Raw genomic sequence first — 109,710 nt, forward strand, 5'->3', positions numbered from 1 at the left:
CGGCGAAGAAGCTCAACTCGTCTGAGACATCGAGGCCGATCACCCGTTCGCGCCAGCCGGCGCCGGCGCGGATGAACTGGCGGATCGGCACAGCGTCGAACAATTCGTTGCCGACAATCAGCAACGGCGCCTGCGGTAGTGTGGCGATGGTTTCGTGCCAGCCGAGCTCAACCGAAGTTTCGGCAAGCGTCTGCTTTTGGATTTCAGTCAGCCGCGGACTGGTCTCGACCAGAGCGAAGGATGCTCCGGCGGCGATAGCCGGATCGAGCCGCGTCAGGGTGCGAAGCATGTCCTTCATCAGCGTGCCGCGGCCAGGCCCGATCTCCGCGATGGTGACCGGCAGGGGTCGGCCGATCGCCAGCCAGGCCTGATAGAGCCAGACGGCGACGAGTTCGCCGAACATCTGGCTGATCTCGGGTGCGGTGACGAAGTCGCCGGCGGCGCCGAACGGCTCGCGCGTGGTGTAGTAGCCGTCGCTGGGATCGAACAGGCAGAGCGCCATGTACTCGTTGACGGGGAGGGGGCCGAGCGCGCCGATCAGGTCGACGATGCGGGTCTTCAGCCGTGTCATGCCGGCTGTGGTTGCGGCGCCGGTTTGGCTGTGGCCATCGCCCAGATGCCGGCCAGCACCATCGGCAGCGACAGCACCATGCCCATGGTGAGCCAGCCGCCGAGGAGGTAGCCGAGCTGCTGGTCGGGCTCGCGGAAGAACTCGACGAAGATGCGTGACAGGCCGTAGCCGCAAATGAAGGCGCCGCCGACAAAGCGCGGCGTCTTCAGCTTCAGCCGCGAATGGGTGAGGAAGCGCAGGACCAGGAACAGCACCGCGCCCTCGAGCAGCGCTTCGTAGAGCTGGCTCGGATGGCGAGGCTCCAGGCCCGCGACACAACCCGCCACGGTCTGCTGGAGACGCTCGTTGCAGAAGACGACGCCCCACGACACGTCGGTCACGCGACCCCAGAGTTCGGCATTGACGAAGTTCGCGATGCGGACGAGGCCGAGCCCGACCGGCACGCCGGCTGCCACCACGTCGAACAGTGTCCAGGTGCGGATGCCGCGCTTGAGGGAAAACAGCGTGATGGCGAGGATGACCCCAAGCAGGCCGCCATGGAACGACATGCCGCCCTGCCAGACGGCGAAGATGTCGAGCGGGTGGTCGATATAGCGCTTTAAATCGTAGAACAGCACATAGCCGGTGCGTCCGCCGAGCACGACGCCGACGGCGGCCCAGACGATGAAATCGTCGAGGTCGATCGGCTTCATCGGCAAGACGCCATCAGGCCACAGCCTTGTGTTGGTGACGAGCCGCTTGGCGTACCACCAGGCGAACAGGATGCCGACGATATAGCCGATGCCGTACCAGTGCACAGCCAGCGGGCCGATCTGAACCAGGATCGGGTCGATGTTGGGGAAGGACAGCGACGCCATCGGCAGCGGGAAATAGTCGTTCAACAGGATCTCCTGGGAGGGCTCGCGTTAGGGCGCGGACCATGCGGCAGGGTTTTGGCGGGGTCAAGGCAAGGTGACGACAGCCTGATCGTCAGAGATAATGGGCTCAACCCTGCGGCTTGCCGGCGATCAATTGCCTGAGCGCATCGTTGATCCTGTCTTGCCAGCCGGGGCCATCTTCCTGGAAATGGTCGAGCACGGCGCGATCGATCCTGATCGAGACAAGCTCGCGAACGTTTGGTGCGGCGGAGGGTTCGCGAATGGGAGGCGCGGGTTTCTTGACCGGCTTGAAGGCCGCTTCAGCGGCTTCCATCGGATTGGTCGGTCGGCGCGGGGGCGTTGCCATTGGTTGATCCTGAATGAGAGTGACTCTTGCCTGGAGCAAGTCGTGAGGAAAACTAGGCCGCTGGTCTGTGAAGACCAGTAACTTCACTTGGTTCTCTCTGCCATTGCCCTGTATTTGGCTTCAAGCCTGTCCAGCACCTCGTCGCCAGGCTAGACCCGGCCCGCACTGGCATCCGAAATGCCCTTTGCGAGTGCTGCATCGAGTGCTGCAAAGCGCTTCTCCAAGTCCGCACTGTCCGTCACGGCAACCGTCGTTCCAAGAATCCATTTGCGATAATAGCAATCTGTCGGCCGGACCGTGAGCCAAATCGCGTCCGACATGAAGCCGCACCAGCTTCAACGTTCTTGCATTCCGCAGGCAGTGCCACTACGTCAATTCCAGCAAGCGAGGATTTGCCATGTCGACCGGACCGAACCGCATTCTCGATGAATTCGCCAAGCTGATGACCGATGCCGCGGGTGCCGCACAAGGCGTGCGCCGCGAGGTGGAGACTGCCTTCAAGGGGCAGGCCGAGCGCATCCTCAACACCATGGATGTGGTGCAGCGCGAGGAGTTCGAGGCTGCCCGCGACATGGCTGCCAAGGCCCGCGAAGAAAACACCAGGCTGGCCGCCCGCATCGATGCGCTCGAGGCCAGGCTTGCCGAATTGACCGGACAGGCCGCACCTGTGGCTGCGGCAAAGCCCAAAGCAAAAAAATAAAATTTGAACTTTTCCACAAAGCACAATCCGAAAAAATGCTTTGCCGTGAATCGTTTACCGGCAATGCATGAATCTTTGTGACAGCGCCTTTCCACATGCTGATGACGCAGTGCGAAAAATTAGGCTGTTCACGCGACTCCCGATCAATAGACTGAATTTGTTGCATGATTCGGAGCAGGGTCATGCGGCCGGGCGGTGGGGTCCGGTCCGGGGTCTTTGTGTCGTGAAGTCCTGGCCGTCCGAGTTCAAGACAAGATTGTTCGTCGTGTGTGCCCCGCGGAGCGTGTGGCGCTCCCCTGAACACAGGAAGCATTCCATGGAACTTCTCGAACTCGAATTCTCCCGCGAAATCCATCCGGTGGATGTCATCGAGCAGGTCGCCCATAACAATGACTGGTCCTTCGAAAGGGCCGGCGATGACGAAATCTCGATCTCGGTTGCCGGCAGCTGGACCGACTATCACGTCTCCTTCTCATGGATGGAGGATTTCGAGGCGCTGCATCTGGCCTGTGCTTTCGACATCAAGGTGCCGGAAGCCCGCGCGCTGGAAGTGATGCGGCTTTTGTCGCTGATCAACGAGCAGATGCTGTTTGGCCATTTCGATCTCTGGGAGCAGGAGGGCGCGATCATGTTTCGCCAGTCGCTGCTGCTCGCCGGCGGGGTCGAACCGTCGAGCCAGCAGGTCGAGGTGCTTTTGTCGTCGGCGCTTGAAGCCTGCGAGTGCTATTTCCAGGCCTTCCAGTTCGTTGTCTGGTCGGGAACCTCGGCCAAGGATGCGCTGGCCGGCGTCCTGTTCGAGACCTATGGCAACGCTTGAGCTTCCATGAGTTCGAGCAGCGCGCGCAAGCCCGAGATCAGCTTTGCCGATTTTGATCGTGTTGACATCCGTGCCGGCACGATCGTCGAGGCCGAGCCTTTCCCCGAGGCGCGCAAACCCGCCTTCAAGCTGAAGATCGATTTCGGCCCTGAGATCGGCGTGAAGAAATCCTCGGCACAGATCACGAAATACTATGCGCCGGAAACGCTGGTGGGACGGCAGGTGTTTGCGGTGGTGAATTTCCCGCCGCGCCAGATCGGTCCGTTCATGTCGGAAGTGCTCACGCTCGGCTTCCCTGATGAAGAAGGCGCCGTGGTGCTTGGCGCCATCGAGCGCAAGGTGCCGGACGGCGGGCGACTATTTTAGGAAGATTGCGTCAGGCGGCCAGCTTGCGCGTGGTGCCGAGCGCCTCTTCGACCGTGTCCATGAACATCTCGGCGCAGGCTTTCCAGCTGTAGCGCATGGCGCGTTCGCGCGCCTCGGCGCGGTCGACATTGAGCGCGGCGAGCGAGGCCTTGCGCAGATCGGTCGACACCGCGCCGCCGATGCCGTCGCCGACAATGTCGATCGGTCCGGTGACCGGATAGGCGGCCACCGGCGTCCCGCTGGCCAGCGCCTCGATGATGACGTTGCCGAACGTGTCGGTGCGGCTGGGGAAAACGAAAACATCAGCCGAGGCGTAGATCTCGGCCAGCTCATCGTTCGGGCGATGGCCGAGAAAATGCGCCTGCGGGTATTTCGCCCTGAGCCTGGCCAGTTCCGGTCCTTCGCCAACGATCACCTTGCTGCCGGGCAGGTCGAGATCGAGGAAGGCGCTCAGGTTCTTCTCGATGGCGACGCGGCCGACGCACAGGAATACCGGGCCGGGAAAGCCGAGGTCCTTCTTCTTGTCCGGGCGGAAGTGATCGGTGTCGACGCCCCGCGTCCACGGCCTGAGCTTGGTGAAGCCTCGCGACGCAAGGTCCTCCGCCAGCGACTGGGTGGCGACCAGCGTGCCTTGTCCGGAATTGTGGAAATCACGCAGCCAGCGATAGGCCCAGCTCTCCGGCACTGGCAGGCGGGCGCTCAGATATTCGGGAAAGCGGGTGTGATAGCTGGTGGTAAAGGGACGGCCGGCATTGCGGCAATAGCGCCGCGCCATGATGCCGAGCGGGCCTTCGGTGACGATATGGATATGGTCGGCCTTGCGAGCCTCGATCAGCCGCGCGACATGACCGGGCGTGGTCAGCGCCAGCCTGATGTCGGGGTAGGTCGGCAACGGCAAGGTGCGAAAGATGTTCGGGGTCAGGAAGTCGACCGCAACGTCGAAGGTTTTCAGCGTTTCGGTGAGCCGCTCCAGCGTGTGGACGACGCCGTTGACTTGCGGCCGCCAGGCGTCGGTGACCATCAGGATGCGCATGGCGGTCCTTTGCTCGGATCAACGGTTGCCTTGATGCGATAGCGGTACGGCCCGGCTGCCCTCGCTTCGCTCCACCGCACCCGGGCAGGCACGAGGTCGAAGTAAGGCGGCTGAGCCGAATCAACTGAGGTCGCGCGCTTCATGCGCGCTCTTGACCATGGTTTCATGACGGGCGGATGAAGGTGGTTTTTGGCCGAGCCCCGCCTTCCAGATCATGCTTTGGTCAGGCGGGCACCTTGATTACCGCCCGCAGGCCGCCGAGCGGGCTGTCTTCCAGCATGATGTCGCCGCCATGGCTGCGGGCAATATCGCGGGCGATAGAGAGACCAAGGCCGGTGCCGCTGGCGTCTAGGTTGCGCGCCTCGTCGAGCCGCACGAACGGTTTGAACACGTCTTCGCGCTTTTCCGGCGGGATGCCCGGACCGTCATCGTCGATGGTGACGACGAGTGAGCCGCGGCCGTGATCGGCGCTGATCTCCACCGTCTTGGCATAGCGCAAGGCATTGCCGGCGACATTGGACAACAGCCGGGCGAAAGCGTGCGGGCGCACATGCACGTCCGGATCACCGGCAAGCACGGTCGATAGCTTGCGCTTGTGCAGCGACGCCTCCTCGCCGAGCTTTTGGAAATAAGCCTCGAGATCGAAATGGCCGGCATCTTCCGACGCTTCGCCGCGGGCAAAGGCGATATAGCCTTCCAGCATCGACTGCATGTCGTCGATGTCCTGGTTGAGCGCGGCCTTGGTCTCGGGCTTGCCGCCGGCCAGCGCCAGCTGCAGCTTGAAGCGGGTGAGGATGGTTCTGAGATCGTGGCTGACGCCGGTCAGCATGGCGGTGCGCTGTTCCAGCTGGCGTTCGATGCGCTCGCGCATCTGGATGAAGGCAAAGCCGGCCCGGCGGACCTCCTCGGCGCCGCGTGGGCGGAAATCGCGCGGCATCGGCCGGCCCTTGCCGAAGCTTTCGGCGGCCTCGGCCAGAGACAGGATCGGCCGGATCTGGTTGCGAAGGAAGGGGATGGCGATCGTCAGCAGCACCAGCGACGTCCCGACCATCCAGATCAGGAAGATGTGGGTGTTGGAGGCATAGGCCTGGCTGCGGCGCACGAAGACGCGCAGCACCTTGCCCTCGAGCTGGATGCGGACCTCGACGATGTTGGAATTGCCGACCGTGTCGATCCAGAACGGGCGGTTGATCTGGCGGGTGATCTCGGTGGAAAGGACGTCGTCAAGGATCGAGAAGAAGGGCTTGGGTCCAGGCGCCGGCAACGGGTCGGGCGGCAAGAGGTCGACCTTCAACTGCATGCGGTCCTGGGCGATGCGGATGATGTTGGCGTAGTCGCCATCATGCGGATAGGTCTCGATCATGTCGATGATCGCGGCGATGTCGCGCACGGTGGCCTGCGACAGGCGCTGCGTCACGGTTGCCCAGTGGCGTTCCATGAAGTCGAAGGCGACGACCGACTGCAGAAGGATCATCGGCGCGATGACGATGATCAGCGAGCGGGCATAAAGCCGCTTGGGCATATAGAACGCAACCAGCCGCCAGAACCGCTTCCAGGCACGCGGCATTGCTTTCAGCGCGCGTGATACGCGCGCGCCAAAGCCGCCTTGTTCCGGCCGTTCCAGTTGCGTGGTCGCCATTTATCCTTCCGCTGGGTCAATGGCCGCTGGTCGATGGCCACATATCTATGGCCAAAGGGCGGCCGTCAGCGGCATTCTATTCCACGCTGAGCCGATACCCAATACCGCGCACCGTCTGCAGCCAGACCGGATTGGACGGATCGCGCTCGATCTTGCGGCGCAGCCGGTTGATCTGAACGTCGATGGTGCGCTCGCCGACTTCCGAATCGTCACCGACAAGCTCATGGCGCGGGATGGTTTCGCCGGCCCGCGCGGCAAAGATCGCCAGGATCTCCTGCTCGCGGTCGGTCAGCTTCAGAGCCTCGCCGCCCCGCTTCAGCTCGCGCCTGGCGATCTGGAAGGTGTAGGGGCCGAAGACCAGCTGCTCGACCTTGGGCGTCGTCGCCGGGCCGCCGCGGCGCAGGATGTTGTTGATGCGCAGGATCAGTTCGCGCGGGTCGAAGGGCTTGGGCAGATAGTCGTCGGCGCCGGCCTCGAGCCCGGTGATGCGGCTGTCGGTTTCCGATAGCGCGGTGAGCATCAGGATCGGCACGTTCTTCTCCGCCCGCAGCGCCTTGGTGAGGTCGACGCCGGTCTCTCCGGGCATCATGACGTCGAGGACAAGGAGGTCGAAGTCGAGCCCGGCGAGCTTGCGCCTGGCCTCGCCGGCATTTCCGGCGACAGTGACGCGAAAACCGTTTTCGGTCAGATATTGCTTGAGCAAATTGCGGATGCGGGTGTCGTCGTCGACCACAAGCAGATGCGGCGCATCATCGTCCGGCGCTGTCGGCTGGTCCACCCTCTCAATGGTCTCCATGGCTTTTCCCTGACATGTTTGCAGGCACAATGTCGATCTGCGCCCTTAGTTCCGGATTGACCATGGCTTCCAGGAATCGTTCGATCAAGGGGCGCTCGCTGGCTCCGGAATCTTCCAATGCAGCACGGATGCGGCGTGACTGTGGCCGCGCCAGGGCCAGCGCCAAGGCGCGGCCCTTGGCTGTCGGATAGAGCTCCCGCTGGCGGCGGTCGCGCGGACCCTGCAATTGCACGATATGGTCGGTGTCGATCAGTTGCTTGAGCACCCGCGCCAGGCTCTGCTTGGTGATCTTGAGCACGTCGAGCAGTTCAGCGACCGTCAGTCCCGGCCGGCGGTTGACGAAATGCAGCACCCGGTGATGGGCGCGGCCAAAGCCGTAATCGGCCAGGATCTGGTCCGGATCGGAAGTGAAATCGCGATACGCAAAGAAGAACAGTTCGATGATGGCGAAGTCGATGCCGTCCTCGTCGGTGATCGGCGTCTTGATCGGTTTTCCGGCAGCTGGGCTTCGATCCGTCATCATTTCTCCGTCCATAGAGGGAAATATGTCAGTACTATTGACGTAATTCCCCTGCAATGGTAATTTTTGGCAAGCTTTTGGGCGGATTGCGAACGAAAAGGGAAGGGAGTGCGGTTTTTCCGGAACTTCCTGAGTTTGCCAGAGTTCGATTCTCCGCTTACGCTTCAAGGGCCGCCCGACGCGGCTGTCGCGCAACAAAAACAACACCAATGATATGCGGGTCGCCGCCCGCGGGAGGTTTCCATGGCATCCGTTCCCTTCGACCAACTGGACGGCTTCATCTGGATAAACGGCGAGTTCGTCAAATGGGCCGACGCCAAGATCCACGTGCTGACCCACGGCCTGCACTATGCCAGCGCCGTCTTCGAGGGCGAGCGCGCCTATGGCGGCGCCATCTTCAAGCTCAACGAGCACACCGAGCGTCTGCATGAATCGGCGCGCCTGCTCGGCTTCAATATTCCCTATTCCGTGGCCGAGCTCAATGACGCCTCGACCACGCTTCTGAAGAAGCAGGGTTTCCAGGACGCCTATGTCAGGCCGATCGCCTGGCGCGGCAGCGAACAGATGGGGGTGTCGGCGCAGCACAGCCGCATCAACTGCGCCATCGCCATCTGGCAATGGCCGAGCTATTTCGACCCGGCGCAGAAGCTCAAGGGCATCCGTCTCGATCTGGCGGAATGGCGCCGGCCCGATCCGCGCACCGCGCCGTCGAAGTCGAAAGCCGCCGGCCTCTACATGATCTGCACCATGTCCAAGCATGCCGCCGAGGCCAAGGGCTATGCCGATGCCATGATGCTCGACTGGCGCGGCCAGGTCGCCGAAGCAACGGGCGCCAACATCTTCTTCGTCAAGGATGGCAAGATCCACACGCCGAAGCCCGATTGCTTCCTCGACGGCATCACCCGCCGCACCGTCATCGGCCTCGCCAAGGACCGCGGCCTTGAAGTCGTCGAGCGCGCCATCATGCCTGAGGAACTCGAAGGCTTCGAACAGTGCTTCCTCACCGGAACGGCAGCGGAAGTGACGCCGGTCTCCGAGATCGGTCCGTACCGATTCGAGGTCGGCGAGATCGCCAAGACTTTGATGAACGACTATTCTGCTGCGGTGCAACCTAAGCATGCGATAGCCGCAGAATAACGAAAGTCACAGCTTTTTTCGCAAGCAGGGGCGGTTTTGAGGCCCGCCCCTTTATTTCAGCATCTGTGCATTTGACTTTCGTACAATTCAGCGTCTCATGATGGTGTCGGCCCGGGAGGCTGGCAGCTATGGAGGGACTAGGTACATGGATACGAATACGCTCATTGCGCTCGTTGTACAGGTAATTGCAGGTGTTGTCGGTGGTCAGGCGGTCGGCGTTGCGCTGAAGAATGCGGCGATGGGCCAGTTGACCAAAATCCTCGGCGGCGCGGTTGGCGGCGTTGGCGGGGCGGCGATCCTCGGCAGCCTGCTCGGCGGCACGGCCGACCCGGCAGCGGCTGCAACGGCAGCGGGCGGATTGGGCGATACGCTGAACCTCAAAAACCTGCTCGGCGGCGCCGGCGGCGGCGCCATCCTGACCGGCATCATCGGTGCGGTCATGGGCGCGATGAAGAAGTAAGCCTCTAGATCATTCACCGTTTCACGGCGAATGATCTAGTTTGTTGTTTTACCCAATTCCGGACGGAAAACCGCTTTACACTTTTCCTGGAATTGCTCGAGACTCAGGCTTCGTCAAATGGGCGGCCGTTGGGCCGCCCATTTCTGTTTTGGGACGGACTGTTTGCCTTTCAGCAGTGGACGGCCTTCGCCCGCGCCTCTACATCACGCTGGAACAGCGAAAGGACAATCATGGGTCAGCTCAATGCCGGCATCGTGCCGGTCACGCCTTTCCAGCAGAACTGCACCATCCTGTTCGACATGGATGACAAGCATGGCGTCGTCGTCGATCCGGGCGGCGACATCGACAAGGTGCTGGCGGTGCTGAAGGACAATGCGATCACCGCCGCTGCGATCTGGATCACCCATGGCCACATCGATCACGCCGGCGGCGCCATGGAGCTGAAGGAAGCACTCGGCATCGAGATCATCGGCCCGCACGAAGCCGACAAGCTATTGCTCGACAATCTCGAGAACCAGGGCCAGCGCTACGGCATTGCCGGGGCGCGCAACTGCGTGCCCGACCGGTTTCTCGCAGAGGGCGAGACGGTTTCGTTCGGCTCACATATGTTCGAGGTGCTGCACTGCCCCGGCCATGCGCCCGGCCATGTCGTATACTACAATCGCGCGGCGAAGTTCGCTCATGTCGGCGACGTGCTGTTTCGCGGCTCGGTCGGGCGCACCGACCTGCCGGGCGGCGACCATGCGGCGCTGATCGCCTCGATTAAGAACAAGCTTTTGCCGCTCGGTGACGAGATCGGCTTCATCTGCGGCCACGGCCCGGGTGGCCGCTTTGGCGAGGAGAGGCGGACCAATCCCTTCCTGACTTAGCGATGTCTTTCTGCCAAAAAAAAGCGCTGGCCTTGCGGTCAGCGCTTTTTGTGGGACAGGGAAGCTCAATTCGCGACGCAGAAATGCTGCTCACCGTCATTGCCGGTGAACGTGCCGCTGCGGGCATTGAAGCTCCGGTAGCGGTCCGAGCAGTATTCGTACCAGTCGCGGGTCCACGGCTCGGCATAGCGGTCGGCATAGACGACCCGCGGTTCGGCATAGTAACGGCGCACCGGCGCCGGCCGCACTTCGCGGTAGTCGTAATCGTCATCATAGCTGCTGTAGCGCGGCTGCGGGTTGCTCAGCGCACCGGCGATCAGAGCGCCGGCCGCAAGGCCGACGACACCGGCCGCAATCGCGTCGCCATTATGATGACGACCATGGCCATGATGCCAGCGGTTCCAGTCCTTGGCATTGGCGGCAGGCAAGGTGGCGAGGGTGGTCGCGGCGAGAGCGGCGCCCAGGATGGCGGTCTTGAAAATGCGATTCATTTTGGTCTCCTTCGTGCCGGCCCGGATAGTTTTCGGGGATGCGGTCCAGCCTAGGGGACGATTAATAGAAGACCGTGGCTGAACGGGGGCTGAACGGAATTGGCTGATACGATCCAGTTCTTGCGGCAAAACCAAGCGCGTACGCAAGGCGCTCCGCCTCGTCAATCTCCGTCCGGACTGTCTTGAGCCAGCTTAGCCGACCGACAGGTTGACGGCCTTCGGACCCTTGCCGCGCTTGTCCGGCTCGGTGTCGAATGTCACTTTCTGTCCATCCTCCAGACCGGAAAGACCCGAAGCCTGCACGGCCGAAATATGAACGAAGACATCCTTCTGCCCGTCGTCGGGCGTAATGAAGCCGAAGCCTTTGGCATGATTGAAGAATTTGACGGTGCCGGTCTGCGGCATGGGAAGCTCCCTTTGATCCCATAAAGTCCAGTTTCGGGCCGGCAAATGCCCGAAGGGAAATTTGTCCTTTATTTTAGCGCTATCGGCAAGAGAAAGTTTTGGCGACGGCGGCAACGCTGAAGGCTGGTCAAATAGATCGTGGCACCGAAGGCAATTCGCGCCAGACGATTGCTCCGGCGATCAGCCACGGCATTGACCGATAAAGCGTCCTTTGCCTCCGGCGACGGCGGTCATGAAAAAGGCGCAACGGGAAACGTCGCGCCTTCGAAACTCTGGACGGCTGACAAAGCCGGTTCAAACACGCTTTAGGTGCTTTTTCGAGCGCCCTGACGGGCGCGCGGGCACCGCCGGTTCAGGCCGCGCGGAGGTTGACCGCCTTCGGACCCTTGCCCATGCGGTCGGGTTCAACGTCGAAGGTGACCTTCTGGCCGTCGACGAGGGTACGCAGGCCCGAGGCCTCGATCGCGGAAATGTGGACGAACACATCCTTGGCGCCGCCGTCGGGCGTGATGAAGCCGAAGCCTTTGGTCGCGTTGAAGAATTTAACGGTGCCGGTCTGGGCCATTGGGGAAACTCCTTCACCCGTGTCAGTCTTATGGTTTGCCCGCCGCCTGGCATCGTGGGCAAGTCCCGGTGGTTGCTTCGGCAGTCCTGCATTTGCGCATGGTAAAACCCCCCGCCGAAAATGGGGCCGTCAGAGATTCACAGTATCGGGGAAAGGTCGTCCAAAACGTTCCGCTCTCCGGGTCGCAAATGCCCGAACACAAAATTTATCGCACGGAAACGTGATCGTTGCAAGATAGCGCCGCGGGCCGCGTCCATCGACGCATCCCAACGAAGGCGCTTCGATAAACCTGGGTTCTTAAGAGTTCATCAGCCAGAGCCCGGCCACGCATGGTCCAGCGGTTTGGTCCAGGGCCAAAGCAATGCGCGGGCCGGGCATCGCATGGCTCCCGCGCCGCAAACGGGGGTTGCATTTGGCAAGGGAATGGCGAGGATCGACAGGCGCGTTTTGCGCCGGGGACGGGGGTCTCGAGGGAGGCATATTCATGAGATTTCTTGCGACGATCTTCTCGCGCCAGGGTTTTACTATTCTCTTCCTGTCGGGTCTTCTTGCGGCCTGCACCGTCGTCGTCGATGACGGGCCGGGACCACGTCCGCGCCCGCCACGGCCGGAACCGGAATTCTGCACCAGGCAATACGAGCCGGTCTGCGCGCGGCGCGGCGGTGACCGCCAGACCTTCGCCAATGCCTGCCTTGCCGAACGGGAAGGCTACCGCATCGTTCGCGACGGCCCTTGCCGCGACGGCGGCGGTGGTGGCGGTGGTGGCGAAGAGCCGACATTCTGCACGCGCGAATACGCCCCGGTCTGCGCCCGCCGCCATGGCGAGCTGCGCACCTTTCCCAACGCCTGCGAGGCCCGTGCCGCCGACTACCGCGTCGTCGAGGACGGCCCCTGCTGATTTTTCCTTCTCCCCTGTCGGGTGAGTCCGCCGGAGGCGAATTCACCGTCCCACTGGCACGATAAAAAAGGCGGCGAATGCCGGGACCCTGCGAAGCAGCGGGGACCGGGCGGGTGGACCGGACCACCCTTGGTCCTTCGCAGGCTCAGGGCGTTCGAAACTCGAAAAGCCAACAATTGGCTTTTCGTCTGCTGCGCGGACCGCTTCTCACCCCCAAGGGAGAAGGCAAGGTCGCGGATCGGAGTGGTTGCCTACGCCGAATACGCCCCGTCGGCCGGGCCGGCATAAAGCTCTGCGCCGTCCTCGTCGCAAATGCGCAGACGGTCGGGGATCTGCGGCATGGCGAGGCTGTGGAACAGCGCGGTGGCGCCCTGCAGGGCGGCGCGCAGGTTCGGCGCGTCCAGCGATACCTTGTCGAGCGTGGCTTCGTCGACGTCGCGCGAGCGGCTCGACGAAGAACGTCAAGCAAGCCTCCGTTGCAGAGTTTTGCGCGAGATCGTCAGTCCGAGATCGTCAGTCCATTGCCGGCAGGTGCGCCAGGCGCGCCCTGCCTGGTCAGCCCTTCGACTTCGGCTTCAGGCTGCTCTCGGCTGCTTGACCGAGGAACCGAACGGGGAGGCGGCCTTGGCCACCACCTTGTCTTTCTTGGGCTTGCGCGTTTCGCGATTGCTGCGCTGCTGACCCTTGGCCATCCGTCTGCTCCTTCGTACGTGCTGGGTGGGTGCGGTGTCAGACGGCCGGGCTGTCGGGGACAGCCGGGGCGTCCGCCACTTCGAGGTTGTCTTCCGTGGTGACCCGCTCATAGGTCTCCTCCTCGCTGCGGATGCGATATTGCGGCGAGCCATCCTTGACCGGCAATCTGCTCTTGATCTGAAACAGCTCGGCGGTCTGCTGGGCGAGCCCGCTGCGGCTCTTCATGCGCACGGTCTGGCCGATGGCGAAGAGGTGCGAGGGCGTATCGGTGCGCGGACGCGCATTCTGCTGGAAGCGGATCATGCTGCGTTCTCCTGGTCGCGCCTCAGCGCTGTTTCGAGTTCGAGGTAGTCGATGGCGACAAGCTGGCTGGTGGCCGGGTTCTTCACCGCCCTTGCCGGCAAATGGATGAAGGTGGCGACGCGACGCCAGGCAAGCCGCGACATGCCCTCGATCAGCTCTTCGTCGTGATCGATGTCATAGTCGCCGGCCGGCAGTTGCCCTTCCAGCCCGCTAAGCACGAAGGGTGCCGCGAAATGGGCGATGGAACGGGTGGTGCGATCCGGCATTGGCTTGGCTCTGGTTCGTCGATGCTTTCCGGCATCAACCGGGAACTCAACCATCGGCGATTGGAATGAGTTTGGCGGGTCGAGTATCTCCGACGCCGCTATATGCCAAGCTTGACCCAAAAAACGATCTCAGATCAATAATCCGAAATTGTTGGTTATTCAAGCTGATTTCCGCCGCGGCTCGACCGGTATAAAAAATTTCTCGTATAAACCCCTAATAAATCTGCTATTGTGGAACAATATCAGCCAATTTCTTATTTTGAGAGCATCGGAATAATTATTCCGGTGCCCCTAAGATTATTTTTTACGAAAGGCAAAAATATATGAGATTCATGAAAACGCCGGATCGTCCGACCGCAACAATCGAGCCAATCGTCCTCTTCCCCAAGGCAATATCAGTGCGCCTGACGATAAGAAGCGACGAAGCGGCACGGCGCAAGATTGCCGACACCGACGGCACGCTACGGCGGGAGCGCCGGCTCGCCGAGAGCCACCGGCTGATTTGAACGCTACATTTTCCTGGAATTCCTCTAGAGTTTCGAAGAGGTCCGCGCCCTTGGCGAGCCCACTCTTCCCTTGAACCTGCAGCGCCGATGGCCTAGATCGCGGCAAGCGGACAAAACACGGCAGGTTTCCCATCAACAGAGATCAGAGAAGAGCGGCGGGTGCTGGAGCTGGCGGACAGGCGCCGCTGGGCCTCGACCAATATGTGCAGCAGGCGCTGCAGCTGCATCAGGCCGGGCGCCGGCAGGAGGCCGAGACGCTGTACCGGCAGGTGCTGGCGCGCAAGGCCAATCACCCGGCAGCGGCGCATTTCCTGGGCCTGTTGCTGCACCAGACCGGGCGCAGCCCCGAAGGGCTGGAGCTGATCGAGCAGTCTGTGCGTCTGCAGCCGAAGAATCCCGATTTCCTCAACAATCTCGGCACGGTGATGCGCGATCTCGGCCGCGTTGCCGCGTCCGCCGATTTCTTCCGCGGCGCGGTCGATCTCAAGCCCGACCAGCTCGCGGCACGCGACAATCTGGGTTCGGCGTTGAAACAGCTCGGCCAGTTCGAGGCTGCGGAGGACATCTATCGCGGCACAATCGGGCGCAATCCCTTCCATGTCCGCGCCCGCATCGGGCTTGCCGAAACGTTGCAGGAAGCCGGTCGTCTGGATGAGGCGCTGGCGACCTTTCGCGAGGCGCTGACGATCCGGCCCAAGGATGCCGACCTGTTGCATGGGCTCGGCGTCGGGCTGATGGAAAAAGGCAAGCTCGATGAAGCGGCAGACCTGTTTCGGCAGGCGTTGGCGATCACGCCAGGCATGGCAAAGGCCTGGCTGATGCTGACGCAGGTCAAGCGCCAGAAGGAGCGCGACGCCGAACTCGCCGGCATGGAGGCCCAGCATGCCAAGGCGCCGGCCGACAGCCTGGCACGCATGCAGCTGTCCTTCGGTCTCGGCAAGGCCAATGACGATTTGAAGGACTATAACAGGGCCTTCGACTATTTCGCTGAAGGCAATGCGATCCGCCGCAAGGGCATCGATTATGATCCGGTCAGGACGCGGGCCGAATTCGAGGCGATGAAGACGGTGTTCAACGCCGGCTTTTTCGAAAAGCACAAGCCAAGTGCAATCTCCGACGACACGCCGATTTTCGTCGTCGGCATGCCGCGCTCCGGCACCACGCTGGTCGAACAGATCATCGCCAGCCATCCACAAGTCTATGGCGCGGGCGAGCTCAGCATGTTGAAAACCGCGGTCGGCAAGCAATTTCCGCTGACCATGCCGGGAGGTTTCCCCTGGGGACTGGTCGATGTATCCGACGCGGAGTTTGCGGAGGCGGGCCAAGCCTATCTCGACATGCTGCATGAGCGCTATCCCAACTTCAGGCATGTCACCGACAAGATGCCCGGCAACTTCCTGCTCATCGGCTTCATCCATATGATGCTGCCGAAAGCCAAGATCATCCATTGCGCGCGCGATGCGGCGGCGACCTGCCTTTCGATCTACAAGGTGCATTTCCGCGGCGACAACCACCGCTACGGCTATGATCTGGGCGAGCTCGCCGATTTCCACAACATCTACACCGACATCATGGCGCATTGGCACGATGTTCTGCCGGGCGTCGTCCATGACGTGCGTTACGAGGATTTCGTGGCCGACCAGGAGGGACAGACGCGGGCGCTGATCGGGCATCTCGGCCTGTCCTGGGACGACAAGGCGCTGTCGTTCCACGAGACCGACCGCCCGGTGCGCACGGCCTCGGCCGCGCAGGTGCGCCAGCCGATGTATCAGGGCTCGGTCGATCTCTGGAAGCGCTATGGCGACAGGTTGAAGCCGCTGCTGGACAAGCTGGACTGAGCAGCGGCTAAAGCTCGATGAAGGGCTGGAAGCCGCCGAAGATCATGCGCTTCATATCGAAGGGCATGGGCCCCAAATCGGGTGTCAAACGGGGATCGGCCATCACCTTGGCCATTACCGCGTCGCGGCTTTGCCTGGACGAATAGACGGCCCAAGCAAAGACGACGATCTCGTCGTCTTTTGCCTGAACGGCACGCGGAAACGAGGTCAACTCACCATAGGGCACGTCGTCGGCGATACATTCGACATAGGCGAGCGCTCCGTGTTCCTTCCATATCGGGCCTGCGAGGTTGGCCAGCTTCTTGTAGTCATCGATATTTGCCTTCGGCACGGCGAGCACGAAACCATCGACATAGGACATCAGGTTCTCCTTGGAGTATCTCACAAAGCTCCTTACCGGCGTCAGCCGGTGAGGAGCTTTGTCAGCAGTGGTCAGTCTTTCTTCGCCGGCGCGTTCATCGCCCATTCGACCCCGAAGGGATCGCGCATGTTGCCCCACTGGTCGCCCCAGAACATCAGCTGCAGCGGCACTGCGACTTCGCAGCCGGCATCGACCGCGCGCTTCCACCAGTCATCGATCTCGTCGGCGCCGAGATGGAGCTGCATGGTATAGCCCTGCGGCTTGACGGCAGGCATGCCGTTTTCGGGGTAGAAATCGGAAATCATCAGCGTCGAGCCTTTGATGTGGAGATGGATGTGCATGGTGCGGCCCTGGTCATCGGGCGGATAGAAGAACACCTGCTCGGCGCCGAAGGCCTTCTTGTAGAACTCGGCGGCCTTGAAGGCGCCGTCCAGTTGCAGATAGGGGGTCAATCCACCGAGAACTTTCGCGGCCGGCTGAATGGGGGTCTGGTCGGTCATGTCTTGTTCCTCTTTGGGTTTGGTCTGGGCGCTTGGTTGGCCTTGCGAAGCCTAGGACGAACGAGGCGGCGGCGATCCTACATGTCTGATGCGATTTTCTGGGCCGATGCGATTTTTGGGGTGAAATGAACTTGCGTCGGCGGCGCCCAATCAGAGCGCAATCCTCGGTATGAGCAGGCTAGAAAAGGGGACTGCTTCTCCAACCCGCTGAGACGACAATGATCCTCTATTACCAGACCCATTCGCCCTTTGCGCGCAAGGCGCTCGTCTTCGCCCATGAGGTCGGGCTTGCCGACCGGCTCGAGGTCATTCATCACGAGACCAGCCCGACCTTGCGCAATGCCCGTGTCTACGCCGAAAACCCGCTCGGCAAGGTGCCGGTGCTGCTGCGGCCGGATGCGTCGCCGCTCTTCGATTCCGATGTCATCTGCGACTATCTCGATACGCTGCATGATGGCCGCAAATTGCTGCCGCAGGACGGCGAAGCGCGCTGGCAGGCGTTGCGGCTGCAGGCGGTCGCCCAAGGCCTGGCGCAGACGGGCATAGGCCTGCGCTGGGAGACGGAAAGGCGGCCCGAACAGTTGCGCTATGCAGCGCTTGCCGAAGGCTACCGGGAAAAAATCGAGGCCAGCTATGACTGGATCGAAAGCGCGCTGGACGACGAGACATCGCTCCATGTCGGCCACATAGCGCTTGCCACCACGCTGTCCTGGATGACGTTCCGCCAGCTGCCGTCCTTTCGCGCGCGGGCGCGGCTGACGCGCTGGTTCGAGGCGTTCGAAAAGCGTCGATCGATGCAGGCGACGCCGCTGTCTGGCGATACGCATGACTGAGCAACGGTCGCCCCGTGGCGACCTGCATCGATCTTTCCCGACCGCATGGTCAGGGCGCCCTGCAGATCCGCGGGCCGTTTTGCGCGTCGATGAGGATTTCCGGCCAGCCGATATCCTTGCGCAGTTCGATCGGCAGGGCCAGAAGCTCGCGCTCGCTGCGATAGCGGGCGCGGTTCTGTGCGTAACGGGCGGCGACGCGGCCTATGGATGACAGGATGGACATGATGCGTTCTCCTCAGATGAAGCCGGCATCATCGTGTCGGCATCCCAAGGACGCAGCAGGTTCAGGCGATCCGACAGAGCGCTGAAAATATTCTGGGAGATGTGAAACCATGGGCCGCAACACAGTGCGGCCCATGGTGGTAGTTCCTCAGCCCACCGTTTCAGCCACCGAGCGGAAGAAATCCTCGGGGTCTTCGACTTCGGTCAGCTTCCGCTTGTCGACCAGCCAGAAGCGGTTGCCGACGGCGCGGATGAAGGAGCGGTCATGCGAGGCGAGCACACAGCTCGCCTGGTGCTTGAGCAGTTCCTCCTCCAGCGCTTCCTGGCCGTCAATGTCGAGATGGTTGGTCGGCTCGTCCAGCAGGTAGAAGTTGGGGTGGGTGAGCCTGAGCGCCAGCATCATCAGCCGCGCCTTCTGGCCGCCGGACAGCACACCGATCTTTTTCTCCTGCATCTCAATGACCACGCCGGCGCCGGCAAGCAGCGAGCGGGCGCGTTGCTCGCCGACATCGTAGCGGTGCGAGACCAGGGCCAGCGGCGTGTCGTCGCCACTGATGCCGGCCAGCGCCTGGTCGCTGTAGCCAAGCACCGTCGACGGCGTCACCTTGACGTTCGGCACCGTGTCCGGCTCGGCGATGGCGTTGCGGATCAGATCGACGAAACGCGACTTGCCGACGCCGTTGCGGCCGAGCAGCACGATGCGGTCGCCCTGGCAGATGTGGCGCTTGCCGGTCTTGAACAGCAGCGTGCCGTCCGGCGTTTCCACTGCGGCGTCATCCAGCGTAATCAGCACCTTGGCATGGGTGCCGCGGTTGGCCAGCCGGATCGCGCCGGCCGATTTCTCGCGATGCGCCGATACCGCGGCGTCTTCCAGCTTCTCCGCCCGTTCCCTGAGTTGCTTGGTCTTCACCGTCAAAAGGTCGCTGCCGGAATTGATGCCGATGTTGTTGAGCTTGGCGGCCTGCTTGCGCAGTTGCTGCGCCACCTTCATGTCTCGCTCGAACCGGCGCGCCGTCGAGGCGTCCAATTCGTCCAGGGCCTGCCGCGCCCTGGAATAGGGCAGTGCAAACACCGGCGAGTCCTCCGGGCGCAAGAACAGCGTGCGGTTGGTGACGGCATCGAGAAAGGCGCGGTCGTGACTGGCGATGACCACCGGCACTTCGCGCGGCAGGGCGTTCAGCCAGCTTTCCAGCTGGCTGATCTTAGCGAGGTCGAGATGATTGGTCGGCTCGTCGAGCAAAAGCACATCCGGATCGGTGACCCAGACGCGGGCGATCAGCGCCAGCCGCTGCCATCCGCCGCTCAGCGCCTGCATCGGCCGTTCGCGCATCGGCTCGGGCACGTCGAGCGAATCCAGCACCACGTCGACGCGCCACATCTCGCTGTCGGCCTGCTCGGCCGGCAAGGCATCGGCCACCACCTGATGGAAGCTGCGGCTGAGAAGGGCTGGCGGAACCGACTGCTCGACATGGCCGACACGCAGGCCGCGCGTGCGAGAAATGTCGCCCGAGGTCGGCTCCAGCGCGCCGGTCAGGCATTTAAGCAAGGTCGACTTGCCGCGGCCATTGGCGGCGACGATGCCGAGCCGGTCGCCGGCGCCGATGGTGAGGTCGAGATTGGAAAACAGCGGCGCACTCATGGTGACGCCGAGGGATTTGAGGCTGATCAGGGCCATTGCGATTTCTCTGGTCTTGCCGGAGACAACTCCGGATGCACTTTGACGGTGTGCTTGCCGGCCGTCAGGCTCAGCTTTGCGCACCACGAAGGGCAGACCAAAAAATCGAAACGGGAAAAAACCCGTGATGTCCCTGGTCAGCCCTGCAAGCGAACTCGCAGGGCCGAAATCGGGCCACGCTGACGATGGTGATCGATAGACACGCAGCCCTCCTTTCAAGACAAAACTTTGAGTGTGTGGAGCGATTACACCAAAGGCGGGGGTGGAGGCAAGTGGCGACGGATGCGGCGGTGGTGGAGCGCTCTTCCCTTCTCCCACAAGGGGAGAAGGAAAGAGGTGCTATTTCCCCGGCCGCCCCGTCTTGCCCGGCCGGCGCTTTTCGCGGCGGGCGTCGCCTGGGTCTTCGTAGGAGCCGATGCCAGCACGCTGGCGAATGATTGGCTTGGGGGAATCGTCGCGATCCTTCGCGCCCCCCTCTGTCCTGCCGGACATCTCCCCCACTTGGGGGGAGATGGGGTTTGGCTTGGCCGGCACTTTTCCTTCGACCGGCTTTTCGGTCCGCCGCACGGTCATCTCGTCCAGCGAGTTTTTCTTGAACAGCGGCTTGGTGGCATCGCCCGGAATGCCGAAGTCGGAGCCGTGCGCCTCTTCGGCCGACTGTTTCTTGAACAGCGAGCGCGATACCGCTCCGGCCGGTGTCGGCATGTCGGTGCCTGGGCCCATGTCGTCGATCGAGGGCTTGGCGAACAGTGGCTTCTTTACCGGCACGGCGCCGTCGGCACCCATTTCGTCGAGCGCCGGCTTGCGGAAGAGGTTGGACCGGGCAGCCCTGGCCGCCTCTTCAGCCGCGCGTGCGTCGTCGAACTTGCGAAAACGCTCCTGTTCCTCAGCCGTACGGTGCTTGGCCACGCCCTTGTTGTGCTTGCCCTTCTCGCGGCCGGAGACCGGGCTTTCCATGTCGGCGTATTTGGCCAGAGGGTCTTCCGAGATGGACAGTTCCATCTCGCGCAGCCGCTTGATCTCGTCGCGGATGCGGGCGGCCTTTTCGAAGTCGAGATTGGCGGCGGCGTCGCGCATCTGCTTTTCCATGGCGTCGAGATGAGCCTTGAGATTGTTGCCCATCATCGCACCGGCGCCGTCGGTGAACTGCGAGATATCGGCGCGGACATGGTCCTTCTCGTAGACCGAATCCAGAATGTCGGAGATGCGCGACTTCACCGATTCCGGGGTGATGCCGTTGGCCGCGTTCCATTCCATCTGCTTTTCGCGGCGGCGGTTGGTCTCGGCCATCGCCCGCTCCATCGAGCCGGTGACCTGGTCGGCATAGAGGATGACCTTGCCGTCGACGTTGCGGGCGGCGCGACCGATGGTCTGGATCAGCGACGTCTCGGAGCGCAGGAAACCCTCCTTGTCGGCGTCGAGGATGGCGACGAAACCGCATTCGGGAATGTCGAGGCCTTCGCGCAGCAGGTTGATGCCGACCAGCACGTCGAAAGCGCCGAGGCGGAGATCGCGCAGAATCTCGATGCGCTCCAGCGTGTCGATGTCGGAGTGCATGTAGCGAACGCGCACGCCTTGCTCATGCAAATATTCGGTCAGGTCTTCGGCCATGCGCTTGGTCAAAACGGTGACCAGCGTGCGGTAGCCGGCGGCCGTGGTGTCGCGGATTTCGCCGACGACATCGTCGACCTGGCTTTTCGCCGGGCGGACTTCGACCGGTGGATCGATCAGGCCGGTCGGGCGGATGACCTGCTCGGCGAACACGCCGCCGGCCTGTTCCATCTCCCAGGCGCCGGGTGTCGCAGAAACCGCGACGGAGAGCGGTCGCATGGCGTCCCATTCCTCGAAGCGCAGCGGACGGTTGTCCATGCAGGAGGGCAGGCGAAAACCATACTCCGCCAGCGTCGCCTTGCGCCGAAAGTCGCCACGATACATGCCGCCGATCTGCGGCACGGTGACGTGGCTTTCGTCGATGAAGACCAGCGCATTGTCCGGGATATATTCGAACAATGTCGGCGGCGGATCGCCCGGCTGGCGTCCCGTGAGATAGCGCGAATAGTTCTCGATGCCGGCGCAGGAGCCGGTGGCTTCCAGCATCTCAAGATCGAAGCGGCAGCGCTGTTCGAGCCGCTGTGCCTCCAGCAGGCGGCCGGCGCGCTCGAGCTCGACCAGCCGGTGCTTGAGCTCCTCCTTGATCGACTTGATCGCCTGGTTGAGCGTTGGACGCGGCGTCACATAGTGCGAGTTGGCGTAGATCTTGACGCTCTTCAGCTCGCCGGTCTTCTGGCCGGTGAGCGGATCGAATTCGGTGATCGCCTCGATCTCGTCGCCGAACATCGAGATGCGCCAGGCGCGGTCCTCAAGGTGGGCCGGGAAGATTTCGATCGTGTCGCCGCGCACGCGGAACGAGCCGCGCACGAAATTGATGTCCTGGCGCTTGTACTGCTGGGCGACGAGATCCGCGAGCAGAGCCCGCTGGTCGAGCCGGTCGCCGATCTGCATCTGGAAGGTCATCGCCGTGTAGGTCTCGACCGAGCCGATACCGTAGATGCAGGACACCGAGGCGACGATGATGACGTCGTCGCGCTCGAGCAGCGAACGCGTGGCCGAATGGCGCATCCGGTCGATCTGCTCGTTGATCGAGGATTCCTTCTCGATGAAGGTGTCGGTGCGCGGAACGTAGGCTTCCGGCTGGTAGTAGTCGTAGTAGGAGACGAAATACTCGACCGCATTGTCGGGGAAGAATTTCTTGAACTCGGAATAGAGCTGCGCGGCCAGCGTTTTGTTGGGCGCCAGGATCAAAGCAGGGCGCTGCGTCTGCTCGATCACCTTGGCCATGGTGAAGGTTTTGCCGGAGCCGGTGACGCCGAGCAGCACCTGAGTGCGGTCATTGTTGTCGACGCCCTCGACAAGATCCTTGATGGCGGTCGGCTGGTCGCCGGCCGGCTCGAAATCCGACACCATCTTAATGGCGATGCCGCCTTCGGATTTTTCCGGGCGGGCAGGGCGGTGCGGCGTCCACAGCACGCCGTCCTTGTGCAAGGGGTTGCCGGATTCGATCAGCGCCGACAGCGCCGCGACCGTCGCGGTGACGCTGCCCGAGGCCATCGTCTCGGCGTCTTCCAGAGAGATGTCGAGACCGGCGACCGGGTTGAGGCCGGCGGCGGTGCGTTCGCGCGCCGTTGCCGCGCCACCCATCGAGGTCCCGCGCGAACTGCGGCCGGGGGCGGTTGAGCGTTCCGGAATCTTCTTCGCCACCTTCGGCGGCTTGGCGCCGCCGGAACTACGCCCTTCCTTCTCGGCCTCCTGCTCTATCTGCTCTGCCCAGTCGGCAATCGAGCCGCTCAGCGGCGTGCCGGTGAAATCGGCTTGCGGCGCTTCGGCGAAGCCGCCCTTGTGCAGGGGCTCCGAGGCATAGAGGAAATCGGTCAGCGGGCTGCGCCGATTGGGCGGCGAAGCGCTGTCGTCACCCGCCGGAGACGGTGTCTTTTTCTCGGGAAGTTTAGCCATGCCCCAAATATGGGCAGAGTCCGCCAAAATGGAAAGAGTGCAGTGGCAAGGGACACTAAGCGGGTCGAAGCTCCTGACACAAGGGTGTCAGGAGCTGTGTCACGCAAAGCCGGGCCACCTGCTCAATTGAACCACAGCGCGAAGGTCAAAAACCCACCGCCACCGAACTGACGCTGGATCTGGTCGAACTCGCCGCTGGTCACGATCTCACCGCTCTCGAGGTAGGGCGCGATGGCCGGGCCGGTAATCGACAGCACGAGGTCGAAAGGCTTCGGTTCTTCGAAGAAACGCTTCATGTTGATGCCCTGGCCGGTGCTGGCCGTGATGCGGAAATGCGGCAGCAGCTTGCGGCCTTCCAAAAGGTCTTCGGCCATGGTCAGAGTGGCGAGCCAGGCCTCGACCTGCTCCTCGCCGACTTCGAGCCCGGTGAGCGGGTTCTCGCCCTTCTGCTGCGGTCCCGGCAACCATTCGCGGTCATTGTCGGTCTCGGCGCGGATCGCCTTCCAGTCCTGGCGCGACAGCCGGATCATTTCGAGCAGATGGCGGCGCGCCGCTTGACGTCGCTCGGGCTCGACCACCGGCCAGTTGACGAGGTGAACCATGGAGATGAAATCCGCGATGCGCCATTCCGATGCGAAGATGCTGCTGCCCATGTCCCCGGCGGGAGGCACGAGAATGTCCTGCAGCGGCAGTTTGGCGCGCGGGAACAGCATGTGGAACGAGCCGTCGAACATGGTCCTGAAATCATGCGCCAGCCAGAAATCGGCCTGCGCCATCAGGAATTCGGCATAGCCCTGCAGCCAGAAACCGTCGGCCCGGTCGAAGCGGAATGTGAGCGAGGGAGCGGCGCCGTCCGACGAGATACCGCCGCGCGACAGCGAGGCCATGATCGCGGCCATGCTTTCATCCGGCGCGATGGCACCGTCTTCGTTGAGATCGATGCCGGCATGGGTGAGGTCGACGACCATGCCGATATCGGCATCGGCGGGTACCGAGCCCAGAGTGGCCGCGGATGTCTCCAGCCGGTCGCGGAAGGCGACCAGAATGGCGCGGAACTGCTCATAGGTCAGCGGTTCGGGATTGGGATTGTCCGGAATCGGCAGCCGCATCAGCGGCAGCATGAATGATTGCGGGCTTTCGAACCCGTGGCGGTGCAGACCGCCGGCGAGGATTTCCAGCGCGGTGAAGAATTCGCCGGCCCCGGCGGCATAGGCTGACGCCGGATCGCCCTGGGCTGCAGCCTCGAGCGTGGTAAGCGCGGCGTTGCGCTCGGTCACCGTTTTGGCCTCGAACAAAGCGGTTGCCGCTTTGGGCGCGGCAGCGCGGGCCGAAGATAAAGGCAGCAACAGGAGGAGGGCGGACGCCAGCAGGCCTGCAAAACGTGTCATCTCATCCCTCCACTATGCGATGCGCAGACATTACACGCATTTGGCGCCGTGTCTGCCGGCGGCAGTGTTTCAAGGACTGACGGTCGACACTTCCCGGGCAGACCGTCTACACAAGCTAACCGATTGGGCAAACGATTGGGCGTCGCGTGTCGAACTATCCGCTTTCCTACAAACTGTCATGGCTGCCGCGCTTCCTGAAACCGTCTCTCGGCGGCGATGTCAGGGATCTCGCACCGAGGGCGGCGACGACGATCATCGATCCGCCGCCGGGGCGGAAGGTGCGGCTGGCCTTTGTCGGCGATATTTCGGCGGTGGCCAACCGTAGTGCGCCGGAGTGCGATCCGGAAATCGCAAAGCTCTTGGGCTCAGCCGATCTGGTGATCGGCAATTGCGAAAGTCCGGTCGTCGAGCGGCCGAGCGTGGCGTTTGGCACGCGGCTTGGCACGCACCATGCGATGAGCGAGCGGTTTCTTGCCGCGGCGCTTGCCGCCGTAGGCATCGCGCGTGAAAAGCTCGTGCTGTCGCTGGCCAACAACCATGTGCTCGACCAGGGCGTCGCCGGTTTCGACGAGACGGCTGCGGCGCTGAAGCGGCTTGGCATCCGCACCATCGGCACCGCGAAAAAAGGACCGGTCGAGCAGGTCAAGGCCGGGCCGCTGACGATCGGCTTTGCCGCCTTCACACTGTGGCGCAATGGTGACGCCGGGCCATTCACCGAGCTTGTCTCGATGCAAGGCGATCCGGCGGCATGGCCGAGAGGCGCGGCCGACAAGAACATCGATCTCACCTGTGCGGTGCCGCACTGGGACTGGGAGTTCCGGCATTTTCCGCAGCCGCAAACGCAAACGCTGGCGAGGTTGCTGGCCGGTCACGGCGTGGGGCTGATTGCCGGGCACCACGCCCATGTCGTGCAGCCGGTGCAATGGGTCGGCAAGACGCTCGTGGCTTACGGGCTTGGCGACTTCCTCGGCACGGCGCTGGCGCGGCAGCCCTGGCCCGGCCGCATCGCCGGCATTTTCGTCGTCGATGTCAGCGCCGATCTCGGCATGCGCGGTGCGATCGCCGGGTACCGGATGCATCCCTTCATGCGGCTGCGCGCAGGCGGGCATGAGCGGCTGGTTCCGGTCGAGGCGCTGACTGGCCGGGTGAAGGGCAAGGTCCAGGCCAGGCTGAAGGCGATCTTTGGCGACTGACAACTTTCCCGTTATCATAGGTATAATAGGACTTTGCGAGGGGGCGATGGAAGCAGCTGAGTTCATGCCTGATGAAGCGGTGGTCGCCGGCATCAGGAAGAATATCGAGATCTATGAGGCTGGACGGGCTTCGGCCTGCCGCCAGGTGCGCTGGCGGGTGCCGGTGTTTCTGGGGCTGCTGCTGGTTTTTGTCGTGCTGGTGGCCTGGCTGTTCAACAAGGTCGCCGACTTGAACGAGCAATGGTTCTCGACGCCGCATGTGTTCCTCTATGCCGGCGGTTTCTTCGCGGCGCTGCTGCTGTACTTCCTGGCGATCAGGCCGGCGACGCGGCTGCAGCAATCGTTCCGTGACACGCTGCTGCCGATCATCTTCGGCTTCATCAGGGATGTGCGCTATCAGCACAGCGTGACGCCGAATTCCTTCGACCGGCTGCCGCGCGCCGTGGTCGGCAACCGGCAGAGCTTCGACGACATCGTGTCAGGCCGCTACGAGGATTTTCCGTTCGAGCTCTACGAGGCGGAGTTGCGCCAAGGTTCGGGCAAAGGCTCGTCGACGGTCTTCAAGGGCGTCATCGTTGCGTTCGAAACGATCGCGCCGTTCCCCGGCATATTGGTCGCGACGCGCCGCAGCAACGCGGTGGTCGGTTTCTTCCGCGGCATCTTCGCCGGCAAGATGCAGGAACTGTCCAGCGGCGATCCAATGCTCGACGGCGACTACGAATTTCGCACCGACAATGTCGCCGCCGCGCAGCCGCTGGTGAGCGGCCGGTTGGCGCAGGCGCTGAAATGGCTGCACGAGACATGGCGCGATGATCCGGCGCGGGTGGCACTTAATGGCAGCGATGGTTTCCTGCTTTTGCCGCAGCCGAAGAATTTCTTCGAACTGCCCGCCATTTCCGTGCCGCTCGATTACACCAAGCACATCGCGCCGATGATCGCCGATATGGGCGCGATCCTGGCGACCGCGGCTCTGGTGCGCAAGATCGGCGCGACGGATGGCGAGGCCTAAAGCGCCGCGCGTCGAAACGAATTCATGCGACGCGCTTCAGGTCTTGTTTTCATGCATTCGTTGCCCCAAAACGGCGGTCCTGTTTGGGCGCATGCATTAGTCAGGCTGCCGCGCGTCAGCAGGCGAAGCCGTAGTTCTGGCGATAATATTCGACGTCTTCTTGCGCCATCGTCTTGAACATCACGCAGACGGTGAAGCTGCCGACCTGGCGACCGTTTTTGGTGTAGCCCCAGTCGGAAATATCGTCCCGGTTGAATTCGAGTTCCTGGCCGGCCACGACATTGTGCACCGCTTGCGGCTCATTGGCCAATGTTCCTGCAAATCCGGTCGAGGTCTTGTGGAAGGGGATGATCCAGAAATGCTCCGAGGCGTCTCCGTCCCTGACCTCGACTTTCAATTTGTAGCTGGTTGTCCCGGCTGGCGGCGCATCCGACAAGGACAGGAATTCATCGAGGCTGGCGCGCGCCTGCGCAATGGCCGCCGCCATGTCCGGATCGTCCCTGGCGACCCCTACAACCTTGTCGCCGCCCTGGCCGGAATCCTGCGCACCGGCCGGAATCGGCGCCAACGCCAGCATCAGGGACAGCATGGTTCGAACTGCATGCTTCATGAAATGGCGCTCCTGCGTGTCGATGCTGACACCATCATGCATCTATCTGGAGTTTTCAACGGCAGTGCGACAGCGTGGTATGGTCCGGCGGCAGGCCGCTCACAACCCGCTCGGCACCAGCCCTGCCAGCCAGTTCGCGGACCGCTTGGCCATGCCGACCGTTGCCGACGCGACGCGGCCGAGATCTGTCTTCACCACGGCGTAGCCGTTCCTGGTGCGGTAGAGCACGCCTGTTCCGCCATCGACCACTTGCTCGTAGGCGACGGGCCGTGCCGCTGCTGCCTCCATGGCCGTCGTCGGGGAGCCGACGGAAACGCTCGGCCGATGGCTCAGTTCCGGCGGCAACGGGGTTTGGACATTCCGGCTGGCCGGCTTCAGTTCCGGGCGGGATGCGGCCGCCGCCAGTTGCGAAGAAGACGCCGACCCCTTGCTGCGGCATATGCCGGAGACCAGCGGATAGTCGAAGTTCTTCTGGTGCAGCATCTGGCTTTTCATCGCCGCTTCGCAGTCGGCGATGGTCGCCCACTTCGCCGGCGTCTCGCCGATATATTCGCAAAGCTTGGCGTCGCAGTCGCAGCCGACAATGGTCATGGCGACAAGGGCGGTCTTGAGCACGGTCTTGTCCTTCGGATTGCCCCCCGGCAGCCAGTCCTTCCATCGCGCGCGAACAAGGCGGGATTTTGGCCGCGATCACGCGATGAGCCGGGGGATGCGTTTTTCGGGTACGGCTCACTATAGGTGGATTTCGAGACACCCGGTAGCAGATATGGCGGGGGCGTGATGCATTTGCAGGAAGAAGCCTGAATAAATCTTGTCGGCTATGGCCGCGACAACTGTTTCTTGGCCCGGTTTTCTACTACGATACTCACGGGGCGATACAACAATATAGGAGGGGTTTGTCATGGGAAGAATTGTCCGGTCCGCCGAGCCTGTGCCGAAAAGGGATTCAACGCTCGAGGGCATTCCAGGCGATGCTCCGCTCGGCGTCGACGATGACAAGCAAGAAGATCAAGGATCGAAAGGCGGCGACGGCTATCTCGACCGGGTTGCGAAGTACGTGCCTGCCGAAGTCGTGGCATTTTTCATCTTCGTCAACTCCATCCTGGTCAATGCCACTGAGCAGCCGGTTGCCAAGGCGTTGACCGATGCGGTGGCGGAAGAGACCAAAGGCAATCCGGGGGACATTCCGGGTAAGGTGCAGGCAGCCATCTATAAGATTGAAATGGCCGGTATCAGCGTCTGGACCATTTCATGGATCATGTTGATCGTCGCGCTGGCGATGACGCCGGTGTATCTGAAATCGGTCAGCGATTCAGCCGACAATGCGGAGGCTCCGGGAGCCAACATCGTCATGTCGATGCTCGCCTTCCCATTCTGGGCCTATGCCGTCAACGCGCTGGCCCTCAGGCCATGGCATGACGGTGCGCTGGCCAGCATCATGCTCGCCACCTTCACGCTCATCAGCGGCGCCATACGGCCGGAATATATAAACGCTGGCCTCAATTTGATCCCGGGCATCGGCCCGAAGAAGTAGCTTGGCCCGCCGGGCAGGCCGCGGTGCAGGGCGCGGCTTCAGTTGTAGACGCGCTCCAGCCTCGCGCCTGCTTCGAACAGCGCCGGCAGCACGATGTGCAGCTTGCGCACGGCGACGATCAGCCCGGTGCGACGGGTGGCCGGATCGATCGGAACGGTTGGCTGAACAGCGCCCGGGCGCCTTCGGGCGGAGCGAAGTCTGCCGCCGAAAGCACGGTGAGCATGATCGCGTCATTGCCACCGATCTCGACGAAGGACACGCCTCTGTCGATCAGGCGCGGGATCATGTCGGTGAATTGCTGATCGCGCCTGGTGATGAAGATGGTTCCGTCAGCGCCGAAATCTCGTTCCAGCAAAGTATCGGCTTCTTACGCGTCGCTTCGCCGACCGGACCTTGGCCCAAAAGACAGTCGGCGCCGGGATTTCTCCCAGCGCCTCCCTGTCAGATCAGGACACGGTCGCGGCAGCAACTTCCGCAAAGTCGTCGCGCCATGCCGGCCTTGATTTTGACGGTCCTGCCAGTCACCGCCCGAGGGCAGTGCCCGTTCCAGACCACGCCGTTCTCCACCCTTGCGAGCTTCGTTCGGCGCGCCATCGAAGGTTTTCGCCGTCCTTCATGGCAGCATCGGTCCGCCGTTGGCGTTCGCACGCTTTCCGCGGCCCCGTAGGTCTCGGCATCCGTCCCTCCAACAGGCAAGCCTGCTCTCGCTTCGGGCCGTACGGGCCTCAGGAAATCCGCCTTTTCGCTTTGCCTTTCGGCGTGGCGATCGGTAGCCGCCTGAGATGGGCTAAACTTACGCCGGGTAAGGGTTTTGGGGAATGGGCGTGAGCCTGTGGATAACGGGATTATCGGGGATCGTTTGCCACAAAGCTCGGAATTTCGACTCCAGCTGCATTAGACAGCCCGCCCGCTTTTTGGCGCCTGATCGGCTGTGCCCCTTGCTCCGCCGGCTGGCGCGGGCTTCAATGCCGGCAAAGCATCGAGCCTATCGGCTCGGTGCGGGGAGGGTGCGCATTGAAAGTCGGGGTGGTGCTCAATCCGATTGCCGGCGGCGGCCGGCTGAAACGGCATTGGCCGGAGGTGGCCGCATCGCTGAAAAAGCATTTCGGCGAATTCGAGCTGCGCGAGACGCAGGCCGAGGGCGACGCCGAAAGGCTGGCGCTCGACCTCGCGGCAAGCGGCTTCGAGCTGGTGATCGCGGCCGGCGGCGACGGCACCGCCAGCGAGGTGGCCGACGGATTGCTGCAGGCATTCGATGAGAGCGGCCGGACAACCGAACTTGGCTTGCTGCCTTGCGGCACCGGCATCGATTTCGCGCGCGGGCTCGGGCTGCCGAAAGAGGTGGATGCGGTGCTGAAGCGGATCGCCGAAGCCAAGGCGCGCAAGGTCGATGCCGGGCGCATCTGCTACATCGACGACCATGGCGCGCTGGCCAGCCGGCACTTCATCAATATCGCCAGCCTCGGCCTATCCGGCGCCACGGACCGTGCGGTCAATGCCGACAAGCGCAAGGGCAGGATGTCGGCCAAGGCGCTGTTTTTCTGGCGCACCGTGGTCGAGTTCATCCGCTACCGCTTCCAGGATGTCCGGATCACCGTCGACGATGGCACCCCGGTCGAGGCGCGCATGGCGCTGGTGGCGGTCGCCAACGGAAAGTTCTTCGGCGGCGGCATGATGATCGCCCCGGACGCCGAACTCGCCGACGGCCAGTTCGACATCGTCATCCTGCGCGCGGCCGGCAAGCTGAAGCTGATCTGGGATATTCGGCTGCTCTATGGCGGCCGGCACCGCAACCATCCGGCCATCACCATATTGCGTGGCCGGAAAGTGGTGGTCGAACCTATCGGCGATGTCGAGAAGAACGGCGCGCTGGTCGACATAGATGGCGAGTCGCCGGGGCGTATACCCGCGACGTTTGAGATCCTGCCCGGAGCGCTGACGCTGAGATATTGAATCAAGGCGTTGAGGGATTGATTCAGGTGGTTTGAGCGGCGATTCCGGCGAACCGGCCAAGGGCCTGAAATCGCAGGACATATCTACCCGGCTTAGCTTTCCAGCTTGGCTGGGAAACCGGGCGCGCGCAGATCCATGTCGACGGCATCCTCGAGCAGTTTGACGATCTGGGTCGACCAGGCGCCGCCGCCATATTCCTGTTTGCCCATCAGGAAAATCTCACTCACAAGCGGCGCCAGTTGGAGTGGCAGTCTGAACTCCCTGCCCATCGCAAGCGCAAAGCCGAGGTCCTTCAGTGCCAGGTCCATGGTGAAGCCAATGTCGTAGGAGCCGTTGAGGATGAGCTGGCTTTCGGTCTCATGGACGAAGCTGTTGCCGGAGGAGGCGACGATGGCGTGGTAGGATTGCGCGAGGTCGAGGCCGCCTTGCTTGGCCAACATCAGCGCCTCGCCGGCGGCGACGAGATGGATGAAGGCCAGCATGTTGGTGATGACCTTGATCACCGCCGCCGAGCCGACCGGACCCATCAGGAACGACTTTGCGCACATCGCTTCGATGGCCGGACGATGGCGCTCGTAAAGCGCAGCATCGCCGCCGACAAGCGCGGTGATCTTTCCGACCGCGGCCAGATGCACGCCGCCGGTGACCGGGCACTCAAGCGTTTCGACGCCCTTGGCCGAGGCGAGGGCGGCGAGGCGCAGAATCTCGTCGCGGCCATTCGTCGACATCTCGATCCATGTGCCGCCCTTGGGCAATCCTTCCAGCAGTCCACCGGGACCAGCCAGCACCGCTTCACTGACCTCGGGCGAGGGCAGGCATGTGATGGCGTTGCCGGCTAGCGCTGCCGCTTCAGCCGGGCTGTTCGCTGCGATGGCGCCGAGCGCAACCAGGCGCTCGACGGCGGCGGGGTCGCGGTCGAAGACGATGACGACAAAACCGTTGCGCAACAGGCTGGCGGCGAGGTTGCCGCCGAGATGGCCAAGGCCGATGAAGGCGTAACGTTCGCTCACGGCATCAGCGGCATTTGCATCATCTGCAAATGCAGGTCCTTGCCGGTGTAGGGATGCGCCTCGCAGACCGCCTCGTTGAGCTCGACGCCGAGGCCGGGCTCCTTCGACGGAATGACATTGCCGTCCTGCCACTCGATCTTCTTCTTCAAGAGCGTGGCGTGGAAACCGTCCCACTGCTTCAGCGATTCCAGGATGAGGAAATTGGGCAGCGTCACCGCCAGCTGGATGTTGGCGGCGCCGACGATCGGCCCGCAATAGCAGTGCGGCGCGATCTGGATGTGGTATGCCTCGGCCATGGCGGCGATCTTCTTGGTTTCGAGAATGCCGCCGGAACGGCCAAGGTCCGGTTGCAGGATGGTGGCGGCGCGGTTCTCGATGATTCGGGCGAATTCGAACTTGGTCGTTAGCCGCTCGCCGGTGGCGATCGGGATCGACGTGCCTCGCGCCACCTGAGCCATCACTTCGGGCATGTCGGGCGGCACCGGCTCTTCGAACCACAAGGGATCGTAGGGCTCGATCGCGCGTGCCATCCGCAGCGCACCCGACGCGGTGAACTGGCCATGCGTGCCGAACAGAATATCGGCGCGGGTGCCGACGGCTTCGCGGATCGCCTTGACCATGCGGGTGGAGACATCGATGTCGATCAGGCGCGGCTGGTGGCCGTCGAAGGCGGTGTAAGGACCGGCCGGGTCAAGCTTGACGGCGTTGAACCCCTGCTCGACATATTCGAGCGCGCAGGCCGCCGCCAGTTCAGGGTCGTTATAGACGTTCCTGCCGTCCGGCGCGTCCTCCGAATGGACGCTGCCGGTGTGCGGGTAGAGATAGGTGTAGGAGCGCAGCGTCTCGTGCACCTGGCCGCCGAGCAGTTTGTAGACCGGCTTGTCGGCTTCCTTGCCGACAATGTCCCAGCAGGCCATTTCCAGCGCCGAGAAACAGCCCATGCCGGTAACGTCGGGGCGCTGGGTAAATCCTGAGGAATAGGCGCGGCGGAAGAAGGTCTCGATGTCATGCGGATCGTGGCCGATCAGGTAACGCTCGGCCATGTCCTCGACCAGCTTCGCTGTTATGTGAGCCGAGAAGGTGGCGTTGTAGGCCTCGCCGTAACCGACGACGCCGCCATCGGTGGTCAGCTTGACGAAGATGAAATACTTGCCGCCGATGCCGGGCGGCGGGTTGCCGACTACCCAGGTCTTGACGTCGGTGATCTTCATTTTTGGTCCTCCAGAACCAGTTCGGCGCCCTTCCATCCGGTCATGACCGAGGCGGCGTTGGTGTTGCCGGTGATGTTGGCGGGAAAGATCGAGGCGTCGATGACACGCAGACCTTCGAGCCCGTGCACTTTCAGGCGCGGGTCGACGACGGCGGCCCCGGCGTCCGGCCCCATGCGGCAGGTCGAGACCGGGTGATAGACGGTGCCTGAGCGCTTCCTGAAATCCTGGATCAGGTCGGCATCCGATTGGATCGATGGGCCCGGCAAAACCTCCTCAGTGATGATCTCGGCCATGGCGGGCATCGAGGCTATCTTGCGCACGAATTTCACCGCCGCCAGCATCTCGTCGACATCGGCGTTGGTGGAATAGGCGTTGGCGACGATCCTGGGATAGTCCAGCGGATTGCTGGAGCGGATCATGATCTCGCCGCGGCTGGACGGGCGGCAGTTGGAGAGGCCGATGGAAAAGCCCGGCCACGGATCTGGCGTCAGGATCGGCCGCTCGCCGCTCTTCGGAATGACGGTCGAGAAAGCCTGGAAATAAAGCTGCATGTTGGGGCGCGAAAACGCCGGGTCGGTTCGGAAGAACCCGCCGCCATGGTTCATCGACAGCGACAGCGGGCCGGAGCGGGTGAGGATGTACTGCATGCCGACCAGCAGCTTGCCCCACCAGGGCCGCAGGATTTGGTTGAGCGTCGGCACGTTTCCCTTGAAGGTATAGTTGATGCCGACATGGTCCTGCAGATGCGCGCCGACATTTTCGTTGGCGTGGACGACCGGGATGCCAAGCCCCTTGAGCAGTGACGAGGGGCCGACGCCGGACAGTTGCAAGAGCTGCGGCGAGTTGATCGAGCCGGCGGACAGGATGACTTCGCGGCCGGCCCGCGCCGTCTTGGTCTCGCCGTTCTGCAGATATTCGATGCCGACGGCTCGCTTGCCCTCGAACAGGATCCTGCTCGCCAGCGCATTCGTCTCGACGCGGACGTTTTTGCGCTTCATCGCCGGGCGCAGGAAGGCGCGCGCGGCCGACATGCGGCGGCCATTCCTGGTCGAGATCTGGTAGACGCCGACGCCTTCCTGGGCGGCGCCGTTGAAGTCAGGGTTGAGCGGCAGCCCAGCCTGCTGGCCGGCTGCGAGGTAGCGCCTGGTCAGCGGATGGACGGCGTTCGTCGTGTCGGTGATATGCAGCGGCCCGCCGGTGCCGCGCCATCTGTCGGCGCCGGCCTCATTGTCCTCAAGCGCCTTGAAGCCCGGCAACAGATCGTCATAGCCCCAACCCGGATTTCCGGCATCGCGCCAGTCGTCAAAGTCCTCGCGCGCGCCACGGATCCAGACCATGGCGTTGATCGAGCTGGAGCCGCCAAGCAGCTTGCCGCGCGGCCAATGGTCGACATTGCCGGCAAGGCCGGGGTCCGGCTCGGGCTTGTAGTTCCAGTTGACCGCCGGATCGAAGAAGGTCTTGCCGTAGCCGAGCGGCATCTGGACATAAAAGCGGCGGTCGCTGCCGCCGGCCTCCAGCACCAGCACGGAGAAGCGGCCCGAAATCGACAGCCTGTCGGCCAGAACCGAGCCGGCCGAGCCGGAGCCGACGATGATGAAGTCATAAGTCTGCATGATTGGTGTTGGCGGCTCCGCAAAACTGAGCGCAGCCTATCCGCGACGGCTTGGCCGCGCCCCTGCGGCTTCCGGCATGGCTTGTGAAAAAAGCGACCGTGAGACGCCTGGTCGGAAAAGCCACCATGGAACCGACATTGCGCCGGGAGCCTCGCCCGTCGCGTTGACCTCTTGGGCCCGTGACGCTACGGGATCAAGGGCTATCGCTTTAGGGGAATCTCGGATGGTGCATTACGCGGACGGACGGCCGATCGGCGATCTGACCTTGCGTACGCTCGCCATGCCGGCCGATGCAAATGCGGCCGGCGACATCTTTGGCGGCTGGGTGATGGCGCAGATGGATCTTGCCTGCGGCATCCGTGCGGCCGAGCGGGCCAAGGGCCGCGTGGTGACGGCGGCGGTCAAGGAAATGTCCTTCGCCAAGGCGATGAAGATCGGCGACACGCTGTGCATCTACACCCATGTCGAGCGCGTCGGCCGCACCTCCATGACGCTCAAGGTCGAGGCCTGGGCGCAACGCTACCTCTCCGACCTGATGGAGAAGGTCACCCACGCCGATTTCGTCATGGTGGCGCTGGATAGCGACGGCAAGCCGAAGCCGATTCCAACCGAAAGTTGACATCGTCGATTCTGCCAAGCTTGCGCTTATGTAACATCCCCCGCGCGGGCGATGCGCTGCGCGACATCCAATGGTTGCCTTCACATCCGATTCTGCGGGCGGCGGAGGGAAGACAATGCGTCAACACATGCTGAACGGCTGGCTCGTGGCGGCCCTCGTCGCGGTGATCTGCCTGCTTGGCACGACCGCTTATACCGAGATCAGGAAAGAGCTTCCAAGCGTTGCCTGCACGCACGACCGGACCGTTGGCAACGAGCGGACTGCCCAGCGGTCTGCAAGGGTAGAGACGTGCGGCGCAGTGTGTTGCAGCAACCCTGCGTCAAAGGCCTGAGGGCCCGTCAGCGGAAGACCTCGTCAGCCTCAAAATGATCATGCGCCGGCGAACGAAACGCTGCAGCTATGTCGCGATGGCGCGACCAACGATGCTAGGGCGGATCCAGTTAAACCCGGGTACGCGTCGTCGACGGCAAAATCCGTAAACTATTGCTGGGCAACGGTTTTCAGGCGTGCACGCCATCGAATCTTTCACGCGCCGCCTGGACCCGCGAGGTGTTCTTCCGCGCCCATTCGCCGAGCGCGCCGACCGGCACCAGCAGCTCATGGCCGAGCTCCGTCAGCTCATAGTCGACGCGTGGCGGGATGGTCGGGAACACGGTTCGGGTGACGAAGCCGTCGCGCTCAAGACCGCGCAAGGTGGTGGTCAGCATCTTCTGCGAAATGCCGCCGACAGCGGCGCGCAACTCATTGAAACGCAGCGGTCCGCCGCCCAGCTTGCCGACGACCAGAACGGTCCATTTGTCGCCGACGCGCTGCAGGATTTCCGAGACGGCGCGGCAGTCTTCGGTGTTGTGCGGGTGCCTCAGTAACATAACGGTGCCTCCTTGCGCTGCCATTTGTCAGTATCTCATATAGCGCCGGTATCCAAACGATACCAGCTTTTTGCATATATGGAGAGCCCCATGTCCAAGCCCAAAATCGCCATCGTCGTCGGTTCGACACGCGCCGCGCGTTTCGCCGATGTGCCCGCCCAGTGGATCGCCAAGATCGCGAAATCTCATGCCGACATCGACGTCGAGACCGTCGACCTGCGCGACTGGCCGCTGCCCTTCTTCGACGAGGTCGCCTCGTCCGCCTGGGCGCCGTCGCAGAACGAAGTTGCCCAGCGCTGGCAAAAGAAGGTCGCCGAATTCGACGGCTTCATCTTCACCGCCGCCGAATACAATCATGGCCCGACGGCCGTGCTGAAGAACGCCATCGATTACGCCGCCAATGAATGGAACAAGAAGCCGGCCGGTTTCGTCGGCTATGGCAGCGTCGGCGGCTCGCGCGCTGTCGAACATTTGCGTCTTGCCGCGGTCGAATTGCAGATGGCGCCGGTCAAATCCGCCGTTCACATTGCCTGGAGCGATTTCCTGGCGGTGCGCCAGGGCGAGAAGAAGCTCGAGGAGATCGAGCATCTGAACCAGGCTGCCACGGCGCTGGTCAACGACGTTGCCTGGTGGGCCCGCGTGCTCAAGGCAGCGCGTCAGGCCGACGCGATTGCCGGCGAAGCCCAGGCGGCCTGAGCCTTATCCTCCCAAGGACCGATGATTTTTCCAAAGGGCGGCGTTTGCGCCGCCCTTTTTCATTCACGTGAAGAGGCGCTCTCGGCTCCCTTGGCCGGATGGTGGAGTCGGACCGGCAAGGTCGCGCTGATGCCTTGACGATCCCGCGCGAAGGATCGCCGCCTGTCACAGCCAACCGCCGGAAAACCCGGCCCGGCGCAGTCCTGTGGTGATGGCCGGCACGCGGCGCATCAATCGCCACAGGAAGTCGGACCGGTAGTTCTCGATCATCAGGGCGATCGGCCCCTGGTTGATGCCGACATGGTCCGGCGATACCCAACCGCAGGCGCGGCCGTCGTCGGCAGCGATCGTCGGGTTGAAGCTCGCGGTGAAGCCGTAAGGGTTGCCGTCGCGCAGGTCCATCTCGTGGAAATGGCGCAGCGCCGGCAGCACGATTTCCGGCGCAAAAGGCAAGGAGGCGATTGCCGCCCATGGCGACAGCGTGCCGTCATCGGGGCCAAACGGTGCGCCGCGGGCGAGATAACCGAAGAAGCGGCGTCCATCGGCTCGCCGCGCGATCGGACCTGGGCCGTCGCTGGCGGTGACGCCCCAGCAATTCTCGCCATAGCCCGCGAACCCCCTCGGATTGCGGATTGCGTAATCGCGCTGCAGATACGTCGCCTGGCGGCTGTTTTCGAAATAGTCGCTGTCGTGACCCTGCATGAAAGCATCGCGGATGTCGCGAAAATCGATCCAGATATGCGAGAACTGGTGGATGAAAAGCGGGCCGGCATAGACCATCTCGCGGCCGTAGATTGTCTTCCACTTATATGTGGACAGCCAGGCCGCGTAGCTCTCGGGCGGCAGCGAGTGGGTCGGCGAACCGAGACCCAGAACGTACAGGATCAGCGCCTCGTCAAATCCTTCCCAGCGGTAGCGCAGAAAGCCTTTTCCAGGCCGCCAGCCATGGGTGACGGTGGCGCCGCCGTTCTGCGCCCAGCGCCAGTCGGCACGGCGGTAGAGCGCATCGGCAAGCTTGCGGATTTCCAGTTCGAGCTCATCGTCCTCGTCGAAATAAGCGCCGGCAGCCAGAACACCGGCAAGCAGAAGTGCGGTATCGATCGTGGACAGTTCGCAATTCCAGACGCGGCGGCCGGTCTTCATGTCGAGGAAATGATAGTAGAAACCCTTGTAGCCGGTGGCATCGGGCTCCGGCCCGTGCGGGGCGTTCCAGAAGAAGCGAAGCGTGGCGAGCGTCCGCTCGATTGCGGCATCGCGCGTCATGAAACCGCGATCGACACCGACGGGATAGGACGACAAAGCGAGCCCGACAGCGGCTATGCTGGCAGGCGACGTTGGCGTGTTGCGGTCGGCGACCAGGCCGTTGGCAGGGTTGGCCTCGTTGAGAAAATACTCGAAGGACAGGCGCTGGATATCTTGGAGAAGCTCGTCGTTTAGCGCGTGTTCGTTCGATGCATCCATGACAATCGATATAGAGGCTTTGGCTGCTTTTGCCATTCGCCCAGCGGATCAATCATGGGTGAGGGCAGGCTGGGGCCGATAGCGAAAGGCGCTGCCGACGCACCGAATTCAAATCGAGGGGCTGCGAAGATCGGTTGGACCGCCATATGCACGGCCCTGCCATCTGGCCTGGCCGTCCTCCCCTGATATATCCGGCTGCGATCCATCACATGAGCATGCCCCGTGAAGTCACCCAGCCTGTCAGGCGTCGTTTCCCCCATGACCCCGGTGCTGGTCTGTGCACTTGCGATCTTCCTTCTGTCCGCCATGGATGCGGCGATGAAAATCCTGGTCATCGCCGTCGGTGTCTACAACACGGTGCTGTGGCGAAGCATGCTTGCGAGCGTGGTCGCGGGCACGGCCTGGGCGGCGGGGCCGCGTTCCCTTCCCACGCCTTCCGTGCTGCGGCTACACGCGCTGCGCGCCGTGATCGTGGGCATCGTTCTGCTGTCGTTCTTCTGGGGCCTTGCCAGATTGCCGCTAGCGGATGGGATCGGGCTTAGTTTCGTCGCGCCGCTGTTCGCTCTCCTGCTGGCGGCGCTGCTTTTGGGCGAACGCATACAGCGCCAGGCGATCTGGGCGTCGCTGGCGGGCATCGCCGGCGTCGTCATCATCATGGCCGGACAGTTCGGGCAAGGGAATTATACCGGGGATGCCCTGCTTGGCACGGTGGCGGTGCTCGCATCGACGGTGTTCTACGCCTACAATCTGATCCTCTCGCGGCGGCAGGCGCTGGTGGCCAAGCCAGTCGAGATCATGCTGTTCCAGAACCTGTGCGTTGCCGCCGTCCTTCTCCCCGCCGCTCCCTGGCTCGCGGTTGCCCTGCCGGGCAATCTCTGGCTTCCGCTGGCCGGGGTGACGGCGCTGTCGCTCTCCGGCCAGTTCCTGATGAGCTGGTCCTACGCGCGGGCCGAAGCGCAATATCTGATCCCGACGGAGTATTCTGCCTTCATCTGGGCGATCGTGTTTGGCTGGCTGTTCTTCGACGAGGCGGCGACCTGGACCACGCTGGCTGGAGCGGCCCTGATCGTGGCCAGTTGCCTGATCGCCTCGCGCTCCAATCCGAAGCTTGCCGAACCGATCGAAGCCGCGGTCTGAGCGCGCTATTCGCTTTGACGGCAGAGCGTCAACGCACCACTTCGCGATGGCCGCTGGGCAGCCGGGTGGCGATCAGCTTGTCGATGCGGCGGCCGTCGAGGTCGACGACCTCGAAACGCCAGCCTTGCGCGTCGACGCATTCGCCGGTCGCCGGCAGATGGTGCATGTGCGACAGCACATAACCGGCGACGGTCTCGTAATCCCGATTTTCCGGCAGGTCGATACCGAGAACGTCAGCCATCTCGTCGGCTTGCATGTATCCCGCGAGCAGCCATGAGCCGTCCTCGCGCTTGACGGCGTTTTCCTCGTCGCCGGCGTCGGTATCGGCCCGGAAGACGCCGGTGATGGCCTCGAGAATGTCGGCAGGTGTGACGATCCCTTCGAAATGGCCGTATTCGTCATGCACCAGCGCCATCGGCACGTCGGATTCCTTCAGCTTCTGCAGCACATCCAGCGCGTCGGCCTGGTCGTAGACGATGGGGGCGGCGCGCACATGCTTGCGCGGATCGAGTGCGCGGCCGGCGAGCAGGGCGGCCAGCACGTCGCGCGTCTGAACAACGCCAACCATGACGTCGACCCCGCCATCGCCGGCCGGGAGGCGCGAATGCTGGGTCTCCATCAAGAGCTTGCGGATGGCGCCCTCATCGGACTGCAAATTGATCCAGTCGACCTCGGTGCGCGGCGTCATCACGGCGCGCACGGCGCGATCGCCGAGCCGCATGACGCCGGCGATCATGCGCCGCTCGTCGGATTCGATGGTGCCGTGATGCTCGGCCTCGGCGACCAGCATCTTGATCTCTTCGTCGGTGACCTTCTCCTCGCTCTCGCCGCGCTGGCCAAGCAGCCACAATATGGCGCGGCCGGAAATGTCGAGCAGGAACACCAGCGGCGCGGAGACGGTGGCTAGGATGGTCATTGCAGGCGCCGCGCGGGCGGCAACGCGCTCGGGATCGCGCAGCGCGATCTGCTTGGGCACCAGCTCGCCGACGATCAGCGAGAAATAGGTGATGATGGCGACGACGATCCCGACGCCGAGCGGGTCGGCGATGTTTTCGCGCATGCCGGTCGAGGCCAGGTACACCGAAAGCCTGTCGCCCAGCGTGGCGCCGGAGAAGGCGCCCGACAGCACGCCGACCAGAGTGATGCCGATCTGCACCGACGACAGGAATTTGCCGGGATTGGAGCCGAGCGTCAGCGCACGCCCGGCGCCATTGACGCCGCGGTCGATCATCGCCTTGAGCCGCGCCGGGCGCGACGACACGATGGCGAGCTCGGACATCGACAGAAGGCCGTTCACACAGATGAGGACGACCACGGTGGCGATTTCGACGTATAGCATCAGGGCTCAATAGCATTGCGGCGGGCCGCAGGAAAATAGTCCGCGATGATTTTTGGAAAATGACAGTGGTTCAGGGGAATTGCCTGAGCACCCCGACAACAGCCTTGCCGTCGGTGAAATAGGGATCGCCGCCGCCGTTGCGTCCGGTCCTGGTGGCGCCGATGCCCGGGATGTCGCTCGCCGAGGTCACCATGCCGGCCGCCGACAGGTCGTGGATCACGAGATCGCGCTCGGCGTCGATGTCAGGGGCGATATGGTGGGTGATGGCGCCGGTATCGCGGCTGAGACCAACGCCGCGGTCGAAGCTGGCCGAGCCCATCCAGAGCGTTCGGCCGTCGTCGCCGGTCGCATCGCTGCGCCAGAAGCGGACATGATGGCGCCGGTCGGCGCTCCCGCCGACCGGCTTTTCGAAGGCGAGATCCTGGGCGCGGCCTTCGAACAGCAGCCGGCTGACCGGGGCGTCAGGATAGGGATGGTCGAACAGCACGCTCTCACCGATTTCGATCGCGGTCTTTAGCGTCACGCCATCGGCCGTATCCCATCCGGTCATGGCGAAGGCATGGACCATCTCTTTTTCGGTACCGACAAGGCCGATATTGATCGGGTCGCCCGGAATGCCTTGCGGCGTGTGTGTCACCATCTCGAAAGTCTGCGTGCGAAAGCCGCGGTCGCGAACCGTCCAGAATTCCGGCGCAGCGACATAGGCGAGGGCCAGCCAGACCGCCAGAAGAGCGGCGAGCCAGGTCAATGCGCGTCGTTGCAGGCTTCGTCGGCTCATGAAAGCGGCTCGATCCGTGCGGTATCTGTGCCTGACGGACCCTGGAAATCAATGGCCAGCGGCGAGCAGCCGTTCTATCGTCGGCCATCGTTTTTGCGGGGGGTGAGCAGGAATGGATAAGAAGCCGGTGGGTCGCAGCTCGATGGCATTGACCGCGGACCTTGTCGCAAGGGTCGAGCGTGTCGAACCGGATCCGGGTCCCGAGCCCGGAACAACCGAGCATACAGACGCGGAGTTCGATAGTCTTGTCGAGCAACTTCTGTCGGAGCATCGGCCTGAAGCGCTATGGGTCTTTGCCTACGGGTCGCTGATCTGGAACCCCGAATTTGCCCATGTCGAGCAGCGCCCGGCCACGGCGCCAGGATGGCACCGCTCGTTCTGCCTGACGCTGACCCGTTGGCGCGGAACCCGTGATTTGCCGGCGCTGATGCTGGCGCTCGATCGAGGCGGCAGCTGCAACGGCATCGTCTATCGGCTGCCCGCGGAAGACCATGTCGGGCAACTTGGACAGTTGATGCGCCGCGAGATCGATGCCAATCCGCCGACTAACGTGCCATGCTGGATCAAGGTCAAGACCAAGGATGGGCCGTTGCGGGCCTTGGCTTTCGTCGCCGCGCCAGACGGCAGGGCCTATGCCGGCCGGCTGCCATTGGAGCAGGTTGCCGACACGCTGGCGCGGGCTGCCGGGCATTGGGGCTCGTCGGCTCAATACCTGTTCCGAACCGTCAGCAAGTTGGAAGAGAGCGGTATCCGCGACAGGAACCTTTGGCGCATCCAGGATCTGGTGGCCCAGCAAATCATCGCTTCCACCAGGAACGCCAATCCCGACTGATTTCTGAACGGTGAAACGCCTTAGCGGCAGGCGCGGTAGCCGCTTTTGCGGTTCTTGATGTCGAAATGGAAATGGTTGCGGTGATCGTAATTGTAGCCGGGACCGAGCACGGTGGTGAAATACTGGCAGCCGTCGGCACGCACATTGTTGAGGAAGCCGCGGGTGCGGAAGGCAAACAGGCCGGGCTTGCGCACGTCGATGTCGTCGCCGTTGTTGAGCTCGATGCTCATGACGTCGAGGGCGTTGCCCTTGCCGTGCTCGGACAGGACACCTTCGCCGGCGATGTTGCGGCAGGAATAGCTTGAGCCCTGGTGGATGGTCTTGACGCCCGAGAAATAGCGCCAGCGGGCGGAGGGAACCAGTTCGTTGCTGGTCCAGGCGGCGAAACTTGCGGCCATGTCGCAGGTCAATGTCGCGGCGGGCTTCATCTGGATGCCGCCGATGGCGGAGACCTTGACCGGCCAGTCTATGCCGCACTGTCCCTCATGGATCGGCTGCACATCGGTGTAGACGACGCGAAGGCGCTTCAGTTCGCCACGGCAATCGGTTTCGCTGGCCGGCATCTGCTGCGGCTCCGACTCCGACATCGGCTCGTCCATGTGCGGATAGGCGGCAGTCATATAGGGATTGGACGGGACGAGCTTCTGCATGCCTTCATATTGCGGCACGGCCGCGGTCTGCGAGCCGACATCGACGGCCGGCTGCAGCGACAGCACGCTGCCAGTGTTGCAAGCCGAAACGGCGGCCAGCGCAAGACCGGTGGCCAGTATCGCTGCGCTTTTTGCCTTCGCGGCGCGAAATATTGCGGCCATGGGCGGGATCCTGTCCTTGATCGGTGGGATTTTAACGATCAAGGGTAAAGGAAAACTCAGCGTTCCCGTTCATGCCTGCGGCCGAAATGCGGCAGCCATACCATCACCGGCATGACGATCACTGGAGGGCCATTACTGGCAGAAAGTGCCACCATTCCGGCGCGGTTCGAGATCGAGATGGAAATGCAGGGAATGGTCCGGGTCCGCGCCCGGTCCAAGCACGGTCTTGAACGGTCCGCAGGCGGCCTTGCGCACCGCATTGAGGAATTTGCCGTCCTTCTCGGGCGGCGTTGGACCGACTTCGATCTTTCTGCCATCCGACAACGTGAAGCTGGCAATATCGAGCGCGTTGCCGAAGGCATGTTCCGACAGATGGCGCGTGCCGTTGCGCGGCCGGCAAACAAAGGCCGATGCCTGGTTGATCGATTTCAGGTCGGCTCCGAACTCGGCTTTCGCCGCCGGCTGTATGATTTCGGCGGCAAAGCGGGCTGCCGCCTCGGCCATCGGGCAGTTGAGTTCGGTCGTGGGTCCGATGGCGATGGATTTTCCGAGCGACTTCAGCACCAGGGGATAGGGGATCGAGCAGCCGATGTCGGGATTGCTTTCCGCCTTATGCTCCTCGAATTCGACACCAAGGGCCGTCAGCCGCTCGCGACAGGCGACTTCCGCCGCCGGCATTTTTGCATCGGGCAAATCGGCCGAGCGCGCATCGGGCAGCATCTTCTTGTCGCCGGCATCGGGTTTTTCAGGTGGTTGCGGGGCAACGGCCGGCGGCTGAGCTTCAGGTTCCGAAGTGTCTGGCTTTTGTGTCGGAATCGGCACCGCGGCCGGCGGCTCGGGCTCGCTTTGCCTATCGGTCGACGGCTTCGGGGCTGACGGTCCGGGCCGCGCCTGCTTTTTAAAACGGGACTTTTCTTCGTTGAATCGATCGTCATTGGACCGGTTGGGCGCGCCAAGGGGGTTCGGACCTTCGGCCTTTTGCTTTTCGATCGGTGCCGCGCCGGTCTTCGGCGCCTCTGAAGGACGCGCCTCGGGCAGCGGGACAACGCGCGAGGGCTGCACCGGAACATCGGCGGGCGAGGGCTTTTTATCCGGGGTCTTTTGTTCCACCTGCTTTGGCGTGATGTGCCGCTTTGGACTGGGCTTCTGGCGGTGCTTGCTGCGCGGCTTAGGATGCGAGTCGACCCGCGGTGAAAACAGCTGCTCCAACCGCTGTGACAGCGGCGTGTAATGCTTCTTGCGCTGTTTGGCGTCGGCTTGCGTCAGCAGGGGCGTCAGCAGCAGAGCCGTGACGACCATGACCAGTGCAACCCTGCATGTTCGGGAAAGTACAGGCGACCCCATCGTCCTCAACGGCGCGAGCGCCCGGAGGTTGCCTGCGGCCCATCACGAACGGTAACCACGCCGTTACGCGCCAATCGCTTCCAGCCCTTCTTCCAGCCAGTCGGCCAAAAGCGGCATGCCGAGCAGGTATTTCGCCGTGCGCTTGTTGGCGCGGTCGCGCGCGGCGGCAACCGCATCGGACCATTCCGCAGCGTCATAGTCGCCGCGGCCGACCCAGGCCAGCGCGATCAACTCGGCCGCTTCGTCAACGTTGAGGTCGTTGATCAGCTCGCGCAGCTCTTCCTCGGTGAGGTCTTCCGCGCTTTCCTCCGCCAGACCGTCATGGTGGTGATTGGCATGTGATTCACCATCGAGCTCGACCTCATGCTCGGCACCGTCGGCATAGTCTTCGTTGACGGCAGCACTCAGTCCCTTTGCCTTGAGAATGAACAGGCGCACGGTGTCCGGGCCGATCGATAGCTCCCATTCCCGCTCACGGCGCTGTTGCACTCTCGGGCACCCCCGCTGATCATTTCCCGAATGATAGCGGATTTGCAGCGCGCGTCACGTCATGTTCTGATCCCTGGCTCCCGCCTTTGACCGAATTCAGGTTAGGCACGGCCGCACAAATAGTTTCGGCGGCTGCGGGTTTCCGGGATGAAAAGTCTGCATCCCGGCGTTAGCTTTTCATTATCGTCATTTTCCCTCAAGATCGTCATTATCCCTCAAGGAGGCTTCGATGCATAAAAGAGTGTTGATCCAGGCGGCTGCGGCGCTTGTGGCGCTGCAGTTCTTTGCGGTTCCGGTGTTTGCGGCCGGCGGCGGTGGCGGTGGTACCGAGACCACCACCCAGTGCAAGAAGGGGCAGGTCTGGGACAAGAAAAAGCAGAAATGCGTCGCGCCGAAGTACGGCATGCTGGACGACGACAACATCTACGATGCTGGTCACGACCTGGCCATGGCCGGGCGTTATGATGAGGCGATTGCCGTGCTCAGCCTTGCCGCCAACAAGCAGGATCCGCGCATCCTCAACTATCTCGGCTATTCGCATCGCCATTCCGGCCGTGTCACCGTCGGCCTCGGCTATTACGAGGAAGCGCTGCGCATCAACCCGGATTACACGCTGGTGCGCGAATATCTCGGCGAGGCCCATCTGCAGATCGGCGACCTGGCCGGCGCCCAGGAGCAGCTGGCCGAGATCGAGAAGCGGACCGGCAAAGGTTCCCGCGAATACGGCATGCTGGCCGAACAGATCCGCCATTTCATGAGAAGCTGACCCCACCCCAACGGCTTCTCTGGGCCGGCTGCGAGCAATCGCAGTCGGTTTTTTGTTGTCGCCACTGCAACACGCTGCACGTGCCGTAACGACAATTGGACAATCGGCTCATGATTTTTCAAAAAGCCTGCTTTTTCAGCGTGAAAAACGCGCGAGGATCGCTATATTGGGGAAAATTGCGGTGAAACGGTTCCGTTAGCCCGAGGCTGCCGGACCCGTTTTCTTTTTATACCCATCGACAAGGCTTTCCCCGAAATGCGGGGGTGGCGGCAGGAAAGGTCAGGCATCATGAACAAGGTCCCGATGACAGGCGAGGGGTTCGCGTCATTGAAGGAAGAACTGCGCTGGCGCCAGCAGCAAGAGCGGCCGCGTATCATCGAGGCGATCTCCGAAGCGCGCTCGCATGGCGACCTGTCCGAAAATGCCGAATATCATGCCGCCAAAGAGGCGCAGAGCCTCAATGAGGGCCGTGTCAACGAACTGGAAGACTATATTGCTCGGGCCGAGGTGATCGACGTCACCAAGCTTAGCGGCGACAAGGTCAAGTTCGGCGCCACGGTGGTGCTGGTCGACGAGGACACCGAGGAAAAGAAGACCTACCAGATCGTCGGCGACCAGGAAGCGGACGTGAAATCGGGCCGTATTTCGATCTCCTCGCCGATTGCCCGTGCGCTGATCGGCAAGGAAGTCGGCGACGCGATTGAGGTCAACGCACCTGGCGGCGCCAGGGGTTACGAGATCGTCCAGGTGCAATTTATCTAGCACCTCAGAATTTCTGGAAGGTCCTATGCCGCAGCTTGGAGCTTAAGGGCTAATAGCTTTTCTGCTTCCGACACCACCTGTGCCGGCACGAGGCGCTCCCCCGATGCGGCCAGCAACGTTGAGGCATATTGCCCGCGCGGGCCGGTCAAACCCGGCTCGGTCGCCAGGAACACCGCGACCGTCGGCAGGCCGAAGGCGCTGGCGAGGTGGGTCAGACCGGTGTCGGCGCCGATAACCAGCGTCGAGCGGCCAAGGATCGCGGCGATGTCTGCCAGCGGCGATCTCGGCACCACGATCGTTGACGGCACGGCTTTCGCGATTGCCTCGGCGACCGCCTTCTCACGCTCGTTCGACCAGGTGGTGACCGGCGTCATTCCGGTACCAACCAGCAGGCGAGCGGTTTCGATCCAGTCTTCGGCGGGCCATTTCTTGTCTTCGCGGCTGGTGCCGTGCAGCAGGAAGGCCGTCTTGCCGTCGATGCCGGCCAGGCGGCCCGGAGGCGGCACAATCCCGGATGCCAGGGTCGAAAGGTCGGGCTCGTAGCCGAGCGCCAGCCCGAACAGCCGGCGCGTGCGTTCGATGGCGTGCAGGTTGCGCGGCACGGCGTATTTGCGCTGGTAAAACAACGTTGCCAAGGGCTCCCGCGCGCTCGCGCGGTCGAAACCTGCGATTGGTGCCGCTGCCTGTTTCGCCACCAGGGCCGATTTCAGCAGCCCCTGAGCATCGATGACGAGGTCGTACTCGCCTGCTTGCAGAGCGCGGCGCAAGCTTGTCGCCTCCCGCCATGTGCCGGCGTTGAACAGATGCTTGCGCCAGCGCCGGATGGCGACGGTATGGATCTTTGCTATCGCCGGATGCAGCGCGACGATGGCGGCAAAGGCTTCTTCGACGCACCAGTCGAAGGCGATATCGGGGCGCTTGCGGCGTGCATCTTCGACGGCGGGGAAGGTGTGGGTGACGTCGCCCATCGAGGAGGTCTTGACGATCAAAACCTTCATGCGGCGGCCGGGAGTTCCAGCAACCTGTCCGCCGCCGCTGCCACTTGGGCAACGTCCAGCGTCTTCAGGCAGTTGAGGTGGCCGAGCGGGCAGATCTTCCGGTGGCAGGGCGAACAGGACAGATGCAACCAGATCAGTTCGCGCTGTTCAGCCAACGGCGGCGTGTTTTCCGGCGAGGTCGAACCGTAGACGGCAACGACCGGTGTGCCGACGGCGGCCGCGACATGCATCAGCCCGCTGTCGTTGGACACCGCCAGCCTGGCCGCGGCGATCAGGTCGATGGCGTCCTCCAGCCGTGTCTTTCCTGCCAGATCGACGACACCGGGCGCGAGTGCTGCGATCTCGGCGGTGACGTCGCGATCGTTCTTCGAGCCGAACAACGCGACCTTGAATCCTTTCGCCATCATCTCTCCGGCGAGGCCGGCATAGCTTTCGCTAGGCCAGCGTTTGGCCGGACCGAATTCGGCGCCGGGCATCATGGCGACGAATTTCCCGGCTGCACTGCGAAGCGAGCGAGCAGATCTTTCTGATTGCCGGCGTCGACGGTGAGCCGCGGCGGCCGGAAATGTCCGCCTTGGGCGAGGCCAAAATAGGCCTGCGCGGTGCGCCGTTTGACGGCATCGGGCAGCGGCACGATGTCGGTCAGCAGGCCGTAGCGCATTTCCCGGAGATTGCCGAAGCGGCGGGGGATGCGGGCAAAGAACGGGATCAGCGCCGATTTCCAGCTGCCCGGCAGGACGTAGGCCATGTCGTAGCGGCCGCGCAGCAGGCGGCCGAAGCGGCGGCGAATGGTGAATTCGAGCGCGCCCGGTTGCAGCGGGAAATCGATCTGCTGGCGAATCTCGGGCATGCGCTTGACCAGCGGGGCCGCCCAGGCCGGGGCCAGCACGTCGATGGCGGCGTTGGGATGGACGTCCTTCAGCGCTGAAAACAGGCACTGCGCCATGACCATATCGCCCACCCAGCGTGGGCCGATCACGAGGATCGTTGGGCTTTCAGCCATTCGACATAGTCTCTGACGCCGGTTTCCACGCTGCGGAATTGCCCATTATAGCCGGCTGCGCGCAAGCGGGACATATCAGCCTGGGTAAAACTCTGGTAGCTGCCCTTGAGGTGATCGGGGAATTCGATGAACTCGATCTCGCCCTGGCCCAGCGTATCGATCACGGTCTCGGCAATGGCGCGGAACGGCTGGGCGCGGCCGGTGCCGCAGTTGAAGATGCCGCTCGAGCCGCGCTTCCACAGCCACAGATTGACGTCGGCGACATCGCCGACGTGAATGAAGTCGCGGCTTTGTTCGCCGGGGCCGAAGCCGTCATGGGCGCCGAACAGCTTTGGGTTTTCGCCGCGCCCGACCTGATTGAACAGATGGAAGGCGACCGAGGCCATGGCGCCCTTGTGCGCCTCGCGCGGGCCATAGACGTTGAAGTAGCGCAGGCCCGCGACCTGCGAATGATCGGTGTCGAACACGGTGCGCCTGACATAGTCGTCGAATAGTTTCTTCGAATAGGCGTAGACGTTGAGCGGCCGCTCAAGTGCGGGATCCTCGCGAAACTCCGAACCGCCGCCGTAGACGGAAGCCGAGGAGGCATAGAGGAACGGTATGCGCAGCGAAAGACAGCCATGCAGCAAGCGCTTTGAGAAGGCGTAGTTCACGTCCATCATGAACTTGCCGTTCCATTCCGTGGTGGTCGAGCAGGCGCCCTGGTGGAAGACGGCCTCGACGCGGCCTAGGTCCCCGGCTTCCAAGGTGGCCAAGAATTCGTCCTTGTCGAGATAGTCGGCTATCTGCAAATCGGCCAGGTTGGCGATCTTGTGGCCGTCGGTGAGGTCGTCGACGACGAGGATGTCATCATGGCCTTCGGCATTGAGTGCGGCGACGATGTTGGAGCCGATCATGCCGGCCCCGCCCGTGACGATGATCATGAAGGCCTCTGGTTGCTTGCGATTCCGGTCCTTATAAGGGAGGCCAAGCGTACTGTCGATGAAGCACCACGACGCCACAGTGAGACCGCGAAGCGGCCCGCTTTATTCGAGGCCCGCAAGCTAGGGGACAAAAAATGCCGTCGACCGAACTGCTCATTGCGTTTTTCGCCACCACGGCGATCTTTGCCTATATTCCAGGACCGGCGATGCTCTATGCCGCCGCGCAGACCATGGCGCGCGGGCGCTGGTCGGGGCTGACGGCGGCACTTGGCATCCATCTTGGCGGTTATTTCCATGTCTTTGCGGCTGCCGCCGGGCTGTCGGTGCTCTTCCATGCGGTGCCGCCGCTCTACATGGCGGTCAAGCTCATCGGCGCGCTCTATCTGATCTGGCTTGGCGTGTCCTTGTTCCGCAAGCGCGGGGACGGTGACACGGCGCTGCCGGCGATCGAGCGCAAATCGGCGCGCCGGGCATTTTTCGAGAGCATCACCGTCGAAGTGCTCAATCCGAAGACGGCGATCTTCTTCATGGCGTTCCTGCCACAGTTCATCGATGCCTCGGCGGGTTTCCCGGTGTGGCTGCAATTCGTCGTGCTGGGCACCATCGTCAATTTAATGTTCTCTTCGGCAGATATTGTCTGCGTGTTGCTGGCAGGCATGGTGATCGCCCGGCTGAAGCGCTCCAGCCGTGCGCAGCGCATCATGCAGAGGGCGGGCGGGGCGGTGCTGGTCGGACTGGGCGTCCACGTCGCGTTGCAGAAGAGCTGACGGCCGCCCTGACGTTGCGCTGCGCGGATTTGCGGTATATCGGCTTCGCCATGAACGATCCGGCCCGTAAATTGACAATTTTCAGCGTGATTGAGGTCGGCCTTTCCCTCGCATTGCCAGTGACATGATCAAGCACAATCCGCCTTCGCCCGAACCTTTGCACCGCGCCATTGCCCGCTTTGGCGACGTTGCCGTGCTGGTGGTCGGCGACTTCATCCTCGACCGTTTCGTCAACGGCGTCATCGAGCGCATCTCGCCGGAAGCGCCGATCCCGGTGCTGCACGGGCGCGGCGAGACCTCGACGATGGGCGGCGCAGGCAACGTTGTCGCCAACATCGTCTCGCTGGGTGCCAGCGCTATTCCCATATCGGTGATCGGCACCGATGTGGCCGGCGACAATCTGGTGCGCATGCTGCGCGAACTCGGCGCCGATACGGCTGATATGGCGCAGGAGCGCGGTCGCATGACGTCGTCGAAGAGCCGCTTCAGCGCGCTCAATCAGCAGGTGCTGCGCTTCGATGAGGAAGAGATCAAGCCGCTCGACGACAAGGAACGGGCGGACCTGGTCCGGCATTTTCGCGCCGCACTCACGCGCGCCGACATCGTCATTCTGTCCGACTATGGCAAGGGCATCTTGCTCGACGGCGTTGCCGCCGACCTGATCGCCATCTGCCGCGAGGCGGGAAAACCGGTGCTGGTCGATCCCAAGGGCCGCGACTATGCGCGCTATGCCGGCGCGACCGCCATCACGCCCAACCGCAAGGAGCTTGGCGAAGCTGTCGGTCGCCCGGTTTTCGCCGACGACGAGATCGTCGCGGCGGCACGCCAGCTGATTTCGGCACATGGCTTCGACTTCGTCGTCGCCACCCGCAGCGAAAAGGGCATGAGCGTCGTCGGCGCGGATGAGGCGCGCCACATCGCCACCCAGGCGCGCGAAGTGTTCGACGTTTCGGGCGCCGGCGATACGGTAATCGCGAGCTTCGCGCTGGCTCTGGCCGCGGGCGCCGATCGCGTCATGGCCGCCTCCATCGCCAATGCCGCCGGCGGTGTGGTGGTGGGCAAACGCGGCACCGCGCGGCTGACCGTGGAGGAACTCACCGGCGCGCTGTTCCGCTCGCACGGCCCCACCGCCCATAAGGACGCCATCCTCGATGCCGCATCGGCCGCGCGCATGGTGGCGGCGTGGAAGGACGAGGGCCTGAGCGTCGGCTTCACCAATGGCTGCTTCGATATATTGCATGCCGGCCATGTCAGTCTTCTCCACGCGGCGCGCAGCCAGTGCGACCGGCTGGTGCTCGGCCTCAACAGCGATGCCTCGGTGCGTCGGTTGAAAGGCGCCGGGCGCCCCGTCAACGATCAGCATGATCGTGCCTGCGTGCTCGCCGCCCTGGCCTCGGTCGATGCGGTCGTGGTGTTCGAAGAGGATACGCCGCTGGCGCTGATCGAGGCGCTTCTGCCCGACATTCTGGTCAAGGGCGCCGACTACACGGTCGAAACCGTTGTCGGCGCCGATGTGGTGCAGAAGGCGGGCGGGCGCGTCGTCCTGGTCGACCTTGTCGCCGGCAAGAGCACCACCGGCACGATCGGCAAATTGCGCGCCGGCGGCGGTACCAACTGAGGGATTTCATGTCCGGACTGAATGACTATCTGGTCCGCTCGGCGGCCGCGATCACCGCGACAGTCGAGCGTGACCTGACCGCCGAGATGGAACGTGCTGTGAGTGCGGTCGTCGCCGCGCTTTCCTCGGGCAAGGCGCTGCTGGTCTGCGGCAATGGCGGCTCGGCCAGCGACGCCATCCACATTGCCACCGAACTGGTCGGCCGCTTCCTTAAGGAGCGCAAGGCCTACAATGTGATTGCGCTGCCGGCCAACGCGGGCATGCTGACCGCCTGGGGCAATGACTATGGCTTCGACACCGTGTTTTCGCGCCAGGTCGAGGCGCATGGCGCGCCCGGCGGCGTGCTGCTTGCCATCTCGACCAGCGGCAATTCGCCGAGCATTCTGGCTGCCGCCGAACAGGCTCGGATGATGGGCATGACGGTGGTCAGCCTCACCGGCGACAGCGGTGGCAAACTCAAGCCGCTCACCGACATACTGCTCAACGTGCCCTCGACCTCGACGCCGATCATCCAGCAGGGACATCTCTGCCTCTACCACTATCTCTGCGAGGTGGTGGAAGACCGTCTGTCGAATGGCTGACACCGGGGCCTACGGTCCATACCCGCTGGCTGAGCCCGGCCTGTGGGTTGAGCGGGTAGGTTCGCGGGTGTTTCCAGCCAACGCGCCGGCGCTGTTCCTCGACCGCGACGGCACCATCAATGTCGACACCGGCTATCCCGACGATCCAGCCAAAATGGCGCTGCGCGACAGCATCGTGCCGGTCATCGCCGCCGCCAACCGGGGCAATATCCCGGTGGTCATCGTCACCAACCAGTCAGGCGTCGCGCGCGGCTATTTCGGCTGGAAGGAATTTGCCGCGGTCAACGGCCGGGTTCTCAAGCTGCTTGCCGCCGGCGATGCCTTCGTCGACATGGTTCTGGCCTGCGCGTACCACGAGGCGGGCAGCGGTCCGCTGGCGGTCGCCGACCATCCGATGCGCAAGCCCAATCCGGGCATGCTGCTACAGTCCCGGCAGCGCCTCGGCCTCGATCTCAAACGCTCGCTGATCGTCGGCGACAATCCCGCGGATATGCAGGCCGGACAACGTGCCGGCCTGCCGCGCGGCTGGCTGGTGGATGGCGAGGGAAGTAATGAGCCGGGCTTCGAGGTTCTGCCGCTGCGCAACCCCGATGATCTGGAAGGGCTTTTGAGGGCTGTCGAGTCGCTCGGATCGAGACTGATTTAGCTCTCCGGATCTGTTGCGACGCAATCTCAATGGGTTAGCTTGAGCGTTTCACCGTTTCGCAGAAACGGCGAGCCGATCCATTTCTTTGCTTTGACGCTATTCCCCAGGAAAGCACCACGCTCTTTTGCGGAAAAACTGCAGAGATCAGACATCATTCAAGCAAGAAATTTGCAGATGTCATTCCATCGAAGAACGAGGGGAATTCATTGAAGAAAGCAATCTCTGTTGCCGTTGTCTTGTTGATATTGGCTGTGCTTTCAGCCGTGGGGTATGTCTGGCAAAAACACGGCGTGTATGGGCTCAATGCACTTCTTCGCCGCGGCGGAAGCTACTGGATCGCCGTTGCACCCGACGATGCGCGTCTCTCGCCTGCCATGCAGCTTGCGTTGAAGTCGGAAATTCCTGATGTGACCGCTGGAGCCAGCTCATGGAATGAAACCGAGCCTGGATTTCAGGTCAGAGAACTCCCCGTCATGGCGGGCGACCGTGAAATTGACCGGCTCTATCTCAACCGTTTCGATCCAGCCAAATTCCGTTTCGTTGCCCGTAACGAGCCCAGTGGTGCCAAGGACATCGACCAGTGGGAAGCGGCACTCAATCCACAAGGCACAGGCGGCACCGTTCTGATCGTCAATGGCAGTTATTTCGGACTGAAGGGCGAAGCCGACACGCCCTTTGTCAGCATGGGTGCGAGGCTCGGGCCGGATGAATACGATGCGAAGGCCGGCGCCTGGTTCGTGAATGCCTCCGGCACGCATGTGGTCGATCTCAATTCACGTGACTGGCGCGCAGTCACGGAGAATGCCGAAAACGCTATGGTTTCCTATCCATTGCTTGTCGGTGAGGACGGCCGCAACAATGTACGCGCCAAGAGCAACTGGTTGGCCAACCGCACCTTTATCGCGGAAGATCGTCAGGGCTGGATCATCGTCGGTTCGACCAAGGACGCTTTCTTCTCGCTGGACCGGCTAGCAAACTTCCTGTTGCAGACCGACCTCGATCTCAAGACGGCGCTAAACCTCGATGGCGGGCCTGTTGCCTGCCTCAGCGTCCGCTCCGGGAACTACCGGTTGAAACACTATGCCAAGTGGGAAGCCCAGGTCGCAGATGGCGACGTCTCACTGCTTCAAGCACCGCTAGATGTGCCCTGGGGATTGCCTGTTGTTCTCACGGTGGAGCGCAGGTAGCAGATCCTGCCCTTGGCAGGGTGGGTCAAAGTACTCCCGATTCCGTAGCTGAAACCGGATGGCATATTCAACCTTGGCCGCTCATGTTCACGCAATCTGACCCGGAATACCCTACGATTTCGGCGCCAGAATTCGCTTTCTGGCTCATATTCGTCGTCAACATAATTGTGATCGGCGCGGCGTTTCTCGCGTCAAAAAACATTTTCCGTCTCAAATGGTTGCCGCAAGTCATCACATTCGTCTGGCTTGCTGCTCACCTATTTTGCTAGGCTTTTTAGCTTTGCCGGAGATGTCCCCTGGTGAGAGCCCCGGCCCTGGCGACGGCTTCATTCTTTTGCCAGTTGTCGGAGAGGTAGCAGTGTGTCTGTTGGGGTATGTCTTGGTCGGCGTCGCACATGCTTTTTCGAAGTTAATCTCGCTTATCAGGCGCTGAACGCCACCAGCCCTTCGTCCTTGACGCGGCGGATGGTCAGCGCGGTGCGCACCGTGTCGACATTGGGGGCCGAGGCCAGTTCGTCAATGACGAAGGTCTGGAACGTGCCGAGATCGCTCGCCACGCAATGCAGCAGGAAGTCGGATTCGCCCGAGACCATCCAGGCGTCGCGCACGATCGGCCAGCCGCGAGTGCGCTCGGCGAAAGCTTTGAGCTCCGCGTCGGCTTGGTGATGCAGGCCGATCAGGCAGAAGGCGACGACATCCATGCCGAGCGCCGGCGCGTTGAGCAAGGCGCGATAGCCTCTGATGATGCCGGTTTCCTCCAGCCGCCGGACACGGCGCAGGCAGGGCGGGGCGGAAATGCCGACACGGCTCGACAGTTCGACATTGGTCATGCGCCCGTCGGCCTGAAGCTCGCGCAGAATCTTCCAGTCGATGGCATCGAGGTCGGCTTTCAGGGGCATGGCGGTCTCGGCTTAGCGCAAGAATCTTTCGCGCTCTCGTCCTTAAACGACTTTTGTGTCGATGCCAGCCCTTTGGTCGGGCGATTTCGCAACCGTAACGAAAGCGGCCATTGCGCGAATAAGCCTGTAGGCCGAAGCTTTCCGGGGACGACGGCCTGATCGTCTTGCTGGTGTGGTTGGCAACCCTTACATTACCAGCAACATTTCACGTCGTTTTCCAAGGCACACTCGATTGTCTGCCCCGCAGAGGCTTTAGATGACCACCAAGCACGCGCCTGTCCTTATCATCGGTTCCGGCCCGGCCGGCTATACCGCCGCAGTCTACGCCGCGCGCGCCATGCTCAAGCCGATGCTCGTAGCAGGCTTGCAGCAGGGCGGGCAGCTGATGATCACCACCGATGTCGAAAACTATCCGGGCTTCGCCGATCCGATCCAGGGCCCGTGGCTGATGGAGCAGATGCTGAAGCAGGCCGAGCATGTCGGCACTGACATCGTCAACGACATCATCACCGAGGTTGACCTCAATGTGCGGCCGTTCCGCGCCACGGGCGATTCCGGCACCACCTACACGGCCGACGCGCTGATCATTGCCACCGGCGCGCAGGCGAAATGGCTGGGCATCCCCACCGAACAGACCTTCATGGGCTTCGGCGTGTCGGCCTGCGCCACCTGCGATGGTTTTTTCTATCGCGGCAAGGATGTCGCTGTCATCGGCGGCGGCAATTCGGCGGTGGAGGAGGCGCTCTATCTCTCCAATCTGGCGAAGAGCGTGACCGTCATCCACCGGCGCAACGATTTCCGCGCCGAGCGCATCCTGCGTGAGCGGCTGTTGAAAAAGGACAATGTCCGAGTCATCTGGGACACGATCGTCGACGAGATCACCGGCCGGCCCGGCAAGACGCCGCTGCCGCCTTCGGTCGAAGGGCTGAAGCTCAGAAATGCGGTGACCGGCGAGGTCACCCATCTCCAGGTGGACGGCGTGTTCGTGGCGATCGGCCATGCGCCGGCGGTGGAATTGTTTGTCGGCAAGCTGAAGCAGAAGCCGAACGGCTATCTGTGGACGGCGCCGAATTCGACCCGCACCGATGTGCCCGGCGTGTTCGCCGCCGGTGACGTAACCGACGACATCTACCGTCAGGCGGTGACCGCCGCCGGGCTCGGCTGCATGGCCGCGCTCGAGGCGGAAAAATACCTGGCCGGCATCGAGGTGCACCGCGAAGCGGCGGAATAAAATCTATCAAGACGGCGTCGCAAGCCGTTCAAAAGCCTGATTTTTCATTCAGACGCCAAGAACAGAACGAGGGGAATTCAATGGCGTTGGACTGGGACAAGCTTCGCGTGTTTCACGCAGCGGCGGAGGCTGGGTCGTTTACCCATGCCGCCGAGACTTTGCACCTGTCGCAATCGGCGATTTCACGCCAGGTCAGCGCGCTCGAGCATGACGTCGGGGTGCCGCTGTTCAATCGCCATGCCCGCGGCCTAGTGCTGACCGAGCAGGGCGAAATGCTGTTCCGCACGGCGCATGACGTGCTGATGAAGCTGGAGACCATCAAGTCGAAGCTGACCGAGGCAAAGGACCGTCCCTCAGGCGTGCTCAGGGTGACGACGACAGTCGGGCTTGGCGCCGGTTGGCTGACCGAACGGGTGCAGGAGTTCATCGAGCTCTATCCCGAAATCAGCCTGCAGTTGATCCTCGCCAATGAGGAACTCGACCTCACCATGCGCCAGGCGGATTGCGCGATCCGTCTGCGCCAGCCGCAGCAGCCGGACCTGATCCAGCGCCGCCTGTTCACTGTGCATTTCCACCTCTATGCCTCGCCGTCCTATGTCGGCAAGCACGGCAAGCCGACCTCGGTCGCCGATCTGAAGAACCATCGCATCGTCACTTTCGGTGTGCCGGTGCCGTCGCATCTGTCGGAGCTGAACTGGCTGGAAACGATCGGCGATTTCGACGGTGGGCAAAGGGTGCCGACGCTGCAGATCAACGACATCTTGTCGATCAAGCGCGCCGTGCAGGGCGGCGCCGGCATCGCCATGCTGCCCGACTACGTGATCTCCAAGGAATCGGATCTGGTGCAGCTTTTGCCGGAGACCGAGGTGCCGTCCTTCGACACCTATTTCGCCTATCCCGATGCAATGAAGAACCAGGCCAAGCTGCACGTCTTCCGCGACTTCATCATCGCCAAAGCGCGCAGCTGGTCATTTTAAACATGCCCTTGGGAGGTGCTGGTCACCCCCGCCAAGGCGTCAGCCGTGGCAGCCAGCCGGGAACATTGCGGCGGTAGGTCTCGTATTCGCCACCGTAGCGGCGGGCGAGAGTCGGCTCCTCATAGAACCTGACGAAAGAGCCCATGACGATCGCGCCGATGGCGGCATAGGCAGCGACGCTCCAGCTTGAAAACAGCAACGCCTGGCCGAGGATGATCGACAGCACGGCGACGTACATCGGGTTGCGGACATGGCGGTAGACGCCGCCGATCACCAGTCTCTCGGTGGGCGCGACAGGCGCCGGCGTGCCGAGGCCTTCGAGCGCGAAGCGGGCAAAGGACTGGACGAGCAGGGCGATGGCCGCGACAATCAGGATGGAGCCGGCCGGCACGAAGCCGGGCACCGTCGACAGCGGCAGACGGTAGCGGTCCGTGAGCAGCCAGGGCACCAGCCCGGCGACGACACAAGGTGCGGCGATGAAGAAGACCGCGCTGCCGGCGATCGCCTGGGGTGTCCGCATGTCAGGTCTCCCTTCTTCCGGCCGACCCTTCCCATCCCGCTGCCGCAAAAATAAACGCCTGGTGCCCGATTCAACGTCATTCGGCTTTTTGCCCGCGAGCGCGAGAATCAGCCCGACTTGCGGTTCTGCGAAGGCAACAGCATGGTCGCGCCATTCATTTGGCAACTTTTCGTGGTCCTATGGCCCCTAGACATGGGTTAGACCACAGCCTGTACCTTTTTGCATGCGTGTGTTGCAAAATAGATGCTTGTTTCTTGGGCATGAACAGCACATATATAGATCATCTCCTGGGTGCGTTCTCCTCCCATTAGCGCCCTCGAGTGTTCCCCTCTGGAGGTTAGCCTTAACAGGCACTTCCAATCAAACTCAGCCGGATCTTCATTGATCCGGCTTTTTTGTTTCCGGGCCTGCCGTAGCCAGCGAAAAATCGAGCAAAATCGCCGCGTAACAGTGACATGTAACCTCAGGTAACATGCCGCAGGCGTGATTCATCGTTTAAGCAGATCATAGGACGCGGTGTGGTTCGACCGGGAGATGGGGGCATCACTCGGAAGATCCGGGCTCAGGCGGCTACCGCGTCCGAACCTATTCGTCTGTCAGTGCCGTATGGCGCGGCGGATACGTGCGGCGGACCTGCCGTTTTCCTCCCAAGAAGACGGTCCGCAATAAGAGCGGCGTCCGGATCATCCGGGCGCCGTTTTTTGTGCGGATCATCCTTCGGCCTGTCAGGCAGCCTTGCCGTTGGCGTTCATCGCCTCGTCGGCCAACCGTCCGGTCAGCTCGGCCATGTGATCGAAGGCGCAACGATAGCTGGCGACGCCGGAGGTCGCCGAGCGCAGTTCGATGATCAGGTCGCCGATCTCGGCCTGCGGCATGGTCGCCTCCACGACATCCCATCCCGGCCAGTCAGGCCGCGCGTCGTAGCCAAGGATCTGACCGCGCCGTTGCGGGATCAGCGCGATGATCTTCGAAGTGGCTTCGGACGGCGTGACGATCTCGACCTTCATGACCGGCTCGAGCAGCACCGGCGAGCAGGCCGCCATGCCTTCCTTCATGGCCAGCTTGGCCGCCATCTGGAAAGCCATGTCGGAGGAATCGACGGCGTGGTAGGAGCCGTCGGAGAGGTTGACGGCGACATCGACCACAGGGAAGCCGAGCGGGCCGGATTTCAGATAATCGCGCACGCCGGTTTCGACCGACTGGATGTAGGTCTTGGGCACGACGCCGCCGGTGATGGTGTCCGAGAACTGAAAGCCGGAGCCGCGCGGCAGCGGCTTGATCTCGATCACCACATCGCCGAACTGGCCATGGCCGCCGGACTGCTTCTTGTGGCGGCCGCGCTGCTGCACCGTCTTTCGGATCGTCTCGCGATAGGGGACGGCAGGCGCATGGCCTTCGACCGGAATCTGATTCTTGCCTTCCAGCCGCTCGCGCACGACCCGCAGATGCATCTCGCCATGGCCGGACAGCACGGTCTCGGCCGAGTCCTGATTGTGGCGCAAGGTGAGCGAGGGATCTTCCTCGGCCAGGCGCTGGATGGCCGCCGACATTTTGACCTCGTCCTTGCGCTCCTTCGGCCGCAGGGCAAAGGCAAAGACCGGCTGCGGCGGCGTCAGCGTGACCAGCGGCTTGATACCGCCCTTCGTGGAGCTCAACGTCTGGCCGGTCTTGACCTCGTCCAGCTTGCCCAACGCCACCGTGTCGCCGGCCTTGGCAGCGGTGAGCTTGGACTGGTCCTTTCCGAGCATCTTGTAGATGCCGGAGACCTTCGCCGTCTCGCCATTCGACAAATAGAGTTCGGCTGCATCGGCGATCTGGCCGGAGAGTACGCGCGACACGGACAGCTTGCCGCCATGCGCGGTGTGGATGGTCTTCATCACCTGGACCACGGTGTGATTGCCGTCGGGGACGCCGAGCCGTTTGCGCGTCGCCTCGACATCCGGTGCGTCATGGCGGATCGCCTTCAAAAGGCGCAGCACGCCGTTGCCTTTTTCGGCGGTGCCGATCAGCACCGGCGTTATGGCGCCGGCGCGCAGGTCGGCGGACAGATCGTCGAAGACCGCGTCTTTCGGCGGCTCGATCTCCTCCAGCAACTGCTCCATCAACTGGTCGTCATGGTCGGCAAGCGTCTCCAGCATGGAGAAGCGAGCCTCCAGTTCGCGCGCCTTGTCGTCAGTTGGAATTTCGGCAACCTGGCTTTCGGCATATTCGCGGTAGATGTAGGCGCGCTCCAGCGCCAGGTCGATCGAACCGATCACCACATTGTCCTTGCGCAGCGGGATCTGGCGCAGCAACAGCGGCGCCGCGCTCGTCGGCTGCAGCATCTTCAGCGTATCGCGTACGCCGGCAATTGCCTTGTCGACCTTGTTGAGGAACAGGATGCGCGGCACGCCGAGATCGTCGAGCTTGCGCATGATGAGCTGCAAGGCTGGGATCTTCTTCTCGTCGGCCTCGGCGACGACCACCGCGAGATCGCAGGCTGCCAGCACCGGCTCGGCCTCGAAGGAGAATTCGATCGATCCGGGACAGTCGACGAAGGTGATCCGCTCGCCCATGAATTCGGTGGTGGCAAAGGTCGCCTCGACGCTCATGGCGTGCGCCCGCGCCTCGGGCGAATGATCGGAAACGGTGCTTCCCGATGAAACGGGATTTTGGCGGGGGATGGCGCCCGTACGGGCGAGGATGGCTTCGAGAAGTGTCGTCTTACCGCTTGCAAAGGGACCGACTATGGCAATGCATTTCGGTCCCGTGCGTCGTCCTCCGGCGCGAGTACCCATGGCTGACCTCCACTCAGGCGTTGCCCTTGGAGTGCGATCAGCAAAAGTGGAAACGGTTTTGCGCCGATCGCACCCTGTCGTGAGCGGCGGCCGGCCTGTTCGACCGTCGCGGGCGGGGTTGTTTTCATTTAGCCACCTGCCCAACCCATCGTCCCACGGGTTAGCCGGGAGGGCAAGGAAAATAGAAATCGCGCCGCCGTCAGGCGGCCGAGGCAAGACCCGGGGATCAGAACCGTCGGGCGATTTTCAGCTTGCCTGAGTGCGGCGCGTGGGCGTGGCGGCTGCACTCTGCTTCACCACCATCTCGGCGTAGCGCGACAGCAACGGGTTGAACAGGTCCGGACGTTCCCAGAAGGGCGCATGGCCGGCGCCTGGTATGACATGGCACTGTTCCCACAGCGAGCTGTAGGCGACGGTCTCGAAATAGCTCAGCCGCACCAGCGGATCATGCTCGCCATTGATCACCGCAACGGGGAACGGAGCGTGCTCGACCACCTGTTTCTGGTCGGCGCCCTTGCCCGCAAACATGGAGCGCGCCACGCCGGCGCGAAGCCGGCCGTCGGTGCGCCTGATGGCTTCGCGGAAAGACGGACTGGCGGTGTCGCCGTAGCACAGAGCCTCAAAACGCTCGATGTCGCGTTCGGAGTAGACCTTCTTGGAGGCGAGCAGCATGTCCCAGTTGGCGTGAAAGCCGCGCAGCATGCCAAGCGGCCCCCGCGACACCGGCGGCGCTCCGGTCAGCACCAGGCCGCTGACCGCATGGTGAAAGCTGGCCAGTTCGACCGCCACATGGCCGCCGAGCGACCAGCCGAAGATGATGGCGTGGCCGATGCCCAAAGCGTCGAGAAGCCGGGCTGTGGTCTGGGCAAGGCCGGTAATCGTATAGGCGGTCGCCGGGTCCCGGGCATCGGAGGACTCGCCGTGGCCGGGAAGGTCGAAGGCGATCAGCCGATGGGCGTCGGCAAGCGGGCTATCGAACTGACGGGCAAACACGGCGCGCGAACTGCCCGAGCCATGGATCATGACGATGGGCATGCCGGACCCAGACGACTGGCTGAGGCGCAAGTCGGCCTGCGGCGTGCGGATGGTGCGGTGAGTGATGCTCATGCTGGATTAGACCTTGAGATTTGCCTGACCGCCAACATCGCATCGCTGGCTCTATATGTTCTTTAAACATGTGGTTAAGAAAGGATTTCTAAAGAGATAGCCGGCACGATCGCTGGCTCCATGGCAATCACGCGCGGAATCCCGACAATGGAACCAGTCCTCGATCTTCTTGTCTCGATCTGCAGCATCGCGATGCTTGGCCAATATGTCTGGTCGATGCGGGCGCATTTCCAATCGCAGGCGATGTCTCCAGGCGCCATGGTGATTTCGGCGGCGGTCATCGCCACGGCGCTGTTCTTTCTCGCCACCCTTTGGATCCAATCGCAGCCGGGTTCGGCAAAGCTCACCGGACTTGCCGTCGAACTGGCGAGCTCTGCCCTGTTCTGGTGGGCGATCGTCACGTCGCGCAAGGTGCGGCTGCGCTTCGTCTTCGCACCCGACGATCCGCACAGCCTGCTGACCCACGGCCCCTACGGCCATGTCCGCCACCCCTTCTATACGTCCTACATCGTCTTCTGGATCGGCTGGGGGATCGCGACCTGGTCGGTCTGGGCGTTGGTGCCGGTCGCCGGGATCGCTATCCTCTATGTGTTTGCGGCGCTGGACGAAGAGAAGAAATTTTCGCGCACGCCGCTGGCCGGAGCCTACGCGGACTATCGCGTACGTGCCGGCCTGTTCTGGCCCCGGCTGGGGTGGTAGCCGGCACCGGGGCAGGGTAGGTTCTGCCAAACTTAGGGATCACCAGAGATGAAGATCATTGCCTGCGGCAGCGTGCCGACCATCATCGCGCCGGACCAGTATTTCACCGGCCGCGTGCTGCAGACGCCCATCATCGAGAAGGAAGCGCCGGCCCGGCTCAGAGCCACGCTGGTCAGCTTCGAGCCCGGTGCGCGTACCCACTGGCACACGCATCCGCTGGGGCAGACGCTTTATGTCACTGCGGGCGCCGGCCTTGCGCAGGCATGGGGCGGGCCGATCCAGGAGATCAAGGCGGGCGACGTCATCTCGTTCGAGCCGGGCGAGAAGCACTGGCACGGCGCGGGTCCAAAGACGACAATGACCCACGTCGCCATGCAGGAAGCGCTGGACGGCGTCCACGCAGATTGGATGGAAGCGGTCACGAGCGAGCAGTATGGCGGCTGAGGTCTGCTCTTGACAAAAACCCGGCTCGAAAGGCCGGTTTCATGTCTCGGAGCCTGATCAGGTCAGCGATGCCGTGAACCGCTGGATGCGCGTGCAGGCTTCCTCCAGCAGCGTCTCCGACGTCGCGTAGGAGATGCGGAAGTTGGGGCCGAGGCCGAAGGCCGAGCCGAACACCACTGCGACACCCTCGCCTTCGAGCAATTCGGAGCAGAAAGTCTCGTCGGTGTCGATTATCTTGCCGGCTTTGGTCTTCTTGCCAATCAGCTGGGCGAAGGACGGGTAGACATAGAAGGCGCCTTCCGGCGACGGGCAGGTTATGCCCCGCGCCTGGTTGAGCATCGACACGACGAGGTCGCGACGGCCCTGAAAGATCGCCTTGTTCCTGGCGACGAAATCCTGCGGGCCGTTGAGCGCCTCGACCGAGGCCCATTGCGCGATGGTGCAGGCGCCCGAGGTCTGCTGGCCCTGGATCATGTCCATCGCCTTGATCAACTGGACGGGACCCGCGGCATAGCCGATGCGCCAGCCGGTCATGGCGTAGGCTTTCGAGACGCCGTTCATGGTCAGCGTGCGCTCGTAGAGTTTCGGCTCGACCTCGGCGATCGTCCTGAAGACGAAGTCGCCATAGGTCAGGTGTTCGTACATGTCGTCGGTCAGTGTCCAGACATGCGGATGCTTCAAGAGCACGTCGGCCAGCGCGCGCAGCTCGGCTTCCGTGTATGCGGCGCCGGACGGGTTCGACGGCGAGTTCATCAACAGCCATTTGGTCTTCGGCGTGATCGCATTTTCCAGCACGGCGGGAGTGAGCTTGAAACCATTGTCGATCGAAGTATCGGCGAACACCGAGGTGCCGCCGCAGATCGCCACCATTTCGGGATAGCTGACCCAATAGGGGCGGGGGATGATGACCTCGTCGCCTGGGTTCAGCGTCGCCATGAAGGCGTTGAACAGGATCTGCTTGCCGCCGGTGCCGACAATGGTCTGCTCGGGCTTGTAGTCGAGATTGTTCTCGCGCTTGAATTTTTTCGCGATCGCCTCACGCAGCGGCGCGATGCCCGAAACCGGCGGGTATTTGGTCTCGCCGCGGCGGATCGCCTCGATCGCCGCATTCTTGATGTTGTCGGGCGTGTCGAAATCCGGTTCGCCGGCGCCGAGGCCGATAATGTCGCGGCCGGCATTTTTCAGCTCGCGGGCTTTCTGCGTCACCGCGATGGTGGCGGAAGGCTTTACGCGGGCAAGGGCGTCGGCAAGAAAGGCCATGGCCAGATATCTCCAGAGGGGTCGGCGCAACCGCAAACAGCTGCGGCGCCTCTCATGTCGCATCGACCCGGCAAGTGCAAGCATTGTCGGATGAGCCAGGGTCAAGGACCCGTGGAGATCGGCTTTTTGGAGCGCGTGCATGACGGTTTCACTCTGCGTTGCGGGCTCTGCAATCGACGCCTATCCCCGGCAAGACTAAATTCATCAACGGCCGCTAAAACCTTTGACGGCAGGATCGCCAGCCATTTCGCCTGTCTCGCGGAGCGAGGGACCCTTGTCGCGCAGCACCGGGCTTGCCCACATCATCCGTCACGATGACGGCACCGCTTCAGGTGTCTGGGGTCCCTACACGCTGCAGAGCGCCTTTCAGCCGATCTTCGCCTTCAAGGAGAGCAAGCTCTCGATCGCAGCGTTCGAGGGGCTGATCCGGCCGTTTCGTGACGGCGAGCCGCAATCGCCAATGAACTTCTTCCGCACCTGTCCGGCCGGCGACCGCCTGCACATCGAGGCGCTGACGCGCACGCTGCATTTGCTCAACGCCGGCGCCTGCCTGCCGCAAGAAGCTTCGATCTTCGTCAATTTCGATCCGTCGGTGTTTACCGAGCGCTCCATCGCCGATAACGCGCTGCGCGACATGCGGCTGGTGCTGCACGAAGCCGGGATCGATCCGCGCCGCATCGTGTGCGAGGTGACCGAGCAGAAGTCGGCGTCGCAGGAAACGCTCTACAGCTTTGTCGAGGCGCTGCGGGCCAATGGCTTTCGCATTGCCGTCGACGATTACGGCGCCGATGAATCCGACATCAACCGCATCAAGGAGCTCAAGCCCGACATCGTCAAATTCGATGCGCACTGGATCACGCAGCTCATGGAATCCGGCGCCGGCTTTGCCCTGCTGACTGCCATGGTGACGAACTTCGAACTACAGGGCATCCGCACCGTGTTCGAAGGCATCGAGGAAGGCTGGCAGCTTGAATTGGCCGAGAAATCCGGCGCATCGATGGTGCAGGGCTTCGTGCTGGCGAAGCCGGAACTGGCGCCGACCAGCTTTCGCGCTTTCGGCAAGGATGGGCAGCCGTCTGTCGCGGCGGCCGAGCCTGGCAAGACGCCTGCCGGCCCGACTGCAGCGCCTCCGGCGCGGCCGGGCAGGGTGTTCGGGCGCAGGACCGGGCCATGACCGGGCAGCGCGAGAGGCGTCGCGATATCGGCGAAGCGATCTTTGCCGACGAGGTCGGCATCGAATACGGCGTCTACGGCACGTTCCGGCTGAAGAGCGCCTACCAGCCGATCTTTGCGCCACGCGGCGGCGCGTTGGCCGCGGTTGCAGTCGAGGCGCTGATCGAACCGCAGCGCGCTTCCATGCCGGTTGCACCCGCCATGTTCTTCGACAGTGTTGCGCCGGGCGACCGCCTGTTTGTCGAGACGATGTGCCGGATGCTGCATCTGAAAAACTTCCGCAACATCGGCGTCGACGGGCTCGGCCTGTTCTTCAATTACAACCCGATGATCAACGATCATCTCGGGCGGGCGCTGGCCGAGATCCGGCTGATGACGCGGCATCTCGGCGATCTCGACCTGCATGCCGCCATGCTGGTCTGCGAGATCACCGAACAGGCGGCCGACGATAATGTGCTGGCCCCGCTGGTGCGCGAGATGCGGCGCCACGGCATCCGCATCGCCATCGACGATTTCGGCACCGGCCACTCGACCGCGGAGCGGATGAGCCTGCTTCAACCGGATATTGTGAAGATCGACGGCGGCTGGTTCGCCGAATTCTGCCGCCACGCTGCCGCCGAGCGCTTCTTCCGGCCGCTCGTCTCGTCGCTGCACGATCGCGGCGCCAAGGTGCTGGTGGAAGGCATCGAGCAATCCGTGCATCTGCGCGTCGCGCTGGATGGCGGCGTCGACCTGCTACAGGGGTTCCATCTCGGCCGCCCGGCGCTGGCCGGCACGATCTTCAACCGGGAGCCGCTGTCGATCGAGGCGCTGCTTGGCGCCGACAACAAGGTGGTGCCGCTGCATCTGCGGCGCTGATTTTGTCCTCACGCTTGCCGCCGCTTCGCGGCTCGTTCCGGACGGGACGCCAACGGGCGCGATGCCCGGTTGGGCTTGCGGCCTTCGGCCGTAGCGCGCATTCAAAGAGGGCGAACTCGGCCCGCGTGAAGTTCAGCCAAAGCCTGCTCGGCAAACTTATCCAGCCGGCCAGCCTTGGCGTCCGCCTCGATCTGCATATCCCACACCTCTGCCTGATACGCTGCGAACCATTTGGCAAAGGCCTTTAGTTCTGTGGTGTTCAGGGCTGCGATGGATCTTTCAATCTGTTCGAGCTTGGTCATGGGGCGAAACTAATAGCATGGCCATCGTCCAATTCCAGACAAACAAAAAGGCGGGATAAATCCCGCCTTCCCATTTTCGGTAGCCTGATCGGAGCTTTAAGTCCGGGCCGGCAGCTATCTGCTGATCCAGCTTGTCGGGTCTTTCCGCTCCAGCGCGCTTCTCGCGCGACCGTCAGTACATCCGTGACTTGCCGCGCGCCCCGAACTCTCGTCCGGCGCGCGCTATCGCAAAATCAGGCTGCCTTGCTCAGAGAACCAGCGGACGACTTGCCTGTGCGGCGGTCCTGCTCGATCTCGAAGTTGATTTTCTGGCCTTCGACCAGGGTCGACAGTCCAGCGCGCTCGACAGCGGAGATGTGAACGAAAACGTCCGCACCGCCCGAATCAGGCTGAATGAAGCCGAAGCCCTTGGTGGCATTGAACCACTTGACCGTACCAGTTGCCATATGAATAGTCCTCGCATTTGCTTTGGTTTGACCGAACCGAGGTTCAGCCGGTTTGTATCGAGATTTTGGAGATAGACGTCAGCAAACGCGAAGATCGCGAGGCCCGGATCGATCGGCCGAAATATCAATGGAGCTGATATAGGCGGGTTTCGCACCAAAAACAAGATGGCTCGAAAAATGGCGTTGCGGTGGCGCCGCCCAAAGGCCGCCCCAATCGCATGAAAGCGTCGAGCAATCGGGAAGACCGGGACGCCCGACGGCGTTAGTCCGGTTTTTGGGAGACTGTCATGAAAACGGTTGTGAAAACCATTCTGCTTGCCGCCTGCCTGACGCTGGCGTCCGCCGAGGCGCAGGCAATTTCGCGCTACGACCCCACTCGTATGAGCTGCGACACGGTGCAAGGCACGATCGCCCGCCAGGGCGCGGTCATCCTGCGCTATCAGTCCAGGCGCGTGCCGGGGCTGCCGCTCTTCGACCGCTATGTGCAGAGCCAGCAATTCTGCAATGTCGGCGAGGTCAGGAAGCGCGCCTATGTACCGAGCGCCGATACCGAATCCTGCCCGGTCTATCTCTGCAAGCGGATCGAGAACGACCATTTTCACCGCCGCTTCCTGCGCCGTCATTAGGGCATATTGATATTCGGGTGAGGCCGGCCTGCGAACGATGGTCTTCTGCGCTTCCGGCGCCCACGTACATTAAGTACGCTCCGCTCCGGTTCTCGAAGACCATAGTTCTCGGTGCGGCCTGACCTGAATCTCAACATACCCAGCCGGCATACCATTCAAGCTCTTAGAACCCGAACGAGACCTGCGCCGCCGGCGGCGGGCCGACGCGCACGCCTTCCATGGCCAGCATCTTTTCCTTGGTGGCCGAGCCGCCGGGCGCCGAGAAGCCGCCGATCTTGCCGCCCGCGGCTAGAATCCGATGGCAGGGGATGACCAGCGGCACCGGGTTGGCGCCCAGCGCTGCCCCGGTTTCGCGCGGCAGGCCGGCTTGGCCAGCGCGCTTGGCCAGTTCGCCATAGGTGGTGGTTTCGCCATAATGCAGTTTCCGCGCCGCCTCGTAGATGGCGAGACGGAAGTCGTCGACGCCGTCGAGATCGACCGGCACGCCGGAGAAATCGACGTCCTCGCCTGACGCATACGCCTTGATCGAGGCGATCAGCTCGACCACCCATTGCGGCTGCCCAATGTTCGCAGTGGTATTGGCGGCAACACCGGCATGCCGCATCAGCCGGCGCTCCACCGCTTCGCGGCTCCTTTCGGGCAGGCAGAGCCGGATCAGGCCCTTTTCGCTCCAGGCGATGCCCATGAAGCCGATCACTGTTTCTAACACTGCGTGGCCGGCTGTGATCGAAGATGCCGTTTCCATGATGCGCTCCTTTCCGCAAAGCGGCGAAAACCGGGATGCCAACCGGTACATATGCAGAACAATATGGCATCTGATCCCGGCTCTCGCCACCCGAAAACCACCAGATGGTCCCGATTGCCCACCAGGAATCGCTGGTGTAAGGACTTCTTAACAACCGACAAATCGGACCCGCGCGGCTTGCCAGCAAAATTCAACCTTTTCGCGATCTCTGTGATCGTCGGCGCAGCTGCCCTCAGCGGCTGCCAATCGACCTCGCAGATGAAGGCCACGCCTGCGCTGACCGAAACCGCGACCGCTGCCGGCAGCGATGCCGGCTTTACCGTGCCGCTGCCCGATACGGTTTCGGTGCTGCCGCAATCCTCGGGCATAACACCCGTCCAGGCGGCCGAAGCGGCGCCGGCCACGCCAGCGCTCGATGCCGCTGCGCAGCCGGTTGCCGCGACCGCGGCCTTTGCCGGCGCGACGCCCACGGCCCCGGCCGTGCCTGCGGTGATGGCCGCCAATGCCTGGCAGGCGCCTGCGCCCGCCAACGCCGGACAGCCGGTCGCGGCGCAATATACGACCGCCAGCCTTGTCATGCCGGCGACCGCCAAGGGCGGCCAGAACGCCATGCCCGGCGTGCAGCAGGTAGCCTATGTCGTGCCGCAGAACCCGGCTTCCCTGGGCCTGTTCCCCGCCGCGCCGCTCGGTCTCCCGGAAGAAGAGCATGCGACCGGCATGCGCGGCGACGTCGACCGGCTGATCCAGAAATACGCCGCTCTCTACGAGGTGCCGGTCGATCTGGTGCGCCACGTCGTCAACCGCGAAAGCACCTACAATCCGAAGGCTTACAATAACGGCCATTGGGGCCTGATGCAGATCAAGCACGCGACGGCGCGCGGCATGGGCTATGACGGGCCGGCCAAGGGCTTGTTCGACGCCGAAACCAATCTGAAATACGCGGTCAAATATCTGCGTGGCGCCTGGCTGGTGGCGGGTGGCAACGCCAAGAAGGCCGATTGGCTCTACCAGACCGGCTATTATTTCGACGCCAAGCGCAAAGGCCTGCTCGAGGCCACCGGCCTCGGTGTCGACCGCAAGCGCCGCCGGCTGCAGCCCGACGCCTGAGCGCGATGCCTGAACCGCGCCCGCCGGCTCCAAACGACATCCGGCTGCGCAAGATCCTCGACGAGACGCTCGTTGCGCCGCACTGGCCGGACGGCTTTGCCATGCGCTGCTTCGAACATGGTGACGCGCAGCCCCTGCACGCGCTTTTGACCGAGGTGTTCGACGACGGCACCGACGGCCCGTTCGACGAATGGTGGCCGCGCATATCCAGCGATGCCGAATTCGACCCGGCGCTGTGTTTCCTGGTCATCGACGCCAAGGGACGGCTGGCGGCGGCAGCGCTGTGCTGGACGAGGGCCTTCGTCAAGGACCTCGCGGTCCATCCCGGAGCGCGCGGCAAAGGAATTGGCGAAGCGCTGATGTGGCAGGCCTTCAACGCCTTTCGCGATCGAGGCGCGGCCCATGTCGACCTCAAGACCAACACGGTCGAGAACGCCGCCGCGCTCCGGCTCTACGAGCGGCTGGGAATGATGCCTGTCGCCTGGGAAGGGTAAGGGCTTTTTTCTTGCCGCAATTCCCTGGGGAAAACGCTACGCGCTTTTCCCGGGAAAACCGGTTCCCACCTTTCCTGGAATTGCTCGAGCGCTGTTGAAAACCTCCGGATTGTGAACTGCTTCACATTGGCCGCCGCAACCGGATGCTACCTCACCATCCATGCCTTTCGACCGATGGCGGATCGACGACTGGCAGATGTGGAGGGGCTGCACCGGCATGTGTTCAGCCGCTCCTTGGCGGGTCCCAGGCGGGGGTTTGGGGCCCGCCAGTCGTTTTACGGTCGCCCTCAGATATCGGGCGCATTGCCGATCTTCTTTTTGAGCTCAATCGCCCAGGCGCGGCCCTCGTCGCCGCCCCACAACAGCCAGGCGATATGGCCGGCCGAAGGATTGTCTTCATTGCCGTAATTCTTGCCGCGCTTGTCGACCTCGTGGCGGGCGAAGTAGCTGACCATGCGGCGGATGGTGGATGGCGCCAGCTTTTCGCGGTTCTTGAGTTCCGTCGCCCGCGCGACGCCGATCTCGGTGCCGCCACGGCCGGACTGCTTGCGCAGCCTCAACCCCTTGGCGGCATTGTCGGCCACCACTTGCGGGCAGCGCAGATCGATCTCTTCATCCTCTTGCATGTGTCTCCCCAGCTCCGGAAGCCTAGCCTGCGGACCCAATGCGGGAAAAGCAACCGGTTCCCAATGCCGCGCCGTCCATCAGGACCAGGATCCGCGCGCCATCGGCGCGTGCGAGATCCTGTGGAACCTTATGGATGTCACGCCTGAGGTCGGCCGAACTGGACCGAACAGCTGCAATATGGCGAGGCGTGCTGTCCTGAGGTTTGTCCGCCAGGGGCTCGGGACGGCTCTTCGGCAGATGGTCGCTGACGAATAGTTCTCCGGACGCAACCCTGCCGCCAATGCCGCGTTTGATTAGCCGAGGGAAATTTTCAAATCGGAGAACTCAGATGAAAACGCTTCTCACCATTGCCGCCGTCGCCTTGTTCGCCGGTGCCCCTGCCGCCTTTGCGGCCAACTCGACTGCGGTCGCGCCTGCCATGGCCGCCAGCAAGGTCGATACCCCAACCTTCGTCAAGACGGTGCCTAGCTCCAACGAATTCGAAATCCAGTCGAGCAAGCTCGCCGAGGAAAAATCCAAGGCGGCTGACGTCAGGAAATTCGCCAAGCAGATGGTCAAGGACCACACCAAAGCCGGCAAGGAGTTCAAGGCGGCGCTGAGCCAGGGCCAGACCACCGGTTCGACCAAAGCCGCGGGGCCGGCCCTGCAGCCGAAGGAGCAGGCAATGCTCGACGAGTTGAAGAGCGCAAGCGGCAAGGATTTTGACGCCAAGTACATCCAGATGCAGACGGACGCGCACAAGGAGGCCGTAGCCCTGTTCAGCAGCTATGCCAACTCGGGCGACGACCCGGCGATGAAGGAATTCGCCAAGAAGACGCTGCCGACGCTGCAGATGCACGAGAAGCACGTGAAGGAACTCGCGGCCGCGCATCAGGGTTGAGGACGGGTGACTGGCCAGCAATAGCATTCTACGGCGCCCCCCTCTGTCCTGCCGGACATCTCCCCCACGAGTGGGGAGATCAGCAGCGTCGGCGCCGTGCTTTTCTTGCGACGGTGAAAATTGGCGAAGGCTGAGGCGACAGCCAATCTCCCTTCTTGTGGGGGAGATGTCCGGCAGGACAGAGGGGGGCGCCGTAGAGTGCGACGGCCGATGCCTGCCGTTGGCAAGGCATTGCGGCAAAGTGGCTCTGTGGCTGCGCCGGCAGTGACATACACTGCCGCCACCAATTCAATGGAGCTCCCATGCCCAAGATCGACCTGTCCACCGTGCCTGTCCGCAAGGGCTCCGGCTACCCCGCGCCCTTCGACGCCCCTTGCGCCGAGCGCACACGCCACCGCCTCGGCGATGCCGGCGGCCTCACCGATTTCGGCGTCAACCTGATGACATTGCCATCAGGCGGCTGGTCCAGCCAGCGCCACTGGCACAGCCATGAGGACGAGCTCGTCTATGTGCTGGAAGGCGAACTGGTGCTGGTCGAGGATGGCGGCGAGACGCTGCTCAAGGCCGGCGACTGCGCGACCTTTGCCAAGAACAGCGGCAACGGCCACCACATGATCAACCGCTCGTCCACAACGGCGCGCTATCTCGAAGTCGGCTCGCGCAATCCGGATGATCTCATCACTTGCTCCGACATCGACATGATGAGCCCGAGTTCGGATGGCAGGTTCCTGCACAAGGACGGCATGCCCTATCCGGCCCAGGGGTGAGGGCTGGACTATGGTTCGGCGCTGGCATCCGGCAACCGGCAGGATAAGCTCCCGGCAAACCCAGGGAGGACCCAGTGAAAAAAGAAGTCATCGAAGTGCCTGTCATGTCGGCCAAGGTGCGGGCGCTCGGGCTGCCCTGCTCGACCGCGGTCAGGGCCAATGGCTTCGTGTTCATCTCGGCAACGCCGCCGGTGGACATGGCGACCGGCGAGATGGTGCGCGGCGACATCGAGACACAGACCGAGGCGTCGCTGAAGGCGCTGAGACACTGCCTGGAGGCGGCAGGCACCTCGCTGGACAATGTGGTGATGGTGCGCATCTACGCCGTCAATTCCGGCTTCTACAACGCCATCAACCGGGTCTATGCCCGGTACTTCAGCGTCAACCCGCCGGCGCGCAGCTTCGTGCCGGTGGCGTCGTGGCCGATGGAGTTCGATATCGAGATCGAGTGTGTGGCGGTGGCGTGAAGGGTGATAAGCGGTCCGCGCTGCGGACGAAAAGCCAAGCGCTTGGCTTTGGAGTATTATCTAAAATGAAAGTTTCGAATGCAGTGCTCGACTGGCTGCAGGAAATGGTTTTTTGTAAATAGTCTGGTAGAGCGAGTCAATCGCGTCGACAATTGAACTAATCGCGCTTTTTACACTGGCTGTCGTAATCTGCGGGATGCCCTTTGGATGTGTTAGCTTATTTCGGAGCTTGATCGAGGTTCCCAACGCACTCCACCAGTTTGCCTGCTTGTCGAGAGGCTGGCCAGAGAAGTGTCTATGTAAAAACGTTATCCGATCTTCAAGCCGAGTCATCTTCAAGCCGTTAAGCTTGAATTGGCCGTTTTCAAGTCGAGCCTCTTGCTCAAGCAGAAACGCGCGTTCATGTACCGAAAATTCGGGTCGGATTGCGAGTTCCTCGCATATAGCGTTCACATGCGCCTCAAGAGAGGAAAACCCGAGCATTAAGGCTGCGTGTAAGCAGGCGTCTCGTCGGACTGCGTCATCGGTCGAGTTCGCGTTCTCGAGAAACCTCTTTGCCTCTTCTAAAAGAAGAGTAGCGAATATATCGATCTCAGCCATTGGCCGCTTTGGCTTTCAGTTTTTCGACTTCTAATGTGGCTACCTTTGCGTGATACTTTGCTATTGCGACGTCAATATTTGATTTTGAAATTCCTTCTCCGTTTTCGGACTGAAGGAAAAATAATTCAGCAAATCGACCTCGTTCTTTTGGGTCAGTTCGATACCCGAGTCCGCGATATTGCTCTGTATCCGTTTTGTGTCTTCCTTTTACCAAAGCGGCGACATTCAGCGGATCATGTCCACTAGAACCCGCCAGGTCGTAGTGCCGCTTCAGTCGCACCTCGTTGTTACGAAGCATGCCAGCGATAAAGGCCCAGGCCGCAACGACCGCTGGGTTGATCGCCTTTTCCGGATAGTCAGGTGGAAATTTCTTCGAGCCTTTAACGAACGCTGCTCGCTGTGCTTTAGTTAGCGCAGCGAACTCTTTGCCGGCGAATATCAACCCTGGATCGCTCCAAAGATTATCTTTCTTCGAATCTCTGAGAGCTTCCCACTCCGGATCAGCCACTCCTGTAGCGCAGAGTTCTGGAGTGGTTTCAGTAAGATCGAATTTTTTGGCGTCAACTCCCGCGCCTTGAAAATAGTTTAAGATAAATGTTCTTGCCAACTGAACTGATATGGGGCCGCCGCGCGAGCGCCGATCTGCGAAATCCTGACCAGAATTGAGCATTCCAACCGATTGGAACCAGTCGCGCAACTGCGGTCCCATCGCTGTCTCATGCATTCGATCAAAGAGATCTCCGGATATGGCTATGTTAGTGTTAGATATTAGCTGAACATCTAATCTTTGATCCATCTTTAGGTCGAAATATACTTTAACGCCGTGATATTCATCTATTCCATGTGCCAAAGCTGCCCGTATCGCTTCGAATCGATGCTGCCCGCCGATAATTTTGAGCGGATGAGGTTTATCGAATTCAAGCGTAAACTCGCCAACTATGTTGCTAAAGCTACGACGTTGCTTTGCATCTTCGATCATTCTGGCGTAAGCAGGAGCGTTTTCAACAATTTCGCGGTTCGCACGATACTCCGCCTGTTCTTCTGGATCGAGAGGAACATCGGTCGTACTTAGCGCAATGATCTTGTTGGCTTTGACATGACACTCGCAATAATGAGCCCCAGTCCTATGGTCAGTGATCAGCAGGATGTGAGGTGCTTCGAGTGGAGAAAATTGCTCTAAGAATTTGGAAAAATTTTCGCTCTGCATTGAAGCGTTTTGATCAATCTGCGACGACATAATTCTTCCCCCGAGCACTGCGTCTCAGACTCCAGGGAGCTAAGATTGCAGGCCGCCATTTTAGGGCATTGTTACTGGCGGATCTTGGGCGTGTCGAGCACAATAGGAATACTTCAAGTAGCTGCAAGCCGAGCCGAGGCTCCGGTACTCTGCACTGACGTTGGTCAGCGCGGCACACTCCCCTAGTACATCTGCTGATAAGGGTGGGTTTGTGTTTGGCGTCGGCGGGACAGCGCCCCCCTCTGGCCTGCCGGCCATCTCCCCCACAAGGAGGGAGATTGGCTAATCGCCTAGGCAAAATACTCCTGCAGCGGCCTGACCTCCAGGCTCCCCGCCTTCAGCGCCGCAATCGCTTCCGCCACAGCCGCAGCGCCCGACAGCGTCGTGTAATACGGCACCTTCTGCATCAGCGTTGCCCTGCGCAGCGATTTCGAATCCGACACCGCCTTCTGCCCGTCCGTCGTGTTGAAGACGATCTGGACCTGGCGGTTGCGGATGGCGTCTTCGATGTGGGGGCGTCCCTCAAGTACCTTGTTGATCTTCTGGGCGTCGACGCCGTTTTCGGCGAGGAAGCGCTGCGTGCCCGAGGTCGCCAGCACCTTGAAGCCGAGGCCGGCGAGGCGCTTCACCGCCGGCAATATGCCTTTCTTGTCTTCGTCGCGCACCGAGACGAACAGCGTGCCGGAGCGGGGGAGATCAACACCCGCGCCGAGCTGGCTCTTGGCGAAGGCCAGCGCAAAATCGCGGTCGAGGCCCATGACCTCGCCGGTCGAGCGCATTTCCGGGCCGAGCAATATGTCGACCCCGGGGAAGCGGGCGAAGGGGAAGACGGCTTCCTTGACCGCGATGTGGCCGGGGTTGCGCGGGTCGGGCATGGCGCCGTAATGGGCGAAGGCGTCTTCGAGTTTCTCGCCGGCCATGATGCGGGCGGCAATCTTGGCGATCGGGCGGCCGATGGTCTTGGCGACGAAGGGCACGGTGCGCGATGCCCGCGGATTGACCTCCAGCACATAGACCGTGCCGTCCTTGATCGCATACTGCACGTTCATCAGGCCGCCGACATTGAGCGCGCGGGCAAGGGCCGCCGTCTGTCGCTCCAGCTCGTCGACCAGCTCGGAAGGCAGCGAGTGGACCGGCAGCGAACAAGCGCTGTCGCCGGAGTGGATGCCGGCCTCTTCGATGTGTTCGAGAATGCCTGACACAAAGGTCGACGTGCCGTCGCAGAGGCAGTCGACATCGACCTCGATGGCGCCGGAGAGATAGGTGTCGAACAGCAGCGGGTTCTTGCCCAAGAGCGTGTTGATCTGGCCGGTCTTGTCGTTGGGGTATTTCTGCTTGATGTCCTCCGGCACAAGGCCGGGCACGGTGTCGAGCAGGTAACTCTGCAGCATGCCCTCGTCATGGATGATCTGCATGGCGCGGCCACCGAGCACATAGGACGGGCGCACCACCAAGGGGAAACCGAGTTCGCCGGCGACCAGGCGCGCCTGCTCGACCGAATAGGCGATGCCGTTCTTCGGCTGGCTGAGGTTCAGCTTGTGCAGCAGCTTCTGGAAGCGGTCGCGGTCCTCGGCGAGATCGATCATGTCGGGGGAGGTGCCGAGGATCGGGATGCCGGCCTTCTCCAGCGCATCGGCCAGCTTCAGCGGCGTCTGGCCGCCGAACTGGACGATGACGCCGACCAGTTCGCCCGACGCCTGTTCGGCGCGCAGGATCTCCAGCACGTCTTCCGCCGTCAGCGGTTCGAAGTAGAGCCTATCGGAAGTGTCGTAGTCGGTCGACACCGTCTCTGGGTTGCAGTTGATCATGATCGCTTCATAGCCGGCGTCGCGCAGCGCGAAGGCGGCATGGCAGCAGCAATAGTCGAACTCGATGCCCTGGCCGATGCGGTTCGGACCGCCGCCGAGGATGACGACTTTTTTCCGCGATGACACTTGCGCCTCGTTGGCGAGCGCGCCGGCGAACGGCACTTCATAGGTCGAGTACATGTAGGCGGTGGGCGAGGCGAACTCGGCAGCGCACGTGTCGATGCGCTTATAGACCGGATGAACGTCGAGCTTTTCGCGAATCTTCGCAATCACTTCGGCGTCGGTCTTCGTCAGCGACGCGAGGCGGGCATCGGAGAAGCCCATCGCCTTCAGCATGCGCAGATTGACGGCGTCTTGCGGAATGCCGTGCTCGCGGATGCGGGCTTCCATGGAAACGATGCCGGCGATCTGTTCGAGGAACCACGGGTCGATCTTGCACATGGCGTGCACGTCTTCGAGCGAGGTGCCCATGCGGATCGCCTGCGCCACCATGCGCAGCCGGTCGGGCGTCGGCGTGCCGAGCGCGGCGCGAATGGCGTTGCGGTCGTCGGCGTGGTTGGCAGCTACGGCGCCGTGGCCGAGGCCGGGGATCTCGATCTCGTCGAGGCCGGTCAGGCCGGTCTCCAGGCCACGCAAAGCCTTCTGCAGCGATTCCTGGAAGGTGCGGCCGATGGCCATGACTTCGCCGACAGACTTCATGGCGGTGGTCAGCACCGGCTCGGCGCCGGGGAATTTCTCGAAGGCAAAGCGCGGGATTTTTGTGACGACGTAATCGATGCTTGGCTCGAAGGAGGCGGGCGTGGCGCCGCCGGTGATGTCGTTCTCCAGCTCGTCCAGCGTGTAGCCGACAGCGAGCTTGGCCGCGATCTTGGCGATGGGGAAGCCGGTCGCCTTCGAAGCCAAAGCGGAGCTGCGCGAGACGCGCGGGTTCATCTCGATGACGACTAGGCGGCCATCGGCCGGGTTGACGGCGAACTGCACGTTGGAGCCGCCGGTCTCGACGCCGATCTCGCGCAGCACCGCGAGCGAGGCGTTGCGCATCATCTGGTATTCCTTGTCGGTCAGCGTCAGGGCAGGGGCGACGGTGATCGAGTCACCGGTGTGTACGCCCATCGGGTCGATGTTCTCGATCGAGCAGACGATGATGCAATTGTCCGCCTTGTCGCGGACGACCTCCATCTCATACTCCTTCCAGCCGAGCACGCTTTCCTCGATCAGCACTTCGGTGGTCGGCGAAGCGTCGAGGCCGGACTGGACGATGTCGTAGAATTCGGCGCGGTTGTAGGCGATGCCGCCGCCGGTGCCGCCCATGGTGAAGGACGGGCGGATGATGGCGGGCAGGCCGACATGGTCGAGCGCCTGCGCGGCGATCGCCATGCCGTGGCTGATGTAGCGCTGCTTGCGGTCGCCTTCGCCGAGATTCCAGCGGGTTTCCAGCGCGTCGAGCGCGGCATCGAGGTCGGCAGGCGCCTCGGCCTTTACGGCGGCGCGCTCGGCCTCATGCGTCTTGCGGTCGGCGTTCTTGACATCGGTGGCATTGGCAAGCATCGACTTCGGCGTTTCCAGGCCGATCTTCTTCATCGCCTCGCGAAACAGCGCCCGGTCCTCAGCCTTGTCGATCGCCGTGGCGTCGGCGCCGATCATCTCGACATTGTAGCGGTCGAGCACGCCCATTCGGCGCAGCGACAGAGCGGTGTTGAGCGCGGTCTGGCCGCCCATGGTCGGCAGCAGCGCGTCGGGCCGCTCCTTGGCGATGATCTTGGCGACGACTTCAGGCGTGATCGGCTCGATATAGGTGGCGTCGGCCAGTTCCGGGTCGGTCATTATGGTGGCCGGGTTGGAATTGACCAGGATGACGCGAAAGCCCTCCTCCTTCAGCGCCTTGCAGGCCTGTGTGCCGGAATAGTCGAACTCGCAGGCCTGGCCGATGACGATGGGGCCGGCCCCGATGATCAGGATCGACTTGATGTCGGTGCGTCTTGGCATCGTTGTGAGTTCCGTTCGGCGAGCGGCTTGCACGAAAAACCGGGACGGGAAGACCCGGCCGGTTGTGCTTGCGATTCTGGTATCAGGCTAGGAGGGCCTTATAGGGAAGAGTTTTGGGAGATGTAACCCCGAAAATGAGGCTAGGCAGTAGGGATTAGGCAGTAGGGATCAGGCAGCAGGGATTAGGCAGGAGCGAGGTTAAGGCGCCTGTGCCCATTCCCTACTGCCTGACACCTAATCCCCCAGCGCGAGCTGATCCGTAATCTCAAACCGCTCGGATACCCCGACGCGGATCATGTTGAGGGCGCCTTCCCTTGTGAAGCGGAACTCGCTGGGCGAATCCGAGTTGGCCGGCATGCCGGCAGAGAAGGAGATGACGCGCGTGCCGCCATCGGGCCAGGTGACGGTTATATCGGCCTTGTCGGTGCCCTTGTGCGCGATGTTGACGGCGCAGCGGGTCATCGGCTGGCCGACATAGCGGGCGCAGGGGATCTCGGCGGTGGCGCCGAGGGCGGGCGGGGGTTCCAGCCGTGCAACGGTTTGCGTAGCGGTCGCAGCTTTGGCCTGATCTGGCCGTGGCGTCGGGGATGGTACCCCGGGCGCGGACGCCGCATCCGGCGCTGCTCCCGCAGACGCGGTGGAATCCTGTACCGGCGTCCCTGTGGCCTCCGTCGCCGGAGCCTCTGTGGCAGGGATTTCGTCCGTCGGCGGACTTTCATTCGCTGCGAAGGCAAGGCCGTAAGCATCCTGCATGGCGGTCCTGCCGATCTCGGCGGCGGACTTCGGCGCGCCTGGATCCGTACCGCCAAGGCGCTCCGTCAGGTCGAGTGGAGCCGGCGCGGGTGCAGCCGGGGTGGGTGGAGCCTGAGTGGGTGCAGCCGGAGCGGCAGAGGCGGCAGGTGCAGTCGTCCGGGGCGCTGCGGCCACGTCGGCCGGCTGCGTCGGCATGTCGGGCGCGAGCGTCGGGCCGCCGGCTTCAGCGCTGGCGGTCACCTGGGGCGGCGCGGCGTCTACTTCGACCACGGTCGGATTGTCGGGGATAAGATAGCGCGCGGGCGCCCAGCCTTTGACCAGTGGATTGTCAATCTCCTCGACCTTGCACCAGCGGTGGCCATCCACTTCGTTGCAGCCGAAATTCCTGACGCTCGAGCCGATCGGCAGACGCGCCTGGGTTCTGCCGACCGGCGACGGCGTGGCGCGGATGTTGAGGAGATCGCCTGGGCCGAGCTCGGTCACTATGGAAACGATGTCGGCAGGCGCGTCCTCGGCATTGGCCGGCAAGCTCACCAACAACGGGCCCACCACCAACGGACCCGCCAACAACCGGGCTGCCCGCAGGAGCGGAGCGCCAGTCAGTCGATGCAAAATGGTTCGGATTGTGCGCCTCATCATTTGGCCGTGCGCCGATTACCCTTGCGGCAGCAGTCCTGCCGTATGGCAAGGCGGTTTTATAAGGGACGATACGCGGCCATGTAAGTCTGAAAATGCGTCCGATGTTTGGTGCCGCGAGGCGGAAGCAGGGCGCAGCCGTGCGGTCAAGCGGAGCCTTGCCAAGAGGGTTTGGGCATGAAGCCGGTCCTCAGCGCATGCGCCCATTCCGGACGGCCCGCCTGTTCGGCCTGTCTCGCCGCCGCTTCATGGTCGTAGTCGACGGCGATGGTCTCGAAACGGTCGGGTCCTTCGCCATCCAAGGTGAGGATGCCGTAGCGCGCATGCGGGCTGCCTTGCTCCGAAACATGCGCCGGCGGCGTGTCATCTTCATAGGCGGGAGCGCCGACGCTGCCGGGGTTGAAGAGGATGGGGCCGCCGGGGATACGGAGCAGCTCCGCGCGGTGGCTGTGGCCGCAAAGCACGACGCGGCAGGCCGGGTCCAGCGCCTGCAACCGCCGCTGAATAGCGGCAAGCGGCGCGCGCACCAGTTGGCCATCGACGATCGCGTCGAGCAGGTATTTCTCGTCATGGTCGGGCCGCGCATGGAAAGCGACCACGCCGGGAACAATCTCCAGCGTGAAGGGCAGGGCGAGCAGCGCTTCGCGCTGCGCCTCCGTCAGCCGCTCCTGTGCATAGCGGTCCGAAGCCCACATCGTATCGTCGGCCGGATCGACGGCGACGCGGCGGTCATGGTTGCCGCGCACCGTCGGCAGGTCGAGCGCTTCGAGCCGCTCGAACGTCTCGCGCGGCCAGAGCGGGCCGGAGACACAGTCGCCAAGGTTGACGGTGAGATCGGCGCCGCCGCGCCGCGCCAGATCGGCGAGCACGGCATCCAGCGCCAGCACATTGCCATGGATGTCGGCGAGAACGGCAATGCGCATGCGGCGGGCTCCTTGGTGCAGCCCGTTGAGGCTTGCGGCCCGGCTTCCTATCAAGCCGCTGCCTTCATTATCAAGCCCTTGAGGCCGTTCGAGACAGCCGGGAGCTGGCTATCGCGGAAGCACTCCATCTGCTAGCGTCCATGACGTTCCAGAGTTCATCAGGGGGAGGACAGGCGATGACCCGCGACCAGATGGTTGCCCACCTCCGCGCCGCCAATAACGTCGCGCGCGAGACTGCCGCGCATGGGCACCATCCTTTCGGCTGCGTGCTCGTCGGCCCCGACGATCGCATCCTGATGCGGCAAGGAAACATCAACACCGTGCGCCACGCAGAAACCGAGCTCTCCCGGCGTGCCTCGGACGCCTATCCGCCGGATTTCCTCTGGTCCTGCACGCTGGTCACAACCGGCGAGCCCTGTGCGATGTGCACGGGAACGCTGTACTGGGCCAATATCGGCCGGCTGGTCTACGGCTTCGAGGAGACCAAGCTTCTCGCGCTGACCGGCAACCACGCGGAGAATCCGACGATGAACCTCTCGTCGCGCACGGTCCTCGGCTCCGGGCAGAAACCGGTCGAGGTCCACGGACCCTTCCCCGAGATGGACGAGGAGCTCCTCGCCCCGCATATCGGTTTTTGGCAGCGCTAGGACCTTGACCTCTGAACCGGTTAGCCCGGCATTTCGATGTCGTGGCCACCGACGATGGGCAGTGCCGGATCATCTCCGGCCGCCGCAATCACGCTATCGAGCAGGCCGGGGAAGCGGGCGTCGAGGTCGGCGCGGCGCAGCGTGATCATCCGGTTGGTGCCGGCCACTTCGGCGCGGGTGACGCCGGCCTCGCGCAGTTTGGCCAGGTGATAGCTGAGATTGGTCTTGGAGCCGAGGTCGAGGAACCGGCTGCAGTTCAGCGGCACGCCTTCCTTGCTGGCGAGATAGCGCACGATGGCGAGCCGGGTCGGGTCGCCAAGCACGCCGAGCACAACCGGCAGGCTGATCTGGTCTGTATTGGGGTGCGGCAAAGTCATGGCCCGAAACTAAGCACAGTCGGTGGCGATTTCAACGCGTCCATGTTTCGCGGGCATGCACAGTCCGCTTCGCGATTGGCCCAATGGCTGTCCTGACACAGGGCTGTCAGCAGGCTTCAGCTATTTTCACCTGGCTTCATTGACATCACGCCCTGTTATGTCCAATTGTTCAATAACTTTTGAACTAAGGACACGCCCTATGGACAAGCGCCTCTTTTGGCTTGCGCTCGGATCGTTCACGATCTCGACCGAAGGCTTCGTCATCTCCAGCCTGCTGCCTGACATCGCCACCGACGCCCGCATTTCCATTCCGCTCGCCGGCACGCTGATCACCGCCTTCGCGCTGGCTTACGCCATCGGCACGCCGATCCTGGCAACGCTGACCGGCGAATGGGACCGGCGCCGCGTCATCTTGTGGACGCTGGCGTTCTTCGTCATCGGCAATGTGGTGGCGGCGCTGAGCTCGTCCTTCGAGCTGCTGCTCATTGCCCGCATCATCATGGCGCTGTCGTCAGGCCTGTTTGCCGCTACCGCTCAAGGCACGGCGGTGGCGCTGGTCGATGACCACCACCGGGCGCGGGCCATTGCAGTCGTCGTCGGCGGAACCACGGTGGCGGTTGCGCTGGGTGCACCGCTCGGCGCGCTGGTTGCCACGATAGCCGGCTGGCGCGGGACCTTCTTTGCCATTGCCGGGCTCGGCGCGCTGGTCGGCGCCATCCTGTGGTACCGGCTGCCGCGCGGAATTGTCGGCACCAAGCTGCCGCTCAGGCGGCGCCTGGCTGCGGCGCTGCGCCCCGGCGTCATGCCGATCCTGCTGACCACCGCTCTTGCCCTGATCGGCGCCTTCTCGGTGTTTTCCTATATCGCGCCGCTGGCCATCCAGAGCGGCGGCCTCAGCCCGATTGCGCTGCCCGGCATGCTGCTCGCCTTCGGTGTCGGCGCCGTCATCGGCAACATAGCCGGAGGCCAGGCGGCCGACCGTTTTGGTGCGACGCGCACCGTCGGCTCGTCGCTGGCGCTGAGCGCCGTCATGCTGGTGATGCTCTCGGTCATCCCGACCTTCCTGCCGCAGCATCTCGCCGGGCCGGCATTGATGGCCATGATGGTGCCGTGGGGCATGGTCGGCTGGGCATTTCCGCCGGCGCAGGCCAGCCGCATCATCAAGCTGGCGCCCGACGCCGCCCCGATCGTGCTGTCGCTCAACGCTTCGGCGCTCTATCTCGGCGTGGCGCTGGGTGCTGTGGTCGGCGGCGCCGTGCTGCGCTACGGCGTGCCGGCCGATCTCGGCCTGGTCGCCGCCATCTTCCCGCTGATCGGGCTTGGCGCGGTGCTGGCCGGCCGCTGGGCGGCCCGGCCGGTCGCCATGCCGGCCGAATAGATCTTTGCAAAGGACCGGCGGCCGCTCTTTCAGCTTGAAGGGGCGGCCGCGGGCACGTCGTAGTCCAGCGCCGCGACTTCATCCAGCATAGCGCGCAGATCTGCCGCTCGTTGCGGGCCGACCAGGGCCTCGAAGCGCTGCTGGGCAATGGTCCACAATTTCGTCGTCTCCTCGAGCTTGGCCAGGCCTTGGTCGGTCAGCCGCACCCGCTTGACGCGGCGATCGTCCTTGTCAGCGAAGGTGTCGACATAGCCGTCGCGGATCAGCGGCTTCAGCGTGTGGCCGAGCGCCGAGAGATCCATGACCATCGCTTCGGCTATCGTGCCCATCGCCGGCTCATTGCTGACATGGATCTGGTAGAGCAGGCCGTACTGCGTGCCCTTCAGACCCGAAGGCGAGATTACATCGTCATAGAAGCGGCCGAGCTTGCGCGCGGCGCGCCGCAGCGTGGCGTTGTTGCAAAGGCTGAATCCCGGCAGCACGGTCTTGCTCATCACGACTCCTTGCCGGCAAAACCGCTGCCGGCCTGTCGCAGAAATAGTTTCTGCCGCCTCCGTTGACAAGATAGTGGCATATACCTACTTCCAGGATGGTGGCATATACCACTAATTGGAAGTCAGGGCGGGACGAGGGTCATCGACCTGTCTCGCCGGGCAGAAAAAGGAACAGGACAATGAGTGGACAGGACAACAAGGGTACCGCAGTCGTCACTGGTGCATCGGCCGGCATAGGTGCTGTCTATGCCGACCGGCTGGCCGGGCAAGGCTACGATCTGGTGCTGGTGGCGCGGCGCGCCGACCGGCTGCAGGAACTGGCTGAAAAGCTGCGTTATGCCTACAAGCGCAAGGTCAGCGTGATATCAGCCGACCTCGCCGACGACAATGATGTGCGCCGCGTCGAGCAGGCGATCGCAGCCGACGATAGCGTCACGCTGCTGGTCAACAATGCCGGCATTGGCGGCCAGGCCGTGGTGGCAACGGCCGACGCCGACGAGGCCGAGCGCATGATCAAGGTCAACGTCATCGCCTTGACCCGCCTGACCCGCGCCGTTCTGCCGGGGCTTCTTGCGCGCAACCGCGGCGCCATCGTCAACATCGCCTCTGTGCTCGCCTATGATACCTCGTTCGGCGGCATCTACAGCGGTACCAAGGCCTATGTCGTCAACTTCACCGAGGCCCTGCACCGCGAAGTCGCCGGCACCAATGTGAAGGTGCAGGCGGTGCTGCCGGGCGCGACCCGCACCGATTTCTGGGAGCTCGCCGGTGGCGATATCCACAATCTGCCGAAGGAGATCATCATGTCCGCCGACGATATGGTCGATGCCGCGCTTGTGGGCCTATCCAGGGGCGAAGCCGTCACCGTGCCGGCACTTGCCGACACAGCCAAGCTCGACACCTTCCTCGGCGCAAGGCAAGTCTTCTACGGCAGCCTGCACGCCGACAAGCCGGCGGCGCGTTACGCGGCTTGAGAGTAGCTGGTTCGCTTCGCGAACCAGGACCCCCACCCCGCTCACTTCGTTCGCGGCCCTCCCCACAAGGGGGAGGATAAAGTGCGCGCTCCCCTACCTCCCCTTTGTGGGGAGGTCGGACCGCAGGTCCGGGTGCGGTACTGGCGCCGACCTCTGCGTTTACGCTCCCCGCCACATCGGTATGATCGACGCAGCCAGCACCAGCGCCAGCACGATGTTGAGCGCGCGCCATTGCCATTCGGTCTTGAGCAGCCGTGCCAGCACCATGCCCGCCACGCACCAGATCGACAGCGAGATGGCTGCGGTGAAGCCGAAGGTCGAGCCGAGCAGCAGCGCGAGTTGTCCCGGACCGTCGGCAAGGGCTGCGAACGAGGCCGCCGCACCCAGTCCCATCGCCCAGCCCTTCGGGTTCATCCATTGAATGCCGGCGCCGCCGAAGAAGCTGTTGGGTTTTGCCATCGCCACATCGAGATCAGGCGGCCCGGCGCGGCCGATCTTGATTGCCAGCCAGATGAGATAGAGCGAGCCGATGATTTTCATCGCCAGTTGCAGCGACGGCATGGCCAGCAGCAGACCGGCGAGCCCGGCGGCGGCAGCAGCGGTCACGGTGGCGAGGCCGGCAGCGCTGCCGATCAATAGGGGAACGGAACGGCGAAAGCCGAACTGCGCACCTGAAGCAGTCGACAGGGTGGTGGCGATTCCCGGCGTGACGGTGGCCACGAAGGCAAACAGGATGAGCGGAAAGATGGGCTGCAACATGAGGCGTCCTCCATCGAAGGCCCTACGGTAGACTTCTGCATACTTCAGTAAATGCAATGTTTGCGATGGTTGGCATTAGTAGGTATAATGCCAACCATGATCCGTAACCTCGACACAGCGCTGATCCGCACCTTCGTCACTGTCGCCGACAAGGCCAGCATGACGGCGGCGGCGAACGCGCTGCATCTGACGCAAGGCGCCGTCAGCCAGCAGATCAAAAGGCTGGAGGAGGCGCTGGGCTGCAGCCTGTTCGAGCGCGACCGGCGTGGCTTGCGGCTGACGCGGCCCGGCGAGCGGCTGTTCGGCAAGGGCAAACGGTTGCTTGGCCTCAATGACGAGATCTGGGCCGAGATGGCGGGCACCGAGGTCGCCGGCCAGGTGCGGCTCGGTGTTCCCTATGACCTTGTCGGCACCTTGCTGGCGCCGGTGCTGAAAGCCTATGCCGAGACCTATCCGAAGATCGAGATATCCCTACTCTGCGCCGCCTCGCCGGATCTTGCCGCGGCTCTTGCAGCCGGCACCATCGACCTTGCCGTCATCGAGGAACCGGTCGGCCCGTCCGCCGGTGAGTGCCTGGCCATTGACCGGCTGGTCTGGGTGGGGGCCAAGGGCGGCGTCGCCCGCGCCAAGCGGCCGCTGCCGGTGTCGATCGTCGCCGACACCTGCGCCTTCCGCCCGGTGGTGCTGTCGGCGCTGAACGAGCACGGGCTGGAATGGCGCACCGTGTTCGAGAACGGCAACATCGACGCCACGACCGCGACAGTGCGCTCCGACCTTGCCGTCACCGCCTGGCTGGCCTCCACCGTGCCTGCCGATCTTGACATCCTGGCTTTTGATGCCGGGCTGCCGCCGCTGCCGAATTTTTCCATCAATCTGCATTTGCCGAAGTACGGCACGGCGCCGGCAGCGCAGGAGTTCGCGCGGTATATCCGGGGTGGGTTGGCACGGCGGGCTGTGGCGGCTTGACAGAACTTGCATTTCCTCTCCCCCGTCGATCGGGGGAGAGGAAAGGTGCCAAGCCTGTCCCTGTTACTTCCAGTTCTTACGCCGCTCGAGCTCGGCCTCTGACGGCTTCTGCGTAGCGAACGACCCGACCTTGACCTCACCCCCGCGTTCGTAGGTCGCCATGATGACGCCTGTGGTAGTGGCCTGCGACTTGACCAGCTTGAAAGCGGCGGGCATCGCACCACCATCGAACAGCCGCTTGCCCTTGCCCAGCAGCAGCGGGAAGATCATCAACCGGATCTCGTCGATCAGCCCGTTGGCGAGCAAAGTCTGGATCAGCTCGCTCGAACCCTGGATGAGCAGGTCAGGCCCATCTTCCTTCTTGAGGCGGCGCAACGCCGCGACGATATCTTCTCCAAGCCATTGCGTATTTTCCCAGGTGAGCGAATCCGGCCGATGCGTCGCCACACATTTAGTCGCAGGGTTGAAGGCATCTCCGATGGCATCTTTCTGATACGGCCAGTAAGCGGCGAAGATGTCGTAGGTTCTGCGGCCGAGCAGCAGGGCGAAGGGTTTGGAGAACAATTCCTCCATGGCCACCCCCGCCACCTCGTCGAAGTAGTGGAACGTCCAGCCGCCGAATTCGAAGCCGCCAACCGGGTCTTCTTCCGGGCCGCCTGGCGCCTGCATGACGCCGTCGAGGCTGACGAAGGTGGAAGCGATGATCTTTCGCATTGGATTTTCCTTTTCCAGGATCCGCGCCGTCAGGGCCGGATTTCGATCTAAGGACGGACAGGCCGGCGGCCGCCCGACAGGCGTTGGCAAAAAAACGCTGCCGGCCGACAAGGGTACCTACCGCCGTCGCCCGCCGCCAAGCGCCTGCGACGAAAACCAGACGTCGCCGATGATGGCGGTGGCGGTCCGGTCCGGCGCCCTGTCTGATGTCAGCCAGATCGAACGGCTGCGCGCCGCCTTCTGGAGGTCGGGGATTTTGGCCGCCGAACCGGCCGCCGAGGCGCCGACGCAGGGGATGAACCGCGAGCGCATGAAGGGGTCGCAGGCAAAGCCCTTGTCGTTGCGGGTTACCATCACGGCCAGGCCGACGCCCTGGGACGGACGCCAGGGAAAGATCATGCGGCCACCGGGTTTCAGCGCCCGCAGCCAGGCAGCCGGCGGTGCGACGACACCGGCATTGACATAGATGATGTCGGACGGCGGCAGATCGCCGGTGACGGCATCGCCGTGGACGACGCCTACATTGCCGTAGGTTTCGAGATTCTTTGTTGCTCTGGCAGCAAGATCTGCCTCTATTTCGAAGGCGGTCACCGGGCCGGGCGCAACCAGCCGCGCCAGCAAGGCGGTGTAGTAGCCTGTGCCGGCGCCGATATGGGTGACGGCCTCGTCCAGTCTGGGGGCGATCCTGCCTATCCACATGGCGTGCAGGGAGGGTTCGCCATTGTTGATGCCCTTGTCGGCATCGAGCGCCACCAGCACGTCCTGATAGATGTGAACAGGATCGGCGCTCGGCGTCATGATCTTGCCGTTGCCGGTGGTGAGCGCCCTGCCGGCGACTACCGCCCAGGGTCCGGGACCGAGAAAGGCCTCGCGCGGAACGGTGGCGAACGCCTCTTCGAGGCGCGGATCGGCCGAGCCGGCATTGGCCGCCATCAGCTGCGCGTAAAATTTCCTGGCGTCTTCGACACTTGTCATGATGGCCGGTAAGATAGCGCAAGCCGCCGGTTTGTCGCCGTCTTGAGCAATTCCAGGAAAAGTGTGAGGCGGCTTTCCGCCCGGAATTGCGTCAAAACAAGAGATTGAGCAGTTCGCCGTTTCGGCGAAACGGCGAACTGCTCAAGAAGAAACTCAGCCGACGCCGAAGACGGTGTCGTAGAGCAGCTTGAAGTTGAGCACCAGGATGACCGCCGCGACGACCCAGGCGAGGACCGCCACGCCGCGGGGAATGGCAAGGTTGCCCATCTTCTTCTTGTCGGAGACGAACTGCACCAGCGGGATGACTGCGAAGGGCAGCTGCATCGACAGTACCACCTGGCTGAAGACCAGCAACTGGCCGGTGCCCTTTTCGCCATAGAGCGCGGTGACGACCACCACCGGGACGATGGCGATGCCGCGCGTCAGCAGCCGGCGCGCCCATTGCGGAATGCGCAGGCGCAAAAAGCCTTCCATGACGATCTGGCCGGCAAGCGTTGCCGTAACGGTCGAGTTGAGGCCGGAGGCCAGCAGCGCCACCGCAAACAGGATGGAGGCGATGCCGAGGCCGAGCAGTGGCGACAAGAGCTCGAAGGCTTGGCCGATCTCGGCGACATCCTGATGGCCGGTGCCATGGAAGGCCACCGCCGAGACGATCAGGATCGAGGCGTTGACGAACAGCGCCAGGACGAGCGCGATGGTCGAGTCGGTCGTCGCCCATTTGATGGCGTCGCGCTTGCCTTTTTCGGTCCGTTCATAGGCGCGTGTCTGTACGATCGAGGAGTGCAGGTAGAGATTGTGCGGCATCACCGTGGCGCCGATGATGCCGATGGCGATGTAGAGCATCGCCGGATTGGTGACGATCTCCGTCGACGGCACGAACATCGAATGCAGGATCGAGCCGACCGGAGGGGCAGCGGCAAAGATCTGGATGGCGAAACAGCCGAAGATGATGATCAGAAGCGCGATGACGAAGGCTTCGAGATAGCGGAAACCCTTGTTCATCAAGAGCAGCACGATGAAGGCGTCGAGCGCCGTCAGCAACGCGCCGCCGATCAGCGGAATGCCGAACAGAAGCTGCAGCGCGATCGCCGTGCCGATCACCTCGGCGAGGTCGCAGGCGATGATGGCGAGTTCGCAGGCGATCCACAGCACGAAACTGACGGGACGCGGATAATAGGCGCGGCAGGCCTGGGCGAGGTCGCGGCCGGTGGCGATGCCAAGCCGGGCGGCAAGCGCCTGCAGCAGGATCGCCATCAGGTTGGACAGCATGATGATGAACAATAGCGTGTAGCCGAACTGGGCGCCGCCGGCGAGGTCGGTGGCCCAGTTGCCCGGATCCATATAGCCGACCGAGACCATGTAGCCCGGTCCCATGAAGGCGAACAGGCGACGGAACCAGACGCCGGACTGCGGCACCGCGATCGTGGAGTTCACCTCGCGCAGGCTGGGAGGATTGTCCTCCGGTCTGTCAAATCGCCAGGATGATCCCAAGGTAGCGTCAGCTTCGGACATGGAGGGCTTTCCACTGGGTGGATCGGTTGACGTCATCCTATCTATGCCAGGGCTCAACATTATGCAATAGGCTATATTTCATTGTATGTGCTTCCTGTTGCGCCGACCGGCAGGCCGGCAGGGGATCGCAAACGCCGGTTGCGCCTGCCATGGAATGGAAATAAACGGCTGGAACAGTTAAGCCCGTGCTATGAATGGCAAAGGGCGATTGCTTTGCCCAAAGCCGATTCTTGTCAAAAGATAGGAAGGAGCGCGTGTTGGCGCTGAAGCACAGACCGATTGGACGCGAGGAGCCGCTGCCGGACGCCGAGATTCATTCGAAAGGGTTCCGGCAGCAGCGCGAAGCGCGCCGCGGCGCGCTGGTCGAGGATTATGTCGAGCTGATCGCCGACCTGATCGAGGACGGCAATGAGGCGCGTCAGGTCGATATTGCTGCGCGGCTGGGTGTCGCCCAGCCGACGGTGGCCAAGATGCTGACCAGGCTGTGCGCCGACGGGCTCGTTTCCAGAAAACCCTATCGCGGTGTGTTCCTGACCGACGCCGGGCGCAAGGTGGCGGAAGAGAGCCGCATCCGCCACCAGACGGTAGAAGCGTTTTTGCGTTCGCTCGGTGTCAGCGCCGAGACGGCGCGCATCGATGCCGAGGGCATCGAGCATCATGTCAGCGCCGAGACGCTGGAAGCCTTTCGCAAGGCGATGATCGCGCCGCGCTGAGGGGTGCCGGGGCCGCACCACTGGAACCTCCGCACGTCAGGCTCGTTGCTCCTGACGTTGCGCGTGATTGTTGCGCGCCAAGGAGGAAAACATGGGCGTCGAACAGGCACCGACCGCGAAGGGCAAGCAGGCGGCCGAGGGTTTGAGGCAGGCAGCGGCAAAGGACGAACGCAAGACCGAGGTCGAAACCGGCCATGCGCTGAAAAAGGGCGCCGCGCGTTTCGAGGAACGCTCCAAAAGCTCGGACGGCAAAAGCGCCGGCACCAAGCAGAAGATCTGATTCTGTTCGCAAGCGGCAACCTGCCGCTCATTCCTCGGTGTCCTGCACCCAACTGCGCGGATGGCCGTCGACGCGGAACTGGAATATGAAATAGGGCGGAATGCAGGAGCCCTTGCCAGGCTTGGCTGCGGCCAGATCGTCGTAGCCGGCGGTGCAGATATAGTCCTCGCGGCAGGGATGCGCCTTGTCGCAGGCGCGCAGGCCGGCGGTCTTGGTGAATTCCTTGGTGCAGAATTTGTGGTCCTTGCCCGACGCGATGCAGTCGTTGAAACCGGTCTTGGCCAGGCGGCCGCAAGTCGCCTCGTCGGGAAGCTTGTCGCAGCTTGCCTTGCGCAGCATGCCCCCGGGAAAGCCACCGGTCTTCTGCTCGGGGTTGTCATAGCGTTGGCGCGCCGCGCCATAGCCGGCGAGCTTGATTACCGGTTTCTTGTCGCGCGCCGGATCGATGGCGCAGGCTTTTGCGGTGGCCGGCGACAGGCGGCAATATTTGTCGCTGCCCCAGCTCGACATCTTGATCTCGCCGAACTCGACGGGGTCGCCGACTGCGGTGGCCGCCTCGCTGACGCAGGTGCCGAAGCCCGGATGGATGTCGCTTTCATGGACGCCGGCGCAGCGCAGGCTTTCGCCGCAGTTCCAGTCCTTGAAGCTGGCATCCTTGCCGCTGTAGCAGATCGAGCCCCAGCCATTGTAGAGATCGGTGCCTTTCAGCGCTTCGGCGAGTTTGGCGTCCGGACGGGCGGCGAAGCCGCGTGAGAAATCCGGATGGCCGCCGGCGGCGAAGTCCTCGACGATGGCGCGGCGGCGCGGCAGGTCGGCGAAGAACACCGCCGAGCCGGGGACGAAGACGGCGTTGCGGCGCGGCTCGCTGGCCGGATCGGCGCCGGTGTAATGGAAGCCGGCAATGCCGTGCGTCTGGTGGCAGCCGGTGCAGGTCATTTCGTTGAGACGCAGATTGAAGCCGGCCACCGATTTCACGCTGCGCAGCTCGTTGCCCTTGGCGACATAGTCCTGCAGTGCCTTGTCGATGTCGGCATCATCGAGCAGCCCATAGGCGATATTGTTTTGCGACCTGGCCATGCCGCCGGGTGCGACCGAGACGGCGCTGGTCGCCAGGAATTTGTCGTCGATGACCAGCCGGCCGCGATCGAGGTCGTAGAGGTTGCGGTCGGTGAGCAGCCATTTGGCGAAGGCCGGCCGGTCGGCCAGAACCACTTTCCGGTCGATCTGGTTCTCCATCTTCGATTCCTGGAAGGTGGACGTCGTTGGGTCCCATTTGAAAATCTTGAGGAGATATTCGGCGTGGCCACCGAAGTCGCGGCGGCTCGAGGCCGACAGCCGGAGAACCTGCATGTTCAGCTCAAGTCGCATGATCTGCGACGAATTCAGCATGGCGTTGGAGAGCGGCCCTTCGTCGGAGCGCAGCCAGGCTGCCAGTTGCTCGGGCGCAAGGTTCTTCTGGCCGGCGGCGAGCCAGCGCTTGGCGATTTCGGCACAGGAAACGGCGGTGGCGCTTGGACGGTCTCTCGAAGCGCGGGCGTGAGCCTCACCGGGCCTGGCGTTGAAGACCAGACTCATGGTCAGCGGCAGCCGCGACGAGATGCGTTGCGCTGTCTTTCCATTCGCCGGCTTTTCCGCGACCGAATAGTGGAAGCGGTAGATCAGCCTGATCTCGCCGCATTCGGTGTGGCCGAGATAGCCGCGGTCCATGCGGTTGACGACGCCGGTCAGGTCGAGCGTCGAACCGTCATCGTCGATGTATTTCGGGTTGAATTTCTGGCTGGGGTCCCTCGTCTTCGCCAGCGCGGCGACATAGGGATCGGGGCTATTGGTAGGCTCATCGGCGATCTCCTGCTTGACGGCGTTGCGCACCGGGGTCAGCGCGCGCACCGAAAACAGGCCGCGATTGTCGACCTCGCGCGTGAGACCCAGCGCCGGGCCGAGCAGGCGGCTGATCGAGAGGCCGCCACGCTCAAGCGCCTGCAATGTCTCGGGATCGGTCACGGCGACGCTGGAATCGAGCGTCACGGCGCGCGCCGGCAACGGGCCGAGGCATAGCACCACCGCCAGCAGCAGAAATCGACCGATCGTCCGCAAGTCCCGACACCCCGTTCGAACCGGATGCTACAGCGCGCATGCCGCCTCGACCAGAGTGCGAACGCGATGCCGCTGCCACGAAAAATACTGTGACTTGGCGCAACCATTGCGATAATTGTCTGTTGGGTCGGACTGGGCCACGACATCGGCCAGGCCAGCCGAAAATTTGCATACGGGGAGTTGCCATGCTCTGGAAGGGCCGCCGTCAGAGTGACAATGTCGAGGACGAGCGCAGCGACAGCGGCGGCGGTGGTGGTTTGGGCGGCGGCAGCCCTGGCCAGTTCCGCATCCCGATCGGCGGCCGCACCGGCGGCGGCGGCAGCATATTGCTGGTCGTCCTCGTGGTGCTGGCCGGATGGTATTTCGGCTTCGACCCGTCGCAGATCCTGGGCAGCGGCGACGGCGGCGGCGTGCTGCCGGGTGGCGGTGGCCAGATTACCGACAACAGCGGCGGCCAGGACGACGGCGCCGGCACGCCTGCTTCCGACGAGATGAAGCAGTTCGTGGCGACCGTGCTGGCCGAGACCGAAGAGACCTGGACCGGCATCTTCCAGTCGCAGGGCCTGAAATACGAGGACCCGAAGCTTGTGCTGTTCAGCGGCCAGATCCGCTCGGCCTGCGGCTCCGCCTCGACGGCAGCCGGACCGTTCTATTGTCCCGGCGACCACAAGGTCTACCTCGACACCACCTTCTTCCAGCAGCTCGACCAGCAGTTCGGCGCCTCGGGGGATTTCGCCCAGGCATATGTGATCGCCCATGAAGTCGGTCACCATGTGCAGAACCTCACCGGCATCCTGCCCAAGTTCAACCAGATGCGGCAGTCGATGGGTGAGGCGGAAGCCAACCAGATGTCGGTGCGCATCGAGCTGCAGGCCGACTGCTTCGCCGGCGTTTGGGCGCATTTCACCGCGCAGAAGGGCATTCTGGAACAGGGCGACATCGAAGAGGCGCTCAACGCCGCCAAGCAGATCGGCGACGATACGCTGCAGAAGAAGATGCAGGGCTATGTCGTTCCGGAAAGCTTCAACCACGGGACGTCGCAGCAAAGGCAGAGCTGGCTGGCGCGCGGCTACAAGAGCGGCAAGCTGTCGGATTGCAACACGCTGACCGGTCCGGTTTGAGGCGCTCGCAAGTTCCAGCCGACCGCGGTCCAAAGCGCATCCGTCGGCGGGCCGATTCACCACCGGCAACAGATGTCAGGAGGAGAACGCCTGAGGCGTTCTCCTATTGTTCCAAAGTGGCGCCTCGCCTATAACGGGCGCCCGCCCAAGGGCGGTCTCAGGGAGCAGACGCCATCATGATCAACCCCAAAACCGCCAGGCGGGGCCTTGCGCTCGTCTTCACCACGCTGCTGCTCGACATTATCGGCTTCGGCATGATCATGCCGGTGTTGCCGGCCTTTCTCAGGGAGCTTTCCGGCGTCGGCATCAGCGAAGCGGCGATCGAAGGCGGCTGGCTGTTCTTCGTCTATGCGGCGATGCAGTTCTTCTTCGCGCCAATCATGGGTGGATTGAGCGACCGCTTCGGGCGGCGGCCGATCCTGCTTGCCTCGGTGCTTACATTCTCGATCGACAATCTGATCTGCGCCATCGCCTGGTCCTATCCGATGCTGTTCATCGGCCGCGTGCTGGCCGGCATTTCGGGCGCCAGCTATTCGACGACGTCGGCCTTCATTGCCGACATCTCGAACGATGACAACCGGGCGAAGAATTTCGGTCTGCTCGGCATCGCCTTCGGCGTCGGCTTCGTCATTGGGCCGGTGCTGGGCGGGCTGCTCGGCACGTTCGGGCCGCGAGTGCCGTTTTACTTTGCCGCCGGGCTTGCCTTCGTGAACTTCCTCATCGCCATGTTCTTCCTGCCTGAAACGCTCGATGAAAAGCACCGCCGCCGCTTCGAGTGGAAACGCGCCAACCCGGTCGGCACGCTGCTGCAGATGCGCCAATATCAGGGCATCGGCTGGATCGGGCTCGCCTTCTTCCTAATGACGCTCGGCCACATGATGTATCCGGCGGTGTGGTCGTTCGTGTCCAATTATCGTTATGGCTGGAGCGAGCAGCAGATCGGCTTCTCGCTCGGCGCCTTCGGCCTGTGTGGGGCGATCGTCATGGCGACGGTGCTGCCGCGCGTGATCCCCAAACTTGGCGAATGGAGGACGGCGGTCATCGGCCTGACATTCACGGCGGCCAGCGCCTTCGGCTACGCCTTCGCCTCGCAAGGCTGGATGATTTATGCGGTGATCGTCGTCGGCTGCCTGGAAGCACTGGCCGATCCGCCGCTGAGAAGCCTTGCCGCCGCCAAGGTGCCGCCGTCGGCGCAAGGCGAATTGCAGGGCGCGATGACGTCGATCTTCTCGATCACCTCGATCATCACGCCGCTGCTCTACACCGCGATCTTTTCCTGGTTCACCGGACCGAATGCGCCCGTGGTGTTCGGCGGCGCGCCCTATCTGGTTGGCGCGTGCTTCCTGACGCTTGCGGTCATTGTCTTTGTGACGAAAGTTGCGAGGCCGACGGCGGTGAGAAGCGTTGCCACCGGCGCTGCGGAAGACGGAGCCCAGATATGAGCCATGACAGCCGCATAGAGCTGACCAAGGACGGAGTGTCGCTGTCGCGGCTGGTGTTCGGCGCCTGGCGCCTGCTCGACAACGCCGCGCGCCCGGACGCCGACCAGATCGCGCGGCTGATCGGCACTGCGGTCGATCTCGGCCTGACCAGCTTCGACCATGCCGATATTTACGGGCATTACCAAGTGGAAGCTGCCTTTGGCGCCGGCTTGTCGCGCTGGAAGGGCAAACGCGACAGCATCGAGCTGATCTCGAAATGCGACATCATGCTGGCATCGGCCAACCGGCCTCAGAACCGGCTGAAGCATTACGACACCAGTGCGGCCCACATTGCCGCCTCGGTCGACCGTTCGCTCGCCAATCTCGGCACCGACTATCTCGACCTGTTGCTGCTGCACCGGCCGGATCCGCTGATGGATGCCGACGAGACGGCGGCGGCCCTTGCCGGGCTGGTCAAGTCGGGCAAGGTGAGAGCGGTCGGGGTCTCCAATTTCACGCCGTCGCAGTTCGACCTTCTGGCTTCGCGGCTGCCGTTTGCCTTGGCCACCAACCAGATCGAGATGTCGGTGCTGAAGACCAATGCGCTGGTGGATGGCAGCCTCGATCACGCGCAACGCCTCGGCTATGCGCCGATGATCTGGTCGCCGCTCGGCGGCGGCTTGCTGTTCACCGGCAAGGAAGGGCGCGAGGCGCGGGTCAGGGCGGCAATCGCGGCGGTGGCTGCCGAGATCGGCGCCGGCGATCTCGCCGCCGTCGCCATCGCCTGGCTGCTGCGTCATCCGGCGCGGCTGGCGCCGGTGCTGGGCACGATGAAGCCCGAGCGGCTGGCCGCCATGGTCAAGGCGCTGGAGATCGACCTCGACCGCCAGCAATGGTTTGCCATACTGGAGGCCAGCGAAGGCCGGCCGGTGGCGTAAGGTTACCCAGGCGCGAACTTCGAACCCGCCATAGGTGTGTGCTTCGTCCGTTAATGCGGCGCAAGCGAAGCGATGAGGAGGGCTTGGGCTCAGGGGATGCCGTCGGCGCTCTCGAAGCCTTCGTCGCTTCGCGCCGTCACAAACAGACCGGTTGACCGGTTTATTCCATTGACCCAAGACAAGGGCAATCGCGCCGCGTTTGTAACTCCGGCTATTCGGAGCATCACGATCTGGGCAACGGCTAGGCGAAGACCTGTAAAATCAAACCCGTTCGGCCAGCAGTTCCTCGCCGCGCTTTTCGCGGATCAGATTGACGAAACGGCGGAACAGATAGTGCGAGTCCTGCGGACCGGGCGAGGCCTCGGGGTGATGCTGGACCGAGAACACCGGACGGCCCGTGAGCGCAATACCGCAGTTGGAGCCATCGAACAGCGAGACATGGGTTTCCTCGACGCCCTCGGGCAACGAGTCGGCATCGACGGCAAAGCCGTGGTTCATCGAGACGATCTCGACCTTGCCGGTGGTATGATCCTTGACCGGGTGGTTGGCGCCGTGATGGCCCTGGTGCATCTTGGCGGTCTTGCCGCCCAGCGCCAGGGCCAGCATCTGGTGGCCGAGGCAGATGCCGAACACCGGAATATCGGTCTTGAGCAGGTCCTGGATGACCGGCACGGCGTAGTCGCCGGTGGCTTCCGGGTCGCCGGGGCCGTTGGAGAGGAAGATGCCGTCGGGCTGCATGGCCAGGATTTCTTCCGAACCGGTACCGGCCGGAACCACGGTGACCTTGGCGCCGAGGCCGGAAAGCAGGCGAAGGATGTTACGCTTGACGCCGTAGTCGATGGCGACGACGTGCATCGACGGCTCGGCCTGTTCGCCAAAGCCTTCGTTCCACACCCAGGGCGTTTCACGCCAGACCGAGGACTGGCCCGAGGTGACTTCCTTGGCGAGGTCAAGCCCGATCAGGCCCGACCAGGCGGCGGCGCGCCGCTTCAAATCGTCGATGTCGAAGATGCCGTCGGGCGCGTGCGCAATGACGGCGTTGGGCATGCCCTTTTCGCGGATCAGCGCGGTGAGCGCGCGGGTGTCGATGCCCGACAGCGCGACGATGCCGCGCTTCTTCAGCCACTGGTCGAGGCCGGCTCCGGCGCGGTAGTTGGACGGGTTGGTGACATCGGCCTTGAACACCGCACCGACGGCGCCGGCGCGGGCGACCGGGTTGAGGTCCTCGATGTCCTCGTCATTGGTGCCGATGTTGCCGATATGCGGGAAAGTGAAGGTGACGATCTGGCCGGCATAAGACGGGTCGGTGAGAATTTCCTGGTAGCCGGTGAGCGCGGTGTTGAAGCAGACTTCGGCAACGGCGGAACCGGTGGCGCCGAGGCCGCGACCCTCGATGACGGTGCCGTCGGCCAGCACCAGGACGGCGGTCGGCTTTTCGGTTGCCCAAGGCGGGGTCAGTTCGGGGGTCATCTCGGCCATGGCGACGCTCCTGTTACGCTGCGCGCTTCGATGGCGGGCCATCTGCGCAGCAAACGGCGCGGCCGATCTCTCGAGCCTGCGCGAATCAATTCTTTGTCTTGTGCAAGGCCGAGTACATAGGGGAAGGCGCCAGAGCGGTCAATGATGCCCGTGCCAAAAACGGCGAGCATTTGTTTCGTCGAACGATATCAGGGCTTTGGCGCGTTTGCTTTGCGGATGGGCCGCGGTTATTGTCCGCGCCGTTCGAAGGAGAAAGCATCATGCGCGCAAAAATCGCCGAATCCCTGAAAAGCGCGATGAAGGCGCAGGACAAGCACCGGCTGCCGACGCTGCGGCTCATCCAGGCCGCCATTCACGACCGCGACATCGCCAATCGCGGCTCGGCCAAGGACCCCGCCAGCGACGAGGAGATCCTGCAGATCCTGGCCAAAATGGTGAAGCAGCGCGAGGAATCGGCCAAGGCGTTCGAGGACGGCAAGCGCCCGGAACTGGCGGCGCAGGAGCGTGGCGAGATGGAGATCATCCGCGGCTTCCTGCCGACGCAGTTGGACGAGGCGGCGGTGACTGCAGCAGCGCGCGAAGCGATCACTGCTACCGGTGCGACCAGCCAGAAGGACATGGGCAAGGTGATCGCTGTGCTGAAGCAGAAATATGCCGGCCAGATGGATTTCGGCAAGGCCAGCGGCATCGTCAAAGGCCTGCTGCAGTAGGAGCCGACACCACTTCAATGGCGAAGGAGAGCAGGGGGCGGGACATCACCTCTGCGCAAGAAACGGTCCGCACCGGCTTAAGCGAGCCAAGCCTTGACCTGCCGGAGAGCCCCACCATAATCGAAATCGTCAAACCCACGCTCGAACATCTGCCCTCCTACAAGGCGGCGCTCGAGCGTGGCTGGTCGCCGGACAATGTCCGGCTGATGGAAGCGACGCGCGAGCAACTTGCGGCGATCGACGAGGATCCCGCGGCGTTCCTTGCCAGCCTCGACGATCCCGAGGCCAAAGGAGGCCCGATTACCTTGCCGGACGGCACGACCGTGCCGCGGCTGCCGGGCTTCCGGCGCTGGATCTGGGACGGCGAGGCCGCTGGCTCGATCGGCTTTCGCTGGCAGCCGGGTACGGCCGCACTGCCGTCGCATGTGCTCGGCCATATCGGCTATGCCGTGGTGCCGTGGAAGCGCGGACGAGGCTATGCGACCGAGGCGCTGCGGCTGATGCTGGACGAGGCGAGGGCTGTTGGTTTGCCATATGTCGAGCTCACCACCGACCTCGACAATCCGGCCTCGCAGAAGGTGGTGCTGGCCAATGGCGGCCGTGTGGTCGGTCCGTTCATCAAGGACGCCGCGTATGGCGGCGCCGAGAGTTTGTTGTTCCGGATCGATTTGTAGTCCGACGCTATTCGGCCGGTGCCGGCAGCGGCGGCGCTGCCCGGCTGCGCCCCTCCCAGATGTAGGAGGCAAGTGCCACCACCACCGCCACCAGCATGGCGGCAGCGCCCACAACCGGCAGGCTGCGATAGCCGTAGCCGGCATTGAGCATGGCAGCGCCCAGCGACGCGGCGAGCGCGATGCCGACATTGAAGCCGGAGGGGATGAGCGAGGAGGCGAGGTTGGAGGCGTCCGCCGTCCAGGCCAGGATGCGGGTCTGGATCGGCGTGCCTATGGCGAAGTTGAGGCCACCCCAGATAACGATGGCGATGACCATCGGCACGGGGTAGGGGCTGACGGCATAGATCACGCCCAACATCACCGCCTGCAGCGCAAGCATGGTGATCAGCGACGGCATCAGCTTCCAATCGGAAAGCTTGCCGCCGAGAAACACACCGACGGTGGCGCCGACGCCGTTGAGCAGCAGCACCCAGGGGATCAGGCTCTCGTCGAGATGCGTCACCTCAAGCAGTGTCGGGGTGATGTAGGTGAACAGGCCGAACTGGCCGATCATCAACGTCAGCATCAGGATCAGCGAGGTCCAGACTTGCTGGCGCGCCAGCACGCGAACCTCGCTGCCAAGACTGGCGGATGGCCTTGATGCGCCTGTCGTGCGCGGCAAAAGCGCAGCCATGGCGGCAAAGGCTACCACGCCCAGCGCGCACATCACCCAGAAGGTGGCGCGCCAGCCCCAGAGATTGCCGATTGCGGTGCCGGCCGGCACGCCGATGACATTGGATACGGTGAGGCCGGAGAGGATCACAGCCACGGCCATGCCGCGCTTGTCCTCGGGCACGAGGCCGACAGCCACTACCATGGCGACGCCGAAATAGGCGCCGTGTGCGACGGCGACCGCAATGCGCAAGAGCAGCATCGAGGTAAAATCGGGCGCCAGCGCGCAAGCGGCCTGGCCGATGGTGAAGGCGACGGTCAGGCAAAGCAGCAGCGTCTTGCGGGAAATGCCCTTGGTGGCGAGCGCCAGCAATGGCCCACCAACGGCGATGCCGCCGGCGTAGCCGGAGACGAGATAGCCGGAAGTCGGGATCGAAACGCCAAGGCCGTCGGCCACTTGCGGCAATACACCGGCGATGACGAATTCGGTGGTGCCGAAAGCAAAGGCGGCAATGAACAGGGCAATGAGCGGGAGCATGGCGGAAGCGATCCTCGGATAAGGTCGCCTCAAACCATGGATGGGGTTCGTGGGCAATGCAGAAATGATCGACGCCGCTTTAGGTTTTCTTGATCAGCTTGCCTTCAACCGCGACCCACCCAGCAACCCGCGCTCTTCCAGCACCGGGTAGGCCATCGACGCCAGCAGCGAGTTGATCTGCTTCAGGTCGCGGATGGTGTCGAGGTGGATGGAACTTGTTTCGACGCTCTTGGCGGTGCCGTCGCGCAGGCGCACGAAATGGCTGGCGCTGGTTTCCTTTTCGCGGTCGCGCAGCCGGTCCTTTTCCAGCACCAGCTGGCGGGCGGTCTCAGGGTCGCGCGACACCAGCACGTTGAAAGCAAGCCTGGCATTGGCCAGCACCGAGGTGTGAAAGGCGAGCAGCTCGCTCCAGCCCTCGGGCGTGAACTCCAGCCCGCGCTCGAACTTCTTCTTCACATGCACCAGCATGTTGCGCACGATGATGTCGCCGACCTGCTCGAGCTTGACGCAGGCGCCTATCAGCTCCTGGCAGCGCAGCGCCTCGTCCTCTGTGAGCGAGTTCCTGGTCAATTTGGCCAGATAGAGCTTGATCGCCGCGTGCTTCCTGTCGACGCGGTCGTCAAGGGCGGCCAGCGCCTTGATCTTGTCGCCGTCGGCGCTTTCATACAGCTCGATGATGCGCTTGAGCATGATCTCGACCGTCTCGCAGACGCGCACCACCTCGCGGGTGGCGTTGGCCAGCGCCTGGCTCGGAACGTCGAGCGCGCCGTCGTTGAGGGCGGAGAGTTCGACCACATCGAGCTCTGTAGCCGGCGCTGGCTTGGTGCCCATTGCGACGATCTTCTCAGAGGCACGATAGATCAGGCTGGCAAGCGGCAGGCCGGCGAGCAGGATCAGCACATTGAACAGGATGTGGGCGTTGACGATCTGGTCGGGCACGGTGGCGCCGAGGAAGGCGACCGGCGGCTTCAGCGTCATGAACAGGATCAGCATCATCAGCGAGCCCATGCCGCGCATCAACAGATTGCCGATCGGCACGACGCGCACGCCAGGTTCGGCACTTCGGGTGAGCAGCGGCGCGATGATCGACGAGCCGAGATTGACGCCGAGCACCAGCACGATGCCGAGTTCGGGCGGGATGAAGCCGCGGCCGGCCAGCGTCACCATCAAAAGCACGGCGGCGATCGAGGAGTGGAAGAGCCAGGTAACGAGCGCGGCGAGCAGATAGGCGGTGACGTAGTCGCTGGAGAAATATTCGATGATGAGCGGCATCAGCGTGCTCTGCCGCAGCGGCTCCGACGCCTGGCCGATCATTTCCAGCGACAGTACCAGAAGGCCGATGCCGACCAGGATACGGCCGAACTGGCGCCAATCGCGCCGCTCGGTGGCCATGAACATGACCGTGCCGGCGACGAGGCAGATCGGCACCAGCAGCGTCAGATCGAAGGTCAAGAGCTTGACCACCAGCGCCGAGCCGATCTCGGCGCCGCGCACAGCCAATTGGCCCGACATGCCCGAGACGATGCCGGCGCCGGCGAAGGAGCCGACGAGAAGCGTGACGGCGGTCGAGCTCTGCAGCGCGATGGACAGGCCGCAGCCGGCCAGCACCGCCATGATCGGATTGCGCATGGTGGAGCGCAGCCGGTGACGCAGCACGTCGCCATAGGCGCGCTCGACGCCTGTCTTGACCATGCGGGTGGCAAACAGCATCAGCGCCACCGCGCCCGCCAGATGCAGCAGGACGACGGAGCCGCTCATTTCGAAACCCGCACGCAGACAGCTACCGCGACGCGGAGGGCGCGCAGTGCAGGGAGGAAAACGGGGCTGCGAATCATGGTCATGACAGTCTTGAACAATATCCGGAATATTTTAGCCGGGTAATAAAATCTTGTCGATTTCAAGAGCCGTCGCGGCGCGACAGGGCGTGTCGGAAAATGGACGGATGCGCAAATGGTTGCATGGCGGATCCCTGGTGATGGCAGCGGATCGTCCCGGTTTGCCGGACTCCCGGCAATCGCCTTTGCGATGATGTTCAAATATCCAGGATAAGCACCGGATTTCATTACGTAAATGTAATGCTAGTGTTCAGTTTCGGTTCATCCTTCGGGCGCTATTCCCTAGGCATCGACAACCAAGGAGCCCCGCTATGAAACGTGTTGTTCTTTCCGCCCTCGCTTTCTCGATGCTGGCCGCCACTTCGCTTACCGGCCAGGCCGCACCGGTGAACGCACCGGTCGCACCGCAGTCGAATTACACGCGGGTCGACTGGCAGAGGCCCGGCAAGCATGTCGATGTCAGGAAGCGCGTCGTGAAGAAGACGGTGGTCGTCAAGCGCAGCCATTGGCGCAATGGCCAGAAATATTCCAGCTGGAAGCGGCACCAGCCGATCCGCGATTATGGCCGCTATGGCCTGCATCGCCCCGGCCGCGGCCAGGAATGGATCCGCGTCGGCAACGACTATGTGCTGGTCAGCGTCCTGTCCGGCATCATCTTCGGCGCCATTGCCGCGCATTAAGCCCGGCCTCGCCGGCGCAATGCAGAGACTTGAAAGGAGGCGGCCCGAAACGGCCGCCTTTCTTTTGGCTGTAGAAACCGGGCTTTTTGGCTGTGGAAACCGGGTATGGTCCGCAATAAGGGTCGTCGGATTCCGCGAGCATGATTATATGAGGGACAAACGAGTTCCCCAATGCGCTTTCCGCCCGCCTTTCTCGATGAGATACGCGACCGTGTGCCGATTTCATCGGTCATCGGCCAGCGCGTCGCATGGGACAGGAAGAAGACCAACGCCTCGCGCGGCGACTATTGGGCCTGTTGTCCGTTCCATGGCGAAAAGAGCCCCTCCTTCCACTGCGAGGACAAGAAGGGCCGCTATCACTGTTTCGGCTGTTCGGTGTCGGGCGATCATTTCAAGTTCCTGACCGAGCTCGACGGATTAAGCTTTCCCGAAGCGGTCGAGAAGATCGCCGACATGGCCGGCGTGCCGATGCCGGTGCGCGACGAGCGGGAAGAACAGCGTGAGAAGGAACGCGCCAGTCTGACCGATGTCATGGAGATGGCGACTGCCTTCTTCCAGGAGCGGCTGCAAGGACCGGAGGGTGCAAAAGCCCGCGCCTATCTCAGGGATCGCGGGCTGACGCCGGCGACGCAGCAATCGTTCCGGCTGGGCTTTGCGCCCGACAGCCGCAATGCGCTGAAGGAACATCTTGCCGCCAAGGGTGTGCCCAAGGCCGACATCGAGGCCTGCGGGCTGGTGCGTCATGGCGACGACATCCCGGTCTCCTATGACTGGTTCCGCGATCGCATCATGTTCCCGATCCCGGATTCGCGCGGCAAGATCATCGCCTTTGGCGGCCGCGCACTGGCGCCCGATGCGCTGGCCAAATACATGAATTCGCCCGACACGGAGCTCTTCCACAAGGGCAACGTGCTCTACAATTTCGCCCGCGCCCGCAAAGCGCTGGCGAAAGGCGGCACGGTGATTGCCGTCGAAGGCTATATGGACGTGATTGCGCTGGCGCAGGCCGGCTTCGAGAATGCCGTGGCGCCGCTCGGCACCGCGCTCACCGAAAACCAACTCGAACTTCTGTGGCGCATGGCGCCTGAGCCGATGCTGTGCTTCGACGGCGACCAGGCCGGGCTGAAGGCGGCGTGGCGCGCCGCGGATCTCGCGCTGCCGTCGGTGCAGGCCGGGCGGTCGGTGCGCTTTGCGCTGTTGCCGGAGGGCAAGGATCCCGACGATCTGGTCAAGGCAGAAGGGCCGGACGCGTTTCGTGCCGTGCTGGCGGAAGCGCGGCCTCTCGCTGATTTGTTGTGGATGCGTGAGACATCCGGTGGCGTCTTCGACACGCCGGAGCGGCGGGCGGGGCTGACAAAGACGCTGCGCGAACTGACCAGCCGCATCCGCGATGAGAGCCAGCGCTACCACTACCAGCAGTGGATGCGCGAGCGGGAGCTGACCTTCTTCAGCGCCCAGCGCGAAGTGCGGCAAGGTCGCCAGGACTGGAAACCGGGGCAGGGCAAAACGCCCGCACCCGGCGGACAGTTCGCCAAAGGCAGCGGGGCAGGCGCGCGCGCCGCGATCACCGAAAGCCTCGGCCGCTCCGCCATGGTCAAACGCGGTGGCGAGATGATGTCGGTGCGCGAGGCGACGATCATCGTAGCCCTCGTCAACCATCCGGCGCTGATCGACGAGAACTTCGCCCATGTCGAGTTCCTCGATCTCGCCAACACCGATCTGCAGCGGCTGCACGCCGCCATCCTCGATGCGATGGCGCACGACATGGCCAATGACCGTAGCGCGGTGATCGCCACCATCGAACGTGCCGGCTGCAGCGATATCTGGGGGCGCGCCGTGGCGCTCATCCAACGGGCCAGGCAATGGCCCGCGCTGGAAACCGCAGCGCTTGACGATGCCCGCGACGCCTTCAACCAGGCGCTGCACTTGCAGCGCAGCGCGCGCACCTTACATAAGGAGCTGAAACAGGCGGAAGCAGCGCTCGCCAGCGATCCCACTGACGAAAACTACCGGCACCTCATCGAGATTCAGGCGCAATTCCGTGATGTACAAGCAACGGAAGCGCTGATCGAAGGCTTCGGTGTATCCTCGGGCAGGGGTGGGCGCGTCTAGGTCGAAACCTGCGCAAGAATGAATGTTGTACGTGCTGCGCGTCGAATCGACGCCTCTAAGTCGGGTAATTGATTCGCTTTTTTGATGCGAATCATGCGAGAGGCGCTTGACCTTCTGGCAGAATGACGGAATCAGGACGATTCGAAACCTTAACCCGCGCCGGCGTCGATGGAAATGCACTGACGCGAGGTGCTGATCACTGGACAGGCTGTCAGCCTGCCACAGATATCAGGGTTAATCTGGACTTAATGCATATCGCCCAAAAGTGAAAACCGGTTTTGGGGGCACGATATGAACAAACAAAAGAGTTGATTCGGTTACCGGCCCGGTTAAGCGCCACCAGCGCATGTAGTTTGACCGGTGCGGCAGCTACGCGGCTTCGATGCTCGGCCGCTAGGAGAAGATAAAGACTATGGCGACAAAGGAAAAGGAAGAGGTCGAGACCGAACGTGAAGGCGCCACCGATGGGCCTCTGCTCGACCTTTCCGATGATGCTGTCAAGAAGATGATCAAGGCCGCCAAGAAGCGCGGCTATGTGACTCTCGACGAACTGAACGCGGTGCTGCCGTCGGAAGAGACCGATCCGGATCGCATCGAAGACATCAATGCGATGCTGTCCGACATGGGCATCAACGTGGTCGAGGACGACGATCAGAGCGAGGAGCCCGAGGCCGCCGACAGCAATGCCGACGCCGAGGAAGACGCCAACGAACTGGCCGAGCAGACCGGCACCGCCGTCGCCGCCACGACCACCAAGAAAGAGCCGACCGACCGCACCGATGACCCGGTGCGCATGTATCTGCGCGAGATGGGCTCGGTCGAGCTCCTGTCGCGCGAGGGCGAAATCGCGATCGCCAAGCGCATCGAGGCCGGCCGCGAGACGATGATCGCGGGCCTCTGCGAAAGCCCGCTGACCTTCCAGGCCATCATCATCTGGCGTGACGAGCTCAACGAATCCAAGATCCTGCTGCGCGAGATCATCGACCTCGAAGCCACCTATGCCGGCCCCGAAGCCAAGCAGGCGCCGGTGGTCGAGCGCATCGAGGAGGCGCCCAAGGCCGAGGACAAGCCGAGGCGTGGACGCGACGAGGAAGACGACATCACCAATGTCGGCGCCGACACGCGCGGCCTGGTCGATGACGACGAGGAAGACGAGGACGAGGCGAGCCTGTCGCTGGCGGCGATGGAAGCGGAGCTGCGCCCGCAGGTGATGGAGACGCTCGACGTCATCGCCGACACCTACAAGAAGCTGCGCAAGCTGCAGGACCAGCAGGTCGAGAACCGTCTGGCCGCGACCGGCACGCTGTCGCCAAGCCAGGACCGCCGCCTGAAGGAGCTGAAGGACCAGCTGATCAAGGCGGTGAAGTCGCTGTCGCTCAACACGGCGCGCATCGAGGCGCTGGTCGAGCAGCTCTACGACATCAACAAGCGGCTGGTGCAGAACGAAGGCAAGCTGCTGCGCCTGGCCGAAAGCTATGGCGTGCGCCGCGAGGAGTTCCTCAAGGAATATCAGGGCTCCGAGCTCGACCCGAACTGGACGCGCTCGATCGGCAACCTGACCTCGCGCGGTTGGAAGGAATTCACCAAGAACGAGAAAGACGCGATCAAGGATCTGCGTTCGGAAATCCAGAACCTCGCAACCGAGACGGCGATCTCAATCCTGGAATTCCGCAAGATCGTCAACCAGGTGCAGAAGGGCGAGCGCGAAGCCGCGATCGCCAAGAAGGAAATGGTCGAGGCCAATCTGCGCCTCGTCATCTCCATCGCCAAGAAATATACCAATCGCGGCCTGCAGTTCCTCGACCTGATCCAGGAAGGCAATATCGGCTTGATGAAGGCGGTCGACAAATTCGAATACCGCCGCGGCTACAAGTTCTCGACCTACGCGACATGGTGGATCCGGCAGGCGATCACGCGTTCGATCGCCGACCAGGCGCGCACCATCCGCATCCCGGTGCACATGATCGAAACGATCAACAAGATCGTGCGCACGTCGCGCCAGATGCTGCATGAAATCGGCCGCGAGCCGACGCCGGAGGAACTGGCAGAAAAGCTCGCAATGCCGCTCGAAAAAGTGCGCAAGGTCTTGAAGATCGCCAAGGAGCCGATCTCGCTCGAAACCCCTGTGGGTGACGAAGAGGATTCGCATCTGGGCGATTTCATCGAGGACAAGATGGCGATCCTGCCGATCGATGCGGCGATCCAGGCCAATCTGCGCGAGACCACCACGCGGGTGCTCGCCTCGCTGACGCCGCGCGAGGAGCGGGTGCTGCGCATGCGCTTCGGCATCGGCATGAACACCGACCACACGCTGGAAGAAGTCGGCCAGCAGTTTTCGGTCACGCGCGAGCGTATCCGCCAGATCGAAGCCAAGGCGCTGCGCAAGCTCAAGCACCCGAGCCGGAGCCGCAAGCTGAGGAGCTTCCTCGACAGTTGATACCGGCAACAGACCAGCATTCGAAAAGGGCGCCGATGGCGCCCTTTTTGTTGCCGGGTGAAGGCTCTTGTCGCCCATCTCCGTCGGGAGGATACTTGCCTGGTCGGATGCATGTTCTGGGCGAAAAACCGGATGTCCGCCCCGGCTGATGTCCTCAGCCGTGCTCCGTGGCGCCGGAGGGAGGTGTGTGATGACAACCTACATCCTGCTGATGAACTGGACGGAACAGGGCGCCAGAAATATCCGAGAGTCGCCGAAGCGGCTCGATGCCGCCAAGAAGCAACTGGCCGACATGGGCGGCTCGTTCAAGGCGTTTTACCTGACTATGGGCGAATACGACATGGTGGCGATTATCGAGGCGCCCGACGATGCTGTGCTTGCTCGTTTCGCCCTGATGCTGGCAACGGGTGGCAGCGTCAAGACGCGAACGCTCAAGGCTTTCCCGGAATTTGCCTATCGCGAGATCGTCACTTCGCTTGGATAGCGCTGAGCGCGGGTCCGTGCGGCTCGGCGTCATATTGCGGGGCCGTGCCGTCAGGGTGATAGTCGCGCCATGTCCAAGCCTGCGCTGACCGTCTGGTACAACACACGCTGCCCGGTTTGCGATGGCGGCATCACCCGGCAGAAACGGCGGCTGATCGAGGCGATCAAGGCCGGGCGGATCGAATTCCGCGACATCAACCTCGAACCGGCGGCGCTCTCTGGCTACAGCGCCTCGCTGGAGGACATACGCCGCCGGCTGCATGCCACCGATGCCGAAGGCAGGCTGCTGGTCGGCGCCGATGTCGCGGTTGCCGTCTGGCGGGCGACGCCGGGCGACGGCTGGCTGGCGACGCTCTTCGGCAATCCGGTCGCGCTGCCGCTGACGCGCTTGGCCTATGATCGTTTCGCCGATCTTCTCTATGTCTGGAACCGGCGCAAGGGCCGCTGGTAGCGAGGCAAGGCCCGAAGAATCTGCGGGCCTTACCGTCATGGGCGTTACCGGGACGCCGGCTCGCAAAGCCAGCCGACAATGCGGCGCACCGCCGGCAGCACCATGAGCAACGTTGGGAACGCTACCAGCCAGGACAGGCCCCAGGCAGTGAGCCAGACAGCCGGCAAATCAGGTTGCAGTCCAAGGGTTTTCAGCGTCGATATGAACGAGACTATGAAGGTCATCAGCAGCGACAGCACCAGCGGACTGACGATCGCGGCATAGCGCGCCGGCAGCTTGCCGCGCTTACGGGTCGTGGTCATTTTTGGATTTTCCTGAAACATCCGGTCCGTCGCATTTGGCATCCATTGCGCCGGGTTTCCGGCGGAACTGCCCGGAAAGACCGGGGTGGATGCGTTGCTTTACGTCAGACGCTTACGGAGAGGTTTTGGCCCTCACGCGCTTTCTAGCTGCCGGCGGCGGCGAAATCATCCTTCTGGCGCCGCCTTTAGATACATCGTAAGATATATCTTGACTCGTCGGCGGGGCAAGCCTAATTAAGATGTATCGTAAGATATAACTCAAGGAGCAATTCATGCACAGACATCATCCCTTTGGCGAGCGCGCCGAGCGCGCATTCCTGCACATGGCAGGCAAATTTGGTGGAAGAGGGGGCAGCGGCTTTGGTCCGTTCGGCCACGGCGGACGTGGCGGTGGACGCGGCGGCCCGGGCGACATGTTTCGCGCCGGGCGCATGCTGGCCGACGGCGATCTCAAGCTGATCACGCTGTCGCTGCTGGCCGAGGCGCCTCGCCACGGCTACGACATCATCAAGGCGCTGGAAGAGCGCACCAGCGGCATCTACAGCCCGAGCCCGGGCGTCGTCTATCCGACGCTGACCTTCCTGGAAGAGGCCGGCTATGCGGCTTCAGCCGCCGACGGCAACAAGAAGGTGTTTTCGATCACCGAGGCGGGCCAGGCGCATCTCGCCGAGAACCGCGAGATGATCGACGGCGTGCTGGAGCATCTCGAGCGCTTCGGCCGCAAGATGGCGAAAGCGCGGGACTGGTTCGGCTGGAACGACGACGGCGAGGAAGGCGGACGGCGTGGTGGACGGGGTCGCTCGGATGCCCGCGAGGAGTTCCGCGCCGTGCGCCACCGGCTGCGTGCCGCGCTCGGCGATCTCGTCGACGCGCCGGCTGAAAAGCAGGCCGAGGCGATTGCAGTCCTGGAAGCCGCCGCTGAAGCCCTGGAAGCGCTATCGCGCGGTTGACCCCTGGCGAGAACGCTTGCCCGTTCGACTGAGGAACGGTACTGAAAATCATCCTGCACCGCGAGACGTGGTGCAGGATGATTGCCGTTGGAGGAAGCCCCATGTCTTTTCTGAAGCGTCTTTTCGGTGGTGGCGGTGAGGGGGGCGAGCCCAAGAGCGCAGCACCGGCAAAGCAGGTTGAGCACAAGGGATTTTTGATCAGCGCCACGCCCTACAAGGCGGAGGGGGGCCAATACCAGACCTGCGGCGTGGTTTCGAAGGAAGTCGACGGCGTGATGAAGGAACACAAATTCATCCGCGCCGATCGCTTTGCCGGACTGGGCGACGCCGTCGACATCTCGATCAAGAAG

114 protein-coding genes and 2 pseudogenes (2 of these 116 cut by a window edge) are annotated in these 109,710 nt (G+C 63.0%); 56 read left to right on the top strand and 60 right to left on the bottom strand.

From position 1 onward, the window contains the following. The 4 genes from NL532_RS10870 to NL532_RS10885 all read right to left on the bottom strand — a co-directional run. On the bottom strand, nucleotides 1-571 hold the 5' portion of the coding sequence (locus NL532_RS10870) for a class I SAM-dependent methyltransferase (RefSeq protein ID WP_023683719.1). Its footprint begins 494 nt before the window's first position; only the first 571 of its 1,065 coding nucleotides appear in the window; its start codon is at nucleotides 569-571; its stop codon lies off the left edge, out of view. Then, nucleotides 568-1,452 (bottom strand): prolipoprotein diacylglyceryl transferase, encoded by an 885-nt coding sequence (gene lgt, locus NL532_RS10875; RefSeq protein WP_023828114.1) that lies wholly within the window; start codon nucleotides 1,450-1,452, stop codon nucleotides 568-570. The genes NL532_RS10870 and lgt overlap by 4 nt, the downstream gene beginning before the upstream one ends. Before the next feature lie 103 nt (nucleotides 1,453-1,555). Further along, on the bottom strand, nucleotides 1,556-1,795 hold the full coding sequence (locus tag NL532_RS10880) for a BrnA antitoxin family protein (protein WP_023828113.1): 240 nt from the start codon (nucleotides 1,793-1,795) through the stop codon (nucleotides 1,556-1,558). Nucleotides 1,796-1,944: 149 nt separating this feature from the next. Next, nucleotides 1,945-2,115 (bottom strand): hypothetical protein, encoded by a 171-nt coding sequence (locus tag NL532_RS10885; RefSeq protein WP_023683721.1) that lies wholly within the window; start codon nucleotides 2,113-2,115, stop codon nucleotides 1,945-1,947. Between the two features lie 77 nt (nucleotides 2,116-2,192). Between NL532_RS10885 and NL532_RS10890 the strand changes: the two genes are divergently transcribed. The 3 genes from NL532_RS10890 to NL532_RS10900 all read left to right on the top strand — a co-directional run bounded on the left by NL532_RS10890 (nucleotide 2,193) and on the right by NL532_RS10900 (nucleotide 3,678). Beyond that, nucleotides 2,193-2,495, top strand: a complete 303-nt coding sequence (locus tag NL532_RS10890) for an accessory factor UbiK family protein (RefSeq protein WP_023672029.1) — start codon at nucleotides 2,193-2,195, stop codon at nucleotides 2,493-2,495. 316 nt (nucleotides 2,496-2,811) lie between these two features. Beyond that, on the top strand, nucleotides 2,812-3,312 hold the full coding sequence (locus tag NL532_RS10895; RefSeq protein ID WP_006202532.1) for a type III secretion system chaperone family protein: 501 nt from the start codon (nucleotides 2,812-2,814) through the stop codon (nucleotides 3,310-3,312). A gap of 6 nt (nucleotides 3,313-3,318) precedes the next feature. Continuing rightward, nucleotides 3,319-3,678 (top strand): tRNA-binding protein, encoded by a 360-nt coding sequence (locus tag NL532_RS10900; protein WP_023672028.1) that lies wholly within the window; start codon nucleotides 3,319-3,321, stop codon nucleotides 3,676-3,678. Between the two features lie 10 nt (nucleotides 3,679-3,688). On the opposite strand, the gene NL532_RS10905 is transcribed toward NL532_RS10900, so the two are convergent. From NL532_RS10905 to NL532_RS10920, 4 genes are all read right to left on the bottom strand, one after another. Next, nucleotides 3,689-4,711: a glycosyltransferase family 4 protein gene (locus NL532_RS10905; protein WP_023701587.1), complete on the bottom strand. Its 1,023-nt coding sequence runs from the start codon at nucleotides 4,709-4,711 to the stop codon at nucleotides 3,689-3,691. Nucleotides 4,712-4,934: 223 nt separating this feature from the next. Continuing rightward, a complete protein-coding gene (locus NL532_RS10910; protein ID WP_023672026.1) occupies nucleotides 4,935-6,350 on the bottom strand; it encodes an ATP-binding protein in 1,416 nt (471 codons plus the stop codon). 76 nt (nucleotides 6,351-6,426) lie between these two features. Beyond that, nucleotides 6,427-7,146, bottom strand: coding sequence for a response regulator (locus tag NL532_RS10915; RefSeq protein ID WP_023672025.1), 720 nt, complete (start codon nucleotides 7,144-7,146; stop codon nucleotides 6,427-6,429). Further along, a complete protein-coding gene (locus NL532_RS10920) occupies nucleotides 7,133-7,666 on the bottom strand; it encodes a MarR family winged helix-turn-helix transcriptional regulator (RefSeq protein ID WP_023683723.1) in 534 nt (177 codons plus the stop codon). Before NL532_RS10920 ends, NL532_RS10915 begins: the two co-directional genes overlap by 14 nt. Before the next feature lie 243 nt (nucleotides 7,667-7,909). On the opposite strand from NL532_RS10920, the gene NL532_RS10925 reads away from it, so the two are divergent. The 3 genes from NL532_RS10925 to NL532_RS10935 all read left to right on the top strand — a co-directional run bounded on the left by NL532_RS10925 (nucleotide 7,910) and on the right by NL532_RS10935 (nucleotide 10,132). Further along, nucleotides 7,910-8,803 carry a branched-chain amino acid aminotransferase gene (locus NL532_RS10925; RefSeq protein ID WP_023828112.1) on the top strand — a complete coding sequence of 298 codons (894 nt, stop codon included), beginning with the start codon at nucleotides 7,910-7,912 and terminating at the stop codon, nucleotides 8,801-8,803. Nucleotides 8,804-8,948: 145 nt separating this feature from the next. After that, nucleotides 8,949-9,263 (top strand): hypothetical protein, encoded by a 315-nt coding sequence (locus tag NL532_RS10930; protein ID WP_023672022.1) that lies wholly within the window; start codon nucleotides 8,949-8,951, stop codon nucleotides 9,261-9,263. A gap of 230 nt (nucleotides 9,264-9,493) precedes the next feature. Further along, nucleotides 9,494-10,132, top strand: a complete 639-nt coding sequence (locus NL532_RS10935; RefSeq protein ID WP_023695789.1) for an MBL fold metallo-hydrolase — start codon at nucleotides 9,494-9,496, stop codon at nucleotides 10,130-10,132. A gap of 65 nt (nucleotides 10,133-10,197) precedes the next feature. Here NL532_RS10935 and NL532_RS10940 read toward each other — a convergent pair whose 3' ends face one another. The 3 genes from NL532_RS10940 to NL532_RS10950 all read right to left on the bottom strand — a co-directional run bounded on the left by NL532_RS10940 (nucleotide 10,198) and on the right by NL532_RS10950 (nucleotide 11,593). Beyond that, entirely contained in the window at nucleotides 10,198-10,623 is a 426-nt protein-coding gene (locus NL532_RS10940) for a BA14K family protein (RefSeq protein ID WP_023828111.1), read from the bottom strand. A gap of 192 nt (nucleotides 10,624-10,815) precedes the next feature. Next, entirely contained in the window at nucleotides 10,816-11,028 is a 213-nt protein-coding gene (locus tag NL532_RS10945) for a cold-shock protein (RefSeq protein ID WP_023672019.1), read from the bottom strand. Nucleotides 11,029-11,380: 352 nt separating this feature from the next. Then, nucleotides 11,381-11,593 (bottom strand): cold-shock protein, encoded by a 213-nt coding sequence (locus tag NL532_RS10950; protein WP_006202520.1) that lies wholly within the window; start codon nucleotides 11,591-11,593, stop codon nucleotides 11,381-11,383. A gap of 484 nt (nucleotides 11,594-12,077) precedes the next feature. Between NL532_RS10950 and NL532_RS10955 the strand changes: the two genes are divergently transcribed. Next, nucleotides 12,078-12,491 (top strand): Kazal-type serine protease inhibitor domain-containing protein, encoded by a 414-nt coding sequence (locus NL532_RS10955; protein WP_023672018.1) that lies wholly within the window; start codon nucleotides 12,078-12,080, stop codon nucleotides 12,489-12,491. Between the two features lie 729 nt (nucleotides 12,492-13,220). On the opposite strand, the gene NL532_RS10960 is transcribed toward NL532_RS10955, so the two are convergent. Beyond that, a complete protein-coding gene (locus tag NL532_RS10960) occupies nucleotides 13,221-13,487 on the bottom strand; it encodes a hypothetical protein (RefSeq protein ID WP_023814998.1) in 267 nt (88 codons plus the stop codon). Continuing rightward, nucleotides 13,484-13,753 (bottom strand): hypothetical protein, encoded by a 270-nt coding sequence (locus NL532_RS10965; protein WP_023701590.1) that lies wholly within the window; start codon nucleotides 13,751-13,753, stop codon nucleotides 13,484-13,486. Before NL532_RS10965 ends, NL532_RS10960 begins: the two co-directional genes overlap by 4 nt. Nucleotides 13,754-14,076: 323 nt before the next feature. On the opposite strand from NL532_RS10965, the gene NL532_RS10970 reads away from it, so the two are divergent. Both NL532_RS10970 and NL532_RS10975 read left to right on the top strand, forming a co-directional pair. After that, a complete protein-coding gene (locus NL532_RS10970; RefSeq protein WP_023728228.1) occupies nucleotides 14,077-14,259 on the top strand; it encodes a hypothetical protein in 183 nt (60 codons plus the stop codon). 203 nt (nucleotides 14,260-14,462) lie between these two features. Beyond that, nucleotides 14,463-16,097 (top strand): tetratricopeptide repeat-containing sulfotransferase family protein, encoded by a 1,635-nt coding sequence (locus NL532_RS10975; RefSeq protein ID WP_023724948.1) that lies wholly within the window; start codon nucleotides 14,463-14,465, stop codon nucleotides 16,095-16,097. Nucleotides 16,098-16,104: 7 nt separating this feature from the next. On the opposite strand, the gene NL532_RS10980 is transcribed toward NL532_RS10975, so the two are convergent. Next, a complete protein-coding gene (locus tag NL532_RS10980; RefSeq protein WP_023683729.1) occupies nucleotides 16,105-16,458 on the bottom strand; it encodes a DUF1428 domain-containing protein in 354 nt (117 codons plus the stop codon). Here NL532_RS10980 and NL532_RS32180 point away from each other — a divergent pair. Further along, nucleotides 16,345-16,710: a hypothetical protein gene (locus NL532_RS32180; protein WP_352460608.1), complete on the top strand. Its 366-nt coding sequence runs from the start codon at nucleotides 16,345-16,347 to the stop codon at nucleotides 16,708-16,710. The genes NL532_RS10980 and NL532_RS32180 overlap by 114 nt on opposite strands. On the opposite strand, the pseudogene NL532_RS10985 reads toward NL532_RS32180, so the two are convergent. Next, nucleotides 16,617-16,958: pseudogene (locus NL532_RS10985) on the bottom strand (VOC family protein); the annotation flags it as partial. The gene NL532_RS32180 and the pseudogene NL532_RS10985 sit on opposite strands and share 94 nt — an antisense overlap. Before the next feature lie 218 nt (nucleotides 16,959-17,176). On the opposite strand from NL532_RS10985, the gene NL532_RS10990 reads away from it, so the two are divergent. Further along, entirely contained in the window at nucleotides 17,177-17,791 is a 615-nt protein-coding gene (locus tag NL532_RS10990) for a glutathione S-transferase family protein (protein ID WP_023828109.1), read from the top strand. Nucleotides 17,792-17,840: 49 nt separating this feature from the next. Here NL532_RS10990 and NL532_RS10995 read toward each other — a convergent pair whose 3' ends face one another. The 4 genes from NL532_RS10995 to NL532_RS11010 form a co-directional block, all read right to left on the bottom strand. Continuing rightward, nucleotides 17,841-18,014 carry a hypothetical protein gene (locus tag NL532_RS10995; protein ID WP_023672009.1) on the bottom strand — a complete coding sequence of 58 codons (174 nt, stop codon included), beginning with the start codon at nucleotides 18,012-18,014 and terminating at the stop codon, nucleotides 17,841-17,843. A gap of 147 nt (nucleotides 18,015-18,161) precedes the next feature. Further along, the gene (locus tag NL532_RS11000; protein WP_023828108.1) at nucleotides 18,162-19,688 is read right to left on the bottom strand and encodes an ABC-F family ATP-binding cassette domain-containing protein; all 1,527 of its coding nucleotides are present in this window, start codon (nucleotides 19,686-19,688) and stop codon (nucleotides 18,162-18,164) included. Nucleotides 19,689-20,027: 339 nt separating this feature from the next. Further along, on the bottom strand, nucleotides 20,028-23,198 hold the full coding sequence (gene uvrB / locus NL532_RS11005; RefSeq protein ID WP_023828107.1) for an excinuclease ABC subunit UvrB: 3,171 nt from the start codon (nucleotides 23,196-23,198) through the stop codon (nucleotides 20,028-20,030). A gap of 122 nt (nucleotides 23,199-23,320) precedes the next feature. Further along, nucleotides 23,321-24,586: a hypothetical protein gene (locus NL532_RS11010; protein WP_023828106.1), complete on the bottom strand. Its 1,266-nt coding sequence runs from the start codon at nucleotides 24,584-24,586 to the stop codon at nucleotides 23,321-23,323. A gap of 146 nt (nucleotides 24,587-24,732) precedes the next feature. On the opposite strand from NL532_RS11010, the gene NL532_RS11015 reads away from it, so the two are divergent. Beyond that, nucleotides 24,733-25,779, top strand: a complete 1,047-nt coding sequence (locus NL532_RS11015) for a CapA family protein (RefSeq protein ID WP_023754564.1) — start codon at nucleotides 24,733-24,735, stop codon at nucleotides 25,777-25,779. 46 nt (nucleotides 25,780-25,825) lie between these two features. After that, on the top strand, nucleotides 25,826-26,788 hold the full coding sequence (locus tag NL532_RS11020; RefSeq protein WP_023828105.1) for a DUF3137 domain-containing protein: 963 nt from the start codon (nucleotides 25,826-25,828) through the stop codon (nucleotides 26,786-26,788). A 115-nt stretch (nucleotides 26,789-26,903) separates the two neighbouring features. On the opposite strand, the gene NL532_RS11025 is transcribed toward NL532_RS11020, so the two are convergent. Both NL532_RS11025 and NL532_RS11030 read right to left on the bottom strand, forming a co-directional pair. Next, the gene (locus NL532_RS11025; protein WP_023828104.1) at nucleotides 26,904-27,398 is read right to left on the bottom strand and encodes a YegJ family protein; all 495 of its coding nucleotides are present in this window, start codon (nucleotides 27,396-27,398) and stop codon (nucleotides 26,904-26,906) included. Nucleotides 27,399-27,497: 99 nt separating this feature from the next. Next, on the bottom strand, nucleotides 27,498-28,013 hold the full coding sequence (locus tag NL532_RS11030; protein WP_023733335.1) for a hypothetical protein: 516 nt from the start codon (nucleotides 28,011-28,013) through the stop codon (nucleotides 27,498-27,500). Between the two features lie 286 nt (nucleotides 28,014-28,299). Here NL532_RS11030 and NL532_RS11035 point away from each other — a divergent pair, with 286 nt between their 5' ends. Next, nucleotides 28,300-28,932 (top strand): hypothetical protein, encoded by a 633-nt coding sequence (locus NL532_RS11035; RefSeq protein ID WP_155923215.1) that lies wholly within the window; start codon nucleotides 28,300-28,302, stop codon nucleotides 28,930-28,932. A 118-nt stretch (nucleotides 28,933-29,050) separates the two neighbouring features. Here NL532_RS11035 and NL532_RS11040 read toward each other — a convergent pair whose 3' ends face one another. After that, the gene (locus tag NL532_RS11040; protein WP_023733333.1) at nucleotides 29,051-29,287 is read right to left on the bottom strand and encodes a hypothetical protein; all 237 of its coding nucleotides are present in this window, start codon (nucleotides 29,285-29,287) and stop codon (nucleotides 29,051-29,053) included. A 659-nt stretch (nucleotides 29,288-29,946) separates the two neighbouring features. Here NL532_RS11040 and NL532_RS11045 point away from each other — a divergent pair. Next, complete coding sequence (locus NL532_RS11045) at nucleotides 29,947-30,885, top strand: diacylglycerol/lipid kinase family protein (protein ID WP_023689702.1); 939 nt, start codon at nucleotides 29,947-29,949, stop codon at nucleotides 30,883-30,885. Nucleotides 30,886-30,977: 92 nt separating this feature from the next. Here the strand turns inward: NL532_RS11045 and NL532_RS11050 are convergent, their stop codons facing one another. From NL532_RS11050 to NL532_RS11060, 3 genes are read right to left on the bottom strand one after another with little or no spacing between them, the layout of a single operon-like run. Further along, entirely contained in the window at nucleotides 30,978-31,895 is a 918-nt protein-coding gene (locus NL532_RS11050) for an NAD(P)-dependent oxidoreductase (protein WP_023713938.1), read from the bottom strand. Further along, entirely contained in the window at nucleotides 31,892-33,106 is a 1,215-nt protein-coding gene (locus NL532_RS11055) for a mandelate racemase/muconate lactonizing enzyme family protein (protein ID WP_023711165.1), read from the bottom strand. Before NL532_RS11055 ends, NL532_RS11050 begins: the two co-directional genes overlap by 4 nt. Further along, nucleotides 33,103-34,719, bottom strand: a complete 1,617-nt coding sequence (locus tag NL532_RS11060) for a GMC family oxidoreductase (RefSeq protein WP_023828103.1) — start codon at nucleotides 34,717-34,719, stop codon at nucleotides 33,103-33,105. The genes NL532_RS11055 and NL532_RS11060 overlap by 4 nt, the downstream gene beginning before the upstream one ends. A 223-nt stretch (nucleotides 34,720-34,942) precedes the next feature. Here NL532_RS11060 and NL532_RS11065 point away from each other — a divergent pair, with 223 nt between their 5' ends. Continuing rightward, entirely contained in the window at nucleotides 34,943-35,338 is a 396-nt protein-coding gene (locus NL532_RS11065) for an acyl-CoA thioesterase (RefSeq protein ID WP_023671995.1), read from the top strand. 500 nt (nucleotides 35,339-35,838) lie between these two features. Here NL532_RS11065 and NL532_RS11070 read toward each other — a convergent pair whose 3' ends face one another. Beyond that, entirely contained in the window at nucleotides 35,839-36,207 is a 369-nt protein-coding gene (locus NL532_RS11070; protein WP_023683744.1) for a winged helix-turn-helix transcriptional regulator, read from the bottom strand. Nucleotides 36,208-36,297: 90 nt separating this feature from the next. Between NL532_RS11070 and NL532_RS11075 the strand changes: the two genes are divergently transcribed. Next, on the top strand, nucleotides 36,298-36,903 hold the full coding sequence (locus NL532_RS11075; protein ID WP_023671992.1) for an NADPH-dependent FMN reductase: 606 nt from the start codon (nucleotides 36,298-36,300) through the stop codon (nucleotides 36,901-36,903). A gap of 165 nt (nucleotides 36,904-37,068) precedes the next feature. Here the strand turns inward: NL532_RS11075 and NL532_RS11080 are convergent, their stop codons facing one another. After that, nucleotides 37,069-38,364, bottom strand: coding sequence for a glucoamylase family protein (locus NL532_RS11080; RefSeq protein WP_023828102.1), 1,296 nt, complete (start codon nucleotides 38,362-38,364; stop codon nucleotides 37,069-37,071). A gap of 258 nt (nucleotides 38,365-38,622) precedes the next feature. Between NL532_RS11080 and NL532_RS11085 the strand changes: the two genes are divergently transcribed. Further along, nucleotides 38,623-39,501: a DMT family transporter gene (locus tag NL532_RS11085; protein WP_023701605.1), complete on the top strand. Its 879-nt coding sequence runs from the start codon at nucleotides 38,623-38,625 to the stop codon at nucleotides 39,499-39,501. Between the two features lie 28 nt (nucleotides 39,502-39,529). Here the strand turns inward: NL532_RS11085 and NL532_RS11090 are convergent, their stop codons facing one another. Further along, entirely contained in the window at nucleotides 39,530-40,840 is a 1,311-nt protein-coding gene (locus tag NL532_RS11090) for a hemolysin family protein (protein WP_023683747.1), read from the bottom strand. Between the two features lie 70 nt (nucleotides 40,841-40,910). Then, nucleotides 40,911-41,618: an LssY C-terminal domain-containing protein gene (locus tag NL532_RS11095; RefSeq protein ID WP_023711169.1), complete on the bottom strand. Its 708-nt coding sequence runs from the start codon at nucleotides 41,616-41,618 to the stop codon at nucleotides 40,911-40,913. A gap of 112 nt (nucleotides 41,619-41,730) precedes the next feature. Between NL532_RS11095 and NL532_RS11100 the strand changes: the two genes are divergently transcribed. Continuing rightward, on the top strand, nucleotides 41,731-42,450 hold the full coding sequence (locus NL532_RS11100) for a gamma-glutamylcyclotransferase (protein ID WP_023705875.1): 720 nt from the start codon (nucleotides 41,731-41,733) through the stop codon (nucleotides 42,448-42,450). A 20-nt stretch (nucleotides 42,451-42,470) separates the two neighbouring features. Here the strand turns inward: NL532_RS11100 and NL532_RS11105 are convergent, their stop codons facing one another. The 3 genes from NL532_RS11105 to NL532_RS11115 form a co-directional block, all read right to left on the bottom strand. Beyond that, entirely contained in the window at nucleotides 42,471-43,262 is a 792-nt protein-coding gene (locus NL532_RS11105) for an extensin-like domain-containing protein (protein ID WP_023701608.1), read from the bottom strand. Nucleotides 43,263-43,394: 132 nt separating this feature from the next. Beyond that, nucleotides 43,395-44,471 (bottom strand): extensin-like domain-containing protein, encoded by a 1,077-nt coding sequence (locus NL532_RS11110; protein ID WP_023828101.1) that lies wholly within the window; start codon nucleotides 44,469-44,471, stop codon nucleotides 43,395-43,397. Nucleotides 44,472-44,669: 198 nt separating this feature from the next. After that, entirely contained in the window at nucleotides 44,670-45,095 is a 426-nt protein-coding gene (locus NL532_RS11115) for a DUF3775 domain-containing protein (protein ID WP_023683751.1), read from the bottom strand. Between the two features lie 229 nt (nucleotides 45,096-45,324). Here NL532_RS11115 and NL532_RS11120 point away from each other — a divergent pair, with 229 nt between their 5' ends. Together NL532_RS11120 and greA are read left to right on the top strand one after the other, a co-directional pair. Next, nucleotides 45,325-45,861: a tetratricopeptide repeat protein gene (locus NL532_RS11120; RefSeq protein ID WP_023828100.1), complete on the top strand. Its 537-nt coding sequence runs from the start codon at nucleotides 45,325-45,327 to the stop codon at nucleotides 45,859-45,861. A 288-nt stretch (nucleotides 45,862-46,149) separates the two neighbouring features. Continuing rightward, nucleotides 46,150-46,623: a transcription elongation factor GreA gene (gene greA / locus NL532_RS11125; RefSeq protein WP_023683753.1), complete on the top strand. Its 474-nt coding sequence runs from the start codon at nucleotides 46,150-46,152 to the stop codon at nucleotides 46,621-46,623. 23 nt (nucleotides 46,624-46,646) lie between these two features. On the opposite strand, the gene waaC is transcribed toward greA, so the two are convergent. The 3 genes and pseudogenes from waaC to rfaD form a co-directional block, all read right to left on the bottom strand. Next, complete coding sequence (waaC, locus tag NL532_RS11130; RefSeq protein WP_023828099.1) at nucleotides 46,647-47,621, bottom strand: lipopolysaccharide heptosyltransferase I; 975 nt, start codon at nucleotides 47,619-47,621, stop codon at nucleotides 46,647-46,649. Next, nucleotides 47,618-48,624 (bottom strand): annotated as a pseudogene (waaF, locus tag NL532_RS32185) (lipopolysaccharide heptosyltransferase II). The gene waaC and the pseudogene waaF overlap by 4 nt, the downstream one beginning before the upstream one ends. Continuing rightward, the gene (rfaD, locus tag NL532_RS11145; protein ID WP_023683756.1) at nucleotides 48,597-49,547 is read right to left on the bottom strand and encodes an ADP-glyceromanno-heptose 6-epimerase; all 951 of its coding nucleotides are present in this window, start codon (nucleotides 49,545-49,547) and stop codon (nucleotides 48,597-48,599) included. The pseudogene waaF and the gene rfaD overlap by 28 nt, the downstream one beginning before the upstream one ends. Nucleotides 49,548-49,681: 134 nt before the next feature. Between rfaD and NL532_RS11150 the strand changes: the two genes are divergently transcribed. From NL532_RS11150 to NL532_RS11170, 5 genes are all read left to right on the top strand, one after another. After that, nucleotides 49,682-50,314 (top strand): LysE family translocator, encoded by a 633-nt coding sequence (locus tag NL532_RS11150; RefSeq protein WP_023671977.1) that lies wholly within the window; start codon nucleotides 49,682-49,684, stop codon nucleotides 50,312-50,314. 124 nt (nucleotides 50,315-50,438) lie between these two features. Further along, nucleotides 50,439-51,932 carry a D-glycero-beta-D-manno-heptose-7-phosphate kinase gene (gene rfaE1 / locus NL532_RS11155; protein WP_023671976.1) on the top strand — a complete coding sequence of 498 codons (1,494 nt, stop codon included), beginning with the start codon at nucleotides 50,439-50,441 and terminating at the stop codon, nucleotides 51,930-51,932. Nucleotides 51,933-51,940: 8 nt separating this feature from the next. Further along, nucleotides 51,941-52,513, top strand: a complete 573-nt coding sequence (locus NL532_RS11160; RefSeq protein WP_023671975.1) for a D-sedoheptulose-7-phosphate isomerase — start codon at nucleotides 51,941-51,943, stop codon at nucleotides 52,511-52,513. After that, a complete protein-coding gene (locus NL532_RS11165; RefSeq protein ID WP_023728202.1) occupies nucleotides 52,506-53,159 on the top strand; it encodes a D-glycero-alpha-D-manno-heptose-1,7-bisphosphate 7-phosphatase in 654 nt (217 codons plus the stop codon). Before NL532_RS11160 ends, NL532_RS11165 begins: the two co-directional genes overlap by 8 nt. 206 nt (nucleotides 53,160-53,365) lie before the next feature. Further along, the gene (locus tag NL532_RS11170) at nucleotides 53,366-54,346 is read left to right on the top strand and encodes a phosphodiester glycosidase family protein (protein WP_245270163.1); all 981 of its coding nucleotides are present in this window, start codon (nucleotides 53,366-53,368) and stop codon (nucleotides 54,344-54,346) included. A 422-nt stretch (nucleotides 54,347-54,768) separates the two neighbouring features. On the opposite strand, the gene NL532_RS11175 is transcribed toward NL532_RS11170, so the two are convergent. Then, nucleotides 54,769-55,245 carry an Lrp/AsnC family transcriptional regulator gene (locus tag NL532_RS11175; RefSeq protein ID WP_023828096.1) on the bottom strand — a complete coding sequence of 159 codons (477 nt, stop codon included), beginning with the start codon at nucleotides 55,243-55,245 and terminating at the stop codon, nucleotides 54,769-54,771. Between the two features lie 256 nt (nucleotides 55,246-55,501). Between NL532_RS11175 and trxB the strand changes: the two genes are divergently transcribed. Together trxB and NL532_RS11185 are read left to right on the top strand one after the other, a co-directional pair. Continuing rightward, entirely contained in the window at nucleotides 55,502-56,476 is a 975-nt protein-coding gene (trxB, locus tag NL532_RS11180) for a thioredoxin-disulfide reductase (RefSeq protein ID WP_023689720.1), read from the top strand. A gap of 80 nt (nucleotides 56,477-56,556) precedes the next feature. Further along, complete coding sequence (locus tag NL532_RS11185; protein ID WP_023671970.1) at nucleotides 56,557-57,453, top strand: LysR family transcriptional regulator; 897 nt, start codon at nucleotides 56,557-56,559, stop codon at nucleotides 57,451-57,453. Nucleotides 57,454-57,475: 22 nt separating this feature from the next. On the opposite strand, the gene NL532_RS11190 is transcribed toward NL532_RS11185, so the two are convergent. The 3 genes from NL532_RS11190 to NL532_RS11200 all read right to left on the bottom strand — a co-directional run bounded on the left by NL532_RS11190 (nucleotide 57,476) and on the right by NL532_RS11200 (nucleotide 61,857). Continuing rightward, entirely contained in the window at nucleotides 57,476-57,973 is a 498-nt protein-coding gene (locus NL532_RS11190) for a methyltransferase family protein (RefSeq protein ID WP_023711177.1), read from the bottom strand. Nucleotides 57,974-58,698: 725 nt separating this feature from the next. Next, on the bottom strand, nucleotides 58,699-60,750 hold the full coding sequence (locus tag NL532_RS11195) for an elongation factor G (protein ID WP_023734961.1): 2,052 nt from the start codon (nucleotides 60,748-60,750) through the stop codon (nucleotides 58,699-58,701). 246 nt (nucleotides 60,751-60,996) lie between these two features. Then, a complete protein-coding gene (locus NL532_RS11200; RefSeq protein WP_023713926.1) occupies nucleotides 60,997-61,857 on the bottom strand; it encodes an alpha/beta fold hydrolase in 861 nt (286 codons plus the stop codon). 147 nt (nucleotides 61,858-62,004) lie between these two features. On the opposite strand from NL532_RS11200, the gene NL532_RS11205 reads away from it, so the two are divergent. Together NL532_RS11205 and NL532_RS11210 are read left to right on the top strand one after the other, a co-directional pair. Then, nucleotides 62,005-62,556 carry a methyltransferase family protein gene (locus NL532_RS11205; protein ID WP_023683763.1) on the top strand — a complete coding sequence of 184 codons (552 nt, stop codon included), beginning with the start codon at nucleotides 62,005-62,007 and terminating at the stop codon, nucleotides 62,554-62,556. A gap of 48 nt (nucleotides 62,557-62,604) precedes the next feature. Beyond that, nucleotides 62,605-63,000 carry a (R)-mandelonitrile lyase gene (locus NL532_RS11210; protein ID WP_023691540.1) on the top strand — a complete coding sequence of 132 codons (396 nt, stop codon included), beginning with the start codon at nucleotides 62,605-62,607 and terminating at the stop codon, nucleotides 62,998-63,000. Between the two features lie 57 nt (nucleotides 63,001-63,057). On the opposite strand, the gene NL532_RS11215 is transcribed toward NL532_RS11210, so the two are convergent. Then, entirely contained in the window at nucleotides 63,058-64,260 is a 1,203-nt protein-coding gene (locus tag NL532_RS11215; RefSeq protein ID WP_023828095.1) for a pyridoxal phosphate-dependent aminotransferase, read from the bottom strand. Nucleotides 64,261-64,534: 274 nt separating this feature from the next. Between NL532_RS11215 and NL532_RS11220 the strand changes: the two genes are divergently transcribed. After that, nucleotides 64,535-65,434, top strand: a complete 900-nt coding sequence (locus tag NL532_RS11220) for an EAL domain-containing protein (protein ID WP_023828094.1) — start codon at nucleotides 64,535-64,537, stop codon at nucleotides 65,432-65,434. Then, complete coding sequence (locus tag NL532_RS11225) at nucleotides 65,431-66,291, top strand: EAL domain-containing protein (protein WP_023671962.1); 861 nt, start codon at nucleotides 65,431-65,433, stop codon at nucleotides 66,289-66,291. The genes NL532_RS11220 and NL532_RS11225 overlap by 4 nt, the downstream gene beginning before the upstream one ends. A gap of 101 nt (nucleotides 66,292-66,392) precedes the next feature. On the opposite strand, the gene NL532_RS11230 is transcribed toward NL532_RS11225, so the two are convergent. Both NL532_RS11230 and NL532_RS11235 read right to left on the bottom strand, forming a co-directional pair. Next, nucleotides 66,393-66,593 carry a hypothetical protein gene (locus NL532_RS11230; RefSeq protein WP_023748189.1) on the bottom strand — a complete coding sequence of 67 codons (201 nt, stop codon included), beginning with the start codon at nucleotides 66,591-66,593 and terminating at the stop codon, nucleotides 66,393-66,395. 233 nt (nucleotides 66,594-66,826) lie between these two features. Beyond that, nucleotides 66,827-67,039 (bottom strand): cold-shock protein, encoded by a 213-nt coding sequence (locus tag NL532_RS11235; RefSeq protein ID WP_015316174.1) that lies wholly within the window; start codon nucleotides 67,037-67,039, stop codon nucleotides 66,827-66,829. A 299-nt stretch (nucleotides 67,040-67,338) separates the two neighbouring features. Between NL532_RS11235 and NL532_RS11240 the strand changes: the two genes are divergently transcribed. Continuing rightward, nucleotides 67,339-67,665, top strand: coding sequence for a hypothetical protein (locus NL532_RS11240; RefSeq protein WP_023828093.1), 327 nt, complete (start codon nucleotides 67,339-67,341; stop codon nucleotides 67,663-67,665). 163 nt (nucleotides 67,666-67,828) lie between these two features. On the opposite strand, the gene NL532_RS11245 is transcribed toward NL532_RS11240, so the two are convergent. After that, a complete protein-coding gene (locus NL532_RS11245; RefSeq protein WP_023828092.1) occupies nucleotides 67,829-68,410 on the bottom strand; it encodes a methylated-DNA--[protein]-cysteine S-methyltransferase in 582 nt (193 codons plus the stop codon). A 177-nt stretch (nucleotides 68,411-68,587) separates the two neighbouring features. On the opposite strand from NL532_RS11245, the gene NL532_RS11250 reads away from it, so the two are divergent. Further along, a complete protein-coding gene (locus NL532_RS11250; RefSeq protein WP_023748191.1) occupies nucleotides 68,588-69,517 on the top strand; it encodes a lytic transglycosylase domain-containing protein in 930 nt (309 codons plus the stop codon). A 5-nt stretch (nucleotides 69,518-69,522) separates the two neighbouring features. Beyond that, complete coding sequence (locus tag NL532_RS11255) at nucleotides 69,523-70,011, top strand: GNAT family N-acetyltransferase (RefSeq protein ID WP_023705860.1); 489 nt, start codon at nucleotides 69,523-69,525, stop codon at nucleotides 70,009-70,011. Between the two features lie 287 nt (nucleotides 70,012-70,298). Here NL532_RS11255 and NL532_RS11260 read toward each other — a convergent pair whose 3' ends face one another. After that, nucleotides 70,299-70,637, bottom strand: coding sequence for a hypothetical protein (locus NL532_RS11260; protein ID WP_023828091.1), 339 nt, complete (start codon nucleotides 70,635-70,637; stop codon nucleotides 70,299-70,301). A 329-nt stretch (nucleotides 70,638-70,966) separates the two neighbouring features. Here NL532_RS11260 and NL532_RS11265 point away from each other — a divergent pair, with 329 nt between their 5' ends. The 3 genes from NL532_RS11265 (at nucleotide 70,967) to NL532_RS11275 (ending at nucleotide 72,752) form a co-directional block, all read left to right on the top strand. Then, nucleotides 70,967-71,518: a DUF4142 domain-containing protein gene (locus NL532_RS11265; protein WP_023672417.1), complete on the top strand. Its 552-nt coding sequence runs from the start codon at nucleotides 70,967-70,969 to the stop codon at nucleotides 71,516-71,518. A gap of 302 nt (nucleotides 71,519-71,820) precedes the next feature. Next, on the top strand, nucleotides 71,821-72,285 hold the full coding sequence (locus NL532_RS11270) for a cupin domain-containing protein (protein WP_023815012.1): 465 nt from the start codon (nucleotides 71,821-71,823) through the stop codon (nucleotides 72,283-72,285). A gap of 74 nt (nucleotides 72,286-72,359) precedes the next feature. Next, nucleotides 72,360-72,752, top strand: a complete 393-nt coding sequence (locus tag NL532_RS11275) for a Rid family hydrolase (RefSeq protein ID WP_023828090.1) — start codon at nucleotides 72,360-72,362, stop codon at nucleotides 72,750-72,752. A gap of 60 nt (nucleotides 72,753-72,812) precedes the next feature. Here the strand turns inward: NL532_RS11275 and NL532_RS11280 are convergent, their stop codons facing one another. From NL532_RS11280 to NL532_RS11300, 5 genes are all read right to left on the bottom strand, one after another. Then, complete coding sequence (locus NL532_RS11280) at nucleotides 72,813-73,352, bottom strand: hypothetical protein (protein ID WP_023815013.1); 540 nt, start codon at nucleotides 73,350-73,352, stop codon at nucleotides 72,813-72,815. Beyond that, on the bottom strand, nucleotides 73,345-74,589 hold the full coding sequence (locus NL532_RS11285) for a hypothetical protein (RefSeq protein WP_081730890.1): 1,245 nt from the start codon (nucleotides 74,587-74,589) through the stop codon (nucleotides 73,345-73,347). Before NL532_RS11285 ends, NL532_RS11280 begins: the two co-directional genes overlap by 8 nt. Nucleotides 74,590-74,879: 290 nt before the next feature. After that, entirely contained in the window at nucleotides 74,880-78,383 is a 3,504-nt protein-coding gene (gene carB, locus NL532_RS11290; RefSeq protein ID WP_023828088.1) for a carbamoyl-phosphate synthase large subunit, read from the bottom strand. A gap of 234 nt (nucleotides 78,384-78,617) precedes the next feature. Then, nucleotides 78,618-79,670, bottom strand: coding sequence for an SH3 domain-containing protein (locus NL532_RS11295; RefSeq protein ID WP_286488111.1), 1,053 nt, complete (start codon nucleotides 79,668-79,670; stop codon nucleotides 78,618-78,620). A gap of 248 nt (nucleotides 79,671-79,918) precedes the next feature. Then, nucleotides 79,919-80,695 carry a metallophosphoesterase family protein gene (locus NL532_RS11300; RefSeq protein WP_023828085.1) on the bottom strand — a complete coding sequence of 259 codons (777 nt, stop codon included), beginning with the start codon at nucleotides 80,693-80,695 and terminating at the stop codon, nucleotides 79,919-79,921. Between the two features lie 176 nt (nucleotides 80,696-80,871). On the opposite strand from NL532_RS11300, the gene NL532_RS11305 reads away from it, so the two are divergent. After that, nucleotides 80,872-81,342 (top strand): nucleoside deaminase, encoded by a 471-nt coding sequence (locus NL532_RS11305; RefSeq protein ID WP_023828084.1) that lies wholly within the window; start codon nucleotides 80,872-80,874, stop codon nucleotides 81,340-81,342. Between the two features lie 20 nt (nucleotides 81,343-81,362). Here the strand turns inward: NL532_RS11305 and NL532_RS11310 are convergent, their stop codons facing one another. Next, complete coding sequence (locus NL532_RS11310; protein ID WP_023689740.1) at nucleotides 81,363-81,719, bottom strand: ArsR/SmtB family transcription factor; 357 nt, start codon at nucleotides 81,717-81,719, stop codon at nucleotides 81,363-81,365. A 199-nt stretch (nucleotides 81,720-81,918) separates the two neighbouring features. On the opposite strand from NL532_RS11310, the gene NL532_RS11315 reads away from it, so the two are divergent. Beyond that, a complete protein-coding gene (locus tag NL532_RS11315; protein WP_023828083.1) occupies nucleotides 81,919-83,097 on the top strand; it encodes an MFS transporter in 1,179 nt (392 codons plus the stop codon). Nucleotides 83,098-83,126: 29 nt separating this feature from the next. Here the strand turns inward: NL532_RS11315 and NL532_RS11320 are convergent, their stop codons facing one another. Beyond that, nucleotides 83,127-83,591 (bottom strand): MarR family winged helix-turn-helix transcriptional regulator, encoded by a 465-nt coding sequence (locus tag NL532_RS11320; protein ID WP_023691525.1) that lies wholly within the window; start codon nucleotides 83,589-83,591, stop codon nucleotides 83,127-83,129. Nucleotides 83,592-83,770: 179 nt separating this feature from the next. Here NL532_RS11320 and NL532_RS11325 point away from each other — a divergent pair, with 179 nt between their 5' ends. Next, entirely contained in the window at nucleotides 83,771-84,565 is a 795-nt protein-coding gene (locus NL532_RS11325) for an SDR family NAD(P)-dependent oxidoreductase (protein WP_023683784.1), read from the top strand. 159 nt (nucleotides 84,566-84,724) lie between these two features. Here NL532_RS11325 and NL532_RS11330 read toward each other — a convergent pair whose 3' ends face one another. Beyond that, on the bottom strand, nucleotides 84,725-85,324 hold the full coding sequence (locus tag NL532_RS11330) for a LysE family translocator (protein ID WP_023683785.1): 600 nt from the start codon (nucleotides 85,322-85,324) through the stop codon (nucleotides 84,725-84,727). Nucleotides 85,325-85,411: 87 nt separating this feature from the next. Between NL532_RS11330 and NL532_RS11335 the strand changes: the two genes are divergently transcribed. After that, nucleotides 85,412-86,290: a LysR family transcriptional regulator gene (locus tag NL532_RS11335; protein WP_032888145.1), complete on the top strand. Its 879-nt coding sequence runs from the start codon at nucleotides 85,412-85,414 to the stop codon at nucleotides 86,288-86,290. 63 nt (nucleotides 86,291-86,353) lie between these two features. On the opposite strand, the gene NL532_RS11340 is transcribed toward NL532_RS11335, so the two are convergent. From NL532_RS11340 to NL532_RS11350, 3 genes are all read right to left on the bottom strand, one after another. Continuing rightward, nucleotides 86,354-87,004, bottom strand: coding sequence for a dihydrofolate reductase family protein (locus NL532_RS11340; protein WP_023828082.1), 651 nt, complete (start codon nucleotides 87,002-87,004; stop codon nucleotides 86,354-86,356). 117 nt (nucleotides 87,005-87,121) lie between these two features. Next, complete coding sequence (locus tag NL532_RS11345) at nucleotides 87,122-87,979, bottom strand: protein-L-isoaspartate O-methyltransferase family protein (RefSeq protein WP_023828081.1); 858 nt, start codon at nucleotides 87,977-87,979, stop codon at nucleotides 87,122-87,124. Between the two features lie 153 nt (nucleotides 87,980-88,132). Continuing rightward, nucleotides 88,133-89,491 (bottom strand): Nramp family divalent metal transporter, encoded by a 1,359-nt coding sequence (locus NL532_RS11350; protein ID WP_023672432.1) that lies wholly within the window; start codon nucleotides 89,489-89,491, stop codon nucleotides 88,133-88,135. Nucleotides 89,492-89,748: 257 nt separating this feature from the next. Between NL532_RS11350 and mntR the strand changes: the two genes are divergently transcribed. Further along, nucleotides 89,749-90,204, top strand: a complete 456-nt coding sequence (mntR, locus tag NL532_RS11355; RefSeq protein WP_023828080.1) for a manganese-binding transcriptional regulator MntR — start codon at nucleotides 89,749-89,751, stop codon at nucleotides 90,202-90,204. 91 nt (nucleotides 90,205-90,295) lie between these two features. Then, nucleotides 90,296-90,484, top strand: a complete 189-nt coding sequence (locus NL532_RS11360; protein ID WP_023672434.1) for a hypothetical protein — start codon at nucleotides 90,296-90,298, stop codon at nucleotides 90,482-90,484. A 27-nt stretch (nucleotides 90,485-90,511) separates the two neighbouring features. On the opposite strand, the gene NL532_RS11365 is transcribed toward NL532_RS11360, so the two are convergent. Further along, complete coding sequence (locus NL532_RS11365) at nucleotides 90,512-92,578, bottom strand: hypothetical protein (RefSeq protein ID WP_031202601.1); 2,067 nt, start codon at nucleotides 92,576-92,578, stop codon at nucleotides 90,512-90,514. Between the two features lie 185 nt (nucleotides 92,579-92,763). Between NL532_RS11365 and ypfJ the strand changes: the two genes are divergently transcribed. The 3 genes from ypfJ (at nucleotide 92,764) to NL532_RS11380 (ending at nucleotide 96,058) form a co-directional block, all read left to right on the top strand. Beyond that, nucleotides 92,764-93,699, top strand: coding sequence for a KPN_02809 family neutral zinc metallopeptidase (gene ypfJ, locus NL532_RS11370; protein ID WP_023828078.1), 936 nt, complete (start codon nucleotides 92,764-92,766; stop codon nucleotides 93,697-93,699). Nucleotides 93,700-93,875: 176 nt separating this feature from the next. Then, complete coding sequence (locus NL532_RS11375) at nucleotides 93,876-95,141, top strand: TCR/Tet family MFS transporter (protein ID WP_023754534.1); 1,266 nt, start codon at nucleotides 93,876-93,878, stop codon at nucleotides 95,139-95,141. Beyond that, the gene (locus tag NL532_RS11380; RefSeq protein ID WP_023749976.1) at nucleotides 95,138-96,058 is read left to right on the top strand and encodes an aldo/keto reductase; all 921 of its coding nucleotides are present in this window, start codon (nucleotides 95,138-95,140) and stop codon (nucleotides 96,056-96,058) included. Before NL532_RS11375 ends, NL532_RS11380 begins: the two co-directional genes overlap by 4 nt. Before the next feature lie 261 nt (nucleotides 96,059-96,319). On the opposite strand, the gene carA is transcribed toward NL532_RS11380, so the two are convergent. Continuing rightward, a complete protein-coding gene (gene carA / locus NL532_RS11385) occupies nucleotides 96,320-97,537 on the bottom strand; it encodes a glutamine-hydrolyzing carbamoyl-phosphate synthase small subunit (protein ID WP_081730888.1) in 1,218 nt (405 codons plus the stop codon). A 260-nt stretch (nucleotides 97,538-97,797) separates the two neighbouring features. On the opposite strand from carA, the gene NL532_RS11390 reads away from it, so the two are divergent. Together NL532_RS11390 and NL532_RS11395 are read left to right on the top strand one after the other, a co-directional pair. Next, nucleotides 97,798-98,247: a GatB/YqeY domain-containing protein gene (locus NL532_RS11390; RefSeq protein ID WP_031197556.1), complete on the top strand. Its 450-nt coding sequence runs from the start codon at nucleotides 97,798-97,800 to the stop codon at nucleotides 98,245-98,247. Nucleotides 98,248-98,363: 116 nt separating this feature from the next. Beyond that, complete coding sequence (locus NL532_RS11395; protein WP_023672441.1) at nucleotides 98,364-98,921, top strand: GNAT family N-acetyltransferase; 558 nt, start codon at nucleotides 98,364-98,366, stop codon at nucleotides 98,919-98,921. Nucleotides 98,922-98,928: 7 nt separating this feature from the next. On the opposite strand, the gene NL532_RS11400 is transcribed toward NL532_RS11395, so the two are convergent. Both NL532_RS11400 and NL532_RS11405 read right to left on the bottom strand, forming a co-directional pair. Continuing rightward, nucleotides 98,929-100,110, bottom strand: a complete 1,182-nt coding sequence (locus NL532_RS11400; RefSeq protein WP_023672442.1) for an MFS transporter — start codon at nucleotides 100,108-100,110, stop codon at nucleotides 98,929-98,931. A 93-nt stretch (nucleotides 100,111-100,203) separates the two neighbouring features. Beyond that, a complete protein-coding gene (locus tag NL532_RS11405; protein WP_023691517.1) occupies nucleotides 100,204-101,868 on the bottom strand; it encodes a Na/Pi cotransporter family protein in 1,665 nt (554 codons plus the stop codon). Between the two features lie 388 nt (nucleotides 101,869-102,256). Between NL532_RS11405 and NL532_RS11410 the strand changes: the two genes are divergently transcribed. From NL532_RS11410 to NL532_RS11430, 5 genes are all read left to right on the top strand, one after another. Beyond that, nucleotides 102,257-102,625, top strand: coding sequence for an RcnB family protein (locus tag NL532_RS11410; protein WP_023672444.1), 369 nt, complete (start codon nucleotides 102,257-102,259; stop codon nucleotides 102,623-102,625). A gap of 171 nt (nucleotides 102,626-102,796) precedes the next feature. Further along, nucleotides 102,797-104,737 carry a DNA primase gene (gene dnaG / locus NL532_RS11415; RefSeq protein WP_023683795.1) on the top strand — a complete coding sequence of 647 codons (1,941 nt, stop codon included), beginning with the start codon at nucleotides 102,797-102,799 and terminating at the stop codon, nucleotides 104,735-104,737. Nucleotides 104,738-105,149: 412 nt separating this feature from the next. After that, nucleotides 105,150-107,174, top strand: a complete 2,025-nt coding sequence (rpoD, locus tag NL532_RS11420; protein WP_023672446.1) for an RNA polymerase sigma factor RpoD — start codon at nucleotides 105,150-105,152, stop codon at nucleotides 107,172-107,174. Nucleotides 107,175-107,364: 190 nt separating this feature from the next. Then, entirely contained in the window at nucleotides 107,365-107,658 is a 294-nt protein-coding gene (locus NL532_RS11425; protein ID WP_023672447.1) for a GYD domain-containing protein, read from the top strand. A 69-nt stretch (nucleotides 107,659-107,727) separates the two neighbouring features. Continuing rightward, on the top strand, nucleotides 107,728-108,108 hold the full coding sequence (locus NL532_RS11430) for a thiol-disulfide oxidoreductase DCC family protein (protein WP_023672448.1): 381 nt from the start codon (nucleotides 107,728-107,730) through the stop codon (nucleotides 108,106-108,108). Between the two features lie 44 nt (nucleotides 108,109-108,152). Here NL532_RS11430 and NL532_RS11435 read toward each other — a convergent pair whose 3' ends face one another. Next, nucleotides 108,153-108,410 carry a DUF2798 domain-containing protein gene (locus tag NL532_RS11435; RefSeq protein WP_023754525.1) on the bottom strand — a complete coding sequence of 86 codons (258 nt, stop codon included), beginning with the start codon at nucleotides 108,408-108,410 and terminating at the stop codon, nucleotides 108,153-108,155. A 272-nt stretch (nucleotides 108,411-108,682) separates the two neighbouring features. Here NL532_RS11435 and NL532_RS11440 point away from each other — a divergent pair, with 272 nt between their 5' ends. Together NL532_RS11440 and NL532_RS11445 are read left to right on the top strand one after the other, a co-directional pair. Next, a complete protein-coding gene (locus NL532_RS11440; RefSeq protein ID WP_023689755.1) occupies nucleotides 108,683-109,360 on the top strand; it encodes a PadR family transcriptional regulator in 678 nt (225 codons plus the stop codon). Nucleotides 109,361-109,461: 101 nt separating this feature from the next. Next, nucleotides 109,462-109,710, top strand: partial view of an HlyU family transcriptional regulator gene (locus NL532_RS11445; protein ID WP_023701148.1) — the 5' portion only. The gene runs 45 nt beyond the window's last position; 249 of the gene's 294 nt are visible here — the first part of the coding sequence; its start codon is at nucleotides 109,462-109,464; its stop codon lies beyond the right edge, outside the window.

The organism is Mesorhizobium sp. C120A (assembly GCF_030323105.1).
Lineage (GTDB): Bacteria > Pseudomonadota > Alphaproteobacteria > Rhizobiales > Rhizobiaceae > Mesorhizobium.

Excerpts from the sequence above, each read along its gene's own strand:
- NL532_RS10880 (WP_023828113.1), bottom strand. The coding sequence starts at position 1,795 with ATGGCAACGCCCCCGCGCCGACCGACCAATCCGATGGAAGCCGCTGAA.
- NL532_RS10885 (WP_023683721.1), bottom strand. The coding sequence starts at position 2,115 with ATGTCGGACGCGATTTGGCTCACGGTCCGGCCGACAGATTGCTATTAT.
- NL532_RS10890 (WP_023672029.1), top strand. The coding sequence starts at position 2,193 with ATGTCGACCGGACCGAACCGCATTCTCGATGAATTCGCCAAGCTGATG.
- NL532_RS10895 (WP_006202532.1), top strand. The coding sequence starts at position 2,812 with ATGGAACTTCTCGAACTCGAATTCTCCCGCGAAATCCATCCGGTGGAT.
- NL532_RS10900 (WP_023672028.1), top strand. The coding sequence starts at position 3,319 with ATGAGTTCGAGCAGCGCGCGCAAGCCCGAGATCAGCTTTGCCGATTTT.
- NL532_RS10905 (WP_023701587.1), bottom strand. The coding sequence starts at position 4,711 with ATGCGCATCCTGATGGTCACCGACGCCTGGCGGCCGCAAGTCAACGGC.
- NL532_RS10910 (WP_023672026.1), bottom strand. The coding sequence starts at position 6,350 with ATGGCGACCACGCAACTGGAACGGCCGGAACAAGGCGGCTTTGGCGCG.
- NL532_RS10915 (WP_023672025.1), bottom strand. The coding sequence starts at position 7,146 with ATGGAGACCATTGAGAGGGTGGACCAGCCGACAGCGCCGGACGATGAT.
- NL532_RS10920 (WP_023683723.1), bottom strand. The coding sequence starts at position 7,666 with ATGACGGATCGAAGCCCAGCTGCCGGAAAACCGATCAAGACGCCGATC.
- NL532_RS10925 (WP_023828112.1), top strand. The coding sequence starts at position 7,910 with ATGGCATCCGTTCCCTTCGACCAACTGGACGGCTTCATCTGGATAAAC.
- NL532_RS10930 (WP_023672022.1), top strand. The coding sequence starts at position 8,949 with ATGGATACGAATACGCTCATTGCGCTCGTTGTACAGGTAATTGCAGGT.
- NL532_RS10935 (WP_023695789.1), top strand. The coding sequence starts at position 9,494 with ATGGGTCAGCTCAATGCCGGCATCGTGCCGGTCACGCCTTTCCAGCAG.
- NL532_RS10940 (WP_023828111.1), bottom strand. The coding sequence starts at position 10,623 with ATGAATCGCATTTTCAAGACCGCCATCCTGGGCGCCGCTCTCGCCGCG.
- NL532_RS10945 (WP_023672019.1), bottom strand. The coding sequence starts at position 11,028 with ATGCCGCAGACCGGCACCGTCAAATTCTTCAATCATGCCAAAGGCTTC.
- NL532_RS10950 (WP_006202520.1), bottom strand. The coding sequence starts at position 11,593 with ATGGCCCAGACCGGCACCGTTAAATTCTTCAACGCGACCAAAGGCTTC.
- NL532_RS10955 (WP_023672018.1), top strand. The coding sequence starts at position 12,078 with ATGAGATTTCTTGCGACGATCTTCTCGCGCCAGGGTTTTACTATTCTC.
- NL532_RS10960 (WP_023814998.1), bottom strand. The coding sequence starts at position 13,487 with ATGATCCGCTTCCAGCAGAATGCGCGTCCGCGCACCGATACGCCCTCG.
- NL532_RS10965 (WP_023701590.1), bottom strand. The coding sequence starts at position 13,753 with ATGCCGGATCGCACCACCCGTTCCATCGCCCATTTCGCGGCACCCTTC.
- NL532_RS10970 (WP_023728228.1), top strand. The coding sequence starts at position 14,077 with ATGAGATTCATGAAAACGCCGGATCGTCCGACCGCAACAATCGAGCCA.
- NL532_RS10980 (WP_023683729.1), bottom strand. The coding sequence starts at position 16,458 with ATGTCCTATGTCGATGGTTTCGTGCTCGCCGTGCCGAAGGCAAATATC.
- NL532_RS10990 (WP_023828109.1), top strand. The coding sequence starts at position 17,177 with ATGATCCTCTATTACCAGACCCATTCGCCCTTTGCGCGCAAGGCGCTC.
- NL532_RS10995 (WP_023672009.1), bottom strand. The coding sequence starts at position 18,014 with ATGTCCATCCTGTCATCCATAGGCCGCGTCGCCGCCCGTTACGCACAG.
- NL532_RS11000 (WP_023828108.1), bottom strand. The coding sequence starts at position 19,688 with ATGGCCCTGATCAGCCTCAAATCCCTCGGCGTCACCATGAGTGCGCCG.
- uvrB (WP_023828107.1), bottom strand. The coding sequence starts at position 23,198 with ATGGCTAAACTTCCCGAGAAAAAGACACCGTCTCCGGCGGGTGACGAC.
- NL532_RS11010 (WP_023828106.1), bottom strand. The coding sequence starts at position 24,586 with ATGACACGTTTTGCAGGCCTGCTGGCGTCCGCCCTCCTCCTGTTGCTG.
- NL532_RS11020 (WP_023828105.1), top strand. The coding sequence starts at position 25,826 with ATGGAAGCAGCTGAGTTCATGCCTGATGAAGCGGTGGTCGCCGGCATC.
- NL532_RS11025 (WP_023828104.1), bottom strand. The coding sequence starts at position 27,398 with ATGAAGCATGCAGTTCGAACCATGCTGTCCCTGATGCTGGCGTTGGCG.
- NL532_RS11035 (WP_155923215.1), top strand. The coding sequence starts at position 28,300 with ATGGGAAGAATTGTCCGGTCCGCCGAGCCTGTGCCGAAAAGGGATTCA.
- NL532_RS11055 (WP_023711165.1), bottom strand. The coding sequence starts at position 33,106 with ATGAAGATCACCGACGTCAAGACCTGGGTAGTCGGCAACCCGCCGCCC.
- NL532_RS11060 (WP_023828103.1), bottom strand. The coding sequence starts at position 34,719 with ATGCAGACTTATGACTTCATCATCGTCGGCTCCGGCTCGGCCGGCTCG.
- NL532_RS11065 (WP_023671995.1), top strand. The coding sequence starts at position 34,943 with ATGGTGCATTACGCGGACGGACGGCCGATCGGCGATCTGACCTTGCGT.
- NL532_RS11070 (WP_023683744.1), bottom strand. The coding sequence starts at position 36,207 with ATGTTACTGAGGCACCCGCACAACACCGAAGACTGCCGCGCCGTCTCG.
- NL532_RS11075 (WP_023671992.1), top strand. The coding sequence starts at position 36,298 with ATGTCCAAGCCCAAAATCGCCATCGTCGTCGGTTCGACACGCGCCGCG.
- NL532_RS11080 (WP_023828102.1), bottom strand. The coding sequence starts at position 38,364 with ATGGATGCATCGAACGAACACGCGCTAAACGACGAGCTTCTCCAAGAT.
- NL532_RS11085 (WP_023701605.1), top strand. The coding sequence starts at position 38,623 with ATGACCCCGGTGCTGGTCTGTGCACTTGCGATCTTCCTTCTGTCCGCC.
- NL532_RS11090 (WP_023683747.1), bottom strand. The coding sequence starts at position 40,840 with ATGCTATACGTCGAAATCGCCACCGTGGTCGTCCTCATCTGTGTGAAC.
- NL532_RS11095 (WP_023711169.1), bottom strand. The coding sequence starts at position 41,618 with ATGAGCCGACGAAGCCTGCAACGACGCGCATTGACCTGGCTCGCCGCT.
- NL532_RS11100 (WP_023705875.1), top strand. The coding sequence starts at position 41,731 with ATGGATAAGAAGCCGGTGGGTCGCAGCTCGATGGCATTGACCGCGGAC.
- NL532_RS11105 (WP_023701608.1), bottom strand. The coding sequence starts at position 43,262 with ATGGCCGCAATATTTCGCGCCGCGAAGGCAAAAAGCGCAGCGATACTG.
- NL532_RS11120 (WP_023828100.1), top strand. The coding sequence starts at position 45,325 with ATGCATAAAAGAGTGTTGATCCAGGCGGCTGCGGCGCTTGTGGCGCTG.
- greA (WP_023683753.1), top strand. The coding sequence starts at position 46,150 with ATGAACAAGGTCCCGATGACAGGCGAGGGGTTCGCGTCATTGAAGGAA.
- waaC (WP_023828099.1), bottom strand. The coding sequence starts at position 47,621 with ATGAAGGTTTTGATCGTCAAGACCTCCTCGATGGGCGACGTCACCCAC.
- rfaD (WP_023683756.1), bottom strand. The coding sequence starts at position 49,547 with ATGATCATCGTCACGGGCGGGGCCGGCATGATCGGCTCCAACATCGTC.
- NL532_RS11150 (WP_023671977.1), top strand. The coding sequence starts at position 49,682 with ATGCCGTCGACCGAACTGCTCATTGCGTTTTTCGCCACCACGGCGATC.
- rfaE1 (WP_023671976.1), top strand. The coding sequence starts at position 50,439 with ATGATCAAGCACAATCCGCCTTCGCCCGAACCTTTGCACCGCGCCATT.
- NL532_RS11160 (WP_023671975.1), top strand. The coding sequence starts at position 51,941 with ATGTCCGGACTGAATGACTATCTGGTCCGCTCGGCGGCCGCGATCACC.
- NL532_RS11165 (WP_023728202.1), top strand. The coding sequence starts at position 52,506 with ATGGCTGACACCGGGGCCTACGGTCCATACCCGCTGGCTGAGCCCGGC.
- NL532_RS11175 (WP_023828096.1), bottom strand. The coding sequence starts at position 55,245 with ATGCCCCTGAAAGCCGACCTCGATGCCATCGACTGGAAGATTCTGCGC.
- trxB (WP_023689720.1), top strand. The coding sequence starts at position 55,502 with ATGACCACCAAGCACGCGCCTGTCCTTATCATCGGTTCCGGCCCGGCC.
- NL532_RS11185 (WP_023671970.1), top strand. The coding sequence starts at position 56,557 with ATGGCGTTGGACTGGGACAAGCTTCGCGTGTTTCACGCAGCGGCGGAG.
- NL532_RS11190 (WP_023711177.1), bottom strand. The coding sequence starts at position 57,973 with ATGCGGACACCCCAGGCGATCGCCGGCAGCGCGGTCTTCTTCATCGCC.
- NL532_RS11195 (WP_023734961.1), bottom strand. The coding sequence starts at position 60,750 with ATGGGTACTCGCGCCGGAGGACGACGCACGGGACCGAAATGCATTGCC.
- NL532_RS11200 (WP_023713926.1), bottom strand. The coding sequence starts at position 61,857 with ATGAGCATCACTCACCGCACCATCCGCACGCCGCAGGCCGACTTGCGC.
- NL532_RS11205 (WP_023683763.1), top strand. The coding sequence starts at position 62,005 with ATGGAACCAGTCCTCGATCTTCTTGTCTCGATCTGCAGCATCGCGATG.
- NL532_RS11210 (WP_023691540.1), top strand. The coding sequence starts at position 62,605 with ATGAAGATCATTGCCTGCGGCAGCGTGCCGACCATCATCGCGCCGGAC.
- NL532_RS11215 (WP_023828095.1), bottom strand. The coding sequence starts at position 64,260 with ATGGCCTTTCTTGCCGACGCCCTTGCCCGCGTAAAGCCTTCCGCCACC.
- NL532_RS11225 (WP_023671962.1), top strand. The coding sequence starts at position 65,431 with ATGACCGGGCAGCGCGAGAGGCGTCGCGATATCGGCGAAGCGATCTTT.
- NL532_RS11230 (WP_023748189.1), bottom strand. The coding sequence starts at position 66,593 with ATGACCAAGCTCGAACAGATTGAAAGATCCATCGCAGCCCTGAACACC.
- NL532_RS11235 (WP_015316174.1), bottom strand. The coding sequence starts at position 67,039 with ATGGCAACTGGTACGGTCAAGTGGTTCAATGCCACCAAGGGCTTCGGC.
- NL532_RS11245 (WP_023828092.1), bottom strand. The coding sequence starts at position 68,410 with ATGGAAACGGCATCTTCGATCACAGCCGGCCACGCAGTGTTAGAAACA.
- NL532_RS11255 (WP_023705860.1), top strand. The coding sequence starts at position 69,523 with ATGCCTGAACCGCGCCCGCCGGCTCCAAACGACATCCGGCTGCGCAAG.
- NL532_RS11260 (WP_023828091.1), bottom strand. The coding sequence starts at position 70,637 with ATGCAAGAGGATGAAGAGATCGATCTGCGCTGCCCGCAAGTGGTGGCC.
- NL532_RS11265 (WP_023672417.1), top strand. The coding sequence starts at position 70,967 with ATGAAAACGCTTCTCACCATTGCCGCCGTCGCCTTGTTCGCCGGTGCC.
- NL532_RS11270 (WP_023815012.1), top strand. The coding sequence starts at position 71,821 with ATGCCCAAGATCGACCTGTCCACCGTGCCTGTCCGCAAGGGCTCCGGC.
- NL532_RS11280 (WP_023815013.1), bottom strand. The coding sequence starts at position 73,352 with ATGGCTGAGATCGATATATTCGCTACTCTTCTTTTAGAAGAGGCAAAG.
- NL532_RS11285 (WP_081730890.1), bottom strand. The coding sequence starts at position 74,589 with ATGTCGTCGCAGATTGATCAAAACGCTTCAATGCAGAGCGAAAATTTT.
- carB (WP_023828088.1), bottom strand. The coding sequence starts at position 78,383 with ATGCCAAGACGCACCGACATCAAGTCGATCCTGATCATCGGGGCCGGC.
- NL532_RS11300 (WP_023828085.1), bottom strand. The coding sequence starts at position 80,695 with ATGCGCATTGCCGTTCTCGCCGACATCCATGGCAATGTGCTGGCGCTG.
- NL532_RS11305 (WP_023828084.1), top strand. The coding sequence starts at position 80,872 with ATGACCCGCGACCAGATGGTTGCCCACCTCCGCGCCGCCAATAACGTC.
- NL532_RS11310 (WP_023689740.1), bottom strand. The coding sequence starts at position 81,719 with ATGACTTTGCCGCACCCCAATACAGACCAGATCAGCCTGCCGGTTGTG.
- NL532_RS11315 (WP_023828083.1), top strand. The coding sequence starts at position 81,919 with ATGGACAAGCGCCTCTTTTGGCTTGCGCTCGGATCGTTCACGATCTCG.
- NL532_RS11320 (WP_023691525.1), bottom strand. The coding sequence starts at position 83,591 with ATGAGCAAGACCGTGCTGCCGGGATTCAGCCTTTGCAACAACGCCACG.
- NL532_RS11325 (WP_023683784.1), top strand. The coding sequence starts at position 83,771 with ATGAGTGGACAGGACAACAAGGGTACCGCAGTCGTCACTGGTGCATCG.
- NL532_RS11330 (WP_023683785.1), bottom strand. The coding sequence starts at position 85,324 with ATGTTGCAGCCCATCTTTCCGCTCATCCTGTTTGCCTTCGTGGCCACC.
- NL532_RS11335 (WP_032888145.1), top strand. The coding sequence starts at position 85,412 with ATGCCAACCATGATCCGTAACCTCGACACAGCGCTGATCCGCACCTTC.
- NL532_RS11340 (WP_023828082.1), bottom strand. The coding sequence starts at position 87,004 with ATGCGAAAGATCATCGCTTCCACCTTCGTCAGCCTCGACGGCGTCATG.
- NL532_RS11345 (WP_023828081.1), bottom strand. The coding sequence starts at position 87,979 with ATGACAAGTGTCGAAGACGCCAGGAAATTTTACGCGCAGCTGATGGCG.
- NL532_RS11350 (WP_023672432.1), bottom strand. The coding sequence starts at position 89,491 with ATGTCCGAAGCTGACGCTACCTTGGGATCATCCTGGCGATTTGACAGA.
- NL532_RS11360 (WP_023672434.1), top strand. The coding sequence starts at position 90,296 with ATGGGCGTCGAACAGGCACCGACCGCGAAGGGCAAGCAGGCGGCCGAG.
- ypfJ (WP_023828078.1), top strand. The coding sequence starts at position 92,764 with ATGCTCTGGAAGGGCCGCCGTCAGAGTGACAATGTCGAGGACGAGCGC.
- NL532_RS11375 (WP_023754534.1), top strand. The coding sequence starts at position 93,876 with ATGATCAACCCCAAAACCGCCAGGCGGGGCCTTGCGCTCGTCTTCACC.
- NL532_RS11380 (WP_023749976.1), top strand. The coding sequence starts at position 95,138 with ATGAGCCATGACAGCCGCATAGAGCTGACCAAGGACGGAGTGTCGCTG.
- carA (WP_081730888.1), bottom strand. The coding sequence starts at position 97,537 with ATGGCCGAGATGACCCCCGAACTGACCCCGCCTTGGGCAACCGAAAAG.
- NL532_RS11390 (WP_031197556.1), top strand. The coding sequence starts at position 97,798 with ATGCGCGCAAAAATCGCCGAATCCCTGAAAAGCGCGATGAAGGCGCAG.
- NL532_RS11400 (WP_023672442.1), bottom strand. The coding sequence starts at position 100,110 with ATGCTCCCGCTCATTGCCCTGTTCATTGCCGCCTTTGCTTTCGGCACC.
- NL532_RS11405 (WP_023691517.1), bottom strand. The coding sequence starts at position 101,868 with ATGAGCGGCTCCGTCGTCCTGCTGCATCTGGCGGGCGCGGTGGCGCTG.
- NL532_RS11410 (WP_023672444.1), top strand. The coding sequence starts at position 102,257 with ATGAAACGTGTTGTTCTTTCCGCCCTCGCTTTCTCGATGCTGGCCGCC.
- dnaG (WP_023683795.1), top strand. The coding sequence starts at position 102,797 with ATGCGCTTTCCGCCCGCCTTTCTCGATGAGATACGCGACCGTGTGCCG.
- rpoD (WP_023672446.1), top strand. The coding sequence starts at position 105,150 with ATGGCGACAAAGGAAAAGGAAGAGGTCGAGACCGAACGTGAAGGCGCC.
- NL532_RS11425 (WP_023672447.1), top strand. The coding sequence starts at position 107,365 with ATGACAACCTACATCCTGCTGATGAACTGGACGGAACAGGGCGCCAGA.
- NL532_RS11430 (WP_023672448.1), top strand. The coding sequence starts at position 107,728 with ATGTCCAAGCCTGCGCTGACCGTCTGGTACAACACACGCTGCCCGGTT.
- NL532_RS11435 (WP_023754525.1), bottom strand. The coding sequence starts at position 108,410 with ATGACCACGACCCGTAAGCGCGGCAAGCTGCCGGCGCGCTATGCCGCG.
- NL532_RS11440 (WP_023689755.1), top strand. The coding sequence starts at position 108,683 with ATGCACAGACATCATCCCTTTGGCGAGCGCGCCGAGCGCGCATTCCTG.